Genomic DNA, 112,701 nt, shown 5'->3' with positions numbered 1-112,701 from the left:
CCACGTTGCCGACGTTGACCACCACCTGCGGGAGCACCTGCATCACCCCGGCCAGTTCCTTCAAGGACTTGCCGGTGCGCGCCATCCGCGCTGCGAGATGCAGGCCGGTGAGCACGCCGTCGCCGGTGTTGGCGAACTCGCTGATGATGACGTGGCCGGACTGCTCGCCCCCGAGCGCGAACCCGTTGGCGTTCATGGACTCCAGCACGTAGCGGTCCCCGACCTTCGTGCGGTCGAGCTTGATGCCGTGGGCGGCAAGGGCATGGGTCAGGCCCAGGTTGCTCATCACGGTGGCCACGACGGTGTCTGCGTGGAGCTTGTGGTTCTCCGAGAGTTCCAGGGCCAGGATGGCCAGGATCTGGTCGCCGTCGACGACGTTGCCCTCGTGGTCCACGGCCAGGCAGCGGTCAGCGTCGCCGTCGAGCCCGATCCCCAGATCAGCGCCCTCCTTGACGACCCTTTCCCGCAGCGACTCGAGGTGGGTGGAACCGCAGTTGTGGTTGATGTTGATCCCGTCGGGATCCGCGTGGATGGCGACGACGTCGGCACCCTGGGTGGCGAAGGCACTCGGTCCGGTCATGTACGCGGCGCCGTTCGCGCAGTCGATGACGACCTTCAGGCCGTCCAGGGAGCCATCGTTGCCAAGCGAGCCCACCAGATGTGCCACGTAGGCCTCCACCGCACCCTTGTCGCTGCGGATGCGCCCGACGGCAGCACCGGTGGGCCGCTCCCAGTCCTCTCCCATGCGCGCCTCGATCGCGTCCTCCAGGAAGTCGTCGAGCTTCACGCCACCCTTGGAGAAGAACTTGATGCCGTTGTCCGGCATCGCGTTGTGGGAGGCGGAGATCATCACGCCGAGGTCGGCGTCCAGTTCATTCACGAGGTGGGCCACCGCCGGGGTGGGAACGACCCCCAGCCGCACCACGTCGATTCCAGCGGACGCCAGGCCCGCCACGACGGCGGCCTCGAGGAACTCGCCACTGGCCCGTGGATCCCGCCCCACGAGGGCGGTGGCGCGGCGACCGTTGAAGACGCCGGCCTCCCCGAGGATGTGGGCCGCAGCCACCGAGAGGTCGAGGGCCAGTTCGGCGGTCAGTTCGACGTTGGCCACGCCACGCACGCCGTCGGTTCCGAAGAGTCGTTCCATGCGCGCCAGTCTAGGGGCGCTCACTTGGAATGAGCGATTCGGGCGGCTCCGCGAAACGCAAGATCCCCGCCGGCCTGGGCCGACGGGGATCTGCGTGGAAGCTGCTGGTGCAGCGCCTGATCAGCGCTTGCTGTACTGCGGGGCCTTGCGGGCCTTCTTCAGACCGGCCTTCTTGCGTTCCTTGATCCGGGAGTCGCGGGACAGCATTCCGGCCTTCTTGAGGGCAGGACGGCTGGCCTCGGCGTCGACGGCGTTGAGGGCGCGGGCGACGCCCAGACGCAGGGCGCCGGCCTGGCCGGTGATGCCGCCTCCGTCGATGCGAGCGATGACGTCGTAGGCGTCGACGACACCCGCGGTCACGAACGGATCACTGGCGTGCTGCTGGTGCACCTTGTTCGGGAAGTACTCGTCCAGGGTTCGGCCATTGATGCTCCACTTGCCGGAACCGGGCACGATGCGCACGCGGGCGACGGCCTCCTTGCGACGACCGGTGGCCGCGCCGGGGGCGATGATCGCCTGGCGGGCGGACTCGCCGGAGGCGGTGGCAGGGTTGGAGTCGGAGCGGTAAGCGATCTCGCGATCCTGCTCGTCGGTGAAGGGCTTGATCTCCTCGCCGACGGTCTCCTCGGCGGCAGCAGTCTGGGTCTCGGTCATCGTTGTTCCTAAGCTCACTGGGCGATCTGGGTGATCTCGAAGGGTTGCGGCTTCTGCGCAGCGTGCGGGTGCTCCGGGCCGGAGTAGACCTTGAGCTTGCTGATCAGCTGGCGGCTCAGCTTGTTCTTGGGAAGCATGCCCCAGACGGCCTTCTCGACGGCCTTGCGGGGGTCCTTCTGCAGCAGTTCGCCGATGGAGATGGACCGCAGACCACCGGGGGTGCCGGTGTGGCGGTAGCGCATCGAGTCGGCCCGCTTGTTGCCGGAGAGGGCGATCTTGGAAGCGTTCACGACGACGACGAAGTCCCCGCCGTCGACGTGCGGCGCGAACGTCGCCTTGTGCTTGCCGCGCAGCAGCGTGGCAACCTGGGTGGCGAGACGGCCAAGGATGACGTCTTCAGCATCAATCACATGCCAGTTCCGGGCGATCTCGCCTGGCTTTGGGGTGTACGTGGACACGGACGCAGACCAACTTCCATACGTTGTCAACAAACTGGGTGGTTGCGCAGTGGGAGGCCCCGCGTGTGGACGGGAGCCGACACGGCACGCAACAGCTACCTACCTTACGACGGATCAGGCCAGCGGTCAAAACGGCGGACTCCGCGGCGACCGCCCTCGCAGCGGTGCCGGGATCCGGGCCGAGCACCGGATGTGGGGGGTCGACTGACGCTGCCGCTGTCCGGGTACTAATGTGCGTGCATGGCCTCAAGGACGAGTTCACAAGTAACTGTCACCGAACCCGGCGACATCCGCAACGTCGTGCTGGTGGGCGGCAGCGGATCGGGGAAGTCCACCCTCTTCGAGCACCTGCTGCGCGCCAGGATCCAGGGTTACCGCGGCGAGAAGGAAGGTCTGGAACGCTCTGCAGCCCTCGCGCTGGCTTCCATCCCCTCCGCGGACGTGCAGATCAACCTGCTGGACGCGCCGGGTCATCCCGAGTTCGTCGGGGAGTTGCGTGCCGGACTCCGGGCCGCCGACGCTGCCGTGTTCGTGATCCCGGCCGGCGAGGACATCGCTCCCTCCACCATCAGCCTCTGGGATGAGTGCAGTGACGTCGCGATGCCGCGGATCATCGCCATCACCAAGCTGGACCAGGGCCGCGCCTCCTTCGACTCCATGGTGGCTGCCTGCCAGCGCGCATTCGGCGACGGCGTCGTCGCGGCCCTGCTGCCGATCCGCGACGGGTCCCGCAGCACCGGCAACATCTCGCTGTTGAACAAGCGCATCCACGACTACTCAAGCGGTCAGCGCGTCTCCCGGGAAGCCACCGCGGCCGAGGCCGAACTCATCTCGGAGCAGCAGGCTCCGCTCCTGGAGGCGATCATCACCGAGCTGCAGGACGAGGAGTTGATGGACCGCTACCTCGAGGGCGAGGAGCTTGCGCTTGCTGAGGTCTACGAGGTGCTGAACCGGGCCATCATCGGGGCCCGGTTCTTTCCTGTCCTGCCCGCACACACCACCAGCGACGTCGGCACAGAGGAACTGCTGCGCTGGATCGAGAAGGGTTTCCCCTCCCCCGGGACCCACAAGCTCGGAACCGTGACCACACCCAACGGGGCCACCCTCCCTGAACTCACTTGTGACCCAGCTGGCCCGTTGGTCGCCCAGGTGATCCGGACCACCAGCGACCAGTACGCGGGCCGCACCAGCCTGGTACGGATCTTCTCCGGCACGCTCCACACCGACGACGAGGTGCACGTCGCCGGACACCGGGCGCTGTTCACCGGCACCGAGGACCCCGCACACCCCGACCACGACGAGAACGAGCGGATCGGCCCGATGTCGGTGCCCTCCGGACTGGAGGCGGCGCCACGCCATACCGCCATCGCGGGGGAGATCGTCAGCATCGCCAAGCTCACCCGCGCCGAGACCGGTGACACGATCTCTGCGATCGACCGCCCTGCGCTCGTGCGGCCGTGGCCGCTGCCGGACCCGCTCCTGCCCGTCGCGATCAAGGCCAACACCCGCGGCGACGAGGACAAGCTCGGGGCCGCGCTGGCCCGGATCGCCGTCGAGGACCTCTCGGTTCGGGTCGAGCGGAACACCGAGACCGACCAGCAGATCCTGTGGACGATGGGACAGGCGCACCGCGACCTGCTGCTGTCCAAGCTGCGCGACCGGTTCGGACTCGGCATCACCGAGGAACCGGTCGAGGTCCCCCTGCGGGAGACCTTCCTGCGGCCCACCAAGGCGAACGGCCGACACGTCAAGCAGTCGGGCGGCCACGGCCAGTACGCCGTCTGCGACATCACCGTCGAGCCGCTGGAACGCGGCGCGGGCTACGAGTTCGTGGACAAGGTGGTCGGCGGCGCCGTGCCGAGGCAGTACATCCCGTCGGTGGACAAGGGGATCCAGCAGCAACTCGCCAAGGGCACCCGCTTCGGCCACCCGCTCGTGGACATCCGGGTGACCCTGGTCGACGGCAAGTCCCACTCGGTGGACTCATCCGACATGGCTTTCCAGACCGCGGGAGCGCTGGCCATCCGGGAGGCGGCCGTCGACGGCGCCGTCGGACTGCTGGAGCCCGTCGACGACGTGACCATCACGGTCCAGGAGTCGTTCCTCGGCCCGGTGCTGACCGACCTCGCGGGCCGACGCGCCCAGGTGCTGGGCAGCGATTCCGACGGCGAGCACAACGCCGTCATCCACGCGCGCGTCCCCCAACTGGAGCTGGTCAGCTACCTGCTGGACCTGCGGGGCCTTGCCCAGGGCACCGGTTCCTTCACCCGCGAGTTCCACGGGTACGAGCCGATGCCCGAGCACCTCTGGCCCGCCAGGCGCTAGTTCAGCGCTGGCCGCGCAGCAGGTTCTTGAAGGAGACGACCTCGAGCGGCTTCAGTTCACCGGAGGCGCGACGCTGGCGCGGCCCGAGGCGGGCCACCACCGCCGCGAAGTCCTCGCCCGCGTCCACGATCCGCGTCTGCAGCGGCGTGGTGCGCGTGGACTCGGCAGCGCCCTCCACCTCGCCCCAGTCGTCGGAGGCTGCGAAGACGGCCGTGGGAATGGTCTTTGCCTTGAGGTAGCCGAACAGCGGCCGCATGGCGTTGTCGATCATCAGCGAATGGCGGGAGGTCCCGCCGGTGGCACCCAGGAGCACCGGGACGTTCACGATGGCCTGGTCGTCGATCAGGTCCCAGAAGGACTTGAACAGCCCGGAATAGGTCGCCTTGAACGTCGGGGTCGTGGTGATGATGCCGTCGGCCTGTTCGACCTGCTCGATGGCCTCGGCGAGAGCGTCGGAGTTGTTGTGCGTCACGAGCGCGTCCGAGATCGCGGTGGCGAGCAGACGCAACTCGATGACGTGCACCTCCGGGACGATCCCCTCCCCCGAGAGCGCGGCCGTGGCCGCCTCGGTCAGGCGATCGGCCAGCAGACGCGTCGACGACGGGTCCCCCAGACCGCCGGAGACGACGGCGATGTGCCGCGCCTCCGGGGTGAACGGGTCGGTGTTGACCGGCTGGAAACCGTCCTGGGTCATGCCTGTTCCTCGCTGGCCTGCTCGTCGATCCAGGCCTGCGAGCCCTCCTTGCCGCCGGGGACCGGGTCCTCGCCGCGCTGGTGGCGCTCGACGAGGAACTGGTGGGTCGGGGCCCCGGGGACGTCGTCGGGCTTCAGCGCGGCGAATTCCTTGCGCAGCACCGGAAGCACCTCGGAGCCGAAGAGGTCGAGCTGCTCGAGCACCGTCTTCAGCGGGAGGCCGGCGTGGTCGATCAGGAACATCTGGCGCTGGTAGTCGCCCACCCAGTCACGGAACGTCAGCGTCCGCTCGATGACCTGCTGCGGGGAGCCGACGGTGAGGGGTGTCATGCGGCTGAAGTCCTCGAGGGAGGGACCATGACCGTAGACCGGCGCGTTGTCGAAGTAGGGACGGAACTCGCGCACGGCATCCTGGGAGTTCCTGGCCATGTAGGCCTGGCCACCGAGCGCGACGTAGGCCTGGTGCGCCGCACCGTGGCCGTAGTACTCATAGCGCTGGCGGTAGAGGCTGACCATCTGCTTGACGTGCTCGAAGTTCCAGAAGATGTTGTTGTGGAAGAAGCCGTCGCCGTAGTAGGCGGCCTGCTCGGCGATCTCCGGCGAGCGGATGGAGCCGTGCCACACGAACGGCGCCACGCCGTCGAGCGGTTGGGGGGTGACGCTGAAGCCCTGCAGCGGCGTGCGGAACTGGCCCCGCCAGTCCACCGTCTCCTCGTGCCACAGGCGGTAGAGCAGGTGGTAGTTCTCCACCGCGAGCGGGATGCCCTGCCGGATGTCCTTCCCGAACCACGGGTAGACCGGGCCGGTGTTGCCACGGCCCATCGTGAGGTCCAGGCGCCCGTCGGAGAGGTGCTGCAGGTAGGAGTAGTCCTCGGCGATCCGCACCGGGTCCGTGGTGGTGATCAGCGTGGTCGCGGTGGACAACTGGAGCGTCTCGGTCTGGGCCGCGAGGTAACTCAGCAGGATCGGCGGGCTGGCCGGCGCCACGAACGGCGGGTTGTGGTGCTGCCCGGTGGCGAACACCTCGAAGCCCACTTCCTCGGCGTGCTTGGCGATCGCGATGGTGTTGCGGATCCGCTCATGCTCGCTGGGTGTGTAACCGTCGGTCGGGTCCTGCGTGATGTCACCGATGGTGAAGATGCCGAACTGCATTGCTTTGCTCCTGCCCTGGATACGTTTGTTGAAAGTTAAACTACCAGTAGAACCGAAGGAGGGATGGCGTTATTCCCGACCCGCTAGATGGAGTGCAGCGGCCGCTGTCCCGGCAGCAGGGAATCCCGGTCCACGATGCGCTTTCCGAAGGGGAAGCAGGTGACAGGGATCATCTTGAGGTTCACGATCGCGTCGATGATGCCGATGATCGTGAGGGACTGTGCGATGGCGGTGGCGATGTGGGCCAGCGCGAGCCACCAGCCGGCGACGATGAACCAGACCACGTTGCCGATGCCGGAGATCACCCCCGCGTCGGGGCGCTGGACCACCGCCTTGCCGTAGGGCCACAGCACGTACCGGGCCATCCGGAAGGAAGCGATCCCGAACGGAATGGTGACGATGAAGATGCAGGCGATGATGCCCGCCACGAAGTAGGCGGCCGCCAGCCAGATCCCGCCGAAGATCAGCCAGATGACATTGAGGATGGTGCGCATTCGAGTGCCTCCCGCAGCATTGGATACACCCTCGATGTTACGCGTCAGCGCGCGCCCGGGGACCCCCGAGGGGAATCGGCCGGGTCGCGCGCCAGGAGGTTCAGCCGACGCGCAGGCGCAACTCGTTGCGCCACGGGTCCAGGACTCCGACGGTGCGGCCGTCGAACTCCGAGGGGATGCCCCGGGCCGCGAGGCGGTCCCGGACGGCCTGGAGTTCGTCGTCGCTGGGCACCAGGATGTCGACGACGCCCATGCCCAGGGTGTTCAGGCGCGGGCCTGCGCCGGCGGAGTTCCAGACGTTCATCGCCATGTGGTGGTGGTAACCGCCGGCGGACACAAAGAGCGCCGAGTTGCCGAAGCTGGCGGTTTCGTCGAAGCCGAGGGCATCGACGTAGAACTGCTTCGCGGTGGGGACGTCGCCCACCTGCAGGTGAACGTGCCCGAGTTCGCCGGCCAGCTCGGCTTCGGAGTAGTTGGACCGGACGAAGTCGATGGGGTCGAGCCACAGGGTCGCCATGCGGACGTGGCCACCGTCCCACTGCCACTCGTCACGAGGGCGGTCGTGGTAGAGCTCGACGCCGTTGCCCTCCGGGTCGGTGAAGTAGAACGCCCGCGAAACCAGATGGTCACCGGCGCCGGTGTAGGTCTGGGGCACCTTCGTCAGCATCGACTCCATCGAGCGTGCCAGCGCCGCGGGGCTGTCGAACAGGACTGCCGTGTGGAACAGGCCCGCGTCGCCGGAGCGGCCGGGACGAAGATCCTTGGCCTCGGTGAGGCGCAGCACCTCGGTGCCACCGAGGCCGAGGACGGCCGATCCCGGCTCGGTCCGCAGAGGGGCCAGCCCGACGCCGTCGGTGTAGTACTTCAGCATCGTGTCCATGTCACGCACGCGCAGTTCGAGGCGGTCCATCGTGGTCTCGGCGGCCAGCTTGTCTGTGGAAGTCGTCATGTTCATACCCCTCGTAACGTTGTTGACGCTTCAAGTATTCCACGCACGGCTGGGTTTTCCAAGTGCAAGTGGGGCGGACCCGAAGGCCCGCCCCACTGGCATGTGGTCCAACCGCCGCCGCTACTGCTCGGCGACGACCCACTCGCCGGTCTCGACGTCCGGCTGCGGCACCTCAGCGAGGATGCCCGGATCGAAGGCGCGCTCCCCCGCCGGTACCCGGATCCACTTCTCGGTCGCGGCCAGTCCCGGCAGCGCCGCTGGCGATGAGTTGGCCTGCTTGGACGCCTTGGGCGTCGTCACGGAGGGCTTCGCCGTCGGCAGCGGCGCAGGCCTTCCCTCGGGCCAGATCGTGAACACGTGCGAGGTGGTTGCCCCGTTCACCTCGAGCTTCAGTTCCACTTCGTTGGCAGAGGTCTGCAGGAACGTGATCTCACGGGTCCGCGGATCGAGGACGGCCGCCGTCCCGGGCGGTGCCGTTGTGGCCGGACCGACGTGGACACGTTCACCGCTCCACGTGGCCGAAACTGGCCAGCGCACCGGGATGGCGATGCCGTCCTGGGTGAACGCGGCGTCGATCACGGTCGTCGTCCCACGAACGACCTCCGTCGGAGCGGTGATGGCCAGGCTGTCCCGGTCCACCCAGGGGCGCGTCTCAAGCGTCAGCCAGTCGGCGACGTCATGGGAAGCGGAGTTACCCTTCGCAGGATCCACCCCAACCATGGTCCAGCCGCGCCAGCCACCCCACGCCTCATTTGAGGTGGCTGCCTTGCCGGAGTTGCCGTTGGTGTAGTGGATCACACCGTCGAGGTGACGGGCATGGAAGGCGCCCACGCCTGCCCCGAGTAGCGAGACGTGCTTGCCGTTTGCAGAGAAGCGCGCCAGCCATTCCTCCACCAGGTCCGCGTCGCCGGCCTGCCGCAGCCCCGAGGTGCCGTTTGGCAGGAAGTCGCGGGTGGGGTGGTGGAACATCACGAGCACACCGGTCACCGCGTCGTCGGTCTCGGCGGTCTGGAGCGCGTCGTGCAGGTACTCCAGTTGCTCGAAGTCGAGGTCGTAGGGCGAGGAGTCCAGCGTGATGATGCGCGTGCTTCCGACGTCCTTGGTGGTCTTGTTGTCACCGAAGTAGGAGATGAAGTTGTCGATGGGCTCGCCCATGATCTCGTGGTTGCCCGGGACGTAGGTCCAGGGGATTCCGTGGGGAACGAGTTCCTCCTCGAGGATGCGGCGGGCGAGTTCGAAGTCGGCGTCTGCCGCCTCGTCGGTGAAGTCGCCCAGGATGTAGACGGCATCGGGCTTGGCGGCAACCATCTCCCGCAGGGTGCGACGCGCGCCCTCGACGAGCGCGCTCTCGGGCGCCCGGCCGACGAACTGGGCATCGGACATCACCGCGATCCGTGAGGGGCTCTCGTCTGCGGCCCCGGCCTCCGCGATGGCCTCGTAGTCCTTGAGCTCGACGAACTCGGGGGCCTCCGCCACCGGCGCTACCACCAGCTCGATCGAGTCGATCAGGATGGAGGTCTTGTACGACAGGCTCGCGGCCGTCTCGTAGAGGGAGAAGCCGTGCCAGTAGAACGGCCCGGAGTAGCCCTGCGGGACAGGGATGACCAGCGTCTGCCAGTCCGTGTGCTTGGCGATTCGCGGCCCGTAGACGTATGGGACCTCGCGCCCTGGCCAGTTGTCCACCAGGGCGTAGATCATCGGGTCGTGCACGCCGTCGGCCTTGATGGTGACGTGGAGTTCCACAGCCTGGCCCTCGATGTTGCGACGGGCGTTCGAGCCCGCCGCGGCCCAGAGGTTGGCCGTGCGAGTGGAGGTGCTGCGCGTGAAGTCGACCGACATCCGCATGGCGTCGGAGCCGTCGCGGCCCTCGCCCGGAGCCTTCGCGAAGGAGTACCCCGAGCGCGCGCCGCTCATGTAGAAGTCCGACACCGGATCCGACATGTCGGTGATCAGGTGGGTGTCGCGGCCGATCAGGAAGCTCAGCTCCGCAGCGGCATCGCCGGCGCGAACCGTGACCAGCCCGCCCGCCTTGGCGGACACGGCAACCAGATCGTAGGTGGACGTGCTCGCCGGCTCCAGCGTGAACTCGCCGGATGCGCCGTCGACGGAGATGTCGGCCGGCGCTATGGGTGCGCGGAAGCCCTGGGCGTCGAACCCGGTGACGGTGACCGGTGCGCTCTCGCCAACCGCGGAGAGCTGGATGACGTTCGGAGCCACTTCGATGCGCTCCAGGGGCTCCAGGACCGTGACGCCGATCGTCGCGGCGATGTCTCCGGAGGTGGCGGTGATCTTGGCGTTGCCGGGAGCGACTGCCGTGACCACTCCGTCGGCGACGGTTGCGACGGCCTCGTCGGAACTGGTCCAGGACTCCACGTCGGCGGCGACGGGGCGGCCGCCGGCGTCGTGCGGGAAGACCGCTACGGTGCGGGTGAGGCCGGGGAAGATCCGCTGCGCGCGGTCCTCGACGCCACCGAATTCGAGCCGGAGGCCGGACAGGACGCCGTCGGAGGCGTTGCTGACCACGCCAAGACCGTTGCCGTCCAGACGCTCCCCTCCGTCGGAGGGCGAGTTCACCACCCGGGTCTCGGAGAGGCCGGCATCGCGGACCACCATGGTGGTGGAGCCGCCACCGTCGAGGTTCATCGCCTCGGTGGCCCCGAGTTCCAGCATGAGCCGGCCGAGTTCGGACAAGGACATGCCGCGGCTCTGCGCCTGGCGGCCATCGACCGTCACGAGGAACATCTCGGTGCCATCGGCCCCGAAGCCGATCGCGGTGCGGGGGTGGAGCCCGTCGGCGAAGGCGTCGGTGCCGCCGGGGCGGTCGAGGGCGACGCCCTCGTCAACGAGCGACGCCCAGCTGCCACCCATGGCCACGGCGACGCGGTCGACGTCGTCGGTGAGGCCGATGGCGACCTCGACGTCGTCGCCCGGCGCCAGCGCGCGCAGTTCGGTCACCGCGGCGGTTCCGCGCGCAAGCAGGATGTGCTCGCCCTCGCCGATGGCCACGCCAGCAGCTGAGACCGGCTCAGGCACTGACAGCACCCTGCCGTCGGCGCCGACGCGGACGGCATGGTGGTCCTGGTTGGCGCCACCCAGCGAGCGGGTGAGGGTGTAGGTCCCCCAGCGGTCGTCGAAAGCGGCGATGGAGTTGGCGGGCATCGACTGCATGTTGATACCGGCCAGGGGGATCTCCACCGTGCCGTTGACGGTGGCGACGCCGTCGAGGATGAGTCTGGCGATGGCACCCACGCCGTCCTCGGTCACCACGGCCGCATCCCGGTGGTTGGCGTTCGGCGACTTGACGATCTCGCCGTCATCGATGCCGGCACCGAGCACGGCACCCGAATTGTTGATGTCGAAGAAGTCGCCGTTCACAGCGACGTCCACGTCAGCGGACGCCGCCATGTTGCTCAACGTGCCCACTCCCGCGACGACGCCCGTGTCCAGGTACTCCACTTCGGTCGCGGACAGGGCGATCCTGAGCACGTCGATGTGGTTCGTTCCCCCCTCGTCGATCCGGTCGTAGGTGGAGTGGGTGATGCCGTGGGCGATCTCACGGGTGTCCGAGGCGACGACGATGGCGCGGCCCCCGTCGGTGGGACCGGGGAGGGCGTCCGCGTGCGCCGGGGCCGCCACCCCCTGAATTCCAAGGGCTGCGGCGAATACGAGAGCAGTGAGGGCTCGGGGACGGGAGCGAGCGGTGAGCCCACCACTTCCCACGACCGAGGGGGACGGTTGCATCAAGGGATTCCTTCCGGCGACGACATGGCCACCGGTCACGCTAGGGCGCCAAGGATGACACCCGGCCAACGCCCGACCAACCCCCGGTAAACACTTGGGGCGCTGTCAGTAAACGATTGCCGCCTTGCGGAAAGCCACGTGACAAGCCATTCAGCGCAAACCGGGTTCGGTCTCGGCCTTCACCGCCGGCTTGAACCGCTGCTGCGCTCCCTGCTTGGTCAGCCCGTACAGTTCGCCGATCCTGGACCACGAGGCACCCGCGGCGCGGGCCGAGGCGACTGCGTCGCGCTCCGCCGCCTCCGCGCCTTCTCGTGCCACCCGGGCCCGGTCCAGGGCAGCGAGCGCGTCGGACTTCGGGTCCATCCCGGGCTGTCGGTTTCCCATGCCCGAATCGTAGCGAGAACGTGTGCGTCAAGTAATGGTTGACACAATCGTCAATCGATGGTTGACTGTGTCCCAATCTCGATGACAGCCGAAGGAGGCAAACATGGCAAAGGACAAGAAGTCCAAGAAGGACAGCCAGAAGAAGGACAAGAAGAAGTCGTCCAAGAAGTCCAAGAAGAAGTAGCACCTGATCGAACGTCGCAGGCCGGGTCCCCTTGGGGCCCGGCCTGCGGCCATTCGACGGCCATCCCGGTAGGCTCGTGCGGTGGTCAGCAGAGTTCCCCGCCCGCATCGCGGCGTCGTCAGTTTCGTGCGCCGCAGCACCCGCATGAACGAGTCCCAGGCCAGGGCCTGGGACCGCTTCGCGGCGCAGTTCGTCGTGGACGTCCCCGTGGGTGAGCTGTCCACCTGGGTGTCCGAGGACGCGCAGGTGGACTGGGAGGGCGAATTCGGTAGGTCGGCAGCCCGGATCGTCGAGATCGGTTCCGGCAACGGCGAGTCTCTGGTGGCCATGGCAGCAGCCCGGCCAGACGTGGACTTCGTGGCCTTCGAGGTCTTCGCCCCGGCGGTGGCATCCACGCTGGGACGCATGGGCCGCGACGACGTGACAAACATCCGCATCGTCATGGCCGACGGCGCCCGCGGCCTGGAGCGCCTCTTCGCCCCCGCCTCGATCTCCGAGCTGTGGACCTTCTTCGCAGATCCCTGGCACAAGACCAGGCACCACAAGCGCAGGCTGGTCAACCCCGGCTTCGCCGACACGGCCGCCGCAAAGCTTGAACCCAGCGGGCTCTGGCGGCTCGCAACGGACTGGGAGGACTACGCGGTGTGGCAGCGCGAAGTGCTCGATGCCCACCCGTGGTTCCACAACGTGCACGACGGCTGGGCACCCCGCTTCGAGCAGCGCCCGGTCACCAAGTACGAGGCGCGGGGACTGGCTGCCGGTCGCCGCGTGCACGACCTCACCTACGCGAGGCGGGCCTGATGCGCTGGCGTATCGACCTCGCCTACGACGGCACCGGCTTCCGCGGGTGGGCGTCTCAGCCCGGTCTGCGTACCGTCCAGGGCGTGCTGGAGGAACACATCGGGCAGGTCCTGAGGCTCCCCCAGCCCCCTTCGTTGGTCGTGGCGGGAAGGACGGACGCGGGGGTGCATGCCCGCGCGCAGGTCTGCCATCTCGACCTGCCCGGGGACGACGACCTCGCCGAGACCCTGCTTCGGCGTTTGGGCCGCGTCCTGCCTGCCGACATCGTCGTCCGTTCCGTCTCCGCCGCCCCACTCGGGTTCGACGCGCGGTTCTCCGCCGTCTGGCGCCGATACTGCTACCGGCTCATCGACTCCGAGCACTTCCCGGACCCCCTGCAGCGCCATCGGGTGGCAGCGGTGCGCCACCCCGTGGAGGTTGGCCTGTTCAACCAAGGGGCGGAGTTGCTGCGTGGCCTGCGCGACTTCGCGGCGTTCTGCAGGCCCCGCGAGGGCGCCACCACCATCCGAGACCTCCGGGAACTGTCGGCTCGCCGTGACTCAGAGGGCGTCGTCGAGGTCCACCTGCTGGCCGACGCCTTCTGCCATTCCATGGTGCGCTCCGTCGTCGGCGCCCTCACCGCCGTCGCCGGAGGCCGACGCACCCTGGACTGGCTGGTCCAGGTGAGCGGCCACACCGTGCGCCACAGCGAGATCATGGTAATGCCGGCCCACGGCCTGACCCTGGAGGAGGTCGGATACCCCGCGGACGCGGAACTCGCCGAGCGTGCCGAGCAGGCGCGAGCCGTCCGAACGCTGGAGGAACGATGAGCCACTACTTCACCAACGACGACTCCCCGATGGTCACCCGTGAGATCCACGCCAGCGTCTTCGGGATCGATCACACGTTCACCACCGCTGGTGGGGTCTTCTCCGGCAGCCGCCTGGACCTCGGGACCAGCGTGCTGCTGCGCACCGTCGCGCCGCCCGAGACCGGGCACCTCCTGGACCTCGGATGCGGGTTCGGGCCGATCGCCGTCGGGCTCGCCGCCGCCGCGCCCCGGGTAACCGTGGACGCCATCGACGTGAACGAGCGCGCCCTGCTGCTCACGAGGCTCAACGCCGAGGCGGCCGGGGTGGCCGAGAGGGTCTCCTGCAGGCTGCCCGATGAGGTCCCCGCAGACGTCCGCTACGACGAGATCTGGTCCAATCCCCCCATCCGGATCGGCAAGGAAGCGCTCCACGAACTGCTCCTGGCCTGGCTCCCCCGGCTGAAGCCCGGCGGCGTCGCCTGGCTTGTGGTGGGCAAGAACCTGGGCGCGGACTCGTTGGCGAGCTGGCTCACCGATCAGGGCTGGCCCACTGGCAAGGAGGCCTCGGCGAAGGGCTTCCGCGTGCTGAAGACCACCCGCGTGTTGGGCGGGGGTGCCTAGGATGGGATCCGTACGCGCGGCCCCGCCGCGAAACTGACGTCAGAAGGAGAAGCAAGTGAGCTACACACTGCCGGACCTGGACTACGACTACGGAGCACTCGCACCGCACATCGCCCCGGAGATCATGGAGCTGCACCACAGCAAGCACCACGCCACCTACGTCAAGGGCGCCAACACCGCCCTCGAGCAGCTCGCCGAGGCCCGCGCCAACGGTGAGCTCGGCGCGGTCAACAAGCTGGAGAAGGACCTGGCCTTCCACCTCGGCGGACACATCAACCACTCGGTGTTCTGGAAGAACATGTCGCCCGACGGTGGTGGCCGCCCAGACGGAGAGGTCGCAGCGGCGATCGATGAGTACTTCGGTGGCTTCGAGGCCTTCCAGAAGCACTTCAACGCGGTGGCCAACGGGGTCCAGGGTTCCGGCTGGTCGATGCTCGTGTGGGACACCCTCGGACAACGCCTGAACATCAACCAGCTGTTCGACCAGCAGGGCAACCTTCCCGCCGGCCAGATCTCGATCCTGCAGCTCGACATGTGGGAGCACGCCTACTACCTGCAGTACAAGAACGTCAAGGGCGACTACGTGGACGCCTGGTGGAACGTGGTGAACTGGAACGACGTGGCACAGCGCCTCGCCAAGGCAAAGGCTGCATCCCAGGCCCTCGCCTGATCTTCGGGATGACCCTCAGTCAACACAGATTGCCCCGGCTCCGGCCGGGGCAATCTGTCTCTCGCGCGTTGGTCTTGACTACGGAAGCGTGCTCAGCGTGATGCTGGAGACCGTCGAGTAGTACCGCACCCCGTCTACGATGCGGTACGCACGGACGCTGAGGAGGTAAGCGGTGTTCGGCGTGAGTCCCGAGTACTTGAACCCGGGGTCCGGGTCGTCGCACGGCGCTGACATGAACCCGCCCTTGTCGAACCACTGGGTGTAGGCGCCACCGAGGAACTCATAGCCGATATCAGGCCGGCAGACCCCCTCGGACTCGACCGACCGGTCTATGCGCACGCTGATCGTGGTCGACGTAACCGCACCCGGGCCGTACAGCTTGGGGGCCGAGATGACAGTCGACGTCGGGTCACCGGTCGGCGACGGCGTGGGCGAGGGTTCCGGCGTCGGTGAGGGTTCCGGCGTGGGCGAGGGTTCCGGCGTAGGCGTGGGGGTTGGCGACGGGGAGGGTGACGTCCCGCCCAACGTGGTGGCGGTGAGGCTCGTGGCCGACGAGAACCCGGTCTTCAGCCCCCCTGCCAGACGGTACGCGCGGACGCTGAGGACATAGCTGGTGCCAGAGGTCAGGCCCGTGAACTTGTATCCAGGATCGGGATTGGTGCAGTCGCTCGCGAACCCGCCCGCGTCGATCCAGCCGTTGCCCCTACTGAACTCATATCCGATGTCAGGCTGGCAGATGCCGCCCGCCTCGGCCGAGCGGTGGAACCTAACGCTGATGGACGTGAGCGTGCGGTTGGTCGGTCCGAACAGGAGCGGTGCTGACAGTCCGACGCCCTGGGTCGGCGTGGGGTCGGGCGTCGGCGTTGGATCAGCCGTCGGCGTCACCGACGGCTCAGGCGTGACCGACGGCTCGGGCGTGACCGACGGCTCGGGCGTGACCGACTGCTCGGGCGTGACCGACGGCTCGGGCGTCACCGACGGCTCGGGCGTCACCGACGGCTCAGGCGTCACCGACGGCTCAGGCGTCACCGACGGCTCAGGCGTCACCGACGGCTCAGGCGTCACCGAAGGCTCAGGCGTCACCGAAGGCTCAGGCGACACCGACGGCTCAGGCGACACCGACGGCTCAGGCGACACCGAAGGCTCAGGCGACACCGACGGCTCGGGCGTCACCGACGGCTCGGGCGTCACCGACGGCTCGGGCGTCACCGAAGGCTCGGGCGTCACCGACGGCTCGGGCGTCACCGACGGCTCGGGCGTCACCGACGGCTCGGGCGTCACCGACGGCTCGGGCGTCGGCGTCGTCGGCGTGGGGTCGGGCGTCGGCGTCACCGATGGCTCCGGGGTAGGCGACGGCGACGGAACCGGAGCAGGGTCACCCAACGTGGTTCCCGCCACTGAAGTGGGCTGCGAGAAGTCGGTCTTCACTCCGCCAACGACCCGGTAGGCCCGGACGCTCAGCGTGTAGCTGGTCCCCGAGGCCAATCCGGTGAACTTGTACCCGGGATCGGGATCGCTGCACACGTTCGCGAAGCCGCCAGCGTCCACCCACACCGCGCCCCGGCTGAACTCATATCCGATGTCGGGCTGACAGGCACCGCCGGATTCGGAGACGCGGATGAACCGAACGCTGAGCGTCGTCGCGGTCCGGTTGGTCGGGCCCTTCAGGCCAGGCGAACTCAGTTGGGCTGCCCGGGCGGTTCCGGTCGCAGCGAAGCTCGCCCACACGATGGTCAGCACCACGACGGAGATGAGGACGATCAGCCGTCGGCTCGAATCTCGGTGTTTCAGGCGTGCTGTTGAGAGTGCGATGTCGTTCATGGTTCCCCCGATCCGTCGACACCTGCGCTAGGTCTATACCCCAGCCATTAGCTCTGTCAACAGGCGCGCCCAGCCCGTAGGCTGAGTGGATGGAACTGAGCACTGAACGGCACTCCGATCACCTGGAGTTCGGACTCCACACCTTCGGTGACATCACGCTGGGCCCCGACGGCGAGCGCCTCGACCACCCGCAGGTGTTGCGCAACCTCGTCGAAGAGGGGGTCCTCGCGGACGAGGTCGGCGTCGACGTCATCGGGATCGGCGAGCACCACCGCCCTGACTACGCTGTCTCGGCACCGGACATCGTCCTGTCCGCCATCGCCGCCCGGACCAGGAACATCAAGCTCATCTCCGCGGTGACCGTGCTTTCCTCCGACGATCCGGTGCGCGTGTACCAGCGGTTCGCCACCATTGACGGCATCTCCTCCGGTCGCGCGGAGGTCTCACTCGGCCGGGGCTCGTTCATCGAGTCCTTCCCGCTCTTCGGGTATGACCTGGCCGACTACGAGCAGCTGTTCGCCGAGAAGCTGGACCTGTTCGCGGCCCTCCGGGGGGAGTCGGCCGTGACCTGGTCAGGTGAGACGAGGGCGGCGCTCTCCGACCAGCGTGTCTACCCCACCACCGAGCATGAGCACGGCATCCCGACCTGGGTGGCGGTCGGGGGAACCCCCGCCTCCGTCGTCCGGGCCGCCAAGTACGGCCTGGGCCTGGAGTTGGCGATCATCGGTGGGGAACCATCACGCTTCGCGCCCTTCGCGGAGTTGTTCCGCCGCTCCCTGGAGCAGTTCGGTCACGGGCAGCGGCGAGTTGCTGTGCATTCCCATGGTTTCGTGGCAGAAACCGACGACGAAGCCGCCGAGTTGTACTACCCGCACTATGCCGAGAACATGGCCAGGGTGGGACGCGAGCGCGGCTGGCCCCCACCGAGCCGGGGGCAGTTCGACAACGAGGTCCACTTCGGCGCTTTGCATCTTGGCTCCCCGGAGACCGTCGCGCACAAGATCGCAGCAACCGTGAAGTCGCTGGGAGCCTCCCGCTTCGGAATGAAGTACGGTGCGGGCACGCTGCCGCACGAGGACATGATGCGCAGCATCGAACTCTACGGAACGAGGGTCAAGCCCATGGTGCTGAAGCTCCTGGCAGGATCCTGAGCAGGGATCGCGTGGAATCAGCTGGCCCGGGACGTCGCGCGGCTGCCGATCGGAAGCGTCACCTCGCAGATCCACATACCGTCGACCTCCTTGGAACGCACCGTCCCGCCGACGGTGGCCGCCCGCTCCCGCATCGCACGCAGACCGAGCCGGGTGCCCGAACCGGTTCCCCCTCGGCCGGGGAGATTGGACACCGCCATCTCAAGCGCATCGGCAGTCCGCTCCACGGTGACCAGGCAGGGCGCCTGGGCCGAGCCGTGTTTGGCCACGTTGTGGAGGGCCTCCTGCAGGATGCGCCCTGCGGCGGTGTCCACCACGGGCGGCAGCTCGCCCACGAGAGCCGCCCGCGCCTGGACATTGAATCCGAGACTGCGCAGCTCATGGGTGCCGGACTTCAGGGACGATTCGAGCTTCACCTCGGGCACCGTGTTCCGGTTGGCGCCACCAAGGAGCCTCGCCACTTCCCGAACCGCCTGGTTCGCTGAGCGCGCGCGCTCGGCCAGCGCTTCGAGCTGACCCGGCGTCGCCTCCCCTGCGTGGTTGACTGCCTCCGCCTGCATCACCAGCAGCGAGAGGTCCCGGCACACGGAGTCGTGCAGGTCCATCGCCAGCTCGAGCTGCTGGCGACGGTAGCGTGCCGCCAGCCGCGCCAGCTCGTTGCGGGAAGCAGCCCGCATGCCGAGGCCGATGCCCCAGATGATGGCGTAGAGGATGAGCCAGGTCAGGATGATCGCAAGAGGATCGGCGTCGGCGCCGGCCAGTCGAAAACTCGTGACCCAGCCGACGCCCACGTTGATGGCGGTGACGATGACCGCGAGCGGGATCTTGTCCCGACGGATCGCCGTCAGCGCCGGCAGCATGCACAGGTAGGAAGACAGGCCCAGACCAACCGGGTCGAACAGGAGCGCCAGCACTGTGACCACCAGGGCCGCGGCTATCCCGACGCGGAGCCATCGCAGCGCAAGGAGAACCGCTGCCAGGGCACCGATGTCCAGAGCGACGCTCTCCCATGGAATACGCCCGGTGAAGCCGGCCTGCAGCGAGAGCGCCGTGAGCAGGGTGGCGACGACAACCTCCACCCATCCGCCACGCAACTGCCGCAGACTCATCACGGGCCAAGTGTATGACCTGGGACTCGGATATGTTGGGCCGTTCACCTCCGCGTCATACGACTTTGCGCCGATGCGTGCGTCGGCCGCGGATAGGGGGCACACTGTAGACGTGAAAACAATCTTCGTATCCATGGTTCTGACGCTCTCCTCCGCCTTCGCGATGGCTTTGCCGGCGGGCAACGTCCAGCCGGAGGGCTGGTGCGACGTCGCACCGTTCCTCCCGTTCTGCGCAGCTTGGCGCTGAATCTCGCCTTCTGAAGCGCAGCCTCAGTCCCGCCGCCGGTAGATCCACGGCGAGACTGGTCGGCCTGTCAACCATGCCCGCCAAACGCCAATGACGACGAATGGCAGCAGGGCCAGGCCGACGGTGTACGGAGTGCTGCTCCTGTAGTCCAGTTCGTCCGTGACGGGGGTGAACCCCACCTGACCGACCCGGTTCCACGACCGGGAGGCGCAGGCATCCAGCCACCGCCCGTCGATCTTCACCTTGACCCAGTTGTGACTCGCGAAGAACCACGGATTGCCCCATCCCCGGACGCGAGCCGCGTGCACTCCCCGCGCCTCGAAGCCCAGGCCCCGCAGCACTTCCAACAGCACGGTGTTGTACTGGTGCGACCAGCCACGGCCATTGGCCAGTGCCGTCGTCGGCGACTCCCACAGGTGCCAGACGGAGTGGTAGGGGAACTCCCGGCCGACGGCGACCACCGCAGCGTCCGCGAGTTGCCTCCCCACCAAGTCGGACTGCTGCAGTTGTGTGACCAGACCAGACACTGTGGGGACATGGTCGCGCGCCACCCTTCGAGGCGCACCGGCCACCATCCCAGCCATGGCGACGACGCCCGTCACCAGTGCATCAGCCAGCCTGAACCTCATGATCCTCTCCTCTGATTCCTCTCGAAACCACGCAGCGATTGGTATGGCGCACGTTGGGCCACGTCACCATGCAACTCCAACATCTGGCGAACCGAGCGTTTCCAGGTGTAGGTTTCCGCCCGCGCCCTGGCGGCCGCTCTGAGCTGCGGCCCGAGCCGCGGGACGAGTGATTCGACGGCGTCGGCCAGCGTCTCCGGGTCAGGCGCGGCCCAAGCGCCCGACGTCGCGTCCACCAGTTCACTGGCACCCCCGCGGTCAGCGGTGACCACCGGAGTCCCACAGGCCATGGCCTCGAGCACGGCGAGGCCGAACGTCTCCGAAGGACAAACCGACAACGAGATGTCACTGCTGGCAAACCGTTTGGCGACTTCGTCACGGCCGTCCACGAATCCGTGGAAGAACACCGGGGAGTCACCGGCGATCCCTCGAAGCTCCTCCTGGTCGGGACCAGTGCCGTACATGTCGAGTCGGACGGCGCGTCCCCGCCGGTGCAGTTCCACTGCGGTGGCGACGGCGAGCTGGGGACTCTTCTCGTGGCTGAGCCGGCCGACGTAGCACAGCTTGAGGACGCCGTCGGGCACTGGCTGGGCGACCTCCGGGTTGAACGTCTCCAGGTCGACGCCGAGGGGAACGAGTTCGAGCCTCGCACCCGTCCCCTCGAACTCCTCCGCCGCGTACTGCGACGTCACGACCACGGCGTCGAACTCCTTGGCGAGCCTGCGGTTCAGGGCCCCGACGACGGCCTCCACACCCACGGTCCGACGCAGCCACATGGCCAGCATGTCGGAGAGCCGCTCGTGACTGAACAGGACCGAACCGACACCGCGTTTGGAGGCCCAGTGCCCGGCCGGCGAGAGGGTCCACTTATCGGACACCTCGATGGCATCAGGACGGAACCGCTCCAGCACCTCAAGGGCCCGCCAGGGCTTCGCGATCATCCGGTACTGCTCGGTGAGCCGGGGGGCGCGCACAAGCACGTGAATTCCGGCTTCGGTCTCGTTCACCTCGTCACGGCGACCGGGAGAGACGAAGATGCGTTCGTGGCCTTGAGCGATGTAGCCCTCCCCCAGCTTGTCGATCACGACCTTCATCCCGCCGGAGGTCGGACCGACGAAGTTGGCGAGCTGGGCGATGCGCACGGTTCTAGTCCAGCAGGGTTCTGTCGTCGAGTGAGGCGCCCTTGATCTTCGAGAACTCGGCCAGCAGGTGTTCGGGCGTCGTCGTCTTCTTCCGCTGTTCGTTCACCTCAAGCACGATCTCACCCTCGTGCATCATGATGAGTCTGTTGCCCAGCTCGATCGCTTGGTGCATGTTGTGGGTCACCATCAGGGCGGTCAGCTTGTGCCGCTCCACCGCTTCCTTCGTCAAGCGGGTGATCAGCTCCGCTCGTGACGGGTCGAGCGCGGCGGTGTGCTCGTCCAGCAGGAGGATGGAGGGCTTCGCATAGGTGGCCATCAGCAGACTGAGCGCCTGCCGCTGCCCACCCGAGAGCATGCCCACCCGCAGTTCGAGCCTGTCCTCCAACCCGAGCTCGAGCGTGCTGAGCGCTTCCCGGAAGGTCTCGCGCTTGCTGCTGGTGACGGCCATCGTGAGGCCCCGGGACTTGCCCCGGCTGAAGGCGATGGCGAGGTTCTCTTCGATCGTCAGGTGTGGGCTGCTTCCCGCCATCGGGTCCTGGAAGACGCGTGAGACCCAACGGGCGCGACGGTGCTCCGGCATCTGCGAGACGTCGCGGCCATCAATGAGGACCTTTCCCTCGTCCGCCCGGTAGCGGCCGGCCACCACGTTGAGGAGAGTGGACTTCCCAGCGCCGTTCGAGCCGATCACTGTGACGAAGTCACCCTCGGCAAGTTCGAGGTCCACCGATCGCAGCGCCACCCGCTCGTTGTTGGTGTGGGGGAAGAACCTCTTCGTGACGTCGACGATCTTGAGCATCAGCTCGCACCCGCCTCTGCGGTACGGCTGCGGCGCATCCGCGCCCGCAGCTTCTTGAAGTAGGGGATCTGCGGAACCACGAGGGCGACGATCACCAGGAGCGCGGAGACGAGCTTCATGTCGTTGGGCTCGAGGCCGGCGTCCAGCGCAAGCTGGATGACGCCGCGGTAGATCACAGACCCCACGATGGCTGCCAGCACCGCCTGCCACACGGCCGTCATGCCGAGCAGCGCCTGTCCGATGATCACCGAGGCCAGACCCGCCACGATGAGACCGATGCCCATGGAGATGTCCGCGTATCCCTGGTACTGGGCGATGAGGGCGCCGCACAGGGCCACAAGCCCGTTCGAGATCGCCAGACCGGCGATCTTCGTGACGCCGGTGTTGATGCCTTGACTTCGGGCCATGAGCTCGTTGTCACCCGTCGCCCGCAGTGACACACCGAAGGCGGTTCCCAGGAACCAGTAGAGAACCACCCCGACGATGGCGGCGCCGACGGCGAAGATCACGACCCCGGCCCAGGTGCCCAGCAGGCCGGCCTCACGCAGCGGGGTCATGAGGGTCGACTCCCGCAGCAACGGAAGGTTTGACTTGCCCATGATCCTCAGGTTGATCGAGTACAGCGCGATCTGCGTGAGGATGCCGGCCAGCAGCGGATTGATGTTGCCGAGGACGTGCAGCAGCCCGGTGATGATGCCCGCCACCACGCCCGACAGCGCCCCGGCAGTGATCGCGACCGCCAACGGGACGTCGGAGATGATGAGCACCGCTGTCACGGCACCGCCAGTGGTGAACGAGCCGTCGATCGTCAGGTCCGGGAAGTCGAGCACCCGGTAGGTCAGGTAGACCCCTACGGCCATCACGGCGTACAGGAGTCCGAGCTCTGCGGCTATGACCATTTCTGTGGCGTCTGACTGATCAGTAGGTGGTGACCGCGCGTTCCAGCACGGACTCGGGGATGGTGACGCCCATGCGTTCCGCAGCGGCCTCGTTGATGCTGAGGTCGAACTGCTCCTGCATCTGGACCGGCATCTCCCCGGGGTTGGCGCCCTCGAGGATCTCGATCGCCATCATGGCGGCGTCGCGGCCCTGCTGCTCGTAGTTGACGGTCTGTGAGGCGATGGCCCCGCGCTCCACCGCGCCGTTGTCAGATGCGATCACGGGGATCTTCCTGGCCTCGGCGACCTGGATCAACGACTCGATCGCGGCGACGACGTTGTTGTCGGTTGGGACGTAGAAAGCATCCACGTCCAGGGACTCGGCTGCCTGCTGCACCTCTGAGGAGTTCGAGACCGCAGCCTTCTGGATCGTGAGACCCAACTCCCCAGCCGCCTCCTCCGCTGCGGCCACCTGCACCTCGGCGTTGATCTCGCCAGAGGAGTAGACGATTCCGACGTTCTTGACGTCCGGGGCGATCTCCAGGAGCAGACCCAGTTGCTCATCGACGGGATTCAGGTCGGAGACGCCGGTCACGTTCGCGCCGGGGGCTTCCAGGCTGGCCACGAGCTCAGCGGCGACGGGGTCGGTCACGGCCGCGAACACGACGGGCTTCTCGGGAATGACCTGCGCGACGGCCTGCCCGGCCGGGGTCGCGATGGCCAGCACAAGATCCTTCTCCGCCTGCGCGAACTGGTTCGCGATGGCGGTGAGGGTTGCCTGGTCCGCCTGCGGGTTCTGGATGTCCAGGTTGATGGTTTCACCGTCGGAGTACCCGTTGGCGGCGAGTTCGTCGATGAACCCCTCCTGCACGGCATCGAGTGCGTCATGGGACACGTACTGGACGATCCCGATCTCCAGCGGAGCAGCATCTTGAGTCGGGTTCTCGCTGGACCCGGGCTGGCTGCACGCGGCCAGGGCGAGGGCCGCGACGGCACCGAGGGCGAGCAGTGATCTGCGTGGGTTCATGGGTGTTCCTGTCCTTCTCCTGAGTGGCCATCGGCCTGCACGGACTGTACCCCAGGCCGCGTTGGGCCTGGTACCGCCGCCCCCTTCGTGCTCGGGGCCGAAGCGGAGAGGGAGGGCCGGCCTGGCCGGTCCCTCCCCCTTCGAACGTTTGACGCGGCCTACTTCTCCTGTGAAGCCACTTCTGAGTCCTCGGCGTCACCCAGCTGGGTCGCGGACTCCGCGACTCCGCTCTCGGCTGCCTCGGCGTTGGCTTCGGTGTCCTCCTCGGCCACGTCGGCGGACTTGGCCTCTTCGGCCTCGTCCACTGCCGACTCCTCGACGACCTGCTCCTCGTCTGCGGGCGCAGCGGCCTTGGCCTGCTTTCCCTTTCCAGCGGCAGGCTCGGCCTTGGCGGCGCGGGGAGCCTTCGAGCGGCTTGCGCGGGACTCCTCGACGGACTCGGTCACGATCTCGATGATGGCCATCGGCGCGTTGTCCCCCTTGCGGGGTCCGATCTTGGTGACGCGGGTGTAGCCACCCTCACGCCCCTCGAGTGCGGGAGCGATCTCGGCGAACAGCTTGTGCACGACTTCCTGGCTCGTGACCGACTGGAGCACCAGACGGCGTGAGGCGAGGTCGCCCCGCTTGGCCTTGGTGATCAGCTTCTCGGCCAGTGGCTGCACGCGACGGGCCTTGGTCTCGGTGGTGGTGACACGGCCATGCTCGAAGAGCTGGGTGGCCAGGTTGCGCAGAATGATGCGCTGGTGGGTGGGGCTGCCGCCCAGACGGGGGCCCTTGGTTGGCTTCGGCATGAAGTATCTCTTTTCGGTTCAGTTCCGAGCAGCGCTCGGGATCAGTACTGCTCGGTCTCGGTGAAGTCGCCGTCGGCATCCTCGGCCACGGCCTCGTCGTCGTCCTCTTCGTTCTCCTCGTCGTAGGCCTCGATGACCTGCAGGGGATCGAAGTCGGGAGCGGAGTCCCGTAGGGAGAGCCCGAGGTTGTGGAGGGTGACCTTCACCTCGAGGATCGACTTGGACCCGAAGTTGCGGATGTCCAGCAGGTCCTCCTCGCTGCGGGCAACCAGCTCACCGACGGTGTGAATGCCCTCGCGCTTGAGGCAGTTGTAGGAACGGACCGACAGGTCGAGCTCCTCAACCGGAAGGTTCAGGGACTCGGCGATCTGCTCGTCCACGGGGGACGGGCCGATCTCGATGCCCTCGGCAGCCACGTTGAGTTCGCGCGCCAGGCCGAACAGCTCGACGAGCGTCCTGCCCGCGGAGGCTACGGCGTCGCGAGGAGCCATGGAAGGCTTGGTCTCGACGTCGATGATGAGTCGGTCGAAGTCGGTGCGCTGCGCGACACGGGTTGCCTCGACCTTGTAGGTGACCTTGAGCACCGGTGAGTAGATGGAGTCCACGGGGATGCGACCGATCTCGGCGTCAGGGTCCTTGTTCAGGACACTGGAGACGTAGCCGCGTCCGCGCTCGACGACCAGTTCCATCTCGAGCTTGCCGTTCTCGTTCAGGGTCGCGATGTGCATCTCCGGGTTGTGGATCTCCACGCCGGCCGGGGGCTGGATGTCACCAGCCGTGACGGCGCCGGCACCGGACTTGCGCAGGTACATGACCACCGGCTCGTCCTCCTCGGAGGAGAGCACGAGGCCCTTGAGGTTCAGGATGATCTCCGTGACGTCCTCGACGACACCCTCGATGGTGGAGAACTCGTGCTGGTTGCCCTCCACCTTGACGCTGGTGACGGAGGCGCCGGGGATGGACGACAGGAGCGTGCGGCGCATGGAGTTGCCGAGGGTGTAGCCGAAGCCGGGCTCGAGGGGCTCGATGATGAACTTCGAGCGGAACTCGGAGACGGGCTCCTCCGTCAGGAGGGGGCGCTGTGCGATGAGCATTGATGTTTCCTTCCCGCACCGACCACTATTTGAGGGTGCGAACGGGCCAGGAACCGCTCCTGGCCACGGGTGGGCCCGAGGGCCCGGAAAGGGCCGACCGAGCTGTGAAGACTCGGCCGGCCCGTTGGCACTACTACTTGGAGTAGAGCTCGACGATCATCTGCTCCTGGACGTCCACGACGATCTGCTCGCGGACGGGGAGCTGGTGGACGAGGATGCGCATCCGGTTGGGACGCGCCTCCAGCCACCCGGGGACGGAGCGCTCTCCATGGGTCTCACGAGCCACGACGAGCGGGTGCAGGTTCATCGACTTCTCGGCGACCTCGATGATGTCGTGCGCCTTGACCCGGTACGACGGCACGTTCACGCGCTGGCCGTTGACCAGGAAGTGACCGTGCACGACGAGCTGGCGGGCCTGACGCCGCGTGCTGGCGAACCCAGCGCGGTACACGACGTTGTCCAGTCGCGACTCGAGGATCTGCAGCAGCTTCTCACCGGTCTTGCCGGGGTGGCGGTCTGCTTCCTCGTAGTAGCGGCGGAACTGCTTCTCAAGCACGCCGTATGCGAAACGAGCCTTCTGCTTCTCCTTGAGCTGCAGCGAGTACTCGGAGTCCTTGGTGCGGCCACGGCCGTGGACACCAGGGGGGTAGGGGCGGCGTTCGAACGCCTGATCGTTGCCAACGAGGTCCGTGCCGAGGCGACGGGACTTCTTGGTCATTGGGCCGGTGTAGCGAGCCATTCTCTCTCAGTCCTTCTCTAGTCTCGGGCGGATCAGACGCGACGGCGCTTGGGCGGGCGGCAGCCGTTGTGCGGCACCGGGGTCACGTCTGCGATGGCTCCGACCTCGAGGCCGACGGCCCCCAGCGAGCGGATCGCGGTCTCACGTCCGGAGCCCGGGCCCTTGACGAACACCTCGACTCGCTTCATGCCGTGCTCCATGGCGCGACGACCAGCGGCCTCCGCGGCCATCTGGGCGGCGAACGGGGTCGACTTGCGCGAGCCCTTGAAGCCGACAGTGCCGGCGGAGGCCCAAGCAATCACAGCCCCGTTGGGATCGGTGATGGAAATGATCGTGTTGTTGAAGGTGCTCTTGATGTGAGCCTGGCCCACAAGGATGTTCTTCTTCTCCTTGCGACGCACCTTCGTCTTGGCGGCGGATGCCTTGCGGCTTGCAGTTGCCATAAGTTCTGGTTTCTCCTGTGTCCTTGTTCAGCTCACCCGGGGGTCAGCGTGCCTTCTTCTTGCCGGCAACTGCCTTCTTCTTGCCCTTGCGAGTGCGGGCATTGGTGCGCGTGCGCTGTCCACGGACGGGCAGGCCACTGCGGTGGCGACGTCCCTGGTAGTTGCCGATCTCCACCTTGCGGCGAATGTCGGCGGCGACGCTACGGCGGAGGTCACCCTCGATTTCGTAGTTGCCTTCGATGTGGTCACGCAGTGCGACGAGCTGCTCGTCGTTGAGTTCGTGGACACGGAGATCGCCACTGATTCCAGTGGCGGTGAGGGTTTCGGCGGCCCGGGTCTTACCGAGGCCGAAGATGTAGGTGAGTGCGACTTCGAGGCGCTTTTCGCGCGGGAGGTCGACACCAACGAGGCGTGCCATCAGGCGGTTACCTTTCCTGGTTCTAGGTCCCTGGCTCTTTCTTGGAGCCGGCTCCGGGACCGCGAAGGTGTGCGGCGTGAAGCATCCCCGCTTGCCTTTACGGAAGCTACTGCCTCCGACGGGGCCCCGGCCTTCGCCCGGGGGTGGAAGTCCTCGCCATGGGGTTCGGACTCTTGCATTCACGTTGGGTGTTGTTGAGTTGTGTCTCGGCGGACGGGCTGAGCCCGGATCCGCGATGTTCTGCGATTACCGCCTGACGCCGGGCCTCAGCCCTGGCGCTGCTTGTGACGAGGGTTCTCGCAGATCACCATTACGCGACCGTGCCGGCGAATGACCTTGCACTTGTCGCACATCTTCTTGACGCTCGGCTGAACCTTCATACGAGCAACCTTTTCAATCGGCGATCAGGACCCTGCCGGGTCCAGATCAGTGGTGGATGAACTAGGTCCTGCACCGGGAACGTTGACGCAGGCGCGACACATCCGTCGGATCAGGGACCGACGCACAACCTTACGCCAACCAGCGGTGGTTTCCAAAATCGTGGAGACATGCAGAACGCCCGGGATGGCCCGGGCGTTGCGCGAAGCACTGGGTGGTCACTTGTGCCGGTAGACGATGCGTCCTCGCGTCAGGTCGTATGGGGAGAGTTCCACGACCACGCGGTCTGCGGGCAGGATGCGGATGTAGTGCTGCCGCATCTTGCCGCTGATGGTCGTCAGGACCTTGTGGCCGTTGGCGAGCTCGACGCGGAACATCGCGTTGGGCAGTGCCTCAACCACAGTTCCCTCGAGTTCGAGGGCTCCTTCTTTCTTCGCCATATGCTCTCAATCTTCGATCGGTCCCGAGCACGCTCGGGCGTCCCAGCCAGAAGAGTTCCAGCCCGTCCTGCTCATTTTACGCTCATGGGACGCTCAGCCCAAATCAATGGTGACTAAACGCTAGCGTGGGGCCGTGAACACCTACGCGGTCGAGTACACCTACACCGAAGATTCCCAAGCGCTGGACGAGCACCGTGGCGCCCACCGTGAGTTCCTGCGCGCACTGATGCCGGACCCACTGGTAGTGGCAGGGGCATACCAGGACGGAGCTCCCGGGGCACTGCTGGTCGTGCGGGCGGATGCGGCCGCACAAGTGGAGGAACTCCTCGACGCGGATCCCTTCCATATCCAGGGCCTCATCTCCGATCGCCGAATCAGGCTGTGGAACCCGGGGATCGGCCAGATCGGCTGAGCCCTACTCCACCCATTCCGGGCCGACGACCCAGGTGTTGCACTCTGCGGCGTGGTCTGCGTAGAAGCCCCGCATGCCCCAGTAGGCCAGGGAATCCTTCGACCCGTGGATCCCATCGTCGAGGTAACTCCTCAAGTGCGGTTCGAGGCGGCTGAAGAATTCCTCTTCGAGCGCGTAGGAACGATCCTTCCGGATCATCCCGAAGGCGAGGCACGTCGCCTGGATCTCGTTTCGCCTGATCACCTCGTTGCCGCCGGGAAGCTCGTAGATGGCCTCGAAGAAGCCGTTCACCGCCTGCAGGTGGTGGCCGTACTCGTGGCCCACGAGATCCTTGGCCCACAGGGGGTCACGTCGAGTGTCGTCCAGCAGCCGCTCGCCGAAGTAGATCGCTCCCCCGCCTGCGGAGCAGTAGTAGGCCGGCGCGCTGGTGGTCCCGCATGGTGAAGTGACCGACTGGCCGTAGTAGTAGTGCGGGACGTCGTGGGTTGGCAGGTCCAGCGCTTGCAGCACCGGCTTCCAGGCCTTCTGCACGCAGCCCAACTGAGCGGTGGTGTAACTCTCGAGTTCCTGCATGGTCTCGATCAGGCCGGGAGGCGGACAACCCTGCTGCACGGGGAACCGGGCCGTGTACAGGACCGACTGCTGGACCCTCACCCAAGCAGGGTCGCTCGAATGTGGCGGCGGGAGTTCCCCGAAGTCGCGGGGCGGCAATTGGAAGACGGCCGGCTCGGGCTCGGCAGGGACCGGCTCGGATTCAGCAGGAACCGGCCTTTGGTCCTCCACCTCCGGCGTCGGAGTCCCGGGCCTGGGTTCTGTCGTGGCTGGTGTGGGACGGGGTGGTTCGACGTCGAGCGCCGCCGCTCCCAGGAAGGCCACGGCTATCACCGGACCCAGGATGAACACCAACGCCACGATGCCACACCCCAGGAGGACTCCCCCGAGCCGGCCACCTCGGCCCGCGCTGCCGCGGTGGCCACCCTGGTAGAGGCCAACCGGGCGCCCGGGCCAGCGACCGGGCGGATGGGCGCTCGGCGGGTAGCCTCCGCGACCGGGGCTGCGGAAGCCGAAACTGGAGTTCTGGTGAGCCCCCCAACGGCTCCAGGGGTTGTGCTGCGGCGGCGGCCACGAACCGGTGGGCAGGCTCACGTTCGACCTCGCGTTCAGGAAACGTACTGGGCTTCAACGGCCCAAGTGTTGCAGTCGCCCAGGGTCACAGCGTAGAGCCCACGAACACCCCAATAGCGCAACGACTCCCTGCTGCCGTGGACGCCGTCGACGAGCATGGTGTCCAGACGCATCAGCCAGCTGTCGTAGTCCTGCTGGTCGAAGTCGAAGGATCGGTTGTTGTAGGTCATCATCGCCGACCAGCACGTGGCCTGCAGCTCGGATCGGCGCTCGATGTCGTCAGGCCCGGAAACCCGCTGCTTTGCACCCGTGATCCCGGCCAGACTCTGGATGTGGTGCCCGTACTCATGGTTGACCATCTCGTTCACCGACAGGTCCCACCTGCCGGCCATGACCTGGTGGTCGCCACCGAAGTACACGGTGCCCGCTCCCGCGGAGCAGTAGAAGGCCGGAGCCTCCAGGTAGCCGCACTCGCTCTTCGACCCCTTGCCCGGGTAGAACTCCACCGCTGGCTCCACCGTCGACCATCCCAGTGCTTCGTACACGGGGATCCACGCGGCATGGACGCAACTCCACTGCTCACGCACCTGTGCGCGATACGAGTCGATGTCCCGCACGATCGAGGGTTCGGGGCAGTCCACCAAGGTCGCGGGGGCCAGGTCGTGGACAGGAGAGGTCTGGAGCGCCACCCAGTCCTCGTTGCTCGCCACCAGCGGCGGCAAAGGCTCCCAGACCCGCTCGGGAAGTTCCCAGCCGCGGGGTCCGGGGTCTGCCGGGGTTGGCAGTGGGGACGGTGAAGCGGTGGTCCCCCGGTTCCTTTCGGGTCGTTCGGCGGCCCGGATGCTGTTCGGCCTCGTGGAGGCGGTCACATCGGGGTGCGCCTCCGACTCTGGCTGGACCGGGGCACCCCACATCTGGACCCCCACCATCGTGAAGGCCATGACGACAGCCACCGCGGTGGCGCCGGCCAGGAACCGGACGCCGGTCCGTCTACCCGGCCTCGGCGGCGCGGGCGGCTCCGGACTTCGCACTGTGGGAGGTGGGAGCACCACAGGTGGTGGAGCCGATGGCCGGTTCTGGAACCCGGGGCGGAGTGGCACACTTCCCGTCGGACCACGGTCGTCGCGACGATGGTCCGCCTCGACCAGACGCGGCGTTCCGGCCACCACCCACTGCGCAGCGCGGTGGAACGGGCGGGCAGGAGGGGTGTCGAAGTCCCTGGGCGGGGTGGCAGGGCTGCCGACGTCGCGGCGTGCGTGATGGGGGCGGGAAGCTTCAGTTCCACTCCGGCCGTCGTCCTGCACGTGCGCAACTCCCTCCCTGGTCGGCCAACGATAGTCCCCGCACGGCTCACAGACCGAACAGCAGCACCCCGAGCACGCCCAGGATCACCAGGAGCACCAGCACCCCGCCAACAGCCAGGAAGGCGGGCACCACTACGTTCCTCGACGGGGCGACCTCGCCCGCGGGGACGGAACCGGCAGAGATGATCGTCGGTACCTCTGTCGATGCGGCGGGCAGCTTCTCCACGACAGGCACGAGTTCGCCCAGCGTGCGTGCTCCATAGACCACATCGAGAGCGCCCATGTACTCCTCCTGGGGCAGCCTCCCGTCGGCGTAGGCGTCGGAGAGCCGTTTCGCAATGGACTCCCGCTCCTGGTCCTCGACGGGCTGAGACGCCTTCTGGAGGTAGCGCGAGGACGGAGGCAGGCTGGTCATGGCACCGATTCTAGTTCAGCTCGCCGGAGCCGGTGTCAGTCTCCCAGCGGCCCGAAGGGTGCCCCCCTGGCCACGAGTTCCGCCTCGCCGCCGTCGGGGCTCGTCAGCACCCACAAGCCAGTGGGGGTGATGGCGACGGTGTGCTCCCAGTGCGCGCCCCGAGACCCGTCCCGGCTCACCACGGTCCAGTCGTCTTCGCAGACGGAGGTCTGGTGCAGCCCCAGTGTCAGCATGGGCTCAATGGCGATGGCCATCCCGACGTCCAGCTTCGGGGTGGGGCGACGGCGGGAGAAGTTGGGAACGTCGGGTTCCATGTGCATCTCCGAGCCGATGCCATGCCCGGTGTACTCACGCAGCGTGCCGTAGCGTCGCGGCTGCGCCAGCACGAAGTCCTCTATGGCGCGAGACACGTCGTTCACGCGCCCCCCGGAGCGCACTGCAGCCACTCCTGCCCACATCGCAGCGCGAGTGACCTCTACCAGGGTCTCGTCCTCGGGCGTGGATGGGCCCAGGATGAAGGTGCGTGCGGCATCGGCGTGCCAACCCTCGACGATGGCGCCGAAATCCACCGAAATGACGTCGCCCTCATTGAGGACGCGGTCACCTGGCATACCGTGGACGAGTTCCTCGTTGACCGAGATGCAGGCAACACCGTTGAAGGGAGTACCGTACTCGGCGCCGTAACCCAGGAAGTTGGATCTCGCGCCTGCGGCGGCGAGGACCTCACGGCCAACACCGTCGAGCTCGGCGGTGGTCATGCCTGCAGTGGCCGCTGCCTGCATCGCCTGCAGGCCGTCGGCGACGACCCTCCCCGCGCGACGCATCAAGAGCAGCTGCTCACGGGTCTTGACCTCGATGTGGGCCACCGGTTCAGTCCTCGTGCACGAAGGAGTGCTCGCGCTCCACCGGGGTCTCAACAGCTGACAACATGCGGCTCCGGACCTCGTCGACGGAACCGGTTCCCTCGACCTCGACGAGCACACCACGCTTCTCGTAGTGGAACAGCAGCGGCGCCGTCTGACCGGCGTAGACCTCCATGCGTCGCCGGATGGTGTCTTCGTTGTCGTCGGTTCGACCCTCGATCCTCGCCCGTTCGAGCAGGCGGTCCACCAGGACCTCCGGCTCCACCACCAGCGAGACCACCGCATCGATCCGTTGGCCCTGCTCCTCGAGCAGCCGGTCCAGGAAGTGGACCTGGTGCATCGTGCGGGGGAAGCCGTCCAACAGGAACCCGCCGGCACAGTCGGGCTCGGCGAGGCGGCTGGCCACGATGTCCTCGGTCACCTCATCCGGAACGTACTCCCCCGCGTCGATGAGCTCCTTCACCTTGACACCCAGCGGCGTCTGCCGCCGGATGTGGTCACGGAAGATGTCACCCGTCGAGATGGCCGGGACCTCGTAGCGAGCCGCGAGCGCGGTGGCCTGCGTCCCCTTGCCGGCCCCCGGCGCTCCCATGATCAGGAGCCTCATCGCAGGAAGCCCTCATAGTTCCGCTGCTGGAGCTGGCTCTCGATCCGCTTGACGGTGTCGAGACCCACACCGACGATGATGAGGATGGAAACGCCACCGAACGGGAAGTTCTGCGAAGCACCCATCGCCATGAATGCGATGGTGGGCACCAGCGCGATGACCGCGAGGTACAGGGAGCCCGGGGCTGTCAGACGACTCAGCACGTAGGCCAGGTAGCGTTCCGTCGGCTTTCCGGCTCTGACGCCCGGGATGAAGCCGCCGTACTTCTTCATGTTGTCGGAGACTTCTTCGGGGTTGAAGGTGATGGACACGTAGAAGTACGTGAAGGCGATGATCAGCACGAACATGGCCACCGAGTACCAAGGACTGTTGGTGGTGAAGTTGACCGCGAGCCATTGCCCGACGGCGCTCTCCGGCCGGAAGGTGGAGAACAGCACCGGCAGGTAGAGGATCGAGGACGCGAAGATCACCGGAATCACGCCGGCCTGGTTGACCTTGAGCGGGATGTAGGTGGTCGAGCCGCCCACGAGGCGCTGGCCCACCATGCGCTTGGCGTACTGGACGGGGATGCGGCGCTGGCCCTGCTCCATGAAGACGATGCCCAGCATCACCAGCAGGCCGATACCGATGACGAGGAACAGCAGGAACCAGCCCGTTGCCCCTGCATTGGCCTGCTTGATGCTCCACAGCCCTGCGGGGAAGCTGGCGGCGATCTGCGTGAAGATCATGATCGACATGCCGTTGCCGATGCCGCGCTCGGTGATGAGTTCGCCCAGCCACATGATGACCACGGTGCCAGCGGTCATGGTCATGACCATGACGACCAGCGGGAAGATCTCCTCCGAGTAGAGGATCCCCTCACAGCCGGGGAAGAGCTGACCGGTCCGCGCGAGGGTGACGAACGCGGTTGAGTTGAGGATGGCCAATACGACGGTCAGGTAGCGCGTGTACTGGGTGATCTTCTGCGTGCCGGCCGCGCCCTCCTTCTTCAGCTGCTCCAGACGGGGGATCACCACGACGAGCAGCTGGAGGATGATCGACGCCGTGATGTAGGGCATGATGCCCAGTGCGAAGATGGTCAACTGCAAGAGCGCGCCACCCGAGAACAGGTTGATCATCGAGTACAGGCCTGCCGCGTCACCCTGCTGGGCGAGGGCCAGACATTGGTCGATACGGCTGATGTTGACGTTCGGCGAAGGCACGGTGGACCCCAGGCGGAAGAGCGCAATGATCCCAAGGGTGAAGAAGATCTTCTTGCGCAGCTCCGGCGTCTTGAACGCGTTTGCGAAGGCGGAGAGCATCCGGCCCCACTTTCATTTCCAGGAAGACATGAGCGGCTGCCGACACAGGCAACCAAGGCAGCCTATCAAGCGCTGAGCCCGGGACCCAACCGGCGCCCACCGGCGCAGCGGCGCCGAAGCGGAAGTGGCCGGCACCCGAGGTGCCGGCCACTTCCGAAGTGCCTTCTGATGCCAGGTTTGGCTGAGGGAACGCTCAGAGCTCGGTGATCGAGCCGCCGGCGGCCTCCAGCTTCTCCTTGGCGGACGCGGACCAGGCGTGCGCCTGGACGTTCAGCGCCACGTCGATGTCGCCGTTGCCGAGCACCTTGATCAGCGAGCCGTCGCGCACGGCGCCGGCCTCGACGAGGTCCTCGACCGTGACCGTCCCGCCCTTGGGGAACAGTTCCCCGAGGCGGGCGACGTTGACGACCTGGTACTCGACGCGGAACGGGTTCTTGAAGCCCTTCAGCTTGGGAACACGCATGTGCATCGGCATCTGGCCGCCCTCGAAGTTGGCGGGAACGTTCTTGCGGGCTCCCGTGCCCTTCGTGCCGCGACCAGCGGTCTTGCCCTTGGAGCCCTCGCCGCGACCGACGCGGGTCTTGTCGGTCTTGGCGCCGGGTGCGGGGCGCAGGTGATGAAGCTTGAGCGCCATGATTACTTGACCTCTTCCACAACAACGAGGTGGGCGACGGTCCTGATCATGCCGATGACTTCGGGACGGTCCTCACGGACCACCGAGTCACCGACACGCTTCAGGCCGAGGGTGCGAAGCGTGTCCTTCTGGAACTGCTTGCCGCCCACTCCTGACTTCGTCTGGGTGATCTTGAGTTCGGCCATCAGTGGGCCACCTCTTCCTTGCGAGCGCGGAGCATCGCCGCCGGAGCGACGTCCTCCACCGGAAGCCCGCGGCGCTTGGCAACCGCCTCGGGCTCTTCGAGCTGCTTGAGTGCGTCCACCGTCGCGTGCACCACGTTGATGGCGTTTGCAGATCCGAGGGACTTCGACAGTACGTCGTGCACGCCCGCGCACTCGAGCACCGCTCGGGCCGATCCCCCGGCGATCACGCCGGTACCGGGAGAAGCAGGACGCAGCAGCACAACGCCACCAGCCTTTTCTCCCTGAACGGGATGCGGGATCGAGCGCTGGATCATCGGGACACGGAAGAAGTGCTTCTTCGCCTCCTCGACGCCCTTGGCGATCGCCGCGGGAACTTCCTTGGCCTTGCCATAGCCGACACCGACGGTACCTTCGCCGTCGCCGACCACCACAAGGGCGGTGAAGCTGAATCGACGGCCACCCTGCACGACCTTCGCGACGCGGTTGATGGCAACCACGCGCTCGATGTACTGGTCCTTGTTGTCCTTGGGCGCCTGGCCACGACGATCGTCACGGCCACGACGCTCACCGCCTGCGCGGCCTGCGCCGCGCTGCTGGGTTTCACTCATCGTGTTCCCTTTACCTTTCGTCGTTTCTCAGAACCCGAGACCGGCTTCGCGCGCTGCGTCAGCAAGCGCGGCGATCCGGCCGTGGTATTGGTTGCCTGCACGGTCGAAGACGACCTTGTCGACCCCGGCCGCCTTGGCGCGCTCGGCGATCAGTCCGCCGACCTTGCGGGCCTTCTCGGACTTGTCGGCACCCGGACCCCTGAGGTCCGCCTCCATCGTCGAGGCCGACGCGAGCGTGCGGCCCTGGACGTCGTCGATGACCTGAACGAACAGGTGCCGCGACGAGCGGGTGACGACGAGACGAGGACGCTCGGCGGAACCGTTGATGCGCTTGCGTCCACGCAGCTGGCGGCGGGCACGCGATGCAACCTTCGGGGCGAGCCCCTTGCGCTGTCCCAGTGAGATGGCCATTACTTACCAGCCTTTCCAGCCTTGCGGCGGACGTGCTCGCCCGCGTAGCGGACACCCTTGCCCTTGTAGGGCTCGGGCTTACGGAGCTTGCGGATGTTCGCAGCCGTCTCACCGACGAGCTGCTTGTCGACACCGCTCACCGAGAACCGGGTGGGCGTCTCGACGGTGAACGTGACACCTTCGGGGGCATCGACCACCACGGGGTGCGAGAAGCCGAGCGCGAACTCCAGCTGCTTGGGCCCCTTGGCGATGACTCGGTAACCGACACCGACGATCTCGAGCTTGCGCTCGTATCCCTCAGTGACTCCGATCACCATGTTGTTGACCAGGGTGCGGGTCAGGCCGTGCAGCGAGCGGCTCTCACGCTCGTCGTTGGGGCGGGAGACCTGGATCTCACCGGAGTCGGTCTTCTCGATCGTGAGCGGCTCTGCAATGGTCAGCTGGAGGCTGCCCTTGGGGCCCTTCACGTCGACCTTGCGACCGTCAAGCTTCACCTCGACACCGGCGGGAACCGTGATCGGGAGTCTGCCAATTCGTGACATTATCTTTTCTCCTTTTCAGTTCCGGCCGGTCACCAGACGTAGGCGAGGACTTCGCCGCCGACTGACTTGGCATTTGCTTGCTTGTCCGTGAGCAGGCCCTGCGACGTGGAGATGATGGCGACACCGAGGCCACCCAGCACCTTCGGAAGTGCGTTGGCCTTCGCGTAGACGCGCAGACCGGGCTTGCTGATTCGCTTCAGACCGGCGATCGAACGCTCACGGGACTCCCCATACTTGAGGGTGACCTTGAGGACCTTGCCGACCTGTCCCTCGACCTCATCGATCTCGAAGTTGGAGATGTAACCCTCCGCCTTCAGGATTTCCGCGATGCCGACCTTGATCTTCGACGACGGCATGGTCGTCGACTCCAGGTAGGCCTGATTTGCGTTGCGGACACGCGTGAGCATGTCTGCAATCGGATCAGTCATTGTCATGGCTGTTGAACTTCTTTCTCACACCGGTTTCCGGATCAGTACCGGACCTGGCGCGTTGGAAATCTGGATTGTGGGGTCGGTCACCAAGAGGACTTGGTGATGCCGGGAAGCTCGCCGGCGTGAGCCAGTTCGCGCAGGCAGATGCGGCAGAGGCCGAACTTGCGGTACACCGACTTGGGACGCCCGCAGCGCTTGCAGCGGCTGTAAGCGCGTACGCCGAACTTGGGCGTGCGCGACTGCTTGACCTTGAGTGCTGTCTTTGCCATCTGTCAGCTCACTTCTTCTTCTTGGCGTAGAACGCGGGTCCGCGCTTGGTCTTGGCCTTCTTGGGATCGTCAACTGCCTTGAAGGGGAAGCCGAGATGCTTCAGCAGCGCGCGGCCCTCGTCGTCGGTGGTTGCCGTGGTGACGAACGTGATGTCCATGCCGCGCACGCGATCGATCCGGTCCTGGTCGATCTCGAGGAACATGACCTGTTCGCTCAGTCCGAAGGTGTAGTTCCCGTTGCCGTCGAACTGGCGGGCGTTGAGGCCGCGGAAGTCGCGGATGCGTGGCAGCGCCAGCGTCAGCAGGCGGTCCGCGAACTCCCACATGCGGTCGCCACGCAGCGTGACGTGGCAGCCGATGGGCTGGCCCTCACGGAGCTTGAACTGTGCGATCGACTTGCGGGCCTTGGTGACCGAGGGCTTCTGACCGGTGATCGCGGTCAGGTCCTTGACGGCACCGTCGATGATCTTGGAGTCGCGAGCTGCCTCGCCGACGCCCATGTTCACGACGATCTTCACCAGACCGGGGATCTGCATGACGTTGTCGTAGTTGAACTCCTCGTTCAACGCCTTGGCGATCTCCTCGCGATACCTCTTCTTGAGGCGGGGGATCTCGGTGCTCTTCGGGGTCTGGGTGGCCTCGGCGGCTTCGGTGGTCTCGACCGTGTCGGTGCTCATCAGATCTCCTTCCCGGTCTTGCGGGCGACGCGCTTGCTGCGCAAGGCCTTGTACTCGGTGCCGTCGGGGCGCTTCTTGACGACCTCTTCGCGCTCATGTCCGACCCGCGTCACAACTTCCTTGCCGTCCACCTTGGTGACGAGCTGGACGTTGGAGGCGTGGATCGGGGCCTCGGAGGAGATGATGCCGCCCTCGATGCGTCGGCCACCGGCGCCCTGGGCCTCACGGCGGTGCCGCTTGACGATGTTGACGCCCTCTACGGTGACGCGCTGCTCCTGGGGGTAGACGGCGATGATCTCGCCGACGACGCCCTTGTCCTTGCCGGAGATGACCTTGACTCGGTCACCCTTCTTCACATGCAGGGATGCCATGGTCAGATCACCTCGGGGGCCAGGGAGATGATGCGCATGAACTTCCGCTCGCGCAGCTCACGGGCCACGGGGCCGAAGATGCGCGTACCGCGGGGCTCGCCGTCGGCCTTGAGGATGACGGCTGCGTTCTCATCGAACTTGATGTAGGAACCGTCGGCACGCCGACGCTCCTTGCTGGTGCGCACTACTACAGCCTTGACGACCTCGCCCTTCTTGACGTTGCCGCCGGGGATTGCGTCCTTGACCGTGGCGACGATCGTGTCGCCGACGTAGGCGTAACGACGCTTCGTGCCACCGAGCACACGGATGCACAAGATCTCCTTGGCACCAGTGTTGTCGGCGACTTTGAGTCGCGACTCCTGCTGGATCATTGGTTACTCCTGTCGTCCGACTGGTTCCCTGAAGGCCTGTTCGGAACTCGTGATGAACCCCCTGGATTTTGCCAGGAGGCGCCCCGAACCTGAGGTACGGGGTTTCGTCGTCCGTGAAAGGTCCCCGGGCACACGAGCACCCGGGCACAGACGCAGGACAACTTGACAAGCGTACATCACGCACCCCCGGCAGATGAAATTGCCCAGTCAGCGCTCCCGGTCGCTTCTGTGGGGGCTCAGCCCGGCGGTCCGGGCACCACCCCATTTCGACGGTGGTGGAGACAGTGGTCGTGGCGTTGGCTGTGTTGTCCACAGGCTGCTCCATGCCGTGAAGCCTCCCGCCGGCGCACAACCAGAGTGTGTGACATGACGACCAACTACGAAATCCTGCCGCAAGGTCTCGTGTCCCACGCAAGGCTGAGAGGAGGCGTGTTCACCAGCGCCCATGCCCAGAAGTTCGGCATCCAGCAATTCAGCGGGGCCATCGCCCGCGGGGAGTGTCACAGGCAACGGCCGGGCCTCTACTCGCTGGCTGCCGAACTGGACACCGCCGGGAAGGTCTGGGCCGGCCTGCTCATCGCCGGCCCGTCGGCCGCGCTCGGCCTCGCCGCCGCCGCCTGGGTGCGCGGCCAAGGGCCGGAACCCGAGTTCATTGACGTCTGGACCGGGTACCGAAAGCTGTCGGATCGCGGGCCGTGGCGCTTCCACCCCGGGAGTCCGGAGGACACCCAGTCCACGGATGCGGTCAACGATGCCTTCGGCCGGCTGCTGGTGTCACCCGCTCCTGACACGTCCTTGGCGCAGAAGTTGGCCGGCCGCGCCCTCCGGCTGCAAGACCGCGAGCGCTTCCTGTGGTTGTGTGAGGAGGGTTCGGCAGCAGATGGCATCAGCGCCTTCGAGAGCCGGCTCAACCGCGACGTGCTCCTCCCGCACGGACTCCCGTTCCTGGACTGGGAGAACTTCCCCGATGGCAAGCCGCACGATGTGCAGGCACTGCTGCGCGGTGTCGATGTCAACATCCGGTTCGACGGCTCGATCCCCCGCGAGGACAACCGGCACCAGTGGCTGCGGTCGCTGTCGAGTTCCGAGGACCCGGCCGACCCTGGGAAGCCGCTCGTGCTCAGTTGGGGCGACGTCGTGGACCTCCCCTGCCGGGTAGCTGGACTGTTGGCACGGCGCCTCCGTGCCCGCACGTGGAGAGGTGAGTTGCTCGACTGCACGAAGTGCTCTCCTCAGGTGTCGATGTACTCCAGAACCGGACATGGAGATGAACGCAGTCTCACCGAGTGCCCGTCGTGCGGCTCCCGGCTGGTGCAGTTGTGGCGCCTGCCAGAGCCCCGGGACGTGTTCTCGTGATGCGGCTCGGCTGGCGGACGCCGTTGGCGGTGGTCCTCATCCTCGTGCTCGGCTTCGCACTGGTCCCCGGCCTCGCGGACGCCCGTCCCCAGGACGGGGTGAAGGCTGGGTCGGGCTACCGGATGCCCACACGCAACCACCCCGAGCACTGGTACGGGGCTCAGCGAGTGGGCGAGGTCACCGCGTACTGCATCGACCTGAACTCCGGCCCGCCCCGCGAGGCGAGTGCCTGGACGGAGTATTCCAACTACACACTCTTCAAGCAGACCGGTTGGGGTGGTCCGCGCGGGAAGCACGGCAACGGCCCCAACAAGACATCGGTGGGGCAGCTCGCAGAGATCTCGTGGATCCTGCACGAAACAGGGGCCGCCCCCGCCCCCGACGTCGCGGCAGCGGTGGAGCATGCGGTTCGGGTTCGCACCATCGACGGTGGCCGACAGGTCTCAAAGGAGGCCCAGCGTTGGGCCGCCGTGACCGCCGCACACCCTGGTGCGCTGCGCGAGTTCGAAAGGCTGCAGCAAGAGGCGGCACGACTCTCTGGCCCGTACACGATGGACGTGACCTGGACCCGCCGTCCCGATGCCGCCGATCCGACCGGCGAGTTACGTGTGAGGGTGCTCTCCGCCGCCGGCCACCCGGTGCCCGACCGGCCACTCACGGTAACGACGGGTGGTGACCTGGCCCTGAGGTCCGCCGATGGGAGCACCGGTCACGACGGGATCGCGCACGTGCGGATCGAACTGGACAGGCCTCTCGAAAGGGCCGTGACAGGGACCGTAGCGGCCAAGGTAGCCGGGATCCCCGGAGCGCTCCCCCGGCTGTTCGTACCCGCCGAGGACACGATCCAGCGCATGATCGCCGCACCAGGATCCGTGGCCATGGACTGGGAGCACGAACTGACGCTGGAGCCGGTTCCCTGGACACCGGAGGTGACCACCCGAACGCGGGACGTCATAGCGCAGCCTGGCGCTGCCGCCGTGGACATCGTCACTGTCACCGGAGGTCGCCCCAAGGCGCGGTTCAGCGGATCCACCACGCTGTACGGTCCCTTCTCGTCCCTGTCCGAACTGGCAGCAGCTGGACCGTCGACCGCACCGGAGGTGGGGGTCGCGAGGTTCGAAGGAGCCTACGACGAGGACGGAAAAGCCCAGGTCCACAGCAGCAGCGTGCCATTCGGCCCGCCCGGGTACTACATGTGGGTGGAACGGCTGGACGAGGCCCCTCTGGTCATTCCTCCGGCCGCAGCGGACTGGCCCCAAGTCTCCGAGACGAGTCTCGTGGTGGCGCCCGTCCTCTCATCCGAGTTGCTTCTTGACGGGGAGGCGGTGACGGGGGTCGGAGTCAGCGACTCCCTCACGTTGAGCGGGGTTCCGGGGAGAGCTGTCCCCAATTCCGACAAGCCGCTCCTGGCCACCGTGTCCGGGGAACTCCTGGGACCCGTGCAACCGACACCTCAACTGGAATGCGAGTCCGTCGACTGGACCGGTGCTCCGCTGCTGGCCCGCTATGAGGAAGTCGCCATGGATTCAGGAAGCATCAGCGAACTCCTGCCCCGGACGCTGCTGCAGCCGGGCTGCTATTCCGCTTCAGCCCGCTTGGTCCTCAGCCACGAGGACCAAGTGGTGGCCGAGTTCTCTCACCCGCCAGGGGCGCCGACGCAGACAGTTCTCGTCAAATCTCCGCCCGTTCCTGGGCCACCAACCCAGCCGCCACCTGCAGCACCGCCCCCGGCCACAACCATGCCCCCAACGAGTTACCCTCCGGAAGCCGCGACTCCCCCGCCATCCATGTCCCCGCCGGCATCACTTCCACCGGCACCGCCGGTCCAGGGTCCGCCGTCAGCGCCTCCCACAATCACGCCGCCGAGTCGTCCGCCCACCGAGCCCAGGAAGCCCACGCCACCGGCCCAGCCACCGTCCGGTCCGCCCGTCCGACCACCCCGGATCAACTCGGGTGATCCCATCAGGGAAGTCCGGTGGGCGCTGGTCCACCTCGGTGTGCTGGTCGCCGGAACCGCCGTATGGGTCCAACAGCGCTCACGCGGTGTCCGGCGATGATCGCCCCCCGGCGGGGATTGCAGGCGCCGTCGAGCTGGGCGGGACTGCGCCAGTGGATCGGCACCTCGTGGGTCCCCGCAGCACTCGCGGCGGCGCTGTGCCTATCAGTGGCAGGCTTCTGGCCAGCCCTTCACCCGACCTCCGCACCGCTGCCCGTCCACAGCGGTGAGCTCCGGGATGACGACCTCGATGACCAACGTGTGGCTGGTGGCTCAACCACCCAGGAGCCACTCGCCGAAGACACCCGCGGACCCGAGGATGGGTCGTCGCAGCGGCGCCCGGGCAGCGAACCGGGGTCGTCGTCGTTCCGGGGTCCGATGCTCGTGATGAGCCATCTCGGCATCGCGGCACCGCTGGACCTGGTCGGGGTAGACGCCGACGAGCTCGAGATCCCTGACGATCCCTCACATGTGGGCATCTGGGAGGACGGCGCACGGCCCGGTGATGCTTCCGGCACCGTGCTCATCACCGGCCACGTCTCATGGAACGGGACGCGTGGCGCGCTCTGGCCGCTCGCCGCGTCAGAGCCGGGGGACGTCATTGAGGTCGTGGACGACACGGGCGCGGCAACGCACTGGCTGGTCTCATCCGCGAAACGGATGGAACGAGACGCGGACCACCCCGCTCTCTTCACGCGCCACGGAAGGCTTCGGCTGGTGCTGGTGACCTGTGGGGGCCCCGTCGTTGACGGGAACTACCGGGACCTGGTGGTGGTGGAAGCAGTCCCAGCATGACAACAGGGCCCCGGAGTCAACTCCGGGGCCCTGCCATTTGCTGATGGTTGCCTACTTGGCGCGCTCGATGACCTCGACCAGACGCCAACGCTTGGTCGCCGACAGCGGCCTGGTCTCCATGACGCGGACACGGTCGCCGATGCCGGCGGTGTTCTCCTCGTCATGTGCCTTGAGGCGGGAGGTCTTGGTCATGACCTTGCCGTAGAGCGGGTGCTTCACGCGATCTTCGACCGAGACGACGATGGTCTTGTCCATCTTGTCGCTCACGACGACGCCCGACAGCACCTTGCGGCGGCCGCGGGTCTCTTCGCCCTGGGTCTCGACGAGCGGGGTGGTGGTGGATTCTTCACTCATGGTCACTTCTCCTCAACAGCCGGCTCGTCGACAATGCCGAGGTTGCGCTCCTGCAGCACGGTGTAGATCCGCGCGATGTCCTTGCGGACCTCACGGAGGCGTCCGTGCGTCTCCAGCTGGCCGGTGGCAGCCTGGAATCGCAGACCGAACAGTTCCTCCTTCAACTCAACGACCTTGCCGTTGAGCTGATCACGAGACAGGCCACGGAGGTCGTGGGCAGTCAATGACTTTGGCATCAGATGTCACCTGCTTCGCGCTTGATGAAGCGTGCCTTCAGGGGCAGCTTGTGGATTGCCAGCCGAAGGGCCTCGCGAGCGACTTCCTCCGACACGCCGGAGACCTCGAACAGGACCCGGCCGGGCTTGATGTTGGCGACCCACCATTCCGGGGAACCCTTACCGGAGCCCATGCGGGTCTCAGCAGGCTTCTTGGTGAGCGGGCGATCCGGATAGACGTTGATCCAGACCTTTCCGCCACGCTTCATGTGGCGGGTCATGGCGATACGAGCGGACTCGATCTGACGGTTGGTCAGGTAGGAGGACTCGAGCGCCTGGATTCCGAAGTCGCCGAAGGCGAGCTTGGTGCCGCCCTTGGCCATGCCATCCCTCTTCGGGTGGTGTTGCTTGCGGAACTTGACTCTACGAGGAATCAGCATGCTCAGGCTCCTGCGTTCTCGCTTGCGGCTGCAGCCGGCGCCGGGGCCTGGGCTGCATCGGCGCGACGACGTCCGCCGCGCTCAGGACGGTCAGTGCGGCCCTCGCCGCGACCGGGACGACGACCGGGGCGCTGACCGCCACGGCCACCGGGGGCTGCGTTGCGGGCGGCCTTCTGGGCTGCGCGCTCGGAGCGGGTGCCGGTTACGTCGCCCTTGTAGATCCAGACCTTCACGCCGATCCGGCCGAAGGTGGTACGCGCCTCGTAGAAGCCGTAGTCGATGTCCGCGCGCAGCGTGTGCAGCGGGACCCGACCTTCGCGGTAGCCCTCGGAGCGCGACATCTCAGCCCCACCCAGACGGCCGGAGCACTTGATGCGGATTCCCTGGGCACCGGCGCGCATGGCCGTCTGCTGAGCCTTGCGCATCGCACGTCGGAACGCCACGCGGGCGCCGAGCTGCTCGGCAACTCCCTGGGCGACCAGCTGGGCGTCGATCTCGGGGTTCTTCACCTCGAGGATGTTCAGCTGCACCTGCTTGCCGGTCATCTTCTCCAGTGCGGCACGCACTCGCTCAGCCTCGGCGCCGTTGCGGCCGATGACAATGCCCGGACGCGCAGCGTGCAGGAAGAGGGTGACACGCTCGGAGCGGCGCTCCACCTCGATCGAGGAGATACCGGCCCGCTCGAGGTTCTTCGTGAGGTACTCACGAATCTTGATGTCCTCTTCGACGTACTCGGCGTACTTCTTCTCCGAGTACCAGCGAGTGGTGTGATCGGTGGTGATGCCGAGACGGAAACCGTTCGGGTTGATCTTCTGGCCCATACTCAGGCTCCCTTCGTCTCACGGGGTTCGACGACCACAGTGATGTGTGAACCGCGCTTGAGGATGCGGCTCGCGGACCCCTTGGCTCGGGGACGGATACGACGGAGGGTGACTCCCTCGTCGACGAACGCCTGGGAGATGAAGAGCTCCTCGGAGCGCAGGTCCTCGGCATTCTCGGCATTGGCGACCGCGGAGGCCACCACCTTGTAGACGGGCTCGGAAGCGGCCTGCGGCGCGAACTTCAGCGCGACAAGCGCTTCAGCGACATCCATGCCGCGGACGAGGTCGATGACACGGCGGACCTTGGTGGGGCTCATCCGGACGTGGCGCGCGACGGCGTACGATCCGGGACGGTCACCCAGCAGGATCTCGCGACGACGGCTGTTGCCGTTCTCGTTGCTCATTGTGTAATCAATTCCTTCTCTGCCTGCCTCAGCGGCGGCGGGCCTTCTTGTCGTCCTTCACGTGACCCCGGAAGGTACGCGTGGGTGCGAACTCGCCCAGCTTGTGGCCGATCATCGCCTCGGTGACGAACACGGGGATGTGCTTGCGGCCGTCATGGACGGCGATGGTGTGACCCAGCATGTCCGGAACGATCATCGAACGGCGTGACCAGGTCTTGATCACATTCTTGGTGCCCTTCTCGTTCTGGACATCCACCTTCTTCTGCAGGTGGTCGTCCACGAAGGGGCCCTTCTTCAGACTGCGTGGCATATTTCCTCAGGCTCCCTATCAGCGCTTCTTGCCGGTCTTGCGGCGACGCACGATCAGACGGCTGCTCGCCTTGTTCTTGTCCCGGGTCCGACCCTCGGGCTTGCCCCACGGCGAGACCGGGTGACGGCCACCGGAGGTGCGACCCTCGCCACCACCGTGCGGGTGGTCGATCGGGTTCATGACCACGCCGCGGACGGTCGGGCGGATGCCCTTCCACCGGTTGCGGCCGGCCTTGCCCCAGTTGATGTTGGACTGCTCGGCGTTGCCCACCGTGCCGATGGTGGCGCGGCAGCGGACGTCAACCATGCGCATCTCACCAGAGGGCATGCGCAGCGTGGCGTACTTGCCCTCGCGCGCCACCAGCTGGATCGCGGCACCGGCCGAGCGGCCGAGCTTGGCTCCGCCACCTGGACGCAGCTCGACGGCGTGCACCGTGGTGCCGACGGGGATCTGACGCAGTTCCAGGTTGTTGCCAGGCTTGATGTCAGCACCGTCTCCGGCAGCGACGACCGTGCCCTGGCTGAGGCCGTTGGGGGCGATGATGTAGCGCTTGTCACCGTCGGCGTAGTGGAGCAGAGCGATCCGGGCGGTGCGGTTCGGGTCGTACTCGATGTGAGCGACCTTGGCCGGCACGCCGTCCTTGTCGTAGCGCTTGAAGTCGATGATGCGGTAGGCCTGCTTGTGGCCACCACCGATGTGCCTGGTGGTGATGCGGCCGGAGTTGTTGCGGCCGCCCGTCTTCGGCTTGGGAGCGAGGAGCGACTTCTCGGGCGTCGAGCGGGTGAGCTCGACGAAGTCGGACACGCTGGAGCCGCGACGACCGGGTGTGGTCGGCTTGTACTTGCGGATACCCATGAGGAATCAGTCCTTGTCTTCTTCGCACTCGGGCTCAGGCGCCCGAGCCCCCGAAGATGTCGATGGATTCGCCCTCGGCGACGGTCACGATGGCGCGCTTGGTGTCGACCTTCTTGCCGATTCCGAAACGCGTGCGGCGACGCTTGCCTTCGCGGTTGAGCGTGTTGACGGAGGTGACCTTGACGTTGAAGATGGCCTCGATGGCGATCTTGATCTCGGTCTTGTTGGCGTCCGGGGCGACGATGAAGGTGTACTTGCCCTCGTCGAGCAGGTTGTAGCTCTTCTCGCTCACAACCGGGCGCAGGATGATGTCGCGGTGGTCGCGGATCTTGAGGTCGGTCACTTCTTCTTCTCCTTGCCGGCAGCCTCGGCCTCTTCGGCCTCGGACTCGGTGGCGACGGCCTCGATTGCGGCACCGCGGGCCGGGTTCACGAACGCAGCCAGGGCGGCGGAGGTGAACACGATGCTGTCTGCGGCGAGCACGTCGTAGGTGTTCAGCTGGTCCACCGCGAGCACGTGCACATCGGCCGCGTTGCGCAGGGACAGCCAGCCGACGTCCTCGAACCGGTCGAGCACGACGAGCACCTTGGTGAGGTCACCCAGACCCGAGAGGGTCTTCAGCGCGGCCTTGGTGCTGGGCGTGTCACCGGAGACGATCTCGGAGATCACGTGCACCTGACCGTCGCGGGCGCGGTCGGACAGGGCGCCACGCAGAGCGGCGGCCACCATCTTCTTGGGGGTGCGCTGCGAGTAGTCACGGGGCTGCGGACCGTGGACCGTGCCACCGCCGACCCAGATGGGAGAACGGCGCGAACCATGACGAGCGCGGCCGGTGCCCTTCTGGCGCCAGGGCTTGATGCCACCGCCGCGAACCTCGCCGCGGGTCTTGGTGGAGTGGGTCCCCTGCCGGGCCGCTGCAAGCTGTGCCACGACGACCTGGTGGATCAGGGGAACGTTGGTCTGGACGTCGAAGACCTCTGCGGGCAGCTCGGCCTTGCCGGCCTTCTTGCCCGAGGGATCGAGGACGTCGACGATGCGTGCTTCACTCATGCTGCATCACCCTTCTTGGCTGCAGTACGCACGACGACGAGGGAGCCCTTGTTGCCGGGGACCGCGCCGCGGACCAGCAGCAGCCCGCGCTCAGCGTCGACGGCGTGGATCTTCAGGTTCTGTACGGTCACCTTGTCGTTGCCCATGCGGCCGGCCATCTTCAGGCCCTTGAACACGCGTCCAGGGGTGGAGGCCCCGCCGATCGAGCCGGGTGAGCGGTGCTTGCGGTGGACACCGTGCGAGGCGCGCAGGCCGTGGAAGCCGTGGCGCTTCATGACGCCCGCGGTGCCCTTGCCCTTGGTGGTGCCGGTGACGTCGACGATCTCGCCGTCGGCGAAGACGTCGGCGGTCAGCTCCTGGCCGAGCGTGTACTCGGAGGCGTTGGACGTACGCAGCTCCAGAAGGTGCTTGCGGGGAGTCACGTCAGCCTTCGCGAAGTGACCGGCGTCGGGCTTGGTGACCTTCTTGGCCTTGATGGCACCGAAGCCGAGCTGGACGGCGTTGTAGCCGTCGGTCTCGGGGGTGCGCACCTGCGTCACGACGCAGGGACCGGCCTGGATCACGGTGACGGGGACGACCTTGTTGTTCTCGTCCCACAGTTGGGTCATGCCGAGCTTGGTGCCCAGGATGCCCTTAACGTTTCGTTCAGTAGTAGTGCTCATTTCGACCTCACGGAAGCTTGATCTCGATGTCGACACCAGCCGGCAGGTCGAGACGCATCAGCGAGTCGACGGTCTTCGGCGTGGGGTCGAGGATGTCAATCAGCCGCTTGTGCGTACGCATCTCGAAATGCTCACGGCTGTCCTTGTACTTGTGGGGCGAACGGATGACGCAGTACACGTTCTTCTCCGTCGGCAGCGGCACGGGGCCAGCGACCTTTGCACCCGTGCGAGTCACGGTGTCGACGATTTTCCGCGCGCTGGAGTCGATGACCTCATGGTCATAGGCCCGCAGCCTGATGCGGATTTTTTGTCCCGCCACAGTTGGTTCCTTCTACTCGTCCCTGGTGAAAGTTCTTCGAACTCATTCGGGGCTGATTCCCCTTGTCGCTCCGGCCCCCGAGGTCGGGAGTGTCGCGCCATGTGCCGCAGCTTGGGACCTCCTCCAGAATCTCTCCCGGAAGGGCAATCTCTCGCTTGGGCAGCTGCTCCGACTCAACACGTTGGGCGACCGGCCGGCGCGAACCCGGCCCTTTGGGAGCCTGTCCGACAACACGGTGAAGCCTGCCCCCGTTCGCGGAGCAACCTACATATTCTTGCACGCCCGGCCCCCGGCGCAAAATCACTCTGCACCAGGCGTTGACGGCGCTGGGAGACGTTCTCCCGGCCCAACGAGTGTAGTCACCGCGCCCGCAGAGGTCCAATCTGCGCACTGCATGGGTACAGGGACCGCCTCACTGCCTCCTGATCCCGTCGAGCGCGTCCAGGACGATGGTCTCGGACTCGAGTTCGCCAAGCGGGTAGAACCCGATCACGGCGGCCAGGCTGCCCGGCTGCCCGGAGTCGATCGTCAGCACCTTGACCACGGTGGCTCCGTAGGCCCCCTCCTCCGGATAGGACATCGTCATGGACCAGCCCGCCATCCCACCGACCGTGACGGCCTCGGAAGTCGCGTCCACCATCTGTTCACCGGTGTTGAAGGGACCGTGGGTGACCAGGCACTCCACGACGGCGGCAGCGGCCTGTTGCGGTTCGCCGAAGCCGTCAGAGGCGTCCAGCCTGCCTGCGACGATCCCCGCGGCCCAGGCCTCGCCCCTGGGTTCGATGTCGATGCTGCCCCAGGCGTGCAGGTCATGGAGCCAAGGCCACTGGGAGTTCTCGAACCGGAAGCCCCAGCGCTCGTCCGGGAAGGGCACGACGATCCCCGCCACCCTCAGTTCCGGACCCTTCGGCAGGTTCGCCGACCCCGCCGCGACGCAGTTCAGCTCCCCAACCTCGAAGCGGCCATCCGTGGGTGCCACCGGAGACCTGGTCACCTGCCACGGATCCTCTCCGAACTCGGGGGTCGCGTCCCCCGGGGTGAGCACTTCCGGCAGCAGCAAGTAGCCGAATCCCACCAGCAGACCGACCACGGCGACTATCACCAGCGGCCCTGTCCAGACCCTTCGGCCGGTCATGGCGCCGCGTGGATGGGACGTGACGGCCCCGCCATGGCGGGGGGCCCAGCGGCTCCCGTCCCAGTAGCGCGGCTGACCAGCGGGCCCCTCTGGGTCCTGGTACCAGCCCGGCTGCACCGCCATGGAAAGAGCCTAGACCGATCCCTTCCCTCCGTGCCCGAAACGTACGGACCACTGGGCCGCCTGGGGCCGGAGTTGGTACTCCGGCCGGACGTCAGGTCCGCAACTGCGGGACCCGAGCCCGTGCTGTCCCGCATCCAGATAGAGATGAGTTGCACGCGGGACGGGGAGCTCATGGGGATGGGCGGCGGCCGTCACCTCGTGGGCGTCGTGGGCGCGCAGACTGAAGCCCGGCCGAGAGCCCGCGACTTCGTCGGCCGTGACGGTGAGCCCCAGGTCCGGCAGCACCAGTTCACGCAGCCCCGCGCGGTGCCCGCTCTCCTGCGGGATTGCGTAGTTGACGTTCAGGTCGGCCAGCTTGGCCTCGAACCTGCCCACGATGGCTGCCTGTTCGGAGTCGGGGTAGTTCTCGAAGGGTCCGGTACCGAACCAGGCGACGTCGCCCACGCCCTCCGGGAGCCGCAGGTGCAGGCCGATCCTCGGCCAGGTTCCGGTCCAGCCCCGCGTGGGCTGGGCGTCGGCTTCCTGGGTGAGTTCACCGTCGCTGAAGCGCCACAACAACTCCACGACGACTGCCTCCCGGCTGGCGGCCGCGGCGTAGCGGTGACGGACCCTGAGTCCTCCGGCCACCAGGTCCACGGCCAGCACCCGGCGGTGCAACCGGTCGAGTCCGGCGGCCCGCCACTGGTCCGCTGACGACGGAGCCGGCGCTCCTATGCCCCGGCTGCTGATCGGATCGACGTCGACATAGGAGTTGAAGCCCGCCAGCGAGTCGTTCTCCGTCGGAGCCCGCCACAGTTCGAGTCGCGGACCTGCCACGGTCACCTCCCCCAACCGCAGGAGATCACCCGTACGGGCATCGAAAGCGGCCTCCCCGACCCGGATCTCCGCTTCCGCACGGATGGGTTCGGCAGCGACCCCGCGCTCCCGGGCGAATCCTGCGTTGGTCAGTTGCACCTGGTGGAACGCGACGACGTGGCCCGCCGGCGCCCAGGGCGTGTCGACGGCCAACTCGGCGCGGGCCGTTCGCCACAGCTCACCGTCGGACACCGCCGGAGGGTCCGGGATGTCGACGTCGTCGGAACCGTCCGGCCAGATGGGGTCGACGTCGATCTCGTGACGTGCCACGACGCGGCCGTCCACCTCGTCGAGGACCACGAACCGCAGGTCCGAGGTGTCACCGTCGTGACGGCGGTTCTCGATCACGAGCCCGAGGTCGTCGACCTCCAGCTTGATGGGCGAGGTCACGGCCGCATACTCCGCCAGCATGGGCGTGGGGCTGCCGTCGGAGAGCACCATCCCGTCGCAGACGAAGCTGCCGTCGTGGATCTCCTCGCCGAAGTCACCCCCGTAGCCGAAGAACTCCTGTCCGTCCTTGGTCCGCGTGCGCAGACCGTGGTCACGCCATTCCCAGACGAAGCCGCCGTGCCATTGGGGAAGAGTGTCGAACAGCTCCTCGTAGACCGCCAGCGCACCAGCGCCGTTACCCATCGCGTGTTCGTACTCGCACAGGATCATCGGCCTGTCGGCGAGCGCCGCAGCCCGCCCGGCGGAGGCGCGCAGGTTGTTGCCGACCCCGTTGCTCAGGTCCGTCATCTCCTCCGGTGTGGCGTACATCCGGGACATGATGTCGGTGTAGCGGCCCTCGTGGTCGGGCTCGTAGTGCACAGGTCGTTCCGGATCCCGACGGTGCAGCCAGGCCGCCATGGCCGCGGCGTTCGCCCCCGTGCCCGCCTCGTTCCCCAGCGACCAAGCGACCACCGAGGGGTGGTTCTTGTCGCGCTCGAAGAACCGCTCCACCCTGTCCAGGAGGGCTTCGCGCCAACGAGGGTCGTCGGTCGGGTTGTCCACCCACCCCCCGGCCTCGAAGCCGTGGGTCTCGAAGTCGCACTCGTCGATCACCCAGAACCCCAGCTCGTCGGTGAGTTCCAGCAGACCGGGGTGCGGGGGGTAGTGGGACGTGCGGATGGCGTTGATGTTGTGCCGCTTCATCAGCAGCAGGCCCTCCAGGGCGGCCTCCCGGTTGAACACCCGGCCACGGTCAGGGTCGTACTCGTGGCGGTTCACGCCCCGGATGCGCAGCTTCACTCCGTTGACCCGCCACTCGTGGCCGACGACCTCCACCCGCCGGAAGCCCACGCGCAGGGTGCGGGTCTCGACGGCGTTGCGGACGGTCAGGTCGTAGAGCCGCGGAACATCGGCGCTCCAGGGCTCCACCGTGCCCACCGGGATCGGCCGCACGGCCCCGGGCTCGTCGAACGTCTCGGAGATCTCCAACTCCTCGATCGTCACGGTGACGGGGTAGGCACCCGCGTCCGCGCGGATCTCGGGCACCAGGCCACCCTGCCCCGTGTCGGGGTCGTAATCGGCACGCAGCCAGAGATCCTCAAGGCCGTGGGTCGGGCGCGAGAGGACCTCGACCTCCCTGAACACGCCCGGCAGCCACCACTGGTCCTGGTCCTCCAGGTAGGTGTGGGCGGACCACTGGTGCACCCGTAGGTGCAGCAGGTTCTCCCCCACCACCACTTCGTCGGTGACGTCGAGTTCCTGCGCCAGCCTGCTGCCCCGGACCACTCCGACCCCGGCGCCGTTGAGCGAGACGATGCACAACGACTCCACGCCGCCGAAGCGCAGGTGCACGCGCGCGCCGTCGGCGACGAAGCTGTCGTCGAGCGTGAAGCGCACCCGGTAGTCACCCGTGGGGTTGTCGTCGGGCACGAATGGGGGCTCCACCGGGAAGGGATAGTTGACGTTGGTGTAGCTCGGTCTGCCCCAATCCTCACGTCCTTGGAGGACCCAGTGCGAGGGGACCTCGAGGTCATCCCAGTCGCCGTCATCGAACTCGACGGCGTCGGCGCCGGAGGGCGCCAGGTCCGGCCGGGCGGAGAACCGGAACCGCCAGTTGCCGGACAGGTCCAGCGCCGGGGCGTCGGAGGAGACCTGTGCCCGGGGCGTTACGCGCCTCCCGGATCCTGGGCTGTAGGAAACGATTTCGTCAGACGTTGACACACGGCTGAAGCTAGCACGTCAGGAATAGATCGGCCCGCCGGGGCGTTGGGAGCTGTGGGCCACCGTCGTCCCGGCAACAACAGGAAACGACGAAGGAGAAGACAGTGACCCAGACCATCGACCGCAGCGCCATCACGAGCGCACCCATCTCCGAAGTGATCGCCAACCGGTGGAGCCCGCGCTCCTTCGACACCGGCCTCGACGTGCCGGAGGAGAAGGTGACAGCCCTGCTGGAAGCCGCCCGCTGGGCGGCCTCCGCGGGCAACACCCAGCCGTGGCGCTTCATCGTGGCCCGCCGTGGCAGCCGTGCGCATGCGCGCATCGTCGAGAACCTCATGGGGTTCAACAAGGTCTGGGCCGGTAGCGCCGCGCTCCTGGTGGTGAACCTCGCCGAGCGCGTCACCGTCGAGGGCGCCGAACAGCGCTGGGCGGAGTACGACCTGGGGCAGGCGGTGGCCACGCTTTCCCTGCAGGCCCACAAGGACGGACTGCACGCCCACCAGATGGGCGGCTTCGAGGCTGAGGGCCTCCGTCAGGCCTTCGGCATCGAGGAGCGCTTCGAGGTGGTCTCCGTCACCGCAATCGGCATCCTGGCAGCCCCCGAGGCGCTCGCCGATGAGGTCCTCCGCGAGCGCGAGGTGGCCCCCCGCAGCCGCAGGCCGCTCGAGGAGATCGTCCTCATCAACGAGTGACGCCGGAGGGCCCCGGGTAGCCTGTGGGTCATGAGCGAACCCACTCAGGAAGAGCACAGCAAGGGCGGCGTCTACTCCAGCAAGGGCAAGGAGTTCCAGCGCGACAGCAACTACATCACGACGCGCATCGTCGCCCGGCCCCGGCCCGGCACCGAGGACTACCCAGTCGAGCCGGGGCGCTACCGACTGGTGGCGGCCTACGCGTGCCCCTGGGCCAACCGCGCCATCATCGTCCGTGAACTGCTGGGCCTGACAGACGTGATCTCCATGGGCAACCCGGGCCCCACCCACGACGCTGACTCGTGGACCTTCGACCTCGATCCCGGAGGGGTGGACCCGGTGCTCGGCATCGCCAAGCTCAAGGAGGCCTACGAGAAGCGGGTCCCCGGCTATCCGCGTGGCATCACCGTGCCCGCAATCGTCGACGAGCGCACTGGTGAGGTGGTCACCAATGACTTCCCCCAGATCACGCAGGACCTCTACTTCGAGTGGAAGTCCCACCACAAGGCCGACGCCCCAAACCTGTGGCCTGACGATCTCCGTGAGGAGATGGAATCGGTCATGCGGCGCATCTACACCGAGGTGAACAACGGCGTCTACCGCTGCGGGTTCGCCGGCAGCCAGGAGGCCTACGACGACGCCTACGACCGCCTCTGGACAGCCATGGACTGGCTCGAGGAGCGCCTGGCCGACCGTCGGTACCTGATGGGTGACTCGATCACCGAGGCTGACATCCGGCTGTTCACCACCCTGGCCCGCTTCGACCCCGTCTACCACGGCCACTTCAAGTGCAACCGCAACAAGCTCACCGAGCTGCCGAACCTCTGGGGGTACGCACGAGACCTGTACCAGACCCCGGGATTCGGCAACAACATCGACTTCGAGCAGATCAAGCAGCACTACTACGTGGTGCACACCGACCTCAACCCGCTGAGCATCGTGCCCAAGGGGCCGGACCTGTCCGGCTGGACCTCGCCCCACGGCCGGGAGTCCCTCGGCGGCTGAGGGGCCGCGGGGCCTCGGGTCAGAGCTGGGAGCGCAGCGAGCGCAGCCGCTCGAGCGTCGAGTCCCTGCCCAGGATCTCCATCGACTCGAACAGCGGCGGGGAGACCTTGCGGCCGGAGACCGCGACCCTGATCGGCGCGAAGGCCAGCTTCGGCTTGACTCCCATCCCCTCGACTATCCGCTCCCGCAGGCCGGCCTGGATGGCTTCGGTCCGGAACGGCACCGCCTCACAGACCGCGATCGCGGCGTCCAGCACGGCCCCGGCGTTCTCGGCCAGCCCATCCACCGCGTCGGCATCGACTGAAAGGGCGCCGTCGGCAACGAAGAGGTAGTCAAGCTGCGGCAGCGCGTCCTTCAGGAGCACGAGCCGCTCCTGGATGATCGGAACCGCGCGGCGCAGGACTTCCAGCTCGTGCTGCGTCGGGGACTCCCACTGGCCGTTCTCGGTCGCGTGCGCGGCGATTCTCGCGGCGAGTTCGTCCGGATCCAGGCTCCGGATGTAGTGGCCGTTGAGCCAGTCCAGCTTCTTCAGGTCGAAGATGGGGCCAACGGTGTTGACCTTGCTCCAGGAGAAGTCCTCGACGAACTCCTCGAACGTGGAGACCTCGGACTCCTCATCGCCTGCGTACCCGAGCAACTGGAGGAAGTTGCGCAGCGCCTCCGGAAGGTATCCCTGCTCCCGGAACCACAGCAGCCGTGCGGCGGGGTTCTTGCGCTTGGAGATCTTCGACTTGTCGAGGTTGCGCAGCAGCGGCATGTGGGCGAAATCCGGCAGGTCGAAGCCGAGCCACTCGTGGAGCAGGAGGTGCTTGGGGGTGGAGCTGATCCACTCCTCACCCCGGACCACGGTGTTGATGCCCATCAGGTGGTCATCCACCACGACGGCCAGGTGGTAGGTCGGGAACCCATCGGTCTTGAGGATCACCTGGTCGTCCGGGCGGGGCGCCTTCACCGTGCCCCGGATGATGTCGGTGAAGCTGGTGGGCGCATCGTCGGGGATCAGCATTCGCACGACCGGGGTTTCCGAGAACCCGGGGAGGGCCGCGCGCTCCTCGCGGGTCTTGCCGAGGCAGAGCCGGTCGTAGCCTGTGTCTGCCTGCTTGGACTGCTGCTGTTGTGCCCGGAGCTCTGCGAGCCGACCGGAGGAGCACCAGCAGTGGTAGGCGTGACCGGAGTCCAGCAGCTGCTGGACGTAGGGCGCATAGGTGTCCAGGCGCTCTGACTGGCGGTACGGACCCTGCTCGCCACCCTGGATCGGGCCCTCGTCGGGGCTGAGTCCGAGCCACTCCAGCGAGTCGTAGATCTGCTGCTCACTGCCCTCGACGAGTCGGTTGCGGTCGGTGTCCTCGATCCGCAGGACGAACGCACCACCGGTCTTGCGGGCCCAGGCGAGGTCGAACAGCGCCATGAAGGCGGTTCCTACGTGGGGATCACCGGTGGGCGAGGGCGCGACGCGCGTTCGGGCGGGGCTGAGTGGGTTGGTCATGATGGCCATCAGCCTACCGGTTTCGGCCACGTGCCCCGCCGCCGAGGGGTTGCAGCCGCCTGCCCCGGGCCCGGGTGGCATCCTTGTGAAATGACAACTGAGCACCCCCAGGAGCCCGGTTCGCTGGAACGCGCCCTCCAGCAGGCGAGGGATGCGCTGGCCGACCGGACGCCAGCACAACCGCGACCAACGACCGACGCCCGGCCGGAGGGGGCACGCGACGACGCCGTCGAACGGACCCGGGCTGAAGCGAGGGAGGCGCTGCAGAAGCTGCCCCGGGAATCCCCCGCCCGCGTCACCCGAGCCTTCAGTTACGTGCTCGACGACCTGATCCGGGTGCCGGGCACCAACTTCCGCTTCGGGGTGGATCCGCTCCTGAGTTTCATCCCGGCCGCGGGCACCGCGGTCGGGGGCGCCTTCGGTGCCGTGGTTCTCGTCGACGCGGTGCGGCTCCGCGCGCCATTGCCCGTCCTGGCCCGCATGGTCGGCAACTACGTTCTGGACTGGCTGGTGGGTCTGGTCCCCGTGTTGGGGGGCTTTTTCGACATGGCCTACCGCTCCAACGCCAAGAACCTGAAGCTGCTCACCCGCACCATCGAGAACCGCGACGAGGTGCGCAAGGCGTCCGTCAGCTACTGGCTGGTGATCGCCCTGATGGCTGCGGTGGTCCTGCTCGTGGTGATCGCCGTGCCGGTCGCGTTGGTGATGTGGCTGAGCAACATGGCGGGCACCGGCTGAGCGTGGACTGGTAGCTTGTCCCCCATGACTGAAGCCGCCGGCACGCCCTCCAACTTCATCTCCGACATCGTCGCCAGAGACGTCGAGCAGGGCCAGTACGGTGGCAACGTGCAGACCCGGTTCCCGCCGGAACCGAACGGCTTCCTGCACATCGGCCACGCGAAGGCGATCGTCGTGGACTTCGGCACCGCGCAGGACTTCGGCGGTCGTTGCATGCTCCGGCTCGACGACACCAACCCGGAGACCGAGGAGACCGCCTTCGTCGACTCCATCGTCGAGGACATCCGCTGGCTGGGGTACGAACCGGCCGAGGTGCGCCACGCGTCGGACTACTTCGAACAGCTCTACACCTGGGCCGAACTGCTCATCACGAAGGGCCTCGCCTACGTCGATGAACAGTCCAGCGAGGCGATCTCGGCGGGACGCGGCGGGTACGGGAAGCCCGGCGTCGAGTCCCCCTACCGGGACCGGCCCATCGAGGAGAGCCTCGAGATCTTCCGCAACATGCGCGCCGGCCACTACAGCGACGGTTCCCGCGTGCTGCGGGCCAAGATCGACATGCAGCACGAGAACATGCAGCTGCGGGACCCGATCATGTACCGCATCCGCAACCTCCCGCACCATCGCACCGGCGACGAATGGTCCATCTACCCCACCTACGACTGGGCGCACGGCCAGAGCGATGCCATCGAGGGCGTGACCCACTCCCTGTGCACCTTGGAGTTCGAGTCCCACCGGCCCCTCTACGACTGGTTCCTGCGCCAGCTCGACCTCGAACGCACGCCCCCCAAGCAGATCGAGTTCGCGCGCCTGGAGTTCACCCACACCATCACCTCCAAAAGACGCCTGGCCAAGCTCGTCTTCGACGGTGTCGTCGACGGGTGGGATGATCCACGGATGCCGACGCTGCGAGGCCTCCGCAGGCGCGGATACCCCGCAGCTGCCATCCGTTCCTTCTGCCGCGAGATCGGCACGACGCGCACCAACAGTCGCCAGAGCATCGAGGCCCTCGAGTCCTACGTCCGGCGGGAGCTCAACTCGAGCGCCGCGCGCCGCATGGCTGTGCTGCATCCGGTGCGGCTCGTCCTGGACAACTGGCCCAAGGACGCCGAGGGCAAGCCCGTCGTCGAATACTTCGAGATCGTCAACAACCCCGAACGCCCCGAGGACGGCACCCGCCAGGTGGCGTTCACCGGCGAGCTGTGGATCGAGGCCGACGACTTCCGCGAGGTTCCCCCTCCGAAGTACTTCCGCCTCTCCCCCGGACGCGAGGTCCGGTTGCGCGGCGCCTACTTCGTCACCGCCAACGACGTCGTCAAGGACGACGATGGCAACGTCGTCGAGGTTCATGCGACCTACGATCCCGAAAGCCGCGGCGGCAACTCCCCCGATGGCCGCAAGGTGAAGTCCACCATGCACTGGGTCAGCGCGCTGCACGCCGCGGACGCGACGGTGGCGCTATACGAGCGGTTGTTCACGGCCGAGGCACCCGGTGAGCGCACCGGCGAGCCCCTGGACGACCTCAACCCCGACTCCCGCGAACTTCTGACCGGGTGCAAGGTGGAGCAGGCACTGGTGGACGCTTCGCCGGGCGAGGTGGTGCAGTTCGAGCGGCTCGGCTACTTCGCCGTCGACAACGCGCTGCCCATGCACTTCCACCGGACGGTGGGCCTGCGTGACGAATGGGCATCCATTCAGAAGCGCCAGGGCTGAGCCCCTGCCGGCTGAGAAACCAAAGGACCCCGCACCAGGGAGGTGCGGGGTCCTTCGCTTTGGAGCTGTGTCAGATCACTTGAGGATCTTGGTGACGTTGCCGGCGCCGACGGTGCGGCCACCCTCGCGGATGGCGAACTTGAGCTGCTCCTCCATCGCGATGGGCTTGTTCAGGTGAACGGTCATCTCGGTGTTGTCACCAGGCATGACCATGTCGGTGCCCTCGGGCAGCTGGACAACGCCGGTCACGTCCGTGGTGCGGAAGTAGAACTGCGGCGAGTAGTTGGAGAAGAACGGCTTGTGACGGCCACCCTCGTCCTTGTTCAGGATGTAGACCTGAGCCTCGAAGTCCGTGTGGGGGGTGGTGGAACCGGGCTTGATGACGACCATGCCGCGCTCCACGTCCTCCTTCTTGGTGCCACGGAGCAGAAGGCCGACGTTCTCGCCAGCGCGACCCTCGTCGAGGATCTTGCGGAACATCTCGACACCGGTGACCGTGGAGGTCTGCTTCTCCGGGCGGATGCCGACGATGTCGACGGTCTCACCGGTGCGGACGATGCCGCGCTCGATACGACCGGTGATGACGGTGCCACGGCCGGTGATGGTGAAGACGTCCTCAACAGGCATGAGGAAGGGCTTCTCGGTGTCACGCTCGGGCTGCGGGATGTACTCGTCGACGGCATCCATGAGCTCGAGGATGGTCTTGCCCCACTTCTCGTCGCCGTTCAGGGCGGGGAAGGCGGCAACACGGACGATCGGCAGGTTGTCGCCGTCGAACTCCTGGGCGGAGAGGATCTCGCGGAGCTCCATCTCGACCAGCTCGATGAGGTCCTCGTCGGCCTCGTCGATCATGTCGCACTTGTTGAGGGCGACGACGATCGCGGGGACGCCGACCTGACGGGCAAGCAGGATGTGCTCGTGCGTCTGGGCCATCGGGCCGTCGGTGGCAGCCACGACGAGGATCGCGCCGTCCATCTGAGCCGCACCGGTGATCATGTTCTTCACGTAGTCGGCGTGACCGGGGCAGTCGACGTGCGCGTAGTGGCGCTTCTCGGTCTGGTACTCGACGTGGGAGATCGAGATGGTGATGCCGCGCTGGCGCTCTTCGGGCGCCTTGTCGATCTGCTCGAAGGCGGAAGCCTCGTTCAGGGTCGGGTATGCATCGTGGAGCACCTTGGTGATCGCCGCGGTCAGAGTGGTCTTGCCGTGGTCGACGTGTCCGATGGTGCCGATGTTGCAGTGCGGCTTGGTCCGCTCAAACTTGGCCTTTGCCACTTGGGCTCCTTCTAGGTATCGCCGCACACTTTGCGCGACGTTTTCGTCTGGTGTGGGCCCCTGCGCCGTCGAAGCGCAAGAGGTCCGGCGCCCAAGTCTACAACCCGAACGCATACTCGTGTAATGCTAGCGATCTGAGCGCGAGAGTCAAACGAGCGACCGCCCACTCTACACCCGACGACGAACCGGCCGGCACCCCTTCGGGTACCGGCCGGTCAGTGTCTAGGAGCTGGTGCTCACTCGCCTCCGCGAGCCTTGGCGACGATCTCCTCGGAGACGTTCTTGGGCGTCTCGGCGTAGGAGTCGAACTCCATGGAGTAGGACGCCTGGCCCGAGGTCTTCGAGCGCAGGTCACCCACGTAGCCGAACATCTCAGACAGCGGCACGAGGGCCTTGATGACGCGGTTGCCGTGGAGTTCGTCCATCGACTGGACGTGGCCACGCCGGGAGTTGAGGTCACCGATGACGGTGCCCATGTAGTCCTCTGGCGTGGTCACCTCGACTGCCATCATAGGCTCCAGGATGGCCGGATCCGCCTTGCGGGCGGCTTCCTTGAAGGCCATGGAGCCAGCCAGCTTGAACGCCAGTTCGGAGGAGTCGACGTCGTGGTAGGCGCCGTCGGTCAGGGTGACCTTGATGTCCTCGACGGGGTAGCCCGCCAGCACACCGAACTGCATGGCCTCCTTGATGCCTGCGTCCACCGCGGGGATGTACTCCTTGGGGATGCGACCACCTGTGACGGCGTTGACGAACTCGTAGCCGGTGCCGGGCTCGGTGGGCTCGAGGTCGATGATGACGCGGCCGAACTGACCGGAACCACCGGACTGCTTCTTGTGCGTGTACTCCACCTTCTCGACCTTGCGGCGCAGGGTCTCGCGGTAGGCCACCTGCGGCTTGCCGATGTTGGCCTCGACCTTGAACTCGCGGCGCATGCGGTCGATCAGGACCTCGAGGTGAAGCTCACCCATGCCCGCGATGATGGTCTGGCCGGTCTCGTCGTCGGTGTGGACGCGGAACGTCGGGTCCTCCTCGGCCAGCCGCTGGATGGCGGTGCCGAGCTTCTCCTGGTCCGACTTGGTCTTCGGCTCGATCGCCTGCTCGATGACCGGAGCCGGGAAGGTCATGGACTCCAGGACGATGGGGTTCTGCGGGTCACAGAGCGTGTCACCGGTGGTGGTGTCCTTGAGGCCCATCACCGCACAGATCATGCCTGCGCCGATGGTGTCGATCTCCTCACGCTTGTTGGCGTGCATCTGGTAGATCTTGCCGATCCGCTCCTTGCGGCCCTTGACGCTGTTGAGCACCTGGGCACCGGTGCGCAGGACGCCGGAGTAGACACGCACGTAGGTCAGGCGACCGAGGTGCGGATCCGCAGCGACCTTGAACGCGAGGGTGGCCAGCGGCTCGTCGTCGGAGGGCTGACGGTGCATGACCTCCTCCTCATTGCCGGGCTTGAAGCCGTCGATGGCCGGGACGTCGAGCGGCGAGGGCAGGTACGCCACCACAGCGTCGAGGAGGGGCTGGACGCCCTTGTTCTTGAACGAGCTGCCGGCCAGCGCGGCGGTGAACTCGTTGCCGACGATGCCCTTGCGGATGCCGGCCTTCAGTTCATCGACGGTGAGCTCTTCGCCCTCGAGGTACTTCTCCATCAACTCGTCGTCGATCTCGGAGACGCGCTCGACCAGCTTGGCGTGCAGTTCCTCGGCACGCTCCTTGAGCTCGGCCGGGATCTCCTCGACCTCGTAGTCCTCGCCCATCTTCGTCTCGCCGCGCCAGGTCAGGGCACGCATGCCCACCAGGTCCACGACGCCGATGAAGTCACCCTCTGCGCCGATCGGGATCTGCAGGATCAGCGGATCGGTGTTCAGCCGGTCACGGATGGTCTGCACGCAGTAGTCGAACGAGGCACCCGTGCGGTCCAGCTTGTTGACGTAGCAGATGCGCGGGACGCCGTACTTGGTGGCCTGACGCCACACGGTCTGCGACTGCGGCTCCACACCGGCCACGCCGTCGAACACGGCGACGGCGCCGTCGAGGACGCGCAGCGAGCGCTCCACCTCGACGGTGAAGTCAACGTGGCCCGGGGTGTCGATGACGTTGATCTGGTTGTCCTTCCAGAAGCACGTGGTGGCGGCAGACGTGATGGTGATGCCGCGCTCCTGCTCCTGTTCCATCCAGTCCATCGTCGCGGCACCGTCGTGGGTCTCGCCGATCTTGTGGTTCTTTCCCGTGTAGAACAGGATGCGCTCAGTGGTGGTGGTCTTGCCGGCGTCGATGTGAGCCATGATGCCGATGTTGCGAACCTTGGACAGGTCGATCTGGGCCACGTGTGTTGTCCTTGTCTGACTTCGTGAGTTAACGGTGAATGCCCTCGAGCACGGGGCTCGAGGGCAGGGCGATCACCAGCGGTAGTGCGCGAACGCGCGGTTGGCTTCCGCCATCTTGTGCGTGTCCTCGCGACGCTTGACAGCGGCACCGAGGCCGTTCGAGGCGTCGAGGATCTCGTTCATGAGGCGCTCGGTCATGGTCTTCTCGCGACGCGCGCGGGAGAAGCTGACGAGCCAGCGGAGGGCCAGGGTGGTCTGGCGTCCGGGCTTGACCTCGATCGGGACCTGGTAGGTGGCGCCACCGACGCGGCGGGACTTGACCTCGATGGACGGCTTGACGTTGTCCAGCGCACGCTTGAGCGTCTGGACCGGGTCGACGCCGGTCTTCTCACGAGTGCCCTCGAGGGCGTTGTAGACGATGCTCTGGGCGACGGTCTTCTTGCCGTCGAGCAGGATCTTGCTGACCAGCTGGGAGACCAGCGGCGAGCCGTAGACCGGATCGATGTTGATGGGGCGCTTCGGCGCGGGACCCTTGCGAGGCATTACTTCTCCTTCTTGGCGCCGTAGCGGCTGCGTGCCTGCTTGCGGCCCTTGACACCCTGGGTGTCGAGCGAGCCACGGACGATCTTGTAACGGACACCCGGGAGGTCCTTGACTCGTCCGCCACGCACGAGCACCATCGAGTGCTCCTGCAGGTTGTGGCCGACGCCCGGGATGTAGGCGGTGACTTCGATGCCGGAGCTCAGGCGCACGCGCGCAACCTTGCGCAGGGCCGAGTTCGGCTTCTTGGGGGTGGTCGTGTACACGCGGGTGCACACTCCGCGGCGCTGGGGCGAGCCCTTGAGCGCGGGCGTGTTGCTCGATGATGTCTTGTCGCTGCGGCCCTTGCGGACCAGTTGCTGGATTGTTGGCACCTGTTGGTATCACTTTCGCTGTCTGGACATGTAATTCCCTGGCATTTGCGGCCTCAGCGCGAACGTTCCGGGTCACCGTTTCCGTAGTTGCTCTGCGCCTGTGGCTGCCGTGCGAGCTCCGCACGACCCCGAACACCTCTGCAACGGAGGGTGGGGCCCATGCCAGGGCACGCACAAGTGCCCGCGAGGGCGGACACGCTCAACAAGATTACTCTGCAGACGGCGGCAGGCCAAATCCTCGCCGCCTCTCCTGCTCTCGGGCACCGTCGGGCCACCCCCCGGCACCCCGGGGAGACAGCAGGGGCCGGACGCAACCAGCGTCCGGCCCCTGCTGATGAACCGATCAGCGGATGTCGCCGAAGTCCAGGTCGTCCAACGGCACACCGGGACCAGCGGGATCAGTACCGAACGAGTAGTCGTACGGATCGTAGGTCATGGTGTACAGGCTGGAGCGGGCCTCCTCCGTCGGTTCCACCCGGATGTTGCGGTAACGCTCGAGGCCGGTGCCCGCCGGGATCAGCTTGCCGAGGATCACGTTCTCCTTGAGGCCGACGAGCGAGTCGCTCTTGCCCTGGATGGCGGCGTCGGTCAGCACCTTGGTGGTCTCCTGGAAGGAGGCCGCCGAGAGCCACGAGTCCGTCGCGAGGGACGCCTTCGTGATTCCCATCAGCACCGGGCGACCCTCCGCCGGGCTGCCGCCCTCGGTGAGTGCCTTGCGGTTGGCGTTCTCGTAGGCCGAACGGTCCACGAGTTCACCGGGCATCATCGAGGTGTCACCGGAATCGATGACCGTGACACGTCGCAGCATCTGACGGATGATGATCTCGATGTGCTTGTCGTGGATGGGAGCGCCCTGCGTCCGGTACACCCGCTGGACCTCCTCCACGAGGTGCTCCTGGACCTTGCGGAGCCCGCGGACTCGCAGCACGTCCTGGGGATCCACCTGGCCGGCCGTGAGCTGCTGGCCGATCGAGACATGGACGCCGTCCTCGATCCTGACCCTGACTCCCGAGTTGTCCTCGAACTCCAGGCGGGTACGGCGTGCGACCGGGTACTCGATGTCCTCGCCTCCGTCGTCGCGGACCAGGACCAGCTTGCGGCTGCGTTCCCCGTCCTCGACGCGGATGACACCGTCCGCCTCCGCGATCGGCGCCTTGCCCTTGGGCTGACGCGCCTCGAAGAGCTCGACAACACGGGGCAGACCCTGCGTGATGTCGTCACCGGCCACACCACCGGTGTGGAAGGTACGCATCGTCAGCTGGGTGCCGGGCTCACCGATCGACTGGGCCGCGACGATGCCGACAGCCTCGCCGACGTCCACCGTCTTGCCGGAGGCCAGGGATCGGCCGTAGCAGAGTGCGCAGGTCCCGGTGGCGGCCTCACAGGTCAGGACAGAGCGGACCTTGACCTCCGTGATGCCGGCGGCGACCAGCTTCGCGATCTCCGCGTCGCCGAGATCCGTGCCGGCCTCGACGAGGACCTCGCCCTTGGCGTCGGAGATGTCCACCGCGAGCACGCGGGCGTAGACCGCGGTCTCCACGTCGGGGACCGTCTCCACTTGCGCGCCCTTGGCGAACGGCTCGGTCTGGACCTCGATCGGGCGACCGGTCTCGTCGGTGCCGGGCTTGGTCCACACCGCGATCGTCTTGGCGAGGCCACGCTCGGTGCCGCAATCCTCCTCGCGGATGATCACGTCCTGCGAGACGTCGACGAGTCGACGCGTCAGGTAACCCGAGTCGGCGGTCCGCAGAGCGGTGTCGGCCTGACCCTTTCGACCACCGTGGGTGGAGATGAAGTACTCCAGGACCGAGAGGCCCTCACGGAAGTTCGACTTGATCGGGCGGGCGATGATGTCACCCTTCGGGTTGGCCACGAGGCCTCGCATGGCAGCGATCTGACGCATCTGCGTCATGTTTCCTCGTGCACCCGAGTCCACCATCATGAAGATGGGGTTGGTCTTGGTGAAGTTCTCACGCATCGCCTGGGTGAGCTCGGCTGTCGCGTCGGTCCAGATCTCGATGAGTTCCTGGCGCCGCTCGTCCTCGGTCACCGATCCCCGCTCGTAGAGCTTGTCCACCTTCGTGGCCCGGGTCTCGTAACCCTCCAGGATCTGGGCCTTCTGCGGCGGCGTCTCGACGTCGGCGATGGCGATGGTCACACCGGAACGCGTGGCCCACCTGAAACCGAGGTCCTTGAGGTTGTCCAGTGCCGCGGCGACGACGACCTTCGTGTAGCGCTCCGCCAACTCGTTGACGATGCGTCCGAGGGTCTTCTTGCCCACCACCTCGTTCACGTAACCGAAGTCCTCCGGCAGCGCCTCGTTGAACAGGGCGCGGCCAAGGGTGGTCTCGATCAGGTGCGAACCGTCGGTCCGACGGTCGGCCTCCGGCAGGACCGCGCCGACCAGACGCAGGCGGATCGGGACGTTGATGTCCAGGTCCCCACGGTCGAAGGCCATGACGGCCTCGGAGGTCGAGGAGAAGACCCTGCCCTCACCCTTGCCCTTGCGGACAGAGGTCAGGAAGTAGTGGCCGATGATCATGTCCTGGGTGGGCATGGTCACGGGACGGCCGTCGGCCGGCTTGAGGATGTTGTTCGTGGACAGCATCAGGACGCGGGCCTCGGCCTGCGCCTCGGCGCTCAACGGCAGGTGCACGGCCATCTGGTCACCGTCGAAGTCCGCGTTGAACGCGGTGCACACGAGCGGGTGGATCTGGATGGCCTTGCCCTCGATGAGCTGGGGCTCGAACGCCTGGATGCCGAGGCGGTGCAGGGTGGGTGCACGGTTCAGCAGCACCGGGTGCTCCGCGATGACCTCTTCCAGGACGTCCCAGACCACCGGGCGCTGGCGCTCGACCATGCGCTTGGCGGCCTTGATGTTCTGAGCGTGGTTGAGGTCGTCCAGACGCTTCATGACGAAGGGCTTGAACAGCTCCAGCGCCATGGCCTTGGGCAGACCGCACTGGTGCAGCTTCAGCTGCGGGCCGACGACGATGACCGAACGGCCCGAGTAGTCGACGCGCTTGCCCAGCAGGTTCTGGCGGAAACGTCCCTGCTTGCCCTTGAGCATGTCCGAGATGGACTTGAGGGGACGGTTGCCCGGACCAGTGACCGGGCGGCCACGACGGCCGTTGTCGAACAGCGAGTCGACGGCCTCCTGCAGCATGCGCTTCTCGTTGTTCACGATGATCTCGGGTGCGCCGAGGTCCAGGAGCCGCTTGAGGCGGTTGTTGCGGTTGATCACGCGGCGGTACAAGTCGTTGAGGTCCGACGTCGCGAAACGTCCGCCGTCGAGCTGCACCATGGGACGCAGGTCCGGGGGGATGACCGGGACGGCGTCCAGCACCATGCCGGCCGGGTCGTTTCCACCGGTGAGGAAGGCGTTGACGACCTTCAGGCGCTTCAGGGCGCGGGTCTTGCGCTGGCCCTTACCGGTGGCGATCGTCTCGCGCAGGGACAGCGACTCGGCCTTCAGGTCGAAGTTCTGCAGGCGCTTCTGGATCGCCTCGGCGCCCATGAAGCCCTCGAAGTACTTGCCGAAGCGGGTGTGCATCTCCCGGTAGAGGATCTCGTCGCCCTCCAGGTCCTGGACCTTCAGGGTCTTGAAGCGGTCCCAGACGGCCTGGATCCGGTCCAGCTGGCGCTGCCCGCGGGTGCGGATCTGGCCAGCCTCCTTCTCGGCGCCCTCGCGGACCTTGCGCTTGATGTCGGCCTTGGCACCTTCGGCCTCGAGCTGCGCCAGGTCCTCCTCGAGCTTGGCCATGCGGGCCTCGATCTCGGCGTCACGGCGGGCCGCGACCTGCTTCAGCTCGACCTCGACCTTGGCCTGCAGGGAGGACAGGTCGCGGTGGCGGGCCTCCTCGTCCACGGCCGTGATCATGTGCGCGGCGAAGTAGATGACCTTCTCGAGGTCCTTCGGGGCGATGTCCAGCAGGTAGCCCAGCCGGCTCGGGACGCCCTTGAAGTACCAGATGTGGGTCACGGGGGCCGCCAGCTCGATGTGGCCCATGCGCTCACGGCGCACGTTGCTGCGCGTCACCTCGACGCCACAGCGCTCGCAGATGATGCCCTTGAAGCGCACGCGCTTGTACTTGCCGCAGTAGCACTCCCAGTCCCTGGTGGGACCGAAGATCTTCTCGCAGAAGAGGCCGTCGCGCTCGGGCTTGAGCGTGCGGTAGTTGATGGTCTCCGGCTTCTTGACCTCGCCGTAGGACCATTCCCGGATCTGGTCGGCGCTAGCCAGACCGATGCGGAGTTCGTCGTAGAAGTTCACGTCCAGCACGTTTCTTCTCTTTCCCCTGCCAGATGGCAGGTGAGCTGTAGTTCGTCTGAGTTGTTCGGGTCACCGGGCGAGCCCGGCAGGGTTGACTGAGCGGAACTCAGACTTCGCCGACGTCCATGAATCCGTTGTCACCACCGGGGCGCCTGCCCAGGTCGATCCCGAAGTCCTCAGCAGAGCGGAGGTCCTCCTCAGAATCACGCAGGTCGATGATCCGGCCGTCGTCGGAGAGCACCTCGACGTTCAGACACAGCGACTTCATCTCCTTCACGAGCACCTTGAACGACTCCGGAATACCCGGCTCCGGAATGTTCTCGCCCTTGACGATCGCCTCGTAGACCTTCACGCGTCCCGGCACGTCGTCGGACTTGATGGTGAGGAGTTCCTGCAGGGCCCAGGCTGCGCCATAGGCCTCGAGTGCCCACACCTCCATCTCACCGAAGCGCTGGCCACCGAACTGTGCCTTGCCGCCCAGCGGCTGCTGGGTGATCATCGAGTACGGTCCGGTGGAGCGGGCGTGGATCTTGTCGTCGACGAGGTGGTGCAGCTTCAGCATGTACATGTAGCCGACGCCGATCTTCTCCGGGTAGGGCTCACCGGAGCGCCCGTCGAAGAGGCGGGCCTTGCCGCCCTCGTCGATCAGCCGCTCACCGTCACGCGTGGGCAGGGAGTGGCCCAGCAGGCCGCTGATCTCGGTCTCGCTCGCACCGTCGAAGACGGGCGTGGCGACTTTGGCGTCGCCCTCGACTCGACCCAGGCCGACGTCCCGCAGGCGCTGCGCCCACTCCTCCTGGACCTCCGTGACGTCCCAGCCGGTCTTGGCGATCCACCCGAGGTGGTTCTCCAGGACCTGTCCAAGGTTCATTCGGGAAGGGACACCCAGCGGGTTCAGGACGATGTCGACGGGGGTGCCGTCCTCCATGAAGGGCATGTCCTCGACGGGCAGGATCTTGGAGATGACGCCCTTGTTGCCGTGGCGTCCGGCGAGCTTGTCACCGTCGGAGATCTTGCGCTTCTGGGCGACGTGCACGCGGACCAGCTGGTTGACGCCGGGCGGGAGCTCGTCGTCCTCCTCGCTGGCGTCGAAGACGCGGACGCCGATGACGGTGCCGCTCTCGCCGTGGGGCACCTTCAGCGACGTGTCGCGCACCTCGCGCGCCTTCTCGCCGAAGATTGCGCGCAGCAGGCGCTCCTCCGGGGTCAGCTCGGTCTCACCCTTGGGCGTGACCTTGCCGACGAGGATGTCTCCCGCGGAGACCTCGGCGCCGATGCGGACGATGCCGCGCTCGTCCAGGTCCGCCAGCATCTCGTCGGAGACGTTGGGGATGTCGCGGGTGATCTCCTCGGCGCCCAGCTTGGTGTCGCGGGCGTCGACCTCGTGCTCCTCGATGTGGATCGAGGTGAGGACGTCGTCCTGGACGATCCGCTGGGACAGGATGATGGCGTCCTCGTAGTTCAGACCCTCCCAGGGCATGAACGCGACGAGCAGGTTCTTGCCGAGCGCGAGCTCGCCCTGCTCGGTGCAGGGGCCGTCGGCCAGCGGCGTGCCGACCTCGACCCGGTCACCGGCAGCGACCAGCGGACGCTGGTTGATGCAGGTGCCCGCGTTGGACCGGACGAACTTGTCCAGCTTCCAGGTGGTGTAGGTGCCGTCGTCGTTGGCGATCTCGATCAGGTCCGCCGAGACGCTGTGCACGACGCCGGCCTTCTTGGCGACGGTGACGTCACCGACGTCGACGGCGGCGCGGTACTCCATGCCGGTGCCGACGAAGGGGGCCTCGTTGCGGATCAGCGGAACAGCCTGCCGCTGCATGTTGGCACCCATGAGTGCACGCGACGCGTCGTCGTGCTCCAGGAACGGGATCAGCGCGGTTGCGACGGAGACCATCTGGCGCGGGGACACGTCCATGTAGTGGACCTCGGAGGAGGGAACCGTGTCCGCGTCACCGTGCTTGATGCGCACGAGCACCCGATCCTCGGTGAGGCGACCCTGATCATCCAGCGCGGCGTTGGCCTGGGCGACCGCGTAGCGGTCCTCCTCGTCGGCGGTCAGGAAGTCGATCTGGTCGGTGACCATGCCGTCGACGACCTTGCGGTAGGGCGTCTCGATGAAGCCGAAGGCATTGACCCGTGCGAAGGTGGCCAGCGAGCCGATGAGGCCGATGTTGGGGCCTTCAGGGGTCTCGATGGGGCACATGCGGCCGTAGTGCGACGGGTGGACGTCTCGGACTTCCATGCCGGCGCGGTCACGGGAAAGGCCGCCTGGGCCCAGGGCCGAGAGGCGACGCTTGTGCGTCAGGCCTGCGAGGGGGTTGTTCTGGTCCATGAACTGCGACGACTGCGAGGTGCCGAAGAACTCCTTCAACGCGGCCGTCACGGGCCGGATGTTGATCAGGGTCTGCGGGGTGATGGCCTCGATGTCCTGGGTGGTCATGCGGTCACGCACGACGCGTTCCATGCGGCCCAGCCCGGTGCGGAGCTGGTTCTGGATGAGTTCACCGACTGTGCGGAGACGACGGTTGCCGAAGTGGTCGATGTCGTCGGCCTCGACGGGGACGCCGTCCAGGTCCTCCTTGTGCTCGTGGAGCGCCACGATGTACTTGATGGCGGCCACGATGTCGTCGATGGTGAGGACCTGCTGGTCGTAGGGCAGTTCCAGACCCAGCTTCTTGTTGATCTTGTACCTGCCGACCTTGGCCAGGTCGTAGCGCTTGGGGTTGAAGTAGTAGTTCTCCAGCAGCGCCTGCGCCGCGTCACGCGCCGGCGGTTCACCCGGGCGCAGCTTGCGGTAGATGTCCAGGAGCGCCTCGTCCTGGGTGTGCACGGAGTCCTTCTCCAGGGTGAGCCGCATGGACTCGTAGTCCCCGAACTCCTCAAGGATCTTGTCCTCCGACCAGCCCAGCGCCTTCAGCAGCACGGTGACGTTCTGCTTGCGCTTGCGGTCCAGGCGGACGAAGACCATGTCTCGCTTGTCGACCTCGAACTCGAGCCAGGCGCCGCGCGAAGGGATGACCTTGCAGGAGTAGATGTCCTTGTCCGAGGTCTTGTCGGGGGTCTGCTCGAAGTAGACGCCGGGGGAACGCACGAGCTGGGAGACCACGACGCGCTCGGTGCCGTTGATGATGAAGGTGCCCTTGTCCGTCATCAGCGGGAAGTCGCCGATGAAGACGGTCTGGCTCTTGATCTCACCAGTGTCGTTGTTGACGAACTCTGCGGTCACGAACAGCGGGGCCGCGTAGGTCACGTCGCGGTCCTTGCACTCCTCGATGCTGTGCTTGGGCTGCTCGAAGCGGTGGTCACGGAACGACAGGGACATCGTCTCGTTGAAGTCCTCGATGGGCGAGATCTCCTCGAAGATCTCCTCGAGGCCGGAGCGGGTGTTGACGTCGGTACGTCCGGCAGCCAGGCGCTCCTCGACGGACTTGCGCCACTCCTCGTTTCCGATCAGCCAGTTGTAGGCGTCGATCTGTAGGTCAAGCAGATTTGGGACCTCGAGCGGCTCGTGGATCTTCGCGAACGAGATCCGACCACTGGTCGATACGACATTGGTGTTCTTCAACGCAGAGCGCGAGGTTGCCAAGATTCGGTCCTTCCAAGAACGCGAGAAGCTGGTTCTTCGCACAGCAAAAGGCCCGTGTCAAATGACGGGGCACGTTTGCATAGCAGGGCAAAAAACCACTATAGGCCAGACCGATCAAATCGGCAACCCGGTGACCATGCTCGGGGGGATCAACGTTGATCTGCGGCAAGCATAACCGAGACCTCAGACAGATGCCATGCCCCCACGCCACAAAGTGGCGGATGGCGCCACGCCTGGGACGACAGTGGCCCGCCCCCCGAAGGGAACGGGCCACTCGTGCGGATCCTGGTCGTCAGACCAAGGTCACTTGACCTCCACCGAGCCACCGGCGGCCTCGAGGGCCTCCTTGGCCTTGGCGGCGGTCTCCTTGTCGACCTGCTCCAGGACGGGCTTCGGAGCACCCTCGACGAGGTCCTTGGCCTCCTTCAGACCGAGGGAGGTCAGCGCGCGGACCTCCTTGATGACGGCGATCTTCTTGTCGCCGCCAGCGGTCAGGATGACGTCGACCTTGTCGGAGCCAGCCTCCTCGGCGCCGGCGTCGTCGCCACCACCAGCCGCGGGAGCGGCTGCGGCAACGGCCACGGGGGCGGCAGCGGTGACCTCGAAGGTCTCCTCGAACAGCTTCACGAACTCGGACAGTTCGATGAGGGTCATTTCCTTGAACGCGTCAAGGAGTTCTTCCTTGTTGAGCTTCGCCATGTTGGGCGTTCCTTTCGTCTATGCGCAGCAGCGTGCTCGCTGCAGGCGGATCATTCCGCAGCGTCAGCAGCTGCTTCGGTTGCCGCGTCGGCGGCGGTGACGTCGCCTTCGGCGGCGTCGTCGTTCGTGGCCTCGGCAGCCGGCGCGGAGCCTGCACCACCGATGAGGGACGGGTTGGCCTCGGCGGCACCCTGGAGGGCACCGAACAGGCGGGCGCTCTTCGACAGCGGAGCTGCCAGAGTGCCAGCGGCCTTGGACAGGTTGCCCTTGAGGGCACCCGCCATCTTCGCCAGCAGGACCTCGCGGGATTCGAGGTCAGCAAGCTTCAGAACCGTCTTGGCGTCGAGGAACTGTCCGTCCATGACGCCGCCCTTGATTGCCAGGAACGGATTGGCCTTTGCGAAGTCGCGCAGCCGCTTGGCGGCGGTGGCGACATCACCCCGGATGAACGCGATGGCAGTGGGGCCGGTCAGGGAGTCTTCGACGCCCTCGACACCGGCTTCCTTGGCTGCGATCGCGGCAAGGGTGTTCTTCGCAACGGCGTAGGTGGCGTCCTCACCGAGCGAGCGGCGCAGTTCGCGCAGCTGGGCAACGGTGAGACCGCGGTACTCGGTTAGCACTGCCGCCGTGGACTCGCTGAACTGGGTTGTCAGCTCAGCGACCTTGGCAGCCTTGTCCGGCCTCGCCATTTGGTCTCCTTTCCTTCCTGTGGACAGCCGGCGCACCCCGGTAGGGCACTCCGGCGCCGAAGAGACCCCAGGAAAAGAAAAGACCCCGTCACCTGGTGGCGCGGGGTGGCACGGCAGAACCGTGGAACACTTGCGATCACCTGCGCGGGCGCCCAGAGGGCAATCAAGACTTAGTCACCTGCGGTCTTCGGCTCGGCAAACCTTACCCGCGCACCGGGCCCACGGCCAAATCGGACGAACCCCCGGCTGCGGGGTCCCGATGCGGGCGGGCCACCGTCGCTGGGATATTCTCATCCCTTGGCCAGACAACAACAAGGAGACCTGATGCGTCCTCGCTCCCTCATCGCGGCAGCCGCCCTCGCTGCCCTAGCGCTCACCGCGTGCTCGACCACCACCGAGGAGGCCGGGCCCCAGGAGACCACAGGGTCGGCGACGGACCGCTCCTACGACGTCTCGGGCGTCGAGAAGGTGGACGAGATCGCGGCCCTCCTGCCGCAGGACGTCGCGGACTCGGGCAAGCTCGTGATCGGCGCCGCCATCGACTACGCGCCCGCCGAGTTCCGCGCGGAGGACCTGCAGACAGCCATCGGCTATGACGTGGACCTCGGGAAAGCGCTCGGCAACGTGCTGGGCCTCGAGTCGGAGGTCTCCGCAGCCGAGTTCGCCTCGATCCTGCCGGGCATCGGCACCAAGTACAACGTCGGCATCTCCTCGTTCACCATCACCGACGAGCGCACCGAGAACTACAACATGATCAGCTACATCACCGTGGGCTCGTCGTACGCAGTGAAGGCCGGGAACCCGGCCGGCTTCGACCCCGACGATGTCTGCGGCACCGCGATCGGGGTCCAGACCGGGACCTGGCAGGAGGAGGAACTCGCAGCCTTCTCCGAGGAGTGCACGGCCGCGGGCGAGGAGGCCATCGAAGTGCTCACCTACCCGAGCCAGTCCGACGTCACGACCAACGTCGTCGGTGGCAAGGCCGACGCCATGTACGCCGACTCCACCGTCAGCAATTACGCCGTTGCCCTCACCAACGAGCAACTCGAGGTCGTCGGCGGAGTCCGTGACTCCGCCCCGCAGGGCATCGTCGTCGCGCAGGACGACGCCGAACTCACCGAGGCCATGCGCGCCGCCATGCAGCACCTGATGGATGACGGCACGTGGGAGGCCATCCTCACCAGCTGGGGCACCGAGGACGCCATCCTCACCACCGCCGAAGTGCACCCCTGATCCCATGTCCCGGCATCCGGAGCTGATCCAGGCCCGCCCCGTCCCCCGGCCCAGCCGGTGGGTCTGGGCGGCGGTCGTGCTCGTGCTGGTGGCCATGCTGGTCAACAGCCTCGTGACCAACCCCAACTATCGGTGGGACGTGGTCGGTGAGTACCTGTTCGACCCCCGCGTGGTCACCGGCGTCGGCTGGACCCTGCTCCTCACGCTGGGCTCCATGGTCATCGGGATCGTCCTCGCGGTCACGACCGCGGTCATGCGCATGGGCACAAACCCGATCCTCAACGGCGTTGCCTGGGCCTACATCTGGTTCTTCCGCGGCACGCCGGTCTACACCCAACTGGTGTTCTGGGGCCTGATCTCGGTGCTGTACCCGCGGCTCAGTCTGGGCATCCCCTTCGGACCGGAGTTCTTCGTCTTCACCACCTCCGATGTCATCAACGCCGGCGTCGCGGCCCTGCTCGGGCTGGGACTGAACGAGGGGGCCTACCTCTCGGAGATCGTGCGCTCCGGCCTCAACTCCGTCGACGAGGGGCAGTGGGAGGCCGCCTCGGCCCTCGGCATGAAACGCTCCACCACCCTGCGCCGCATCATCGTCCCGCAGGCGATGCGCGTCATCGTGCCACCCACGGGAAACGAGACCATCTCGATGCTGAAGACCACTTCGCTGGTTCTTGCCGTCCCGTTCACGCTGGAACTCACGTTCGTGACCAACGCCATCGGCAACCAGACCTTCCTCCCGATCCCGTTGCTGATCGTCGCGGCCATCTACTACCTCGTGATCACATCTGTGCTCATGGTGGGGCAGCACTACCTGGAGGCCTACTACGGACGAGGCTTCGACGGCAGTGACGCCACCCCGGGCTCCACCCGCGGGATGTCGCGCCGGCAGCAGGCGATCCTGGCCGCAGGCACCGCCAAGGCCGACCCCTTCCTGGACGTGACCCCATGACCGACGACGCGACCGGGCAGGACCGGACGGCAATGGTGCGGGTATCCGGCCTCCACAAGTTCTTCGGCGACCTGCACGTCCTGCGCGGAGTGGACCTAACAGTGCAGCCCGGCGAGGTCGCGGTCCTGCTCGGCCCCTCGGGCTCGGGCAAGTCCACCCTCCTGCGCTGCATCAACGCGCTCGAGGAGATCAGCGCCGGCAGGATCTGGGTGGAGGGTGATCTCGTCGGTTTGCGGGAGGCGCCGGGCCGGGATGGCAAGCCCGTGCTGCACCACCGCTCCGACGCCGAGATCGCCAAGCAGCGCTCAAGGATCGGCATGGTCTTCCAGCGCTTCAACCTCTTCCCGCACATGACGGCACTGGCCAACGTGATGGAAGCACCCCGCAAGGTGCGTGGCCGCAGCAGGGCCCAGGCCGAGGAACAGGCGCGCCAACTCCTCGACCGCGTCGGGCTCGCCGACCGCAGCGACCACTACCCCGCACAGCTCTCCGGTGGCCAGCAGCAACGCGTCGCCATCGCCCGCGCACTCGCGATGGAGCCCGACCTGATGCTGTTCGACGAGCCGACCTCGGCACTGGACCCCGAGCTCGTGGGTGAGGTGCTCGCCGTCATGAAGGACCTGGCGCAGTCGGGCATGACGATGATCGTCGTCACCCACGAGGTCGGATTCGCCCGCGAGGTGGCCGACCAGGTGGTCTTCATGGACGACGGCCTGGTGGTCGAGCGCGGTACCGCCTCACAGGTGATCGGCGCTCCCCAGAACCCACGCACGCAGGAATTCTTCGCGAAGGTCCTGTGAGCGTTGACGAGCGCAGGACGGCCGACGCCTCAACCGCCGCGCGAGGACTCCTCACGCTCGGCGACAGGGACCTGATCACACGCTCATCGGGCTGAGGTGCTTCGATGGTCGACATGGACACCATCGTCTCGAGCCGTTCATGGCTCGCCGGCAAGCGCACCGACGACCAACTCACCCGCGAGGAACTCGCCGGAGCCGCCCGCAACAGCAACACACTGGTGTGGATAGACATGCTGTCGCCCTCGCCCGCAGACCTGGCTGAGATCGCGGCCGAACTCGGGCTCCCGCCCACCGCCGTCGAGGACGCAATTGCCCCCAAGGAGCGCGCGAAGCTCATCCGCCACGAGTCGCACCTGTTCTTCACGGTCTACGCCGTGGTCCCGGCCGACGACGAGGCCCGCAGCCGGGTCCGTCTGAGCCGGATCTCCGGTTGGCTCCTGCCACACGCCCTGGTCACCATCCGCCTGGACGACCACTTCGCGATGGCATCCGTCGCGGAACAGTGGGAGTCCGACCCGCAGTTGCTGGCAGCAGGGTCGGGCGCGCTTGTGCACGGCCTGCTGGACGCGGTCGTCGACGGCCACTTCGAGGCCATCGAGAAGCTCGACGAGCAACTGGAGGAGCTCGAGGACGTCCTGTTCAACGAGCTCGCCACCGGAACCCACTTCGCACGCAGGGTCTACGTGCTCCGAAAGGACCTGGTGGCGCTGCGCAGGGTCGTGCTGCCCATGCGTGAAGTGGTCAACGGCCTGCTGCGGCATCCGGGGATTGACTCCCCCACCCTGCGGCCGTGGTACGACGACCTCGAGGACCACGTCCTGCGCGCGGCCGAGTGGACCGAGTCACTGCGGGACCTGGTCACCTCGACGTTCGAGACCAACCTGTCCCTGACCGACGCGCGGCTCAACACCATCATGAAGAAGCTCGCAGGCTGGGGCGCCATAATCGCCGTACCCACCGCCATCACGGGCTGGTTCGGTCAGAACCTGCCGTTCCCCGGGTACGGGGACGCGACGGGCGTGTGGTTCTCGATCACGCTCACCGTGCTGGGTATCGGGCTCCTCTACCTGCTCTTCAAGCGGCACGACTGGCTGTAGCGCAATCCCCTGCCGGTTTGGCCGCTCGCCCGGGATCGGCCACGTCGCCGCAGGACACAGACAGGGCCGGAACCAATTCGGTTCCGGCCCTGTCTGGTGATTCGGGGTGTGTCAGGCAGCCTCGGCGGGCTTCACAGCTGAGCCGTCGACGTGAACGCTGGGGCTCATCGTGGAGGAGAGGGCCACCTTGCGCAGGTAGCGCCCCTTCGACGAGGACGGCTTGAGCCGCAGGACCTCGTCGAGCACGGCGAAGTAGTTGTCAGCCAGCTGCTCGAGGGAGAAGGAGGCCTTGCCGATGATGTACTGAAGGTTGGCGTGGCGGTCGATGCGGAACTCGATCTTGCCGCCCTTGATGTCAGTGACGGCCTTCGCGACGTCCATGGTGACCGTTCCCGTCTTGGGGTTCGGCATGAGGCCACGGGGGCCGAGGACGCGACCCAGACGGCCGACCTTGCCCATCATGTCCGGGGTGGCCACGACTGCGTCGAAGTCGAGGTAGCCACCGGCGACCTTGTTGATGAGTTCGTCGGTGCCGACCTCGTCGGCGCCGGCCTCGAGGGCGGCTTCGGCCTTCTCACCGGATGCGAAGACGAGGACCCTTGCCGTCTTTCCAGTGCCGTGGGGAAGGTTGACCGTGCCGCGCACCATCTGGTCCGCCTTGCGGGGGTCGACGCCGAGCCGGAGCGCGACCTCGACGGTCTCGTCGAACTTGGCCGAGGCCATGTCCTTGATGAGGCGCAGGGCCTCCTCGGGGCTGTAGAGCTGTTCCTCGACGCGCTTCTCGGCGGCCGCGGTGTAAGCCTTGCTGTGCTTCATGCTGGTTCCTTGTTCGTTGTCAGCCTCGCGAGCTGATTCACCAGTTCCTGGTTTGGGGGCACTCCCCTGCCAGGCAGATCGGAAAAGGGGATCAGTCGGTGGTGATGCCCATGGAGCGGGCAGTACCTTCGATGATCTTCATGGCGGCCTCGACGTCGTTGGCGTTGAGGTCCGGCAGCTTGGTGGTGGCGATCTCGCGGACCTGGTCCTTGGAGAGCTTGCCGACCTTGTTGAGTGCGTTGCCGGAGCCCTTGGGCAGCCCGGCGGCCTTCTTGATGAGCTCGGCGGCGGGCGGGGTCTTCGTGATGAAGGTGAACGTGCGGTCCTCGTAGATGGTGATCTCGACGGGGATGACGTTGCCGCGCTGGGACTCCGTCGCGGCGTTGTACGCCTTGACGAACTCCATGATGTTGACGCCGTGGGGTCCGAGAGCGGTACCGACCGGCGGTGCAGGCGTGGCTGAGCCGGCCTGCAGGGCGACCTTGACTAGGGCCGCCACCTTCTTCTTGGGAGGCATTGGGGTCCTTATGGGTTGATGTGGAACTTGGTCCCGCTCGGGCGACGCCCCGCCCGGGACCGGGCGCAACGATCCAGTCTAGACGACCTTCTCGACCTGACGGAATTCGAGGTCGACAGGAGTCTCACGGCCCAGGATCTCGACGAGAGCCCGGAGCCGCTGGGTGTTGGCGTTGATCTCGGTGATCGTGGCATGGACACCGGTGAAGGGTCCATCGGTCACCATGACGGAGTCGCCGACCTGGAAGTCGACGACCTCGACCTTCCGCTTGCCCCGCTGCGAGGCCGACTTGCCGCTGGATTCGGCGGCAACCTTGGCGACGACGGACGGGGTGAGCATCTTGACGACCTCGTCCACGCTGAGTGGGACGGGCGTCTGCCCGTGGCCGACGAAGCCGGTCACGGAAGGCGTGTGGCGCACGACGCCCCAGGACTCGTCCGTGAGGTCCATCCGGACCAGGACGTAACCGGGCAGGACGCAGCGCGTGACGGTCTTGCGGGTGTTGTTGCGGATCTCGACGACATCCTCGGTGGGCACGACCGTCTCGAAGATGTAGTCCTCCATGTTGAGGGACTGGGCGCGGGAGTCCACGTTCTGCTTGACTCGGTTCTCCATGCCCGAGTACGTGTGGATGACGTACCACTCTCCGAACTTGGACTCGAGTTCCTCGCGCAGCGTGGCGATGGCCGCAGCCGTGGCGTCGTCCTCCTCGGCCTCTGCTTCGGCGTCGGCGGCGGCCTCGTCCGCCGTGGGGAGGTCCAGATCCACCTGCTGCTCGTCCTGGGGTTCGGCCTCGACCTCACCAAGCCCGAGGTCGATCTCCAGGTCGTCGCTCTCCTCCTGGACCGGCTCGAATGCGCCCAGGTCGATCTCGTACTCCTGGCCTTCGTTTTCAGTTTCGCTCATCGGTCATCTCCAAACAGGCTGAGCAGACCCCAGCCGAAGAACAGGTCAAGCAGGCCGATGAAGACGATGAAGAACAACACGAACACCAGGACAGCCGAGAAGTAGCTGACCAGCTGCGGCCACGTGGGCCACACGACCTGCTTCAGCTCGCCCGCGGACTGGGCGACGAACCGGGCAGGGTTGGCGGCGCCGTAGGGGTCCGTCTCCTCCCGCTCGGAGTCCGAGCGCTTGCGCGTCGCGACGCTCTTCTTCACCGGGGCCTGGGCGGTGCTCCGTGCGCCGCGGACGGCCGAGGCGGCAGCGCGATTGTCCTCGTCGGAGAAATTGTCCTCCAAGCGGGCGATCTCCGCGTCATCGGCCTCGGGCGACAGATCCTTCTTACGGACGGGAGCCTTGGCAGTCCTGCGGGGCACCCCGGTGGCGGTACGGTCCGCGGGGTCGCCGGTCTCGACGTCGGCGGCCTCAACCGCCCCGCCTTCCAGCCCCTCGGCCGACTCAGTCTCGGCGAGTTCCGGGAACTCCTCCGAATCAGGAGTCTTGTCGCTCACGCGCTCACCCTTCGGTCAACAAACAAAATGCCTCCGCCCTAGGGGCGGTAGGCGCCTGTGAAACAGTTTCGGACTGCTTCGCAGGGCAGGAGGGACTCGAACCCCCAACCTGCGGTTTTGGAGACCGCTGCTCTGCCAGTTGAGCTACTACCCTTCATGACTCCGCTGCCCGCGTCCGCGTGCTCGGGGCACGTCGAATCATGGGCAAACTTCGCCAGGACCCCAATGATAGGCCACTTTCCCCCGGCTAGTCGAACCGGGACGGGCCCGGAATCATCACCAGTCGAGGAACCGCGCCCACACCACGGTGCCCACGACTCCCGACGGCTGGATGTGCTGGTAACGCTGGAAAGCCTTCACGGCTTCGGTCGTGGTGGCGTCGAAGACACCCGTGACCGGCACGCTGAACCCTGCCTGCCGCAACTCCAACTGCACGGCTGAGACCGCGGCCCCCCGCGCGCCCGGGCTCAGCCTGGGCAGCAGTTCCTGCCACGTCTCGTCGTCCATCACACCGGTGGGCTTGGCCCCGACGCGGTTCTGCCATTCCCGGACAGCGTCGTCGGTGGCCACCCCGAAGATGCCGTCCAGCACAAGAGCGGTGTTGAGCTCGACATTCAGGAGGTACTGCAGAGTGTAGACCCCCTGTTCGCGGGCCCCGATGGCGTAGGCGGGGAAATCCGGCCCCGGGACAAACTCAGGCACGGCCGCCGGCTTGGCGGGGTTGGCCGGCAGCGGCTTGGGGAACCAGTCGGGGTTGTACCCGGAGACGATCCCCGGGGGCATCGGCTGGCGGTTGTAGGCGTACAGGTTGTACCGCTTCATGATGCTGATGACCTTGTCGGCGTAGTCGACGTCGGTCGCGTAACCGGCCTTGTGGATCTCGCGGATGAACTGGTCGGCGTTGCTCGTGTACTTGAAAGCCGGCGCGTAGCGGGTGTTGCTGGTCAGCAGTCGGCCGTAGTCGAGCAGTGAGTCACCGACGGTCAGGTAGGTGCGGAAGGGCGAGACCTGGGCGTACTCGACGCCGTTGGCGTACTGCTCCATCGACTCGATGTCGATGCAACCGCTCTGGTACGGAGAGACGTACTTTGTGCACTTGATCGAGAAGTAGCTGTTGATCGGCGGCTTGGACATCTTCGACCGGCCCCAGCCGGTCTCCAGCGCAGCCTGGCCGATGGTCACCGACGCGGGAATCCCCGTGCTGCGCTCGTTCTGCTGCGCGGCTGGCACCAGGTCCCGGATGAACGTGGCGGTGTAGTCCACGGCCAGCGGCGCCGGACCCTCGGCGACCGCCGGGGTCACCGTCGGAACGACGGCCGACAGGCTCAGCGCCAGGGTCGCGGCGAGGGCAACGAGGATTCTGCGAGGGGGGCGCACGGTCGTCCTTCCGGTTCAACAGGGCCGCGACTACGCAGGCCTCCACGGAAAAGCTATCCCAGCCCTCGCCGTGGGCGAAAGCCACCTGAACCTCCGCTTCACCCCAGCGAGGTGCCGACCAGGTTGACCTCGGGCACCAACTCGACTCCGAACCGCGCGTCCACTCCGGCACGCACCTCACGGGCCAGTTCGACGAGGTCCGCGGCACTGGCCGAACCCCGGTTGGTCAGCGCCAGGACGTGCTTGGTGGAAAGCGAGGCACGCTCGTTGCCGTACCCCTTCGAGAACCCGGTGTTCTGGATCAGCCAGGCTGCGCTGAGCTTCACCCGTCCCTCCCCCGCCGGGAACCTCGGCGCCTCGGCCGGCAACTTGTCCGCGGCCGCCGCGTCGAGGATCGGATTGGTGAAGAACGAGCCGGCGCTCCAGGTGTCCGGATCATCGGCGTCGAGGACCATGCCCTTGGACCGGCGGATGGCAAGCACCGCGGCGCGCACCAGGCGGGCCTGCACGCGGTCCCCGACCTCAACCGAGAGGGCACGGGCCAACTCCGGGTAGGCGATCGGGGCGCTGAGGTCTCCCAGCCTGAGCTGGAAGGTCACGCGCAGCACCAGGTAGCGGCCCGGCTCTTCCTTGAACCGGGAGGTGCGGTACCCGAAGCCGCAGTCCGAGGGCATGAACGTCTTCTGCGTGCGCAGCTGCCGGTCCCAGGTCCGCACGGAGGCGATGGTCTGGGAGACGTCCGAGCCGTAGGCCCCGACGTTCTGGATCGGCGTCGCGCCGACGAGTCCCGGGATGCCCGACAGGGTTTCGAGTCCGGCCCACTCCTGGTCGACGGTGTGGGCGACGAACTCGTCCCAGCTCTCCCCCGCGGCCACCTGGACCGACGAGCCGGCGCAGTCGGACACCGTCGCCTCCATGCCCTTGGTGGCCACGCGGACGACGGTGCCGTCGAATCCGGCGTCGGCCACCAGCAAGTTCGAACCGCCCCCGAGCACCAGGACGGGTTCACCGCGGGCGTCGCAGTCGGCCACGGTGTCCACCAGCGTGCGGTCATCGGTGGCGACGACGAAGCGCGCGGCCGGCCCGCCCACCCTCAACGTGGTGTGGTGCGCCAGCAGGTTCGAGTCCGGTCCCCGGTCCTGCCGGCCGGAGTGCGACTGGAACGTCACCTCACAGGAGGCCCGACCGGTGCCGGTCGGCTCGAGGCCCTCGAAGAGGGGCAGTTTGGCCTCAGTCAATGCGCACCTCGGCACGAGCTGCACCCAGCACGGCTTCGTCTCCGCAGACGGCGGTCAGGGCCAGCTTCGCCACGCCGTCGGCGACATCGGTGACGGTGGCGTTGACGACCACCTCCACGCCCTCGTCGTCGTCGGGGACCACCACCGGGCGGGTGAAGCGGACGAAATAGTGCAGGACGCGGGCGGGGTCACCCACCCAGTCCGTAATGATCCGCAACGCGGCACCCATGGTCCACATGCCATGCGCGACGACGCCGGGCAGCCCCAGCGCGCGGGCGTGCCGGTCGGAGAAGTGGATCTCGTTGAAGTCGGTGGAGGCGCCCGAGTAACGCACCACCGTTGATCGCGTCACCAGGATCCGCAACTCGGGCAGCTGGTCGCCCTTTGCGACGCGCGCGAGCTCAGTCATGACGAGCCTCCTGCGTGTGCATCAGCGTGGAGCGGGCGGTCACGGCCGTCTGCCCGTCGACGGACAGGTCCACGGCGATGCTCACCATGTCCAGGTTCCCGCGGTTGCGGACCCGCTCGATGGTCAACCTCGCGACGACGTCGTCGCCCTCCCGCAGTGGCCGGTGGATCTCGAAGGACTGGTCCCCGTGCATCGTGCGGTGCAGCGCCAGGCCGAACTCCGCGTCATCGAACAGTGCACCCCAGGCCTGGGCGGCGATGACCGCGGCGAACGTGGGAGGGGCGATGGGGCGGTCGCTGAAGTAGGCGGGGTTGTTGTCGCCCACCGCGATCGCGAACTCGGCGATCTTGGCGCGGCTGACCCGGTAGGGGGGAGCCGGCGGATAGGTGCGGCCGGCGTTCTCGGGTGTGATCGGCATGGCTTCAGGCTACCCAGTGGACGCGACGACGGCCGCCCCCGCTCGGGGACGGCCGTCGCTTTCGTGCTTGGAAGGTCAGCGGGTCTCGCGGTGCGCACGGTGGGTGCGGCAGCGGGGGCAGAACTTCTTCAGCTCCAGTCGGTCCGGGTCATTTCGCCGGTTCTTCTTGGTGATGTAGTTGCGCTCCTTGCACTCAGTGCAGGCAAGCGTGATCTTCGGACGGATGTCCGATCCCTTCTTGGCCATGATGTTCCTCGTTTCGGCGGTTCGACGCTATGGCTGTGACGGTGACGAGGGCGGGACTTGAACCCGCGACACAGCGATTATGAGCCGCTTGCTCTACCGACTGAGCTACCCCGTCGATGTTCGACCCCGAGGGTGCCCGGGAAGGAACAGAGCCCCCATGCGGAATCGAACCGCAGACCTTCTCCTTACCATGGAGACGCTCTGCCTACTGAGCTATAGGGGCCAGCCGACGACCAAACATACAACAAGTTCCCACACCCTCCCAAATCAGTCCCGGGAGGGGATCCACGCTCGGATCGGTGGCCGTCGAAGGCCGCTCCGAGCAGTGAACAGGCCCCGAACCCATCCGATTCGAGGCCTGGTGGCAGGTGCAGGATTCGAACCTGCGTAGGCGTACACCGACGGATTTACAGTCCGCTCCCATTGGCCACTCGGGCAACCTGCCGCGCTGGTTGCCCAGCGACGCAAGAGCTTACCGAAGAAGTGGCCCCCGCAGCAAAACTGGCACAATGGGCGCCATCATCCACGGCCCCAAGGAGGAACCATGGCATCCGAGAGCTCGTTCGACGTCGTGAGCAAGGTCGACCGCCAGGAGGTCGACAACGCCCTGAACCAGGCCGCCAAGGAAGTCCGCCAGCGCTTCGACTTCAAGAACACCGACGCCTCCATCGAGTGGTCCGGCGAGGCCATCGAGATGGCGGCCGTCTCCGAGGACAGGGTCAACGCGATCCTCGACGTCTTCCAGACCAAGCTCGTGCGGCGCGGCGTGAGCCTCAAGGCGCTGGACGCCGGCGAGCCCCGCCAGTCCGGCAAGCTGTGGAAGATCACCGCGGTGACCAAGGAGGGGATCAAGACCGAGGACGCCAAGAAGATCGCCAAGCTGATCCGCGACGAGGGACCCAAGGGCGTCAAGACCCAGGTGCAGGGAGAGGAGTTGCGGGTCTCCAGCAAGTCCCGCGACGACCTTCAGACGGTGCAGAAGCTGATCAAGGACGCCGACTACGAGTTCGCCGTCCAGTTCACCAACTACCGCTGAGGCGCGACTTTGAGACTGGGCACCCACAACGTCAACGGGATCAGGGCCGCACTCCGACGGGGTGCGGCCGATTTCTGGGACGGGACCGACACCGACGTCATCGGCCTTCAGGAGGTCCGGTGCCGCGTCGAGGATCTGCCCGAGGGGGCCTTCGGGCCCTACCACGTCGCACTGGAGCCGGGCCTGCTCGCCGGGCGCAACGGCGTCGCGGTCCTCACCCGCGTGGCCCCGTCGCGGGTGCGCACCCTCTCGGGAACCGTCTGGCAGGCCACCCCCGGTGGGGCGCTGGCCCAGGCCGGGGCGGAGCGGATCAGCAACCGGGATCTCGCGCCGTTCGCCGACGAGGGCCGCTACGTCGAGGTGGATCTCGCCGACGCGCCCGTCCGCGTGGCGTCGGTGTACGTCCCCAAGGGGGCTTCCTGGCCCAAGGAACCGGGCTCACGGGACAAGTACGAACGCAAGCTGCGGTTCCTGCGCGGCTTCGCGCGGCTGCTCACCGCGTCGCGCCGTGAAGCCGCCGCGGGCGGCCGCGAGTTCGTCGTCGTGGGGGACTTCAACATCGCCCACACGCGCCAGGACCTGCGCAACTGGCGCACCAACCAGAACTCCGAGGGCTTCCTGCCCGAGGAACGGGACTGGTTCAGCGGCGTGGTGGGCTCCAGGCGGCTGGTGGACGTCGTGCGGCACCTGGAGCCCGACGCCGAAGGCCCCTACTCCTGGTGGTCGTGGCGCGGGCAGTCGTTCTCGGGCGACGTCGGCTGGCGCATCGACTACCACCTCGCCTCCCCCCGGCTGGCGCGCTCGGCGATCGGTCAGCACACCGCCCGCGAGGCCAGCTACGAGGCACGGATGAGCGACCACTGTCCCGTGCTCGTCGACTACGACGTCGCCCGGCTGGGCTGAGGTCCCTCCACGGGGGCGTCCCAGTCCTGGTTCAGCTCGTGGGTCTTCAGGGACTCGTAGATGGTCCAGACCAGCAGCAGCCCCAGCAGCCAGGGCCCGTTGCGCAGCGCGAAGTTCATGGCCGCGTAACCGAGGAGCACGGCGGTGGCGACGATGGCCACGCGCAGCCAGCGGTTTGAGGGCTTCGTCATCGGGAACAGGACGGCACCCCACACGACGTACCAGGAGTGGATCGCGGGCGCGCAGATGGCGAACAGCAGCAACGACCAGGACACGAAGTGCAGCGGACGCTGTCCCAGGTGCCGGACGGCCAGCCACACGATTCCCGCCGCGGCGACGCCCAGGCCAATACCCCGGGCGATTGTGACGGCGGTGCGGCCGCCAGGGTCGAGCCCGAAGAAGTTGAGCGGGATCTGGACGAGGTGCCCGAGCACGCTGAACGGCGAGACCGTGTCCACCATCCCCGGCACGTTCACCGCGTTGACCCACCCGAACCCGAGCCGGGTCACAGTGCTCAGCACGGCGAACACTGCGACGGCGATCCCCAGCGACAGCAGTGCCCGGGCGAGGGCCCGGATCACCGCCGGGTAGCGCCACGACGTCCAGGGCGTCACCAGGAACGGAAGCGCGACGGCGGCCAGGAACGCCGGCTGTTTGATGGCGGCTGCGACGCCGACGATGATCGCCCCCGCCCACCAGTTGCGGTACTGCAGCGCGACCCAGATCCCGAGCAGCATCAGACCGGTCATCAGCGCGTCGTTGTGCATGCCCCCGATGAAGTCGATCACAAGGATGGGGTTGAGCACGGCGAACCAACTGGCCGCAGCAGGATCAACGCCCACCCGCCCGGCGATCCTCGGAACCAGCAGCCCGATCAGCGCGACACCGATCAGCGCCGGGATGCGCATCAACTGGGCGGAGATGACGGGGTCGAACCCCGCCACCACCACCAGCCAGTGGCTCATGCGCAGCGCCAATGGGCCGTACGGCGCCGGGGTGTCACGCCACACCCAGGCCACCTGGTCGGCAAAGGATCCCGGCAGCACCCCCGGGCCGACGCTGTACGGGTTGACCCCGTTGTGGAGCATCCATCCCTGGGCCGCGTAGGAGTAGGCGTCGTGGGAGAAGATCGGGGGTCCGAACAACAGCGGGAAGCCGATCACCAGGAGCACTGCCCAGTGGCGCAGCTGGGGCAGGCCGCGCAGGCGACGGCGAGCCGGCCGGAGCCGGAGCCAGGACTCCAGCAGCAGGGCCAGTCCGACCATCGTGAGGATGGTGCCGACCATCTTGGAGATCGGCCCGTCCAGCCGGAGTTGGTAGAGGACCTCCCAGACGGGTGAGACCTGGGGAAGGTACGCGGGGCTGAGCGACCCGAGCAGGATCAGCAGCGAACCGAGGAAACCGAACCTGACCGCACGCGTGGCGACTGCTTGCCGGAGGTCGGAGAATGCAAGCGTCGCGTTCGGTCTAGCCACCGGCGAGGCCGTGCAGCAGGTCGGAGAGCCGGGATGTGGCAGGCACGTGGGCCCCGTCCCAGACCAGGGCGTCGGTCGGGCACTGCTCGATGCACACACCGCAGTACATGCACAGGGCCCAGTCGATGGTGAAGGTGTCCAGCACGTTGTGGGTGCGCTCGCGGGCTCCCGGCGCCGGGGAGGACTTCTCCGTGTGGGAGGTCAGCTCGATGCACCAGGTAGGGCACTCCCGGGCACAGATCATGCAGGAGGTGCAGCGATCCTCGATCAGGGCGATCGACCCATGCACGACGCTCATCGCCCCCTCCTCACGCGGGTACCGGCAGCCGAGACGGCGATGTCGGCCGCCGTCGCGTCGGGGTTGTCGAGCAGGCCCTCCTCCGGAACGCCCGGTGGGACGAGGCGGCGACGACTCGGGCTGGCGTCCGACTCCCCCGGCTCGAGGGCACCCGGCCACCTCCCCTGCACTCGCGGTTCCAGCAGGAAATCCTTGCGCAGGGGGGCTCCGCCGCCGTGGTTCAGGAGGGGACGCAGGTCGTCGCCGGTGAAGTGCACCCCGAAGAAGTCGCGCACCTGCCGCTGGAGCCACGCCGCCCCGGGGAACAGGGATGAAATGCCGGCCAGCTCACAGTCGTCGCGGTCCACCAGCGTCTCCAGGCGGAGCCGGCGCACGGCGCGGACGTCGTCGAGGAACAGCACGACGCGGATGTGGTTGCTGCGCCCCACCTCATCCACGGCGGTCAGGTTGTTCAGGAAGTCATGCCCTTGGGCCGAAGCGGCCTCGACGCTGCGGTACCAGTCCGCGGCGTCCACGACTCGCACCTCCGAGTCAGCCAATGCGCACCTCCTCGAGCACCGCGGTGAGTGCCTCGGGCGGGGGCGGGCACCCGGCGATGAACCGGTCCACCTCGATCCCGACGTCGGTGGCACCCTTGGCGACCGAGTAGGAGTCCCAGTAGGGTCCGCCGACGCAGGCGCACGACCCGAAGGAGACCACCACCGGCTTGCTGGGCAGGGACGAGATCAGCTCCCGGACTGCGGGGGCGACGGCGTGCGTGATCGTACCCGACAGCGCCACCACCAGCTTGGCGCCCGGAGGCACCTCCACCTCGGGGACCAGACCGGCAGCGGACTGGGACTCGATGGCGCAGCAGGCCAGGGGCACGTCGAGCACGTACACCGAGGAGTCCCCGAACCAGTCCTTCACCGCGAGCATGGGCAAATCCTACGGCCCCTGGCGGATGCCGACGGCAGCGCGGTTTCCACGCAGATGCGTCGGCCTACAATTGAGGCGCACCAGGTGCACACACTCCAGGAAGAGGGAAAGACTCAGTGCCTCAACCCCAACCGCTCGATCGCGTTGTCATCCGATTCGCCGGGGATTCCGGCGACGGCATGCAACTCACAGGAGACCGGTTCACCGCCGAGTCCGCCTTCCTCGGCAACGACATCGCCACCCTGCCGAACTTCCCCGCGGAGATCCGCGCACCGCAGGGCACCCTTCCGGGCGTTTCCAGCTTCCAGTTGCACTTCGCCGACTTCGACATCGTCACCCCGGGTGACCGTCCCGACGTGCTCGTGGCGATGAACCCGGCCGCCCTCAAGGCCAACCTGCCTGATCTGCCCAAGGGCGGCGTGATCATCGTCGACAGCGCAGAGTTCACCAAGCGCAACCTCGCCAAGATCGGCTGGGCGCACAATCCGCTGGAGGATGCCTCCCTGAGCTCCTACAAGGTGCATGCGCTCGACCTGACTCACCTCGCCAGCGAGGCGGTCAAGGACTTCGGGCTCACCCGCAAGGACGCCTCGCGCACCAAGAACATGTTCGCCCTCGGGCTGCTCAGCTGGCTCTACTCCCGCGACACCACCCGCACCATCGAGTTCCTCAAGGGCAAGTTCGCAAAGAAGCCGGAGATCCGCGACGCCAACATCGCAGCCTTCAAGGCCGGGCACGCCTTCGGCGAGACCACCGAGGTCTTCGAGTACCGCTACGAGGTCGGCCCCGCCCCGATGAGGGAGGGCCGCTACCGGCAGGTCACAGGCAACATCGCCACCGCCTACGGTCTGCTCGTCGGAGCACACAAGGCCGGCCTGGACCTGTTCCTCGGCTCCTACCCCATCACCCCCGCCTCGGACATCCTCCACGAGCTGTCGAAGCGCAAGGAACTCGGGGTGATGACCTTCCAGGCCGAGGACGAGATCGCCGGGGTCGCCGCTGCCCTGGGGGCATCGTTCGCCGGCGCCCTGGGTGTGACCACGACGTCGGGGCCCGGTATGGCGCTGAAGTCGGAGACCATCGGGCTGGCCATCATGACCGAGATCCCGCTGGTGGTGGTCAACGTGCAGCGCGCGGGTCCCTCGACGGGCATGCCCACCAAGACCGAGCAGGCCGACCTGCTCCAGGCGGTCAACGGTCGCAACGGTGAGGCGCCGCTGGTGGTGCTCGCCGCGAAGTCGGCCACCGACTGTTTCGACACGGCCGTCGAGGCCTGCCGGATCGCCGTGAAGTACCGCACACCGGTGATCATGCTGAGCGACGGCTACCTCGCCAACGGTGCCGAACCGTGGCGCATCCCGGACCTGGACGCCATCGAACCGATCGTCCCCGGCTACGCCACCGAACCAAACGGCACCGACAAGCTGGGCAAGGAGACGTTCCTGCCCTACCTGCGTGACCCCGAGACACTCGCGCGTGCCTACGCGGTGCCGGGGACACCCGGGCTGGAGCACCGGATCGGCGGCATCGAGAAGGCCGCGGACACCGGCGCCATCTCCTACGACCCCGACAATCACCAGCACATGGTGCGGATGCGCCAGGCCAAGGTGGACCGGGTAGTGGCCGACATCCCGGACATCGAAGTGGTCGACCCGTCCGGCAGGGCACGGGTGCTCGTGCTGGGCTGGGGCTCGACCTGGGGCCCGATCACTGCGGCGGCCCGACGGGTCCGCCTGGGCGGCCTCGACGTCGCCACGGCCCACCTGCGCCACCTCAACCCGATGCCCGCCAACCTCGGAGAGATCCTGCACCGCTACGAGCGCGTGATCGTCCCCGAGATGAACCTGGGACAGCTGGCGCAGCTGCTGCAGGCCCGTTACCTGCGTGAGGTGTCGAGCTACTCGCGCGTCCGGGGCCTTCCGATCTCCCTTTCCGAACTCGAGACCGACCTCATCTCCGAGATCGAGTCCCTCCCCCAAGGAGCAGCGAAGTGACCGAGCTGACCGGCCTGCGGGGCGTACCCATCGCCCTGCAGCCCAACACCAAGAAGGACTACACCAGCGACCAGGAGGTCCGCTGGTGCCCCGGGTGCGGTGACTACGCCATCCTGTCCACCTTCCAGTCGATGATGGCCAGCCTCAACCTGCGCCGCGAGAACACCGTGATCATCTCGGGCATCGGTTGCGCGGCCCGGTTCCCCTACTACGTCGACACCTACGGGATGCACTCCATCCACGGCCGGGCCCCGGCCATCGCGACGGGCATTGCCAGCACCCGGCCTGACCTCAACGTCTGGGTCGTGACCGGCGACGGAGACTCGCTGTCCATCGGCGGCAACCACCTGATCCACACCCTGCGCCGCAACGTCAACCTCACCATCCTGCTGTTCAACAACGAGATCTACGGTCTGACCAAGGGCCAGTACTCCCCCACCTCCGAGGTGGGCAAGATCACCCGTTCGACGCCCTACGGTTCGCTCGACACGCCCTTCAACCCGATCTCGCTGGCGCTGGGCGCCGAGGCCACCTTCGTCGCCCGGGCCATCGACTCCGACCGCGCACAGCTCACCGAGGTGATGACGGCCGCCGCGCAGCACCGCGGGGCGGCACTGGTGGAGATCTACCAGAACTGCCCCATCTTCAACGACGGCGCCTTCGAGGGCCTCAAGGGCCCGGAGAAGGAGGACCTCCTGATCAAACTGCGCCACGGGGAGCCCATCACCTTCGGTCGCGACGGCCGGTTCTGCGTCGCCCGAAATGACGACCACGACCTGGTGGTGGCCGACACCGCAGACGTGGATCCGGCGCGCATCGTCGTCCACGACGCGGAGCGCAACGACCCCTCGCAGGCCTTCGCACTGTCCCGGCTGACCGAGTCCGGTGTCATGCGCCAGGCACCGGTAGGGATCTTCCGGAGGGTCAGCCGCCCGGCCTACGACGACCTGCTGCGCGACCAGATCGACCAGGTCCGGGCAGAGGACCGGGGCGCCGCGCTGGCCGACCTGATCACCGGCACCGACACCTGGGAGGCAAGCGCCTCATGACCGCAGGCGGCTGGCAGCCCACCCCGGGCAGCTACCCCCCACGACCTGACGGGCACCAGACGCCGGTACCACCCCGAGACCTCTCTGGGGAGGACGCCCAGTCCCAGGCGACGCCTCCCCGGCCCGACGCCGGCGTCATCCGCCCGATCCCTGCCGGAACCGACGAGCGGTCCTTCGACGCGATCGCGATGCAGTCGGTCCTGAGCCGTGCCCGCGACTCCAGGCGCTTCGACGCCCCGGAGGTGGACACCGACGGCCCCACCGCGCGGCCGTTTCCGCTGAAGGCGGTGCTGATCACGCTGGTCAGCGTGATGGTGCTGGGCGTGGCAGGAGGTCTGTTCTACGTGCGGTTCCTGCGCAACGTCGCGCCGGACCCTGAGACCGTCGTGTCCGCCTCCGCGACGGCGTCGCGCGAGGTGCTGCGAACGCCACACGATGCAGTGCGCGGATACTTCGAGGCACTGGCTGCGGGCGACATCGAGTCGGCCCTCACCTACGGCCCACCTGGCGGCACGGGATCCATGCTGCTGCTCAGCCCGGAGAACCACGCCCGCATGCCCGAGGCGTCGCGGCCGAGCAACCTGACCATCCTGACCGAGGACCCGCTCGCGTCGGAGGTGGAGGTGCGCTACGACCTCGCCGGGGAGCAGGTGAGCACGGGTATCCGGGTCATCCGGCTCGACACTGGTGACTACCAGCTTGCGCGCACTACGGTCACCGTGCTCACCCAGGTGGCCGGCGGCGACAACCTCCCGATGTTCATCAACGGCGCGGAGGCCGACCACACCATCCCCCTGGAAGTGGTGCCGGGCACCTACACGCTGAGCACCAACCTGCCGTTCATCACCTACCCGGAGTCGAACAGCTTTCGCATCCAGTCCCTGGCCTACACCGACGTGACTGCGTTCCCGGTGAATCCCCAGCTCACGGCGGAGGGCCGCGAAGCCCTGCAACGCGCGGCGCGCGCCTCGCTGTCGAAGTGCATGGCCACCAGCGAACTGACCCCCACGGGCTGCCCCAACGCCATCCGCGCCAACAAGCCGGTCACTCCCGGGAGCGTGAAGTGGACCCTGTTGAACGACCCGTGGCAGTCCTTCAGCCCCACCCTGTTCTCCGACGACCAGGCCGTCGCCACCGCGACTGTCCCGCTCGACTACCGGGTGGTGATGGACTACACCGACGGTCGCAACTCCGGCAACAACGACATCTCCCGAATCGTTCGCGTGAGCGCGACGATGCTCGGCCGGGATGCCTCCGACGTAGTGGTCACCTGGGACCGTTGACGTCATCATCCTCCGGAAGTGCTCGGCGGGGCGCGGCCTGGGACACCCCGACCCGCCGCCAGCGCTGCCACTCCAGGCCCTTGCGTCGCGAGAGCCGCCAGAGGCTGCGCACCAGCGCCTGCAGTTCCACGGCGTCGACGCAGTAGATCAGCAGCCAGGCCCCGGGCGCGATGAGCAGCAGGTTCAGGTTCTCCCGCCGCTTGGGGTCGGTGAGCACCTGCACCGTGATCACCACGGTCACCAGACACATGTAGACGATCAGTGGCAGGAAGTCGTTGGTCCGGAAGGTGTAGGCGTACAGGAGCGCCAGGAGGAACACCTCGAACAGCAGCAGAACTTCCGAGAGCACGGCAACAGGCAGGATGAGGAGGGTCAGCAGCTTGCTGTGATGGCGTCTCAGGCTGAAGAACATGTGCCGGTAGCGCCAGAAAGTGACCAGTCGTCCGAACTTCCACCGCAACCGCTGGCGAGCCAGACTGTGCAACTCGGCGGCGCCCTCGGTCCACACGACTGCGTCGGGAGCGTACTGGATGACCTTCCCGGCGTCCTGGATCCGGGTGGACAGCTCGATGTCCTCGGTGATGATGGTCTCGTCGAAACCACCCAGCTCCTCGAAGACGCGGCGCCGGTAGGCTGCGGCCGCGCCGCCGACGATGTAGATGGAGTTCAGCAGCGAGTCGGCCTTCTTGAAGTAGAACCCGTAGAGGTACTCGAGCTGCTGCAGGAGGCCGATGGCGCTGGCCCGGTTCCCGATCTTGACGTTGCCGGCCACCGACATCACCCGCTCGTCCTCGAACAGGCGCACGATGCGCGTGACCGCCTCGCGATCGACGACGGAGTCGGCGTCGATGGTGATGATGATCTCGCCCCGGGCCAGGCCAAGCGCGGTGTTCAGGGCACGGGACTTGCCGGCGTTGTCCTGGCGGTGAACCACGAGTCTGCCCCGCGTGCCCTCAGTGGCGGCCAGCTGGGCCAGCCGTTCGCCCGTCGCATCTGTCGAGCCATCGTCGACGACGACCACTTCGAGTTCGGGGTAGTCGCTGTCGAGGATGGAGCGCACTGCTGTCTGGATGCCGACCTCCTCGTTCCAGGCCGGGACCAGCACGCTGACCAGCGGCCGGGGCGGCGGCCCGGACGACGATTCCAGACGGCGCTTGCGGCGCCTTCCCATGACGAACTCGTACCACGGCGCCACGAACAGCTGGATGGCGTAGCGGACCAGCGACGGCGCGAACAGCGCCACCAGCAGCCATCGGACGAACAGCAGCTCCTCTGCCGGACGGGCGTGCCGGGTGAGGAAGAAGTAGACGACCAGGGCCGTCGCGGCATACGCCAGCAAATGGAACACGAAACGGCCCACAATGGTCCTCCAACTCGGGTTCCCCCCCGGAGGTGAACGTACTGCGCAACGGCCGCGAGTGGCAACAGCAGCCGGCGGCTCGCAGCCGGTTGCCGCTCGGGGCTTGAGTGCGGCCGATAGGCTGGCGCCCATGACCGCCGCGCTCAACTTCGATCACTTCGACCCGTCGATCCGCCCCCAGGACGACCTCTTCCGCCACGCCAACGGTACCTGGCTGCGCACCGTCGAGATCGACCCCGACAAGTCGGTGGCGGGCGGCTTCACGGATCTCCGCGACGTCTCGGAGCGGCAGGTCCAGGAGATCATCGTCGAACTGGACGCCGACGACCCGGACTCCGAGGCCGGCAAGATCGCGGCCCTGTACGCGTCGTTCATGGACACCGAGCGGGTCGAGGCCCTGGGCGCCACCCCCCTCCACCCCATCCTGGACAAGATCTCCGACATCACAGGCGTCGAGGACCTCTCGCGTCACCTGGGATGGAACCTGCGCAATGGGTTCTCCTCCCTGATCGCCTTCGGCGAGGAGTCCGATCCGGGCAACCCCCAGCGCTACGTGATGTTCGCCGAGCAGGCGGGGCTGGGGCTTCCGGACGAGGCCTACTACCGCGAGGACAAGCATGCCGAGACGCGGCAGGCCTACCGCGCACACCTGCAGACTGTCTTCGAACTGGCTGGCTTCAGCGACGCCGTGGAGCAGGCCGAGGCCGTGTTCGAGCTCGAGACCGAGATCGCCGCGCACCACTGGGACAAGGTTCGCAGGCGGGACCTGCGCCAGATGTACAACCCGATGACGTGGGCGGAGTTCACGGCGACGGCGGTGGGCATCGACTGGGATGAGTTCGCCGCCGGTGCCCACCTCCCGCTGGACAAGGTCGCCGACGTCGTGGCGTGCCAGCCGTCGTTCGATGAGGCGGCCGGGGACCTGGTCACGTCCCAGCCCCTGGAGGCCTGGAAGTCGTGGGCGCGCTGGAAGGCGATCGCCGGACTGTCGCCGTACCTCTCGCAGGACTTCGTCGATGCCAGGTTCGACTTCTACGAGAAGACGCTGCAGGGCACGGAGGAGCTCCGCCCCCGCTGGAAGCGCGGCGTCGCTCTCGTGGAAGGCGCGATCGGCGAGGCGGTCGGCAAGGTCTACGTGGAGCGCCACTTCCCCCCCGCGGCCAAGGAGGCCATGGACGAACTGGTCGCCAACCTGCTCGAGGCGTACCGGCGCTCCATCGAGAAGCTCGGCTGGATGACCGACGCCACCCGGGCCGAGGCCCTGGACAAGCTGTCGAAGTTCAAGCCCAAGGTCGCCTACCCGAGCAAGTGGCGCGACTACTCCGCACTCAGGGTCAACTCCGAGGACCTGGTGGGCAACGTCCTGGCCATCCATTCCTTCGACCTCGACTGGACACTCTCCAAGCTCGGCGGGCCCATGGACCCCGAGGAGTGGCTGATGTACCCGCAGACGGTGAACGCCTACTACCACCCGCTGCGCAACGAGATCGTGTTCCCCGCTGCCATCCTGCAGCCGCCGTTCTTCAACGTGGAGGCCGACGACCCGGTCAACTACGGCGCGATCGGAGCTGTCATCGGCCACGAGATCGGACACGGCTTCGACGACAAGGGCTCCACTGCCGACGGCGATGGCCGGCTCCGCGACTGGTGGACGCAGGAGGATCGAGAGGCGTTCGAGGCCCGCACCCGCGCCCTGATCGGACAGTACGAGGTGCTCTCACCCGAGGGCGCCGACGGCCAGACCATCAACGGCGAGCTCACCATCGGAGAGAACATCGGTGACCTGGGCGGGCTCGGCATCGCCTATCAGGCGTGGCTGCTCTCCGGGGGCGATCCGGCTGGCGAACCCATAGACGGCCTCACCCCTGCCCAACGCTTCTTCCTCGGCTGGGCGGCGGCATGGCGCAGCAAGGTGCGTCCGGAGGCGGTCAAGCAGCGGCTGGCCACGGATCCGCACTCGCCGTCGGAGTTCCGCTGCAACCAGATCGTGCGCAACCTCGACGCCTTCCACGAGGCCTTCGGCGTCACCGAGGAAGACGCGCTCTGGCTCGACCCCGCGGAGCGGGTCACCATCTGGTGACCTCGGTGGCCCCGGGTCACAGTTCCCGGGTGGAACCCCGCAGTACCAGGTTGGTCGCCAGCCGGATGGGGCCGGTGGTGGTGGGGCGTCCGGCGTGCCGGTCCATCAGGGACCGAACCGCAGCCGACCCCATGTCCTCCAACGGCTGGCGGACCGTGGTGAGGCCCGGCGTCGCGAGCCCGGCGATCAATGTGTCGTCGAAGCCGACCACACTGACGTCGCCGGGGACGGAGAGACCGAGTTGGCGCGCCGACTCGAACACGCCCAGTGCGGCGTCGTCGCAGGACGCGAAGATGGCGCTCGGGCGGATGTCCTCCGGCAGGGACAGGAGTTCGCGCCCGGCACGAAGACCGCCCTCGTGCGTGAAGGCGTCCCCGGCCACGAGCCGTGGGTCGTGCGGCAGTTCGTTCATGCTGAGTGCGGACAGGTACCCCTGCAGCCGCTCCGTGGCCGGGACCGACCCCGCGGTACCCCGCACGAACCCGATCCGGCGATGGCCGAGGTCGACCAGGTGCTGGGTGGCCTCGACTCCGCCGTTCCAGTTGGTGGCGCCGATGCTGGTGAAGTCCGGGGGGATGGCGTTTGCGGGGTCGATCGCAACGAGCGCGATCCCGAGTTCACGGACCTTGGCCAACTGCCGGGACGTCAGCCTCGAGGTCACCACGATCACGCCCACGTAGTCCTGTGCCTTCACCATGTCGAACCAAGCATCCTCCAGCGGCACCGCCTGATGCCGCGTCCGGGAGGGGGGCGTGTACAGGGAGACAAGAGCGACCCCCTGGGACATGGCGGCGGTCGCCGCGCCGCGGAGGATGTCCAAGGTGTAGGTGCTGGTCAAGTTGTCCGCGACGAGGGCGATGAGGGGGTAATCGCCCTTCTGCTCCCCCGCGGCTGGTTCGTAACCGAGCTCCTGCGCAGCGGCGAGCACCCGCGCACGAGTCCCGGGGGACACGTCAGCACGGCCGTTCACCGCCTTCGACGCCGTCGCACGCGACACCCCGGCTCGTCTGGCCACGTCATCCAAGCGCGTGCGGGCGCCCTTCACTAGAGTCACATCTGGAATCTTAGCGAAACTTTTCGGTGGTTGGCAACAGTCGAGTAACGCTTCCTGACTGTGGATTGACAGAATTAGGCCCGTGGTTAAACTAATCTCATCTTGCATGTTTCGCGAAAGCTTTCGCGAACAGACTCTGGAGGTTTCAATGAAGAAGCGACAGATCCTTGGACTCGCTGCCGTCGCATCGCTGCTCCTGGCCGCCTGCGGCACGGGCACCGAGGACCCCGCCGCGAGCGAGGACCCAACCAACGGCGAACAGTCCACGTCCGCACCCGGCGAGGCCGTCACCCTCAGGTGGTGGCACAACTCGAACACGGGTGAGGGCAAGGACTACTACGACAAGGTGGCCTCGGACTTCGAGGACGCCAACCCGGGCGTGACGGTCGAGGTCAGCGCCATGCAGCACGAGGACATGGTCACCAAGCTCGAGGCGGCCTGGCAGTCCGGTGACGTCCCCGAGATCTACATGGAACGCGGTGGCGGCGAACTCGCCGCCAAGGTGGAGGCCGGCCTGGTCAAGGACCTCACCGACCTCGCGCCGGAGACCATCGAGAACATCGGGGGCAACGCCTCCGGCTGGCAGGTCGACGGGCGCACCTACGCGCTGCCCTTCTCGATCGGCGTGGTGGGTTTCTGGTACAACACCGACCTCTTCGAGCAGGCGGGCATCGATGCCCCACCCACGACGATGGCTGAGCTCTACGACGCCATCGACAAGCTCAAGGCGGCGGGGATCGAGCCCATCTCGGTCGGAGCCGGGGACAAGTGGCCCGCGGCCCACTACTGGTACTACTTCGCGCTGCGGCAGTGCAGCGCCGACGTCATCGACAAGGCAACCTCCGAACTCGACTTCTCCGATCCCTGCTTCGTCCGCGCCGGCGAGAGCCTCGCGGAGCTGGTGGCCAAGGAGCCATTCAACGCCGGCTACCTGACCACCGTCGCCCAGGCCGGACCCACCAGCGCCTCCGGACTGCTTGCCACCGGCAAGGTGGCCATGGAACTGGCGGGTCACTGGGAACCCGGCGTGATGCAGGGCCTGACGGAGGACGAGCAGGGGCTGGGAGAGGCCACCGGCTGGTTCCCCTTCCCGGCCGTTGACGGCGGCGAGGGCGACCCGAGCTTCCCGATGGGCGGAGGCGACGCATGGGGTGTTCCCGCTGACGCTCCGGACCAGGCCGTCGACTTCGTCGAGTACCTGCTCTCCGACGAGGTCCAGAAGGGCTTCGCCGAACTCGACATGGGCCTGCCGACCAACCCGACGGCGTCCCAGTACGTCTCGGACCCCGCACTGGCAGACCTCCTCGAGGTCCGCGACTCAGCGGACCGCGTGCAGCTCTACCTCGACACCGCATTCGGCACCTCCATCGGTGGCGCGATGAACGACGAGATCGCGCTGGTCTTCGCGGGCCAGTCGAGCCCGCAGGGCATCGTCGACGCCATCCAGCAGGCCGCCGACGCGGAGAAGTAGAACCCCATGTCGGCTCCTACCCTCGCGACGACCTCCCCCGACGGGCGCTCCCACAAGGAGCGCCCGCTCGGGCAGGGCCGCCGCCCCCGTCCCCGCAGGTGGGGCATGGCCCTTGAGGTCGCGCTGTTCACCGCCCCCGCCCTGATCCTGTTCGCGATGTTCGTCGTCTGGCCCATGCTGCGTGCGGTGCAACTTTCGGTCTACCGGTGGAAGGGGTTCGGGCCGCTGGTGGACTTCGTGGGGCTCGGGAACTTCGCCACCGTCCTGCGCGACGACGTGTTCCTCGGCGCCCTCGGACACAACCTGTTCATCGTCGTAGCCTCCATCGCCATCCAGCTGCCGGTGGGGATCGCCGTCGCGCTGCTGCTGAACCGCAAGATGCGGCTGCAGGGCCTGGTCCGGACGCTCGTGTTCGTTCCCTACGTCCTGGCCGAGGTGATCGCGGGCGTCGTCTGGTACCAGTTGCTGCAGCCCCGCTACGGCTTCATCGACAGCGCGCTGGCCGCCGTGGGCATCTCTCCCCCGCCGCAGGGCTTCCTCGGCACCCCTGACCTCGCGCTGTGGACCGTGATGGTCGTGCTCACCTGGAAGTACGTCGGTCTGGCCGTGATCCTGTTCCTGGCCGGCCTGCAGTCCATCCCCGCGGAACTGGACGAGGCGGCCCAGATCGACGGCGCATCGTGGTGGCGCGCTCAGTGGCACATCACGATCCCGCTGCTGGGCCCAACCCTGCGGACGTGGGCGTTCCTGTCCATGATCGGGTCGCTGCAGCTCTTCGACATGGTCTGGATCCTCACCATGGGCGGTCCGGCCAACGCCACCACCACCATGGCGACGTACCTGATCAACGAGGGCACGCGCCGCTCCAACTACGGGATCGCGGGTGCCGCCTCCGTTGTCCTGTTCGTGATCGCCCTGGCGCTCGCCCTGGTCTACCAGCGGTTCGTCCTGAGCAGGGACAACCAGCTCGACAAGCATCCCCGGAAGGCACACCGATGACCGCCATCCCCGCCGTCGCACCTACCGCCCCCGGACGGTCCACAGGCAGCCTTCCCCACCGGGGCCGCCGACGGCTGGGCACCGCCGGCCCCCTGACCTACTTCGTCGCGCTCGTGCTCGTGGCCCTGACGCTCGGCCCCGTCCTCTACGCCGTCCTGGGCGGGTTCCGGACCAACGCCCAGCTCGCCGAGGACCCGGCAGGACTGCCTGACCCCTGGGTCTGGTCCAACTACGCCGGAGTGGTCACCAACCCCAACTTCTGGACCTACGCGCTCAACTCGACGGTGATCGCGCTGCTGACCACCGGCATGGTGATGCTCTTCGGGCTGATGGCCGCCTACCCCCTGGCGCGCTACAAGTTCCGCTACCGCGAGCAGCTCTACATGGTCTTCGTCACGGGCCTGCTGTTCCCCGCCACCGTTGCGGCGATCCCCCTGTTCATCATCATTTCCAAGGACCTGGGGATGAGCAACACCTGGTGGGGCATCGCCCTGCCGCAGGCCGCCTTCGCCCTGCCGATGACGATCGTCATCCTCCGCCCGTTCCTGCAGGCGATCCCGATCGAGCTGGAGGAGGCCGCGTTCATCGACGGCGCCAACCGCCTGGGCGTGTTCACGCGGATCATGCTCCCCCTTTCGGGACCGGGGCTGGTCACCGTGGGCGTGCTGGCCTTCGTCGGCTCCTGGAACGCCTACCTGCTGCCCCTGCTCCTGCTCCAGGGCGACATGCGCACCCTGCCGCTGGGGGTGGCCGACTACTCCTCCGAGCACTCGGCCGACACCGCGGGTGTGTTCGCCTTCACCACCCTGTCCATGATTCCCGCCCTGATCTTCTTCCTCGCCATGCAGCGCCGAATCGTCGGGGGACTCTCCGGCGCCGTCAAGGGCTGAGCCCGACAACCCCCAAGGACCATGAAATGAACCCCTGGCAGGACACCAACCTCTCCCCCGACCAGCGCGCTTCCGCCCTCCTGTCCGAACTGACCCTTGAGGAGAAGATCGGCCAGCTCGGATCGCACTGGCACCGCGCCCCCGCCAGCGCCGACGTCGCGGAGGAGGCCGACGACGCGGCGCGCGACGTCGCCCCGATGGAGCACGCGTTCAAGGCGCACCAGCTTGAATGGCAGGAGGCCTGCCGCAACGGCTTGGGGCACCTCACCCGCACTTTCGGCACCAACCCGGTGAGCGTGCCAGAGGGCCTTCGACTCCTGCGCGAGCGGCAGGCCGACGTCACGCGCGCGTCCAGGTTCGGCATCCCGGCCATCGCCCACGAGGAGTGCCTGACCGGGTTCACCGCGCTCGGTGCGACGGTCTACCCGGCGGCCATCGCCTGGGGGGCCACGTGGCGACCGGAACTCATCGCCGAGATGGCCGAGGCGATCGGCGACGACCTGGCCGCCGTCGGAGTCCACCAGGGCCTCTCGCCGCTGCTGGACGTGGTCCGCGACTACCGGTGGGGGCGTGTCGAGGAGACCTGCGGAGAGGATCCGTACCTGGTGGGCACGTTGGGCAGCGCCTACGTGCGCGGTCTTCAGGCCGCCGGGGTGCACGCCACCCTGAAGCACTTCGCGGGGTACGCGGCTTCGCGCGCCGGCCGCAACCACGCTCCGATCTCGATGGGGCGGCGCGAACTGGAGGACGTCATCCTGCCGCCCTTCGAGATGGCGGTCCGTGAGGGAGGCGCCAAGTCGGTGATGAACTCCTACTGCGACATCGACGGCCAGCCCGCGGCGGCCTCCCGCTGGCTGCTGACCGAAGTACTGCGGGAGCGCTGGGGCTTCGAAGGCCCCGTCGTGAGTGACTACTGGGCGGTGGACTTCCTCACGCAGACCCACCGGGTGGCCCCCGACGCCGCCCATGCCGCGGCGATCTCCCTGAGGGCCGGCCTCGACGTCGAACTGCCCGCCACCGGGTCGTTCTCCTCCATCCGGGAGGCCATCGAGCGCGGGCTCCTTGACGAGGCGACGCTCGACGTCGCCGTCGCGCGCGTCCTGCGCCAGAAGGCTGAACTGGGTCTGCTGGACGCGGACCGCGATCCTCTGGCCGACGCCGAGGTCTCCCGCGACCTGGACTCGCAGCGCAACCGCGACATCGCACGCCGGGTTGCCGAGGAGTCCGTGGTCCTGCTCAGCAACGACGGCACCCTGCCACTCGCCGAGCCCGGCCGCGTCGCGGTCATCGGGCCGGTCTGGACCGACGTGCGCTCTTACATGGGTTGCTACGCGTTCCCCAACCACGTGCTGACCCGAGACGGTGGCCACGAGACCGGACTGGAGATCCTGAGCCTCCGGGACGCCCTCCCAGCGGCTCTGGGGGGTGAGGTGGTCTTCACCGAGGGCTGCGGCTTCACCGACGGGACCGATGAGCAGTTGTCGGAGGCGGTTCGCGTGGCGAGCGAGGCTGACCTGGTGATCCTCACCGTCGGGGACATCGCCGGGATGTTCGGCGTCGGCACCTCGGGTGAGGGCTGCGACGTCGCCGACCTGCGGCTCCCCGGTAGGCAGGGCGAACTGGTCGAAGCCGTCCTGGCGACGGGCACGAAGGTGGTGCTGGTCCTGGTGACTGGTCGCCCGTATGCGCTGGGCGAGTACGTGGAGCGTTGCGCGGCCATCGTGCAGGCGTTCATGCCCGGGGTCGAGGGCACCGGCGTGCTGGTGCGCATCCTGACCGGCGAACTGAACCCGTCGGGCAGGCTGCCCATCGGAATCCCCGGCGGCCACGGGAACCAGCCTGGCACCTACCTGGCACCGTCGCTGGGGTGGTTCTCCGACGGCATCTCCAACCTCGACCCGCGACCCGTGTTCCCCTTCGGCGCCGGCGAGTCCTACACGAGCTTCGCCTACGGCTCGCCGGAGGTCTCATCGTCGCAGATCCCGGTCGACGGCACCGTCGAGTACTCGGTGACGGTCACCAACACGGGGGAAAGAACCGGTGCGGAGACGGTTCAGCTCTACCTCGAGGACCCCTGGGCGGAGGTGGTTCGCCCGCTGAAGCAGCTGATCGGCTACGTGAAGGTCGACCTCGAGCCCGGGGAGGCGCGCCGCGTCACGTTCCGGGTCCACGCGGACCGGACGTCGTTCACGGGCGTGGATCTGCAGCGCATCGTCGAGCCGGGCGAGATCCTGCTGTCAGCCGGCCACTCCTCGGAGGACCGTCTTGCGGGCTTGGCGGTGGAACTGGTGGGCGAGCGCCGCGTGGTCGGCGAGGGACGGGTCCTGAGGACCCCGGTGGAGCTCAGCTGATACGCCCTTCGTCGCCCTGGATACCGCCAGGTCGACCTGAGCTTTGTCGATGGGCCGCGCCACCGGTCCGCGCCCGCGCCACCGCTCCCCTGCCGCGCCACCGGTCCGCGCCCGCGCCACCGCTCCCCTGCCGCGCCACCGGTCCGCGCCCGCGCCACCGCTGTAGCGGCAGCGTCGCGCAGGAAGCGCAGCAACGACGGGAATCGGTGGCGTCGGCAAGGTGGCGGCGCCCCGTCCAGTGGGCGCGGCCGGGAATGAGCAGTCCGCTCCGTCGCAGACCTCGGTCTGGGCTGAGGCTGAGGAGAGAAGACCTCAGGTGGTGCGGTCGACGAGGTCGTTGCACTGCTGGAGCAGCAGCTCCTTCGCGTCGCCGTCGGGCAGCACCTCGAGATGACGGCGAGCCGACTCAGCCCGGCGCCGGACCTCCGCGCGCGCCTTGTCCATGACGGGGTGCGCGCGCAGTTCCGCCAGCGCCTCGGCCAGGGCCTCGTCGCTGGAGAGGTCGCCGGTGATCTTGGCGCGGAGCTCGGCGTCAGCCGGGTCCGTGGAGGCGGCCAGCATGAGCGTGGGAAGGGTTGCGATTCCCTCCCGCAGGTCGATGCCAGGGGTCTTCCCGGTGGTGGTGGACGTGATGTCGATCAGGTCGTCGCTGAGCTGGAACACGGCGCCCAGGTCCTCGCCGAACGCGCTGAGGGCGTCGAGGATCTCCTCCGAGGCGCCGGCCACCATGCCGCCGAAGCGTGCCGACGCGGCGATCAGCGAGCCGGTCTTGTCCGCGATCACCTGCAGGTAGTGCTCCAGCGGGTCGTCGTTGTCACCTGGCCCGATGGTTTCGGCGATCTGGCCCTGCACCAGACGCGTGAAGGTACGAGCCTGGAGGTCGACGAAGTCGCGTCCCAGTTCGTTCACCGTCGTCGACGCCCGGGTGAACAGGTAGTCACCCACAAGGATGGCGACGGCGTTGCCCCACATCGCGTTCGCCGACGGCGCCCCCCGTCGGATGTCGGCCTCGTCCATGACGTCGTCGTGGTAGAGGCTCGCAACGTGCGTCAGTTCCATCACGAGGGCGGCCTTGATCAGGTCCTCCTCGTCCACGTCGCCACCGAAGCGTGAGCAGACGAACACCAGCGTGGGCCGGAATCGCTTGCCGCCGGCGGCGATGATGTGGGTCGCTGCCTGGGAGACGAAGGGAGAGTCCGCCATGGCTACCTCGACGAGGCGTTCCTCGAAACGCTCGGTCAAGCGGGTCAGCTCTTCCAGCTGGGCCACTTGTGACAACTTTCCTCCTCGTCGGCTGCCCTGTCGGGTCAGCGGATGAACTGCGCTGCGCCGTTGAACAAGTCGAGCAGGCCACCGGGCAGGATACCGAGGACGATGGTAGCCAACGCAGCCACGACGAGCACACACCAGCTCCACAGCGACGGCGTGACCACTTCGGCGGCCTCACCCTCCACAGGATCCTGGAACCACATGGCCACCACGATCTTCAGGTACAGGAACGCAGCAACCACGCTCATGATCACCGCCACCAGCACCAGCCACCCGTAGCCACCTGCCCACGCGGCCGCGAACACCGTGAGCTTGCCCACGAAACCGGCGGTGGGCGGAATGCCCGCGAAGCTGAGCAGGAACAGGGTCATGATCGCGGCCACGACGGGATTCGAGCGCCCGAGACCACGCCAGGCCGTCAGCGAGTGGGCCTCGCCACCGGAGCGCCGCACCATGGTGACGATCGCGAAGGCGCCCAGCGTCGCGAAGCCGTAGGCGAGCAGGTAGAACGCGATGGAGCCGACGCTGTTGAGCGAGACCCCCTCCGCTGCCGCAACCACGCCGACGGCGCCGACCAGCAGGAAGCCGGCATGGGCGATCGACGAGTACGCCAGCAGCCGCTTGACGTCGGTCTGCACGAGCGCGACGACGGAACCCACCAGCATGGTTGCGACGGCGACCACCGCGAACACGGGCTGCCAGTCCCAGCGGGCTGCGCCGAGTGCGACGTAGAACAACCGCAGCAGGGCGCCGACGGCGGCGGTCTTCGTCGCCACGGCCATGAATCCGGTCACCGGGCTGGGGGCACCGACGTAGACGTCGGGGGTCCAGGCGTGGAACGGCACTGCACCGATCTTGAACAACAGGCCGACCGCCAGCAGCACCATTCCGGTGAGCAGGAGTGCGTTGCTGCCCGTGCCGGCGGTGATCGCATCCGCGATCGCCCCGAGCTCGAAGGCACCCGAGTAGCCGTACAGCAGCGCCGCGCCGAACAGGAAGAATCCGGAGGCGAAGGCGCCCAGCAGGAAGTACTTCAGGGCTGCCTCCTGGCTCAGCAGGCGACGGCGGCGCGCCATGCCCGAGAGCAGGTACAGCGGCAGTGAGAGGATCTCCAGAGCCACGAACATGATCAGCAGGTCGTTCGAAGCGGCGAAGAGGAGCATGCCGAAGAGCGCGAACATCAGCAGGGGGAAGACCTCGGTGTGCTCACGCTTGAGACGCTCGGCCTCCCGCTCGAGGGGTGAACCGGGAACCGTCGCGGCCGAGGCAGCGAAGGCGGACAGGCCACCCCCGACGCCACGCTCGGCGAACAGCGCCACGCCGCCCAGCCCGAACACCAGCAGCAGCGTCCAGAAGATGTGCGTCGGGCCGTCGATCGCCACCGATCCCATGGCCGCGATCAGCGACTGCGAACCGACCCAGTTGTTGATCGTGAGGCCGAGTGCCGCGATGAGCGAAACCACCGCGACGAACACCTGCACCGTGTAGCGGGTGGTGCGGGGAACGAACGCCTCCACCAGGACGCCGAGGGCGGCTCCGCCGAGGAGCACCAGCAGCGGCGACAGCGGAAGCCATTCCAGCGTCGGCGCAGTGATCTCAAGGATCGTGCTCATTCAGTTGCCTTCCTGGATCTGCGGGGCGGGATCGGTGACCCCGATTACGGACATCACACCTGCGGCTGTTTCGTCGACGACGTCGAGGATCGGCTTCGGGTAGAACCCGAAGACCAGCAGGAGCACGATCAGCGGGGCGACCGCAGCCCGCTCGCGCAGGGAGAGGTCGTGGGTGATGTGCTCGGCGGTCTGTGGGGTGACGGGACCGGTCATCGTGCGCTGGTAGACCGTCAGGACGTAGACGGCGGCGAGCACCATCCCGAGGGTGATGACGGCGGCGTGGATGGGGTAACGCTGCCAGGACCCGGCCATCGCGAGGAACTCGCTCACGAAGCTGGCCATGCCGGGCAGGGCCAGCGTGGACAGTCCGGCCACGAGGAGGAACCCGGCCAGGACGGGGGCCACCTTCTGGACGCCGCCGAAGGCTGTGACCTCCGCGGAGCCGCGCCGCTGCACCAGGAACCCGACCACCAGGAACAGGGCGGCGGTCGAGAACCCGTGGGTCATCATGTAGAAGATGGCGCCGGTCAGCGACTGGGTGGTCATGGCGAAGATGCCGAAAACCATGAAACCGAAGTGGCTGATGGAGGTGTAGGACACGAAGCGCAGCAGGTCCTTCGAGCCGATCGCCATGAGGGCGCCGTAGATCATTGACACGACGGCCCACACGATGATCACCGGCGTCGCCCACTGGCTGGCCTCGGGGAACACCAGGAGGCAGACCTTGATCATTCCGAAGGTGCCGATCTTGTCCAGGATGCCCACCAGCAGGGTCGACGCGCCTGCCCGAGCCTGTTCGGCTGCGTCCGGCAGCCAGGTGTGCAGGCCGACGAGCGGAGCCTTGAGCGCGAAGGCGAAGAAGAAGGCGGCGAACAGCCAGTTCCCCAGGGAGCCGCTGAAGTCCAGTGCCGCCAGGTCGGACAGCAGGAAGCTGACCTGCCCCTGCTGGGCGCCCACCGCGTAGACGCCCGCGACGCCGACCAGCATCACGAGGCCGCCCGCGAGGGAGACCAGGAGGAACTTCATGGCGGCCGGGCCGCGACGCGCGCCACCCCAGCCCCCGATCAGGAAGTACATCGGGATGAGCGTCGCCTCGAACATGATGTAGAACACCAGCAGGTCACCGGCCATGAACACGAACAGGGCGAAGCTCTGCATGGTCAGGGCCAGCGCGAAGAACGTGCGGGTGGACCAGCGGGCCTCCGGCGCCTCGCCGACGTTCCATTCGGCTATCAGCACCACGGGCACCAGGATCACCGTGAGCAGCACCAGAACGCCGGTCAGGCCGTCGAACTGCAGTGCGTAGTGGGCACCGATCGCCGGGATCCACTCGACGTCCTCCACCAGGGAGGTGTTGAGCGACAGGACGAACGCGACGACACCGAGGATCGTGGTGGTGAAGGCGAAGCCGAGTCCGACGAGCTTGCCGGCATTGCCCTTGAGAAGCAGCAGGACGAGGGCTCCGACCAGTGGCAGAAGCGCCAGGATCGTGAGCAGGGGAATCGAGTTGAACATTGTGCCTTCCTCCTCAGACCAGCTGTCCGAAGGACACGATGGCCGCAATGACAACGATTCCGATGACCAGGGTCAGGGCATAGGTGCGGACGTAGCCGTTCTGCGCGGTGCGCAGCCAGGCCGAGAGACCACCCGCGAGCGAGGCCGAGCCCATGGTGAGCCCGTCGACAACGCCGTGGTCGAATGCCCCGACGCCCCTGGCCAGGCCCTTGGTGGGCCGGATGATCGCGTGTTCGTTGAACGCGTCGCCGAACAGGTCCGAGCGGCCGGCGAGCACGAGCGGGTTCCTGGTCCGGGGTTCCGTGCGAGGGATCTCGCCGCGGTGCAGGAACCAGCCGATGGCCACGCCCACCGCCACGACGGCGAGGGTCAGCAGGCCGACCAGGGTGAAGTTCACCAGCGGGGTCTCGTGGACCTCGTGGCCGGTCGCCGGAGCGAGCCAGCCCTGGATCCACCCGTTCATCAACAGGCCCGCGACCAGCGAGGCGACCGCGAGGATGATGAGCGGGACCGTCATGACCAGTGGGGACTCGTGCGGATGCACGCCGTCCTTCCACCGCCTGGCACCGAAGAAGGTCATCATCATCAGGCGCGTCATGTAGTAGGCCGTGACGCCCGCGCCAAGAAGCGCGAGCAGGCCGAGTACGAGGTTCTGCTCGAAGGCAGCCTCGATGATGTGGTCCTTGGAGTAGAAGCCCGAGGTGAACGGGAAGCCGATGATGGCGAGGTAGCCGCAGGCGAAGGTCAGGAAGGTCACTCGCATGACCTTCGACAGACCACCGAAGTTGCGCATGTTCACGTCGTCATCCATGCCGTGCATGACGGACCCGGCACCCAGGAACATGTTGGCCTTGAAGAAGCCGTGGGTGATCAGGTGGAAGATCGCGAAGGCCGCTCCCACCGGACCGAGTCCGGCCGCCAGCATCATGTAGCCGATCTGGGACATGGTGGAACCCGCCAGGACCTTCTTGATGTCGTCCTTGCTGGAACCGATCCAGGCGCCCGCGAGCAGCGTGACGGTACCGACGATGGCCACGGCCAGCAGCGCCGCCTCGGACTGCGCATAGATGAGATTCGAGCGGACCACGAGGTAGACGCCGGCGGTCACCATCGTCGCAGCGTGGATGAGCGCCGAGACCGGGGTGGGGCCCTCCATGGCGTCCAGCAGCCAGGACTGGAGCGGGACCTGGGCGGACTTGCCGCAGGCGCCGAGCAGCAGAAGCAGGCCGAGCAGCGTGGCCCAGAACGGGCTCAACTGGGCTGCCCCGGCATTGACGTCGGCGAAGGAGCTGGAACCGAACATGGCCAGCATCGTGAAGATCGCCATTGTCATGCCAAGGTCACCGACGCGGTTGACCACGAAGGCCTTCTTGCCGGCGGCCGCCGCGGAGGGACGCTCCTGCCAGAAGCTGATCAGCAGGTACGACGCCAGGCCGACGCCCTCCCAGCCGAGGAACAGCACCAGGTAGTTGTCCGCCAGCACCAGCAGCAGCATGGCCGCGATGAACAGGTTCAGGTAGGCGAAGAACCGGCGCCGGTTCTCGTCGTGGGCCATGTAGCCGATGGAGTAGATGTGGATCAAGGATCCGACACCGGTGATCAGCAGGACGAACAGGATGGAGAGCTGGTCCACCAGCAGTCCGACCTCGATGGTCCAGTTGCCGGTGGCCATCCACTCGTACAGCGGCACCGACACGGCGCGCGAGCCCTCGTCGGCGGACAGCATCTGGCCGAACAGGGCCAGTCCGATGGCGAAGGAGGCGATGGGTGCCGCCGTCCCCAGCCAGTGGCCCCAGCCGTCGGAGCGACGGCCCAGCACCAGCAGCAGCGCGGCGGACGCGAGCGGGATCGCGATCAGCAGCCACGCGAGGCCGAACAGCCCGCTTGCGGGCACGGCGGTGACAATTTCCAGGAGATGCACGCTTTTCGACCCCTCAGAACTTCAGCAGGTTGGCGTCGTCGACGGAGGTCGAGCGGCGGGCGCGGTACACGGCGACGATGATGGCGAGCCCCACGACGACCTCCGCCGCGGCGACGACCATCACGAAGAAGGAGGCCGCCTGTCCGTCTAGGTTGCCGTGCTGGCGCGAGAACGTCACCAAGGACAGGTTCACGGAGTTCAGCATCAGCTCCACGCTCATGAACGCGATGATCGCGTTGCGGCGCACGAGGAAGCCGAGGACTCCCAGTGCGAACAGGATCGCCGAGACCACAAGGTACGGTTCGGTGCTCATTCGGCCTCTCCCTTTGCTACGGAGCGGACCCGCTCGACGGCCTTGAAGGCCTGCACGGCAGGGGTGCGCAGATGGTCCACCGGCACGACGGCGCCACGGGCGGTGAGCGTCCTGGAGACCGACAGCTCGGAGAGCGAGCCGTCGGGCAGCAGTGCCGGGAAGTGGATGGCGTTGTTGCGGGCGTAGACGCCCGAGTTGGGCAGGGCGCCGGGGTCAGCACCGGTGGCAGCGTAGGCCTCCATCCGGTCCTGCGCCTGCTCGAGCTGGGTGCGCTTGGCCTTGAGGCGCTCGCCGTGCGCGAGCACCATGGCCCCGACCGCGGCAGTGATGAGCAGCGCGGCGGTGGCCTCGAAGGCGAACACGTAGCGGCTGAACAGCAGGGCGGCCAGACCCTCCAGGTTGCCGCCGAACTCCTCGTTGGCGACGGCCAGCCCCGCGGGCTCCTGGACGAACACGCCCTGGCCCACAGCCATGATCAGCAGGACGGCGACGCCCAGGACGGCAAGGAAGGAGGCGACGCGATGGCCCTTCAGGGTCTCGACGACGGAGTCGGAGGTGTCGATGCCCACGAGCATCACCACGAACAGGAACAGCATCAGGATCGCGCCGGTGTAGACGATGATCTGCATGACGAACAGGAACGGAGCGTCCTGCGCCGCGTAGAGCACGGCCAGGCTCAGCATGACGCCCGCCAGGGAGATGGCGGAGTGGACCGGCTTGCGCATCAGCACCATGCCCACCGCGAAGAGGATGGCGAGCGGTCCGCACACCCAGAACGCAACCTCGCCGGCGGTCACCAGCGGGATGAACGAGGTCATTTCGCGGCTCCTTGGACAGGGGTACGGGTGTCGGGCTGACCGGTGGCTGGCAGTCCGAGGAAGTAGGTCTTCTCGTCGTCACCGAGGCGACGCGGGTGGGGCGGCTGCTCCATGCCGGTCAGCAGTGGCGCGAGCAGGTCCTGCTTCTCGTAGATCAGGGACCGGCGTGAGTCGTCGGCCAGCTTGAACTCGTTGGTCATCGTGAGCGCCCGGGTGGGGCAGGCCTCGATGCAGAGCCCGCAGAAAATGCAGCGCAGGTAGTTGATCTGGTAGACGTGCCCGTACCGCTCGCCGGGCGAGTAGCGCTGGTCGTCGGTGTTGTCGGCGCCCTCGACGTAGATGGCATCCGCTGGGCAGGCCCACGCGCACAACTCGCAGCCGACGCACTTCTCCAGGCCGTCGGGCCAGCGGTTGAGCTGGTGCCGGCCATGGAAGCGCGGCATCGTGACCTTCTCCTTGCCCTTCTGGGGATACCCCTGGGTGAAGGTCTTGCGGAACATGGTGTTGAACGTGACGCCGAACCCGGCCCACGGATCAAAGAGACCCATCAGTTCTCCTCCCCTTGCGTGCTGTCACCGGTGGTGGCGGATGCCCTCACGATGCCTGCCATCTCCGGCAGGACCTGTCCGGGCCGCGGTGGGACCGGATAACCCCCGGCGAATGCGTCGAACGGCTCGTCGGTGTCGATCTCCACCTTCTCCTCACGGTCGGTCCGGCCGCTGAAGGCGATGAGGATGGCCAGCAGCGCGACGGCGAGGCCGATCGTGTACTGCGGCGCGATGGCCACCATGACGATCCACAGCAGCGAGATCGGGATCAGGACCTTCCAGCCGAGATCCATGAAGTGGTCGTAACGGAAGCGGGGCAGGGTGCCACGCAACCACACGAAGATCGAGAACACCAACTGGACCTTGATGATGAAGAAGATCGGTCCGAACCACGGGTTGTCCAGGAACGGGATCAGGTTCAACGGCCACGGCGGCAGGTAGCCACCGAGGAACAACGTGGTGGCCACGGCGGAGACGGTGACCATGTTGATGTACTCGGCCAGGAAGTACATGGCGTAGCGGAAGCCGGAGTACTCCGTCATGTAGCCCGAGACCAGCTCGGACTCGCACTCCGGCAGGTCGAAGGGCGCACGGTTGGTCTCGCCAACCATCGAGATCCCGTAGATGATGAACGACGGCAGCAGCAGGATGGCGTACCAACCGGTGACGCCGATGTCGAACTGGGAGTCGGTGAAGGGGATCCGGAAGATGATCGGGTTGGCCTGTGCCTCGACGATGGCATGGGTGGACATGGAGCCCGAAAGCAGGAAGACCCCGACGATCGACAGACCCATGGCGATCTCGTAGGAGATCATCTGGGCCGAGGAGCGGATTGCGCCGAGGAACGAGTAGGTGTTGTTCGAGGCCCAGCCCGCCAGCACGATGCCGTAGATGCCGATCGACGCGATGGCGAGGATGAACAGGACGGCGACCGGCAGGTCGGTGACCTGGAGCCTGGTCAGGTGCCCGAAGATCTCCACCTCGCCGCCGAACGGGATCACCGTCCAGCTGGTGAACGCGGCGACGCCGGTCAGCAGCGGCCCCAGGTTGAACACCAGCCGGTCAGTACCTGCCGGCCGGAAGTCCTCCTTGAAGATCAGCTTGGAGCCGTCGGCCAGGGCCTGGCCCAGACCGAAGGGTCCGTTCATGATCGGGCCCAGTCGGTGCTGCATCTTCGCCACCAGACGACGCTCGTACCAGACGTTGAAGATGGTCCACACGAGCAGGACGACGAAGAGGCCGACCACCTTGATGAGGATGAGCCACCACGGGTCCTGGAAGAACACGTTCATGCCTGAACTCCTTCGTCAGCGTTCACTGCCTGGATGGTGACGACCGCACCGGGCGTCGCGGGAAGCCTGTCCCCGCTGCCCACGCCGGGGTTGGCCGGAACCCACACCACATTGTCGGCCATGCCACCCGTCACGAGGACCGGCAGCATGATCCGGGCGTCGCCGGACCCGACGCACACCACGTCGCCGACGCCGAGCTGGGCCGCCGTCGCGTGCGAGAGACGGGCCACTGCCGGGCGGGCCGTGGCGCGCAGGGCGAGCTCGTGGTCATTGCCGCTGGAGGCGTCGAGCAACTCGCGCCAGGATGCCAGCACGATGCCGTCGGTCTCGGTCGCAGTGGCTGCGACGTCGGGGCCCGAAGACCTGGCTCCTTCCCAGGGGCCGAGCTCGGCAAGGTCCCGGAAGGCGGCGGCGGGAGTGCGGAAGCCCAGGTCGGAACCCAGCGCGTCGGACAGCGCTGCCAGGATCCGCAGGTCTGTCATGGGGCTGCGGTTGGCTGCGTTCACCAGTGAGACCGGGCGCTCCCGGTGCTCCCAGTTGATGAAGTGGCCCGCCTGCTCCTCGACCAACGCGGCCGGGAACACGACGTTTGCCCGCTCGGTGACCAGGCCGAGCCGCTGCTCGATGCTGATCACGAAGTCGGCGTTCTCGAGGCCTGCGAGGGCGGCAGCCGGGTCCGCGAGGTCCATGGGGTCCACGCCAGCAACGACGAGGGCCTTCAGCTCGCCACGAGAAGCGGCCTCGAACTGCTCGACGGCCGACAGGCCCGGACCCGCTGCCACGGAAGCCCCGCCCCACGCCGACGACAGGTCAACACGGGCGGCCGCGTCAGAAAGAGGGCGGCCCTTGGGCAGGACGTTGGGAAGGCAACCGGCTTCGATCGCTCCCATGTCACCAGCGCGGCGCGGCACCCACGCGAGGCGGGCACCGGTGGCGTCGGCCTTGGCCGCGACGGCGGTGAGGAGACCGGGATGGACCGCGGCTCGCTCCCCCACCAGGATGATGGCATCGGGTTCGAGCTCCAGCTGGTCGAGCACGCCGGCCTCGCCACCCGGAACCACCGGGATGACCTCGGCGTCCAGCTTGTCCGAGCCACGGCTGGCGAAGGGCGCCAGCGTGGTCACCCGGGTGCCGTTGTTGCGGACACCCTTGCGCAGGCGCAGGAAGATGATCGGGGACTCGTCCTCGGGCTCGAGCGCCACCAGTACGACGTGCTTGGCCGTCTCCAGGTCCTTGTGCTGGACCGAGTCGGCCAGCTGCTGGCCCGCCACCCGCGCCGCCAGGAAGTCGGCCTCCTCTGCGGACTGCGGACGGGAGCGGAAGTCGATGCTGTTGGTGCCCAGCACGCCCCGGGCGAACCGGGAGTAGGCGTAGGCGTTCTCCACGGTCAGGCGGCCACCGGTCTGGACGCCGACCGACGAGCCGGCCGCACGCAAGCCATCAACCGCCGCGTCGATGGCCTCGGGCCAGCTGGCCGGGACCAGGACGCCGTCGCGACGCACCAGCGGGTGGGTGATGCGGTCCGGGCCACGCCCGTACATGAAGCCGAAGCGGCCCTTGTCGCAGTTCCACTCCTCGTTGACCTCAGGGTCGTCGCCGGCGAGGCGGCGCTTGACCTGGTGGTGGCGGTGGTCGGCACGCAGTTCGCAGCCCGAGGCGCAGTGCTCGCACGTCGTGATGGTGGACACCAGGTCGAACGGGCGCGCCTGGAACCTGTAGGCGGCCGAGGTCAGGGCACCGACGGGGCAGATCTGGACGACGTTGCCGGAG

At 67.1% G+C, this 112,701-nt stretch carries 116 protein-coding genes and 4 tRNA genes (2 of these 120 cut by a window edge); 31 read left to right on the top strand and 89 right to left on the bottom strand.

The window, feature by feature from the left end:
• The 3 genes from glmM to rplM form a co-directional block, all read right to left on the bottom strand.
• Positions 1-1,147, bottom strand: the 5' portion of a protein-coding gene (gene glmM / locus LKO27_RS02315) for a phosphoglucosamine mutase (protein WP_227735280.1). It extends 206 nt beyond the left edge of the window; only the first 1,147 of its 1,353 coding nucleotides appear in the window; the start codon lies at positions 1,145-1,147; its stop codon lies off the left edge, out of view.
• 120 nt (positions 1,148-1,267) lie between these two features.
• A complete protein-coding gene (gene rpsI, locus LKO27_RS02310; RefSeq protein WP_227735279.1) occupies positions 1,268-1,801 on the bottom strand; it encodes a 30S ribosomal protein S9 in 534 nt (177 codons plus the stop codon).
• A gap of 14 nt (positions 1,802-1,815) precedes the next feature.
• Positions 1,816-2,259, bottom strand: coding sequence for a 50S ribosomal protein L13 (gene rplM, locus LKO27_RS02305; RefSeq protein ID WP_227735278.1), 444 nt, complete (start codon positions 2,257-2,259; stop codon positions 1,816-1,818).
• A gap of 240 nt (positions 2,260-2,499) precedes the next feature.
• Here rplM and LKO27_RS02300 point away from each other — a divergent pair, with 240 nt between their 5' ends.
• Entirely contained in the window at positions 2,500-4,584 is a 2,085-nt protein-coding gene (locus LKO27_RS02300; RefSeq protein ID WP_227735277.1) for an elongation factor G-like protein EF-G2, read from the top strand.
• 1 nt (position 4,585) lies between these two features.
• On the opposite strand, the gene LKO27_RS02295 is transcribed toward LKO27_RS02300, so the two are convergent.
• The 6 genes from LKO27_RS02295 to LKO27_RS02270 all read right to left on the bottom strand — a co-directional run bounded on the left by LKO27_RS02295 (position 4,586) and on the right by LKO27_RS02270 (position 11,997).
• On the bottom strand, positions 4,586-5,278 hold the full coding sequence (locus LKO27_RS02295; RefSeq protein ID WP_227735276.1) for an FMN reductase: 693 nt from the start codon (positions 5,276-5,278) through the stop codon (positions 4,586-4,588).
• On the bottom strand, positions 5,275-6,429 hold the full coding sequence (locus tag LKO27_RS02290; protein ID WP_227735275.1) for an LLM class flavin-dependent oxidoreductase: 1,155 nt from the start codon (positions 6,427-6,429) through the stop codon (positions 5,275-5,277). The genes LKO27_RS02295 and LKO27_RS02290 overlap by 4 nt, the downstream gene beginning before the upstream one ends.
• 83 nt (positions 6,430-6,512) lie before the next feature.
• Positions 6,513-6,923 carry a YccF domain-containing protein gene (locus LKO27_RS02285; protein WP_227735274.1) on the bottom strand — a complete coding sequence of 137 codons (411 nt, stop codon included), beginning with the start codon at positions 6,921-6,923 and terminating at the stop codon, positions 6,513-6,515.
• 100 nt (positions 6,924-7,023) lie between these two features.
• Positions 7,024-7,872: a VOC family protein gene (locus tag LKO27_RS02280; protein WP_227735273.1), complete on the bottom strand. Its 849-nt coding sequence runs from the start codon at positions 7,870-7,872 to the stop codon at positions 7,024-7,026.
• A gap of 120 nt (positions 7,873-7,992) precedes the next feature.
• A complete protein-coding gene (locus LKO27_RS02275) occupies positions 7,993-11,613 on the bottom strand; it encodes a phosphodiester glycosidase family protein (RefSeq protein WP_227735272.1) in 3,621 nt (1,206 codons plus the stop codon).
• 150 nt (positions 11,614-11,763) lie between these two features.
• On the bottom strand, positions 11,764-11,997 hold the full coding sequence (locus tag LKO27_RS02270) for a hypothetical protein (protein ID WP_227735271.1): 234 nt from the start codon (positions 11,995-11,997) through the stop codon (positions 11,764-11,766).
• A gap of 265 nt (positions 11,998-12,262) precedes the next feature.
• On the opposite strand from LKO27_RS02270, the gene trmB reads away from it, so the two are divergent.
• The 4 genes from trmB to LKO27_RS02250 are packed head-to-tail and all read left to right on the top strand — an operon-like array spanning position 12,263 to position 15,063.
• A complete protein-coding gene (gene trmB, locus LKO27_RS02265; RefSeq protein ID WP_227735270.1) occupies positions 12,263-12,982 on the top strand; it encodes a tRNA (guanosine(46)-N7)-methyltransferase TrmB in 720 nt (239 codons plus the stop codon).
• A complete protein-coding gene (locus tag LKO27_RS02260; RefSeq protein WP_227737187.1) occupies positions 12,979-13,791 on the top strand; it encodes a tRNA pseudouridine(38-40) synthase TruA in 813 nt (270 codons plus the stop codon). Before trmB ends, LKO27_RS02260 begins: the two co-directional genes overlap by 4 nt.
• Positions 13,788-14,393, top strand: a complete 606-nt coding sequence (locus LKO27_RS02255; protein WP_227735269.1) for a class I SAM-dependent methyltransferase — start codon at positions 13,788-13,790, stop codon at positions 14,391-14,393. The genes LKO27_RS02260 and LKO27_RS02255 overlap by 4 nt, the downstream gene beginning before the upstream one ends.
• 55 nt (positions 14,394-14,448) lie before the next feature.
• Positions 14,449-15,063 (top strand): superoxide dismutase, encoded by a 615-nt coding sequence (locus LKO27_RS02250; protein WP_227735268.1) that lies wholly within the window; start codon positions 14,449-14,451, stop codon positions 15,061-15,063.
• 78 nt (positions 15,064-15,141) lie between these two features.
• Here LKO27_RS02250 and LKO27_RS02245 read toward each other — a convergent pair whose 3' ends face one another.
• Positions 15,142-15,402, bottom strand: a complete 261-nt coding sequence (locus tag LKO27_RS02245) for a hypothetical protein (RefSeq protein ID WP_227737276.1) — start codon at positions 15,400-15,402, stop codon at positions 15,142-15,144.
• 52 nt (positions 15,403-15,454) lie between these two features.
• Between LKO27_RS02245 and LKO27_RS02240 the strand changes: the two genes are divergently transcribed.
• The 3 genes from LKO27_RS02240 to LKO27_RS02230 all read left to right on the top strand — a co-directional run bounded on the left by LKO27_RS02240 (position 15,455) and on the right by LKO27_RS02230 (position 18,035).
• Positions 15,455-15,673, top strand: coding sequence for a hypothetical protein (locus tag LKO27_RS02240; protein ID WP_227737275.1), 219 nt, complete (start codon positions 15,455-15,457; stop codon positions 15,671-15,673).
• A gap of 171 nt (positions 15,674-15,844) precedes the next feature.
• Complete coding sequence (locus LKO27_RS02235; protein ID WP_227737274.1) at positions 15,845-16,510, top strand: hypothetical protein; 666 nt, start codon at positions 15,845-15,847, stop codon at positions 16,508-16,510.
• Positions 16,511-16,973: 463 nt separating this feature from the next.
• Positions 16,974-18,035, top strand: coding sequence for an LLM class flavin-dependent oxidoreductase (locus tag LKO27_RS02230; RefSeq protein WP_227735267.1), 1,062 nt, complete (start codon positions 16,974-16,976; stop codon positions 18,033-18,035).
• 17 nt (positions 18,036-18,052) lie between these two features.
• Here LKO27_RS02230 and LKO27_RS02225 read toward each other — a convergent pair whose 3' ends face one another.
• Positions 18,053-19,144, bottom strand: coding sequence for a sensor histidine kinase (locus tag LKO27_RS02225; protein WP_227737186.1), 1,092 nt, complete (start codon positions 19,142-19,144; stop codon positions 18,053-18,055).
• A gap of 112 nt (positions 19,145-19,256) precedes the next feature.
• Here LKO27_RS02225 and LKO27_RS15085 point away from each other — a divergent pair, with 112 nt between their 5' ends.
• Positions 19,257-19,391, top strand: coding sequence for a hypothetical protein (locus LKO27_RS15085; RefSeq protein WP_255621728.1), 135 nt, complete (start codon positions 19,257-19,259; stop codon positions 19,389-19,391).
• 23 nt (positions 19,392-19,414) lie between these two features.
• Here the strand turns inward: LKO27_RS15085 and LKO27_RS02220 are convergent, their stop codons facing one another.
• The 12 genes from LKO27_RS02220 to infA form a co-directional block, all read right to left on the bottom strand.
• Positions 19,415-20,020 carry a transglutaminase domain-containing protein gene (locus LKO27_RS02220; RefSeq protein ID WP_227735266.1) on the bottom strand — a complete coding sequence of 202 codons (606 nt, stop codon included), beginning with the start codon at positions 20,018-20,020 and terminating at the stop codon, positions 19,415-19,417.
• On the bottom strand, positions 20,017-21,159 hold the full coding sequence (locus tag LKO27_RS02215; RefSeq protein WP_370629924.1) for a glycosyltransferase: 1,143 nt from the start codon (positions 21,157-21,159) through the stop codon (positions 20,017-20,019). The genes LKO27_RS02220 and LKO27_RS02215 overlap by 4 nt, the downstream gene beginning before the upstream one ends.
• A gap of 4 nt (positions 21,160-21,163) precedes the next feature.
• Entirely contained in the window at positions 21,164-21,955 is a 792-nt protein-coding gene (locus tag LKO27_RS02210) for an ABC transporter ATP-binding protein (RefSeq protein WP_227735265.1), read from the bottom strand.
• Complete coding sequence (locus LKO27_RS02205) at positions 21,955-22,854, bottom strand: ABC transporter permease (RefSeq protein ID WP_227735264.1); 900 nt, start codon at positions 22,852-22,854, stop codon at positions 21,955-21,957. The genes LKO27_RS02210 and LKO27_RS02205 overlap by 1 nt, the downstream gene beginning before the upstream one ends.
• A 19-nt stretch (positions 22,855-22,873) precedes the next feature.
• Entirely contained in the window at positions 22,874-23,860 is a 987-nt protein-coding gene (locus LKO27_RS02200; protein WP_227735263.1) for an ABC transporter substrate-binding protein, read from the bottom strand.
• Positions 23,861-24,018: 158 nt separating this feature from the next.
• On the bottom strand, positions 24,019-24,651 hold the full coding sequence (gene rplQ, locus LKO27_RS02195) for a 50S ribosomal protein L17 (RefSeq protein ID WP_227735262.1): 633 nt from the start codon (positions 24,649-24,651) through the stop codon (positions 24,019-24,021).
• A 41-nt stretch (positions 24,652-24,692) separates the two neighbouring features.
• Positions 24,693-25,745 (bottom strand): DNA-directed RNA polymerase subunit alpha, encoded by a 1,053-nt coding sequence (locus LKO27_RS02190; RefSeq protein ID WP_227735261.1) that lies wholly within the window; start codon positions 25,743-25,745, stop codon positions 24,693-24,695.
• 133 nt (positions 25,746-25,878) lie between these two features.
• Positions 25,879-26,484 carry a 30S ribosomal protein S4 gene (rpsD, locus tag LKO27_RS02185; protein ID WP_227735260.1) on the bottom strand — a complete coding sequence of 202 codons (606 nt, stop codon included), beginning with the start codon at positions 26,482-26,484 and terminating at the stop codon, positions 25,879-25,881.
• Between the two features lie 32 nt (positions 26,485-26,516).
• Positions 26,517-26,927 carry a 30S ribosomal protein S11 gene (gene rpsK / locus LKO27_RS02180; protein ID WP_227735259.1) on the bottom strand — a complete coding sequence of 137 codons (411 nt, stop codon included), beginning with the start codon at positions 26,925-26,927 and terminating at the stop codon, positions 26,517-26,519.
• Between the two features lie 43 nt (positions 26,928-26,970).
• A complete protein-coding gene (rpsM, locus tag LKO27_RS02175; protein ID WP_227735258.1) occupies positions 26,971-27,345 on the bottom strand; it encodes a 30S ribosomal protein S13 in 375 nt (124 codons plus the stop codon).
• Between the two features lie 266 nt (positions 27,346-27,611).
• Entirely contained in the window at positions 27,612-27,725 is a 114-nt protein-coding gene (gene rpmJ / locus LKO27_RS02170; RefSeq protein ID WP_130866045.1) for a 50S ribosomal protein L36, read from the bottom strand.
• A 216-nt stretch (positions 27,726-27,941) separates the two neighbouring features.
• On the bottom strand, positions 27,942-28,163 hold the full coding sequence (gene infA, locus LKO27_RS02165) for a translation initiation factor IF-1 (protein ID WP_068749455.1): 222 nt from the start codon (positions 28,161-28,163) through the stop codon (positions 27,942-27,944).
• Positions 28,164-28,296: 133 nt separating this feature from the next.
• On the opposite strand from infA, the gene LKO27_RS02160 reads away from it, so the two are divergent.
• Positions 28,297-28,575 (top strand): YciI family protein, encoded by a 279-nt coding sequence (locus LKO27_RS02160; protein WP_227735257.1) that lies wholly within the window; start codon positions 28,297-28,299, stop codon positions 28,573-28,575.
• Between the two features lie 3 nt (positions 28,576-28,578).
• Here LKO27_RS02160 and LKO27_RS02155 read toward each other — a convergent pair whose 3' ends face one another.
• From LKO27_RS02155 to rplN, 16 genes are all read right to left on the bottom strand, one after another.
• Positions 28,579-29,229 carry a neutral zinc metallopeptidase gene (locus tag LKO27_RS02155; RefSeq protein ID WP_227735256.1) on the bottom strand — a complete coding sequence of 217 codons (651 nt, stop codon included), beginning with the start codon at positions 29,227-29,229 and terminating at the stop codon, positions 28,579-28,581.
• A gap of 506 nt (positions 29,230-29,735) precedes the next feature.
• On the bottom strand, positions 29,736-30,731 hold the full coding sequence (locus tag LKO27_RS02150) for a hypothetical protein (protein ID WP_227735255.1): 996 nt from the start codon (positions 30,729-30,731) through the stop codon (positions 29,736-29,738).
• A gap of 319 nt (positions 30,732-31,050) precedes the next feature.
• Positions 31,051-31,419 carry a DUF1707 domain-containing protein gene (locus tag LKO27_RS02145; RefSeq protein WP_227735254.1) on the bottom strand — a complete coding sequence of 123 codons (369 nt, stop codon included), beginning with the start codon at positions 31,417-31,419 and terminating at the stop codon, positions 31,051-31,053.
• A gap of 35 nt (positions 31,420-31,454) precedes the next feature.
• Positions 31,455-32,285, bottom strand: a complete 831-nt coding sequence (gene map, locus LKO27_RS02140; RefSeq protein WP_227735253.1) for a type I methionyl aminopeptidase — start codon at positions 32,283-32,285, stop codon at positions 31,455-31,457.
• A gap of 4 nt (positions 32,286-32,289) precedes the next feature.
• The gene (locus LKO27_RS02135; RefSeq protein ID WP_227735252.1) at positions 32,290-32,889 is read right to left on the bottom strand and encodes an adenylate kinase; all 600 of its coding nucleotides are present in this window, start codon (positions 32,887-32,889) and stop codon (positions 32,290-32,292) included.
• The gene (gene secY, locus LKO27_RS02130) at positions 32,886-34,190 is read right to left on the bottom strand and encodes a preprotein translocase subunit SecY (protein ID WP_227735251.1); all 1,305 of its coding nucleotides are present in this window, start codon (positions 34,188-34,190) and stop codon (positions 32,886-32,888) included. Before secY ends, LKO27_RS02135 begins: the two co-directional genes overlap by 4 nt.
• 193 nt (positions 34,191-34,383) lie before the next feature.
• Entirely contained in the window at positions 34,384-34,824 is a 441-nt protein-coding gene (gene rplO / locus LKO27_RS02125; protein WP_227735250.1) for a 50S ribosomal protein L15, read from the bottom strand.
• A gap of 2 nt (positions 34,825-34,826) precedes the next feature.
• The gene (rpmD, locus tag LKO27_RS02120; RefSeq protein ID WP_227735249.1) at positions 34,827-35,009 is read right to left on the bottom strand and encodes a 50S ribosomal protein L30; all 183 of its coding nucleotides are present in this window, start codon (positions 35,007-35,009) and stop codon (positions 34,827-34,829) included.
• Positions 35,009-35,617 (bottom strand): 30S ribosomal protein S5, encoded by a 609-nt coding sequence (gene rpsE, locus LKO27_RS02115; protein ID WP_227735248.1) that lies wholly within the window; start codon positions 35,615-35,617, stop codon positions 35,009-35,011. Before rpsE ends, rpmD begins: the two co-directional genes overlap by 1 nt.
• 27 nt (positions 35,618-35,644) lie before the next feature.
• Positions 35,645-36,028 (bottom strand): 50S ribosomal protein L18, encoded by a 384-nt coding sequence (gene rplR, locus LKO27_RS02110; protein WP_227735247.1) that lies wholly within the window; start codon positions 36,026-36,028, stop codon positions 35,645-35,647.
• On the bottom strand, positions 36,028-36,570 hold the full coding sequence (gene rplF / locus LKO27_RS02105; protein WP_227735246.1) for a 50S ribosomal protein L6: 543 nt from the start codon (positions 36,568-36,570) through the stop codon (positions 36,028-36,030). The genes rplR and rplF overlap by 1 nt, the downstream gene beginning before the upstream one ends.
• Positions 36,571-36,599: 29 nt before the next feature.
• The gene (rpsH, locus tag LKO27_RS02100; protein ID WP_227735245.1) at positions 36,600-37,004 is read right to left on the bottom strand and encodes a 30S ribosomal protein S8; all 405 of its coding nucleotides are present in this window, start codon (positions 37,002-37,004) and stop codon (positions 36,600-36,602) included.
• An 80-nt stretch (positions 37,005-37,084) separates the two neighbouring features.
• Positions 37,085-37,270: a type Z 30S ribosomal protein S14 gene (locus LKO27_RS02095; RefSeq protein ID WP_227735244.1), complete on the bottom strand. Its 186-nt coding sequence runs from the start codon at positions 37,268-37,270 to the stop codon at positions 37,085-37,087.
• Positions 37,271-37,278: 8 nt separating this feature from the next.
• Positions 37,279-37,947: a 50S ribosomal protein L5 gene (rplE, locus tag LKO27_RS02090; protein ID WP_227735243.1), complete on the bottom strand. Its 669-nt coding sequence runs from the start codon at positions 37,945-37,947 to the stop codon at positions 37,279-37,281.
• On the bottom strand, positions 37,947-38,318 hold the full coding sequence (gene rplX, locus LKO27_RS02085) for a 50S ribosomal protein L24 (RefSeq protein WP_227735242.1): 372 nt from the start codon (positions 38,316-38,318) through the stop codon (positions 37,947-37,949). The genes rplE and rplX overlap by 1 nt, the downstream gene beginning before the upstream one ends.
• A gap of 2 nt (positions 38,319-38,320) precedes the next feature.
• Positions 38,321-38,689, bottom strand: coding sequence for a 50S ribosomal protein L14 (gene rplN, locus LKO27_RS02080; RefSeq protein WP_143936992.1), 369 nt, complete (start codon positions 38,687-38,689; stop codon positions 38,321-38,323).
• 366 nt (positions 38,690-39,055) lie between these two features.
• Between rplN and LKO27_RS02075 the strand changes: the two genes are divergently transcribed.
• Genes LKO27_RS02075 through LKO27_RS02065 form a run of 3 tightly spaced genes read left to right on the top strand, consistent with a single transcriptional unit; the run spans position 39,056 to position 42,836 of the window.
• Entirely contained in the window at positions 39,056-40,045 is a 990-nt protein-coding gene (locus LKO27_RS02075; protein ID WP_227735241.1) for a hypothetical protein, read from the top strand.
• Positions 40,045-42,102: a hypothetical protein gene (locus tag LKO27_RS02070; RefSeq protein WP_227735240.1), complete on the top strand. Its 2,058-nt coding sequence runs from the start codon at positions 40,045-40,047 to the stop codon at positions 42,100-42,102. Before LKO27_RS02075 ends, LKO27_RS02070 begins: the two co-directional genes overlap by 1 nt.
• Positions 42,099-42,836, top strand: a complete 738-nt coding sequence (locus LKO27_RS02065; protein WP_227735239.1) for a class F sortase — start codon at positions 42,099-42,101, stop codon at positions 42,834-42,836. The genes LKO27_RS02070 and LKO27_RS02065 overlap by 4 nt, the downstream gene beginning before the upstream one ends.
• A gap of 51 nt (positions 42,837-42,887) precedes the next feature.
• Here the strand turns inward: LKO27_RS02065 and rpsQ are convergent, their stop codons facing one another.
• From rpsQ to LKO27_RS02000, 13 genes are all read right to left on the bottom strand, one after another.
• On the bottom strand, positions 42,888-43,190 hold the full coding sequence (rpsQ, locus tag LKO27_RS02060; protein ID WP_227735238.1) for a 30S ribosomal protein S17: 303 nt from the start codon (positions 43,188-43,190) through the stop codon (positions 42,888-42,890).
• 2 nt (positions 43,191-43,192) lie between these two features.
• Complete coding sequence (gene rpmC / locus LKO27_RS02055) at positions 43,193-43,426, bottom strand: 50S ribosomal protein L29 (protein ID WP_227735237.1); 234 nt, start codon at positions 43,424-43,426, stop codon at positions 43,193-43,195.
• The gene (gene rplP, locus LKO27_RS02050) at positions 43,426-43,845 is read right to left on the bottom strand and encodes a 50S ribosomal protein L16 (RefSeq protein ID WP_227735236.1); all 420 of its coding nucleotides are present in this window, start codon (positions 43,843-43,845) and stop codon (positions 43,426-43,428) included. The genes rpmC and rplP overlap by 1 nt, the downstream gene beginning before the upstream one ends.
• Positions 43,846-43,847: 2 nt before the next feature.
• A complete protein-coding gene (rpsC, locus tag LKO27_RS02045) occupies positions 43,848-44,666 on the bottom strand; it encodes a 30S ribosomal protein S3 (RefSeq protein WP_227735235.1) in 819 nt (272 codons plus the stop codon).
• Positions 44,667-44,668: 2 nt separating this feature from the next.
• Complete coding sequence (gene rplV / locus LKO27_RS02040; RefSeq protein ID WP_227735234.1) at positions 44,669-45,070, bottom strand: 50S ribosomal protein L22; 402 nt, start codon at positions 45,068-45,070, stop codon at positions 44,669-44,671.
• Positions 45,071-45,098: 28 nt separating this feature from the next.
• Complete coding sequence (gene rpsS, locus LKO27_RS02035) at positions 45,099-45,380, bottom strand: 30S ribosomal protein S19 (protein ID WP_227735233.1); 282 nt, start codon at positions 45,378-45,380, stop codon at positions 45,099-45,101.
• An 18-nt stretch (positions 45,381-45,398) separates the two neighbouring features.
• Positions 45,399-46,235, bottom strand: coding sequence for a 50S ribosomal protein L2 (rplB, locus tag LKO27_RS02030; RefSeq protein ID WP_227735232.1), 837 nt, complete (start codon positions 46,233-46,235; stop codon positions 45,399-45,401).
• Positions 46,236-46,269: 34 nt separating this feature from the next.
• Positions 46,270-46,578: a 50S ribosomal protein L23 gene (gene rplW / locus LKO27_RS02025; protein ID WP_227735231.1), complete on the bottom strand. Its 309-nt coding sequence runs from the start codon at positions 46,576-46,578 to the stop codon at positions 46,270-46,272.
• Positions 46,575-47,285, bottom strand: a complete 711-nt coding sequence (gene rplD / locus LKO27_RS02020; protein WP_227735230.1) for a 50S ribosomal protein L4 — start codon at positions 47,283-47,285, stop codon at positions 46,575-46,577. The genes rplW and rplD overlap by 4 nt, the downstream gene beginning before the upstream one ends.
• On the bottom strand, positions 47,282-47,947 hold the full coding sequence (gene rplC / locus LKO27_RS02015; protein ID WP_227735229.1) for a 50S ribosomal protein L3: 666 nt from the start codon (positions 47,945-47,947) through the stop codon (positions 47,282-47,284). The genes rplD and rplC overlap by 4 nt, the downstream gene beginning before the upstream one ends.
• Before the next feature lie 7 nt (positions 47,948-47,954).
• The gene (gene rpsJ, locus LKO27_RS02010) at positions 47,955-48,266 is read right to left on the bottom strand and encodes a 30S ribosomal protein S10 (protein ID WP_040284687.1); all 312 of its coding nucleotides are present in this window, start codon (positions 48,264-48,266) and stop codon (positions 47,955-47,957) included.
• Between the two features lie 412 nt (positions 48,267-48,678).
• Entirely contained in the window at positions 48,679-49,524 is an 846-nt protein-coding gene (locus tag LKO27_RS02005; protein WP_227735228.1) for a DUF2510 domain-containing protein, read from the bottom strand.
• Positions 49,525-49,533: 9 nt separating this feature from the next.
• Positions 49,534-52,530: a glycoside hydrolase family 2 TIM barrel-domain containing protein gene (locus tag LKO27_RS02000; RefSeq protein WP_227735227.1), complete on the bottom strand. Its 2,997-nt coding sequence runs from the start codon at positions 52,528-52,530 to the stop codon at positions 49,534-49,536.
• Between the two features lie 104 nt (positions 52,531-52,634).
• Between LKO27_RS02000 and LKO27_RS01995 the strand changes: the two genes are divergently transcribed.
• Complete coding sequence (locus LKO27_RS01995; protein WP_227735226.1) at positions 52,635-53,222, top strand: nitroreductase family protein; 588 nt, start codon at positions 52,635-52,637, stop codon at positions 53,220-53,222.
• 30 nt (positions 53,223-53,252) lie between these two features.
• Positions 53,253-54,227, top strand: a complete 975-nt coding sequence (locus tag LKO27_RS01990) for a glutathione S-transferase family protein (protein ID WP_227735225.1) — start codon at positions 53,253-53,255, stop codon at positions 54,225-54,227.
• Between the two features lie 19 nt (positions 54,228-54,246).
• On the opposite strand, the gene gltX is transcribed toward LKO27_RS01990, so the two are convergent.
• Positions 54,247-55,713 (bottom strand): glutamate--tRNA ligase, encoded by a 1,467-nt coding sequence (gene gltX / locus LKO27_RS01985; protein WP_227735224.1) that lies wholly within the window; start codon positions 55,711-55,713, stop codon positions 54,247-54,249.
• Between the two features lie 90 nt (positions 55,714-55,803).
• Here gltX and LKO27_RS01980 point away from each other — a divergent pair, with 90 nt between their 5' ends.
• Together LKO27_RS01980 and LKO27_RS01975 are read left to right on the top strand one after the other, a co-directional pair.
• Positions 55,804-56,451 (top strand): DUF4112 domain-containing protein, encoded by a 648-nt coding sequence (locus tag LKO27_RS01980; protein WP_227735223.1) that lies wholly within the window; start codon positions 55,804-55,806, stop codon positions 56,449-56,451.
• Positions 56,452-56,475: 24 nt separating this feature from the next.
• On the top strand, positions 56,476-58,164 hold the full coding sequence (locus LKO27_RS01975) for a glutamine--tRNA ligase/YqeY domain fusion protein (RefSeq protein WP_227735222.1): 1,689 nt from the start codon (positions 56,476-56,478) through the stop codon (positions 58,162-58,164).
• 75 nt (positions 58,165-58,239) lie between these two features.
• Here LKO27_RS01975 and tuf read toward each other — a convergent pair whose 3' ends face one another.
• The 8 genes from tuf to rplJ form a co-directional block, all read right to left on the bottom strand.
• Positions 58,240-59,439, bottom strand: coding sequence for an elongation factor Tu (gene tuf / locus LKO27_RS01970; protein ID WP_227735221.1), 1,200 nt, complete (start codon positions 59,437-59,439; stop codon positions 58,240-58,242).
• Positions 59,440-59,675: 236 nt separating this feature from the next.
• Positions 59,676-61,766, bottom strand: coding sequence for an elongation factor G (fusA, locus tag LKO27_RS01965; RefSeq protein WP_227735220.1), 2,091 nt, complete (start codon positions 61,764-61,766; stop codon positions 59,676-59,678).
• A gap of 72 nt (positions 61,767-61,838) precedes the next feature.
• Positions 61,839-62,309 (bottom strand): 30S ribosomal protein S7, encoded by a 471-nt coding sequence (rpsG, locus tag LKO27_RS01960; protein ID WP_227735219.1) that lies wholly within the window; start codon positions 62,307-62,309, stop codon positions 61,839-61,841.
• Positions 62,309-62,680 (bottom strand): 30S ribosomal protein S12, encoded by a 372-nt coding sequence (gene rpsL / locus LKO27_RS01955; RefSeq protein ID WP_227735218.1) that lies wholly within the window; start codon positions 62,678-62,680, stop codon positions 62,309-62,311. The genes rpsG and rpsL overlap by 1 nt, the downstream gene beginning before the upstream one ends.
• A 343-nt stretch (positions 62,681-63,023) precedes the next feature.
• The gene (locus LKO27_RS01950) at positions 63,024-66,953 is read right to left on the bottom strand and encodes a DNA-directed RNA polymerase subunit beta' (protein ID WP_370629976.1); all 3,930 of its coding nucleotides are present in this window, start codon (positions 66,951-66,953) and stop codon (positions 63,024-63,026) included.
• A 106-nt stretch (positions 66,954-67,059) separates the two neighbouring features.
• The gene (rpoB, locus tag LKO27_RS01945; RefSeq protein ID WP_227735216.1) at positions 67,060-70,539 is read right to left on the bottom strand and encodes a DNA-directed RNA polymerase subunit beta; all 3,480 of its coding nucleotides are present in this window, start codon (positions 70,537-70,539) and stop codon (positions 67,060-67,062) included.
• A 303-nt stretch (positions 70,540-70,842) separates the two neighbouring features.
• Entirely contained in the window at positions 70,843-71,238 is a 396-nt protein-coding gene (gene rplL, locus LKO27_RS01940) for a 50S ribosomal protein L7/L12 (RefSeq protein WP_227735215.1), read from the bottom strand.
• 50 nt (positions 71,239-71,288) lie between these two features.
• Positions 71,289-71,927 (bottom strand): 50S ribosomal protein L10, encoded by a 639-nt coding sequence (gene rplJ, locus LKO27_RS01935; RefSeq protein WP_227735214.1) that lies wholly within the window; start codon positions 71,925-71,927, stop codon positions 71,289-71,291.
• 324 nt (positions 71,928-72,251) lie between these two features.
• Between rplJ and LKO27_RS01930 the strand changes: the two genes are divergently transcribed.
• The 4 genes from LKO27_RS01930 (at position 72,252) to LKO27_RS01915 (ending at position 76,006) form a co-directional block, all read left to right on the top strand.
• Positions 72,252-73,160 (top strand): ABC transporter substrate-binding protein, encoded by a 909-nt coding sequence (locus LKO27_RS01930; RefSeq protein ID WP_227735213.1) that lies wholly within the window; start codon positions 72,252-72,254, stop codon positions 73,158-73,160.
• Positions 73,081-74,109: an amino acid ABC transporter permease gene (locus LKO27_RS01925; protein ID WP_370629923.1), complete on the top strand. Its 1,029-nt coding sequence runs from the start codon at positions 73,081-73,083 to the stop codon at positions 74,107-74,109. The genes LKO27_RS01930 and LKO27_RS01925 overlap by 80 nt, the downstream gene beginning before the upstream one ends.
• Positions 74,110-74,141: 32 nt before the next feature.
• Positions 74,142-74,909 (top strand): amino acid ABC transporter ATP-binding protein, encoded by a 768-nt coding sequence (locus tag LKO27_RS01920; RefSeq protein WP_227737185.1) that lies wholly within the window; start codon positions 74,142-74,144, stop codon positions 74,907-74,909.
• A gap of 104 nt (positions 74,910-75,013) precedes the next feature.
• Positions 75,014-76,006 carry a magnesium transporter CorA family protein gene (locus LKO27_RS01915; protein WP_227735211.1) on the top strand — a complete coding sequence of 331 codons (993 nt, stop codon included), beginning with the start codon at positions 75,014-75,016 and terminating at the stop codon, positions 76,004-76,006.
• A 111-nt stretch (positions 76,007-76,117) separates the two neighbouring features.
• On the opposite strand, the gene rplA is transcribed toward LKO27_RS01915, so the two are convergent.
• The 13 genes from rplA to LKO27_RS01850 form a co-directional block, all read right to left on the bottom strand.
• On the bottom strand, positions 76,118-76,822 hold the full coding sequence (gene rplA, locus LKO27_RS01910; protein ID WP_227735210.1) for a 50S ribosomal protein L1: 705 nt from the start codon (positions 76,820-76,822) through the stop codon (positions 76,118-76,120).
• Positions 76,823-76,913: 91 nt separating this feature from the next.
• Complete coding sequence (rplK, locus tag LKO27_RS01905) at positions 76,914-77,339, bottom strand: 50S ribosomal protein L11 (protein ID WP_227735209.1); 426 nt, start codon at positions 77,337-77,339, stop codon at positions 76,914-76,916.
• A gap of 78 nt (positions 77,340-77,417) precedes the next feature.
• Positions 77,418-78,245 (bottom strand): transcription termination/antitermination protein NusG, encoded by an 828-nt coding sequence (gene nusG, locus LKO27_RS01900; RefSeq protein WP_227735208.1) that lies wholly within the window; start codon positions 78,243-78,245, stop codon positions 77,418-77,420.
• Positions 78,242-78,793, bottom strand: a complete 552-nt coding sequence (gene secE, locus LKO27_RS15465) for a preprotein translocase subunit SecE (RefSeq protein ID WP_227735207.1) — start codon at positions 78,791-78,793, stop codon at positions 78,242-78,244. The genes nusG and secE overlap by 4 nt, the downstream gene beginning before the upstream one ends.
• An 81-nt stretch (positions 78,794-78,874) precedes the next feature.
• Positions 78,875-78,947 (bottom strand) — tRNA-Trp (locus LKO27_RS01890).
• A 122-nt stretch (positions 78,948-79,069) separates the two neighbouring features.
• On the bottom strand, positions 79,070-80,170 hold the full coding sequence (locus LKO27_RS01885) for a glucosaminidase domain-containing protein (RefSeq protein WP_227735206.1): 1,101 nt from the start codon (positions 80,168-80,170) through the stop codon (positions 79,070-79,072).
• Between the two features lie 98 nt (positions 80,171-80,268).
• On the bottom strand, positions 80,269-81,339 hold the full coding sequence (locus tag LKO27_RS01880) for a UDP-N-acetylmuramate dehydrogenase (RefSeq protein WP_227737184.1): 1,071 nt from the start codon (positions 81,337-81,339) through the stop codon (positions 80,269-80,271).
• A gap of 61 nt (positions 81,340-81,400) precedes the next feature.
• The gene (locus LKO27_RS01875; protein WP_227735205.1) at positions 81,401-81,817 is read right to left on the bottom strand and encodes a MaoC/PaaZ C-terminal domain-containing protein; all 417 of its coding nucleotides are present in this window, start codon (positions 81,815-81,817) and stop codon (positions 81,401-81,403) included.
• Complete coding sequence (locus LKO27_RS01870) at positions 81,810-82,235, bottom strand: MaoC family dehydratase N-terminal domain-containing protein (protein WP_227735204.1); 426 nt, start codon at positions 82,233-82,235, stop codon at positions 81,810-81,812. The genes LKO27_RS01875 and LKO27_RS01870 overlap by 8 nt, the downstream gene beginning before the upstream one ends.
• 75 nt (positions 82,236-82,310) lie before the next feature.
• Positions 82,311-82,481, bottom strand: a complete 171-nt coding sequence (rpmG, locus tag LKO27_RS01865; RefSeq protein WP_227735203.1) for a 50S ribosomal protein L33 — start codon at positions 82,479-82,481, stop codon at positions 82,311-82,313.
• 42 nt (positions 82,482-82,523) lie between these two features.
• Positions 82,524-82,596, bottom strand: a tRNA-Met gene (locus LKO27_RS01860).
• Between the two features lie 35 nt (positions 82,597-82,631).
• Positions 82,632-82,704: transfer RNA gene (locus LKO27_RS01855), tRNA-Thr, on the bottom strand.
• Between the two features lie 136 nt (positions 82,705-82,840).
• Positions 82,841-82,926: transfer RNA gene (locus LKO27_RS01850), tRNA-Tyr, on the bottom strand.
• A 99-nt stretch (positions 82,927-83,025) separates the two neighbouring features.
• Between LKO27_RS01850 and LKO27_RS01845 the strand changes: the two genes are divergently transcribed.
• Together LKO27_RS01845 and LKO27_RS01840 are read left to right on the top strand one after the other, a co-directional pair.
• Positions 83,026-83,517 carry a YajQ family cyclic di-GMP-binding protein gene (locus tag LKO27_RS01845; RefSeq protein WP_227735202.1) on the top strand — a complete coding sequence of 164 codons (492 nt, stop codon included), beginning with the start codon at positions 83,026-83,028 and terminating at the stop codon, positions 83,515-83,517.
• A gap of 9 nt (positions 83,518-83,526) precedes the next feature.
• Positions 83,527-84,420 (top strand): exodeoxyribonuclease III, encoded by an 894-nt coding sequence (locus LKO27_RS01840; protein ID WP_227735201.1) that lies wholly within the window; start codon positions 83,527-83,529, stop codon positions 84,418-84,420.
• Here LKO27_RS01840 and mptB read toward each other — a convergent pair.
• The 4 genes from mptB to LKO27_RS01820 are packed head-to-tail and all read right to left on the bottom strand — an operon-like array spanning position 84,396 to position 87,111.
• Positions 84,396-85,895 (bottom strand): polyprenol phosphomannose-dependent alpha 1,6 mannosyltransferase MptB, encoded by a 1,500-nt coding sequence (gene mptB, locus LKO27_RS01835; RefSeq protein WP_227735200.1) that lies wholly within the window; start codon positions 85,893-85,895, stop codon positions 84,396-84,398. The genes LKO27_RS01840 and mptB overlap by 25 nt on opposite strands.
• Complete coding sequence (locus LKO27_RS01830; RefSeq protein ID WP_227735199.1) at positions 85,888-86,193, bottom strand: 4Fe-4S binding protein; 306 nt, start codon at positions 86,191-86,193, stop codon at positions 85,888-85,890. Before LKO27_RS01830 ends, mptB begins: the two co-directional genes overlap by 8 nt.
• Positions 86,190-86,732 (bottom strand): NADH-quinone oxidoreductase subunit C, encoded by a 543-nt coding sequence (locus LKO27_RS01825; RefSeq protein WP_227735198.1) that lies wholly within the window; start codon positions 86,730-86,732, stop codon positions 86,190-86,192. Before LKO27_RS01825 ends, LKO27_RS01830 begins: the two co-directional genes overlap by 4 nt.
• On the bottom strand, positions 86,725-87,111 hold the full coding sequence (locus tag LKO27_RS01820) for an NADH-quinone oxidoreductase subunit B (protein WP_227735197.1): 387 nt from the start codon (positions 87,109-87,111) through the stop codon (positions 86,725-86,727). The genes LKO27_RS01825 and LKO27_RS01820 overlap by 8 nt, the downstream gene beginning before the upstream one ends.
• A 116-nt stretch (positions 87,112-87,227) precedes the next feature.
• On the opposite strand from LKO27_RS01820, the gene LKO27_RS01815 reads away from it, so the two are divergent.
• From LKO27_RS01815 to LKO27_RS01805, 3 genes are read left to right on the top strand one after another with little or no spacing between them, the layout of a single operon-like run.
• The gene (locus LKO27_RS01815) at positions 87,228-89,105 is read left to right on the top strand and encodes a 2-oxoacid:acceptor oxidoreductase subunit alpha (RefSeq protein ID WP_227735196.1); all 1,878 of its coding nucleotides are present in this window, start codon (positions 87,228-87,230) and stop codon (positions 89,103-89,105) included.
• A complete protein-coding gene (locus tag LKO27_RS01810) occupies positions 89,102-90,154 on the top strand; it encodes a 2-oxoacid:ferredoxin oxidoreductase subunit beta (RefSeq protein WP_370629922.1) in 1,053 nt (350 codons plus the stop codon). The genes LKO27_RS01815 and LKO27_RS01810 overlap by 4 nt, the downstream gene beginning before the upstream one ends.
• Complete coding sequence (locus tag LKO27_RS01805) at positions 90,151-91,437, top strand: hypothetical protein (RefSeq protein WP_227735195.1); 1,287 nt, start codon at positions 90,151-90,153, stop codon at positions 91,435-91,437. The genes LKO27_RS01810 and LKO27_RS01805 overlap by 4 nt, the downstream gene beginning before the upstream one ends.
• On the opposite strand, the gene LKO27_RS01800 is transcribed toward LKO27_RS01805, so the two are convergent.
• Positions 91,421-92,797 carry a glycosyltransferase family 2 protein gene (locus tag LKO27_RS01800; RefSeq protein ID WP_227735194.1) on the bottom strand — a complete coding sequence of 459 codons (1,377 nt, stop codon included), beginning with the start codon at positions 92,795-92,797 and terminating at the stop codon, positions 91,421-91,423. The genes LKO27_RS01805 and LKO27_RS01800 overlap by 17 nt on opposite strands.
• A gap of 130 nt (positions 92,798-92,927) precedes the next feature.
• Between LKO27_RS01800 and LKO27_RS01795 the strand changes: the two genes are divergently transcribed.
• Complete coding sequence (locus tag LKO27_RS01795) at positions 92,928-94,877, top strand: M13 family metallopeptidase (RefSeq protein WP_227735193.1); 1,950 nt, start codon at positions 92,928-92,930, stop codon at positions 94,875-94,877.
• A gap of 16 nt (positions 94,878-94,893) precedes the next feature.
• Here the strand turns inward: LKO27_RS01795 and LKO27_RS01790 are convergent, their stop codons facing one another.
• Entirely contained in the window at positions 94,894-95,931 is a 1,038-nt protein-coding gene (locus LKO27_RS01790) for a LacI family DNA-binding transcriptional regulator (protein ID WP_227735192.1), read from the bottom strand.
• A gap of 148 nt (positions 95,932-96,079) precedes the next feature.
• Between LKO27_RS01790 and LKO27_RS01785 the strand changes: the two genes are divergently transcribed.
• Genes LKO27_RS01785 through LKO27_RS01770 form a run of 4 tightly spaced genes read left to right on the top strand, consistent with a single transcriptional unit; the run spans position 96,080 to position 101,642 of the window.
• The gene (locus LKO27_RS01785) at positions 96,080-97,402 is read left to right on the top strand and encodes an extracellular solute-binding protein (RefSeq protein ID WP_227735191.1); all 1,323 of its coding nucleotides are present in this window, start codon (positions 96,080-96,082) and stop codon (positions 97,400-97,402) included.
• A gap of 6 nt (positions 97,403-97,408) precedes the next feature.
• Positions 97,409-98,401 (top strand): carbohydrate ABC transporter permease, encoded by a 993-nt coding sequence (locus tag LKO27_RS01780; protein ID WP_227735190.1) that lies wholly within the window; start codon positions 97,409-97,411, stop codon positions 98,399-98,401.
• Positions 98,398-99,291, top strand: coding sequence for a carbohydrate ABC transporter permease (locus LKO27_RS01775; RefSeq protein WP_227735189.1), 894 nt, complete (start codon positions 98,398-98,400; stop codon positions 99,289-99,291). The genes LKO27_RS01780 and LKO27_RS01775 overlap by 4 nt, the downstream gene beginning before the upstream one ends.
• 26 nt (positions 99,292-99,317) lie before the next feature.
• Entirely contained in the window at positions 99,318-101,642 is a 2,325-nt protein-coding gene (locus tag LKO27_RS01770) for a glycoside hydrolase family 3 N-terminal domain-containing protein (RefSeq protein WP_227735188.1), read from the top strand.
• A 312-nt stretch (positions 101,643-101,954) separates the two neighbouring features.
• Here LKO27_RS01770 and LKO27_RS01765 read toward each other — a convergent pair whose 3' ends face one another.
• The 9 genes from LKO27_RS01765 to LKO27_RS01725 all read right to left on the bottom strand — a co-directional run.
• Positions 101,955-102,845: a polyprenyl synthetase family protein gene (locus LKO27_RS01765; protein ID WP_370629974.1), complete on the bottom strand. Its 891-nt coding sequence runs from the start codon at positions 102,843-102,845 to the stop codon at positions 101,955-101,957.
• Between the two features lie 104 nt (positions 102,846-102,949).
• The gene (gene nuoN / locus LKO27_RS01760) at positions 102,950-104,524 is read right to left on the bottom strand and encodes an NADH-quinone oxidoreductase subunit NuoN (protein WP_227735187.1); all 1,575 of its coding nucleotides are present in this window, start codon (positions 104,522-104,524) and stop codon (positions 102,950-102,952) included.
• The gene (locus LKO27_RS01755; RefSeq protein WP_227735186.1) at positions 104,525-106,039 is read right to left on the bottom strand and encodes an NADH-quinone oxidoreductase subunit M; all 1,515 of its coding nucleotides are present in this window, start codon (positions 106,037-106,039) and stop codon (positions 104,525-104,527) included.
• A gap of 13 nt (positions 106,040-106,052) precedes the next feature.
• Positions 106,053-107,933, bottom strand: coding sequence for an NADH-quinone oxidoreductase subunit L (nuoL, locus tag LKO27_RS01750; RefSeq protein WP_227735185.1), 1,881 nt, complete (start codon positions 107,931-107,933; stop codon positions 106,053-106,055).
• Between the two features lie 40 nt (positions 107,934-107,973).
• Positions 107,974-108,273: an NADH-quinone oxidoreductase subunit NuoK gene (gene nuoK, locus LKO27_RS01745; RefSeq protein WP_227735184.1), complete on the bottom strand. Its 300-nt coding sequence runs from the start codon at positions 108,271-108,273 to the stop codon at positions 107,974-107,976.
• Complete coding sequence (locus tag LKO27_RS01740) at positions 108,270-109,091, bottom strand: NADH-quinone oxidoreductase subunit J (RefSeq protein ID WP_227735183.1); 822 nt, start codon at positions 109,089-109,091, stop codon at positions 108,270-108,272. The genes nuoK and LKO27_RS01740 overlap by 4 nt, the downstream gene beginning before the upstream one ends.
• Positions 109,088-109,639 carry an NADH-quinone oxidoreductase subunit NuoI gene (gene nuoI, locus LKO27_RS01735; protein ID WP_227735182.1) on the bottom strand — a complete coding sequence of 184 codons (552 nt, stop codon included), beginning with the start codon at positions 109,637-109,639 and terminating at the stop codon, positions 109,088-109,090. The genes LKO27_RS01740 and nuoI overlap by 4 nt, the downstream gene beginning before the upstream one ends.
• Positions 109,639-110,931 (bottom strand): NADH-quinone oxidoreductase subunit NuoH, encoded by a 1,293-nt coding sequence (gene nuoH, locus LKO27_RS01730; protein WP_227735181.1) that lies wholly within the window; start codon positions 110,929-110,931, stop codon positions 109,639-109,641. Before nuoH ends, nuoI begins: the two co-directional genes overlap by 1 nt.
• Positions 110,928-112,701, bottom strand: partial view of an NADH-quinone oxidoreductase subunit G gene (locus LKO27_RS01725; RefSeq protein ID WP_227735180.1) — the 3' portion only. The gene runs 641 nt beyond the window's last position; the window shows 1,774 of its 2,415 coding nt (coding positions 642-2,415); its start codon lies beyond the right edge, outside the window; its stop codon occupies positions 110,928-110,930. The genes nuoH and LKO27_RS01725 overlap by 4 nt, the downstream gene beginning before the upstream one ends.

The sequence above is a fragment of the Tessaracoccus sp. OS52 genome, from assembly GCF_020687685.1.
Classification (GTDB): Bacteria; Actinomycetota; Actinomycetes; order Propionibacteriales; family Propionibacteriaceae; genus Arachnia.
The sequence above is the reverse complement of the archived record's forward strand: the minus strand, read 5'-3'. Positions and strand labels throughout refer to the sequence as shown.

Coding starts and splice junctions, on each gene's coding strand:
- rplD (WP_227735230.1), bottom strand. CDS start 47,285: ATGAGTGAAGCACGCATCGTCGACGTCCTCGATCCCTCGGGCAAGAAG.
- rplQ (WP_227735262.1), bottom strand. CDS start 24,651: ATGCCGAAGCCAACCAAGGGCCCCCGTCTGGGCGGCAGCCCCACCCAC.
- LKO27_RS01765 (WP_370629974.1), bottom strand. CDS start 102,845: ATGGCGGACTCTCCCTTCGTCTCCCAGGCAGCGACCCACATCATCGCC.
- LKO27_RS01920 (WP_227737185.1), top strand. CDS start 74,142: ATGGTGCGGGTATCCGGCCTCCACAAGTTCTTCGGCGACCTGCACGTC.
- LKO27_RS02220 (WP_227735266.1), bottom strand. CDS start 20,020: ATGAGGTTCAGGCTGGCTGATGCACTGGTGACGGGCGTCGTCGCCATG.
- LKO27_RS02300 (WP_227735277.1), top strand. CDS start 2,500: ATGGCCTCAAGGACGAGTTCACAAGTAACTGTCACCGAACCCGGCGAC.
- rplX (WP_227735242.1), bottom strand. CDS start 38,318: ATGGCATCCCTGCATGTGAAGAAGGGTGACCGAGTCAAGGTCATCTCC.
- LKO27_RS01755 (WP_227735186.1), bottom strand. CDS start 106,039: ATGTTCAACTCGATTCCCCTGCTCACGATCCTGGCGCTTCTGCCACTG.
- LKO27_RS01975 (WP_227735222.1), top strand. CDS start 56,476: ATGACTGAAGCCGCCGGCACGCCCTCCAACTTCATCTCCGACATCGTC.
- LKO27_RS02190 (WP_227735261.1), bottom strand. CDS start 25,745: ATGCTCATCGCACAGCGCCCCCTCCTGACGGAGGAGCCCGTCTCCGAG.
- LKO27_RS02295 (WP_227735276.1), bottom strand. CDS start 5,278: ATGACCCAGGACGGTTTCCAGCCGGTCAACACCGACCCGTTCACCCCG.
- rpsH (WP_227735245.1), bottom strand. CDS start 37,004: ATGACAATGACTGATCCGATTGCAGACATGCTCACGCGTGTCCGCAAC.
- rplR (WP_227735247.1), bottom strand. CDS start 36,028: ATGGCCATCTCACTGGGACAGCGCAAGGGGCTCGCCCCGAAGGTTGCA.
- rplP (WP_227735236.1), bottom strand. CDS start 43,845: ATGCTGATTCCTCGTAGAGTCAAGTTCCGCAAGCAACACCACCCGAAG.
- LKO27_RS02280 (WP_227735273.1), bottom strand. CDS start 7,872: ATGACGACTTCCACAGACAAGCTGGCCGCCGAGACCACGATGGACCGC.
- rplN (WP_143936992.1), bottom strand. CDS start 38,689: ATGATCCAGCAGGAGTCGCGACTCAAAGTCGCCGACAACACTGGTGCC.
- LKO27_RS01870 (WP_227735204.1), bottom strand. CDS start 82,235: ATGCCGATCACACCCGAGAACGCCGGCCGCACCTATCCGCCGGCTCCC.
- LKO27_RS01980 (WP_227735223.1), top strand. CDS start 55,804: ATGACAACTGAGCACCCCCAGGAGCCCGGTTCGCTGGAACGCGCCCTC.
- rpmC (WP_227735237.1), bottom strand. CDS start 43,426: ATGCCAAAGTCATTGACTGCCCACGACCTCCGTGGCCTGTCTCGTGAT.
- rpsC (WP_227735235.1), bottom strand. CDS start 44,666: ATGGGCCAGAAGATCAACCCGAACGGTTTCCGTCTCGGCATCACCACC.
- LKO27_RS02230 (WP_227735267.1), top strand. CDS start 16,974: ATGGAACTGAGCACTGAACGGCACTCCGATCACCTGGAGTTCGGACTC.
- nuoI (WP_227735182.1), bottom strand. CDS start 109,639: ATGGGTCTCTTTGATCCGTGGGCCGGGTTCGGCGTCACGTTCAACACC.
- LKO27_RS02095 (WP_227735244.1), bottom strand. CDS start 37,270: ATGGCAAAGACAGCACTCAAGGTCAAGCAGTCGCGCACGCCCAAGTTC.
- LKO27_RS01990 (WP_227735225.1), top strand. CDS start 53,253: ATGAGCGAACCCACTCAGGAAGAGCACAGCAAGGGCGGCGTCTACTCC.
- LKO27_RS02145 (WP_227735254.1), bottom strand. CDS start 31,419: ATGACCAGCCTGCCTCCGTCCTCGCGCTACCTCCAGAAGGCGTCTCAG.
- rplA (WP_227735210.1), bottom strand. CDS start 76,822: ATGAAGCACAGCAAGGCTTACACCGCGGCCGCCGAGAAGCGCGTCGAG.
- rplJ (WP_227735214.1), bottom strand. CDS start 71,927: ATGGCGAGGCCGGACAAGGCTGCCAAGGTCGCTGAGCTGACAACCCAG.
- rpmD (WP_227735249.1), bottom strand. CDS start 35,009: ATGGCCGAACTCAAGATCACCCAGACGAAGTCAGGAGTGGGCGGCAAG.
- LKO27_RS02210 (WP_227735265.1), bottom strand. CDS start 21,955: ATGCTCAAGATCGTCGACGTCACGAAGAGGTTCTTCCCCCACACCAAC.
- LKO27_RS02075 (WP_227735241.1), top strand. CDS start 39,056: ATGACGACCAACTACGAAATCCTGCCGCAAGGTCTCGTGTCCCACGCA.
- rplF (WP_227735246.1), bottom strand. CDS start 36,570: ATGTCACGAATTGGCAGACTCCCGATCACGGTTCCCGCCGGTGTCGAG.
- rpsQ (WP_227735238.1), bottom strand. CDS start 43,190: ATGAGTGAAGAATCCACCACCACCCCGCTCGTCGAGACCCAGGGCGAA.
- gltX (WP_227735224.1), bottom strand. CDS start 55,713: ATGACCAACCCACTCAGCCCCGCCCGAACGCGCGTCGCGCCCTCGCCC.
- LKO27_RS02275 (WP_227735272.1), bottom strand. CDS start 11,613: ATGCAACCGTCCCCCTCGGTCGTGGGAAGTGGTGGGCTCACCGCTCGC.
- LKO27_RS02070 (WP_227735240.1), top strand. CDS start 40,045: ATGCGGCTCGGCTGGCGGACGCCGTTGGCGGTGGTCCTCATCCTCGTG.
- LKO27_RS02205 (WP_227735264.1), bottom strand. CDS start 22,854: ATGGTCATAGCCGCAGAGCTCGGACTCCTGTACGCCGTGATGGCCGTA.
- LKO27_RS02225 (WP_227737186.1), bottom strand. CDS start 19,144: ATGAGTCTGCGGCAGTTGCGTGGCGGATGGGTGGAGGTTGTCGTCGCC.
- LKO27_RS02285 (WP_227735274.1), bottom strand. CDS start 6,923: ATGCGCACCATCCTCAATGTCATCTGGCTGATCTTCGGCGGGATCTGG.
- LKO27_RS01845 (WP_227735202.1), top strand. CDS start 83,026: ATGGCATCCGAGAGCTCGTTCGACGTCGTGAGCAAGGTCGACCGCCAG.
- LKO27_RS02200 (WP_227735263.1), bottom strand. CDS start 23,860: ATGAACCCACGCAGATCACTGCTCGCCCTCGGTGCCGTCGCGGCCCTC.
- nusG (WP_227735208.1), bottom strand. CDS start 78,245: ATGAGCGAAACTGAAAACGAAGGCCAGGAGTACGAGATCGACCTGGGC.
- LKO27_RS02290 (WP_227735275.1), bottom strand. CDS start 6,429: ATGCAGTTCGGCATCTTCACCATCGGTGACATCACGCAGGACCCGACC.
- infA (WP_068749455.1), bottom strand. CDS start 28,163: ATGGCGAAGAAAGAAGGAGCCCTCGAACTCGAGGGAACTGTGGTTGAG.
- LKO27_RS02135 (WP_227735252.1), bottom strand. CDS start 32,889: ATGAGGCTCCTGATCATGGGAGCGCCGGGGGCCGGCAAGGGGACGCAG.
- LKO27_RS01770 (WP_227735188.1), top strand. CDS start 99,318: ATGAACCCCTGGCAGGACACCAACCTCTCCCCCGACCAGCGCGCTTCC.
- rpmJ (WP_130866045.1), bottom strand. CDS start 27,725: ATGAAGGTTCAGCCGAGCGTCAAGAAGATGTGCGACAAGTGCAAGGTC.
- LKO27_RS01740 (WP_227735183.1), bottom strand. CDS start 109,091: ATGACCTCGTTCATCCCGCTGGTGACCGCCGGCGAGGTTGCGTTCTGG.
- LKO27_RS01775 (WP_227735189.1), top strand. CDS start 98,398: ATGACCGCCATCCCCGCCGTCGCACCTACCGCCCCCGGACGGTCCACA.
- rpsG (WP_227735219.1), bottom strand. CDS start 62,309: ATGCCTCGCAAGGGTCCCGCGCCGAAGCGCCCCATCAACATCGATCCG.
- rplK (WP_227735209.1), bottom strand. CDS start 77,339: ATGCCTCCCAAGAAGAAGGTGGCGGCCCTAGTCAAGGTCGCCCTGCAG.
- rpsE (WP_227735248.1), bottom strand. CDS start 35,617: ATGAGTGAAACCCAGCAGCGCGGCGCAGGCCGCGCAGGCGGTGAGCGT.
- rplB (WP_227735232.1), bottom strand. CDS start 46,235: ATGGGTATCCGCAAGTACAAGCCGACCACACCCGGTCGTCGCGGCTCC.
- nuoH (WP_227735181.1), bottom strand. CDS start 110,931: ATGAACGTGTTCTTCCAGGACCCGTGGTGGCTCATCCTCATCAAGGTG.
- LKO27_RS01925 (WP_370629923.1), top strand. CDS start 73,081: ATGACGGCACGTGGGAGGCCATCCTCACCAGCTGGGGCACCGAGGACG.
- LKO27_RS01805 (WP_227735195.1), top strand. CDS start 90,151: ATGACCGCAGGCGGCTGGCAGCCCACCCCGGGCAGCTACCCCCCACGA.
- rplC (WP_227735229.1), bottom strand. CDS start 47,947: ATGAGCACTACTACTGAACGAAACGTTAAGGGCATCCTGGGCACCAAG.
- rpsI (WP_227735279.1), bottom strand. CDS start 1,801: ATGACCGAGACCCAGACTGCTGCCGCCGAGGAGACCGTCGGCGAGGAG.
- secY (WP_227735251.1), bottom strand. CDS start 34,190: ATGCTCTCCGCCTTCGCAAACGCGTTCAAGACGCCGGAGCTGCGCAAG.
- nuoN (WP_227735187.1), bottom strand. CDS start 104,524: ATGAGCACGATCCTTGAGATCACTGCGCCGACGCTGGAATGGCTTCCG.
- nuoK (WP_227735184.1), bottom strand. CDS start 108,273: ATGAGCACCGAACCGTACCTTGTGGTCTCGGCGATCCTGTTCGCACTG.
- LKO27_RS02240 (WP_227737275.1), top strand. CDS start 15,455: ATGACAGTCGACGTCGGGTCACCGGTCGGCGACGGCGTGGGCGAGGGT.
- rpsD (WP_227735260.1), bottom strand. CDS start 26,484: ATGGCTCGCTACACCGGCCCAATGACCAAGAAGTCCCGTCGCCTCGGC.
- LKO27_RS01930 (WP_227735213.1), top strand. CDS start 72,252: ATGCGTCCTCGCTCCCTCATCGCGGCAGCCGCCCTCGCTGCCCTAGCG.
- rplO (WP_227735250.1), bottom strand. CDS start 34,824: ATGGCGCTCAAGCTTCATCACCTGCGCCCCGCACCCGGCGCCAAGACC.
- LKO27_RS01830 (WP_227735199.1), bottom strand. CDS start 86,193: ATGAGCGTCGTGCATGGGTCGATCGCCCTGATCGAGGATCGCTGCACC.
- LKO27_RS01785 (WP_227735191.1), top strand. CDS start 96,080: ATGAAGAAGCGACAGATCCTTGGACTCGCTGCCGTCGCATCGCTGCTC.
- rplV (WP_227735234.1), bottom strand. CDS start 45,070: ATGAGCAACGAGAACGGCAACAGCCGTCGTCGCGAGATCCTGCTGGGT.
- LKO27_RS02255 (WP_227735269.1), top strand. CDS start 13,788: ATGAGCCACTACTTCACCAACGACGACTCCCCGATGGTCACCCGTGAG.
- rpsK (WP_227735259.1), bottom strand. CDS start 26,927: ATGGCAACTGCAAGCCGCAAGGCATCCGCCGCCAAGACGAAGGTGCGT.
- rplL (WP_227735215.1), bottom strand. CDS start 71,238: ATGGCGAAGCTCAACAAGGAAGAACTCCTTGACGCGTTCAAGGAAATG.
- LKO27_RS01780 (WP_227735190.1), top strand. CDS start 97,409: ATGTCGGCTCCTACCCTCGCGACGACCTCCCCCGACGGGCGCTCCCAC.
- LKO27_RS02005 (WP_227735228.1), bottom strand. CDS start 49,524: ATGGCGGTGCAGCCGGGCTGGTACCAGGACCCAGAGGGGCCCGCTGGT.
- LKO27_RS02270 (WP_227735271.1), bottom strand. CDS start 11,997: ATGGGAAACCGACAGCCCGGGATGGACCCGAAGTCCGACGCGCTCGCT.
- rpsS (WP_227735233.1), bottom strand. CDS start 45,380: ATGCCACGCAGTCTGAAGAAGGGCCCCTTCGTGGACGACCACCTGCAG.
- LKO27_RS01820 (WP_227735197.1), bottom strand. CDS start 87,111: ATGCTCGCGGTGAAGGACTGGTTCGGGGACTCCTCGGTGTACGTGCTC.
- rplE (WP_227735243.1), bottom strand. CDS start 37,947: ATGAGCACCGACACGGTCGAGACCACCGAAGCCGCCGAGGCCACCCAG.
- rpmG (WP_227735203.1), bottom strand. CDS start 82,481: ATGGCCAAGAAGGGATCGGACATCCGTCCGAAGATCACGCTTGCCTGC.
- LKO27_RS01915 (WP_227735211.1), top strand. CDS start 75,014: ATGGTCGACATGGACACCATCGTCTCGAGCCGTTCATGGCTCGCCGGC.
- LKO27_RS01795 (WP_227735193.1), top strand. CDS start 92,928: ATGACCGCCGCGCTCAACTTCGATCACTTCGACCCGTCGATCCGCCCC.
- LKO27_RS01875 (WP_227735205.1), bottom strand. CDS start 81,817: ATGACTGAGCTCGCGCGCGTCGCAAAGGGCGACCAGCTGCCCGAGTTG.
- LKO27_RS02065 (WP_227735239.1), top strand. CDS start 42,099: ATGATCGCCCCCCGGCGGGGATTGCAGGCGCCGTCGAGCTGGGCGGGA.
- rpsM (WP_227735258.1), bottom strand. CDS start 27,345: ATGGCACGCCTCGTTGGTGTCGACCTCCCGCGCGAAAAGCGCCTCGAA.